This is a genomic window from Pseudomonas sp. RIT-562 (assembly GCF_026241895.1).
Taxonomy (GTDB): domain Bacteria; phylum Pseudomonadota; class Gammaproteobacteria; order Pseudomonadales; family Pseudomonadaceae; genus Aquipseudomonas; species Aquipseudomonas mandelii_F.
Genome location: NZ_JAPJIV010000009.1, coordinates 113054 through 197416 on the forward strand (window position 1 = coordinate 113054; position 84363 = coordinate 197416).

The following is an 84363-nucleotide window of genomic DNA, read 5'->3' on the forward strand; positions in this document are numbered from 1 at the left end:
GAACATGGTGGGCGCCCTGGTGCTGTTGCCGGCGCTGGCCTACTTCCTGCTGCCCGTGCGCAGCGCCGCGGCGAGTGCTGCGGTGCCCGTGAGCGGTAGCGCGGCGAAGCAGCCAGTGGCTGACGTCAACCATTTGCGCTCTGAGGAACCTTGCCATGGCCGTTGAAAACACTGTTGAAAAGCTGGTTGAAAACGGCGCTAGACAGGCTGGCTTGCCGCAGTCCTTGCTCCTGCTGCTGGGCAGCTGCCTGCCGGTGTTGGGCGCGGTGTTGCTGGCCCCGGTATTGCCGCGCATGCAGGCGCATTTCGCCGACGTGGCGGGCAGCGCCGTACTGGTGCCGATCGTGCTGACCTTGCCGGCGCTGGTCATCGCGCTGCTGGCGCCGTTCGCCGGCCTGCTGGCCGACCGCCTGGGGCGCAAGCCACTGCTGTTGGTGAGCATGGCGTTGTACGTGGTCTGTGGCGTGCTGCCGCTGTGGCTCGATTCGCTGGTCGCCATCGTCGCCAGCCGCGCCGGGATCGGCCTGGCCGAGGCGGGGATCATGACCTGCTGCACTACGCTGATGGGCGACTACTACAGCGGCGCGAGGCGCGAGCGCCTGTTTGCCCTGCAGATGGTCGCCACCTCACTGTCCGCTGCAGTCTTTATCGCCCTGGGTGGTTTTCTCGGCCAGAACGACTGGCGCACGCCATTTGCCCTGTATGCCGTGGGGCTGATCTTTCTGCCGCTGATGGCCTGGAAACTCTGGGAGCCGCAACCTCGCGCCCGCAGCGAGCAGGTCCAGGTGAGCAACGCCACCAGCAAGTTTCCCTGGCGCGCTCTCACGCCGATGTACGCGCTGGCACTGTTGGCCGGCCTGAGTTTGTTCATCGTGCCGGTCCAGGCCGGTTACCTGCTCAACCTGCTGCACGTGGACGCTCCGCAGCAGATCGGCATGACCATGGGCGCCAATCAACTGGGAGTGCTGGTCGGCGCCCTGAGCTTTCGCTTGTTCAGCGCAGTGCGCAGTCAGCACCTGCTGCTGATTGCCTATGCGCTGGCGGGTGGCGGCGGCTTGTTGATGGCCAGCGCCGACAGTCATGCGCAGGTGGTGGTCGCGGTGTTGGTCAACGGCCTGGGGATCGGATTGATGTTGCCCACCTTGATCACCTGGATCATGGCCCAGGTTGGCTTCCATCAACGTGGCCGGGCGGCCGGCTGTTTTACCGCAGCGATTTTTGCCGGTGAATTCATCAGTCCGCTGGCGGTACTCGGTATCACCGCAGGTGCCAGCTCGGCGCTGCCCGTGGCACTGGCGATCATCGGTTGGCTGCAGATCCTGATTGCCGTGTTTTGCCTGGCTGTGCCCAGGGTGGCGGGCCTATTGGCCAGCGCCAATACGGACGTGCGTAACACCATCGGCAATGGCCATTGAACGAGGATTTTCCATGCAAGCGCTTCCCCCCTTCAAACGCGTGGTCACTGGCCACAACGCCAACGGCCAGGCCGTTGTCACCAGCAGTGCAGCAACGCCGAATGTGTTCCCGTTGCTGGCCGTGCCCGGCACGGTGTTCCATGAACTGTGGAACAGCAGCGCCAGCCCGGCCTTGCTGGACAACGCCGGCGACCCCACGATCAAACCCCTGCAGCTCAGTCCCGGCCCTCAGGGCAGCGTGATCCGCGTGGTGGATATCCCGCCCGACAGCGTGCAGAACCAGGTCAGCGATGAAAACGCCGCCGCCGTGTTTGCCGAAATCGGCGAATCCCATGCCGGCACCGGCCAGGCCAATGCCCGGCACAAACTGATGCACCGCACCGAAACCCTCGACTACGGCATCGTCACCGAGGGTGAGGTGTGGCTGGTGCTGGACGAGGAAGAAGTGCACCTCAAGCGCGGCGATGTGGTGGTGCAACGCGGCACCAATCACGCGTGGAGCAACCGCACCGAGGCCATGGCCCGCATGGTCTTCATTCTTCTCGACGGGCGCTTTGCCGCTGAACTGCGCCATGGCCCGGAGGCTTGTGCATGAAACTCGCAACCCTGAAAAACGGCAGCCGCGACGGGCAATTGGTGGTGGTCTCGCGGGACCATCAATGGTCCCTGGACGCCAGCCCCGTAGCGCGTACTTTGCAGCAAGCGATTGAACACTGGGACAGCGCCGAGCCACGCTTGCAGGCGCTGGCCCGGCAGCTGGAGCTCGGCGATCGCAGCAGCGCGATGGCCTTCGACCCTGCGCAGGCGATGGCGCCGCTGCCCCGTGCCTACCAGTGGTGCGACGGCTCGGCATTCCTCAGCCACGGCGCGCTGATGCAGAAAGCCTTCAACCTCGAGCCCATCGAAGGCGCCGACCGCACGCCGCTGATGTACCAGGGCGCTGGCGACGATTTCATTGGCGGGCGCGACGATATTCCATTGCCAAGCGAGAACCAGGGCATCGATTTCGAAGGTGAGTTCGTGGTGCTGGTGGACGAGGTGCCGATGGGCTGCGGGGCAGGGCAGGCGCTGCAACACATCAAGCTGATCCTGCAGGTCAACGATGTCAGCTTGCGCGCCCTGGCCCCTCGGGAAATGCGCAGCGGCTTCGGTTTTCTACAGGCCAAGCCGTCTTCCAGCTTTGCGCCGTTGGCCATTACCCCGGACGAATTGGGCGATGCCTGGCGCGATGGTCGCGTGCAGCTGCCGTTGCACGTGGAGTGGAACGGCCAATGGTTTGGTCATCCCCATGGCGGGCAGATGAACTTCAACTTCGGCGAGCTGATCGCCCATGCCGCACTGACTCGGCGCCTGCGCGCGGGCACGCTGATCGGCTCCGGCACGGTATCGAACGCCGAGCGCAGTGCCGGTTCAGCGTGCATTGCCGAGCGCCGGGCGATTGAGATGATCGAGCACGGCGCCGCGCAAACCGGCTTCATGCGCTTCGGTGATCGGGTGCGCATGGACGTGCTGGGGAGCGAGGGCCAGTCGTTGTTCGGTGCGATCGACCAGCGCGTCGTCGAAGCCCGTGGCTGAGGAGCGGCATATGCGTGTGTTGATTACCGGAGCCAACGGCTTCGTCGGCCGCGAGCTGGTGCGCTGTCTGTTGGCGCGGGGCAGCCTGCGGGGCCGGACCATCCGCTCCCTGCTGGTGCTGGACACCGATCTGCAGGGCTTGCCGGACGATTCGCGGCTGCGTCGTCACGTCGGCAGCATCACCGAGGCCGCCTTGATCCGCCGGGTATTGGCCGATGGCATCGATGTGGTGTTCCACCTGGTGAGCATCCCGGGCGGCGCGGCGGAACATCAATATGAGCTGGGCTATCAGGTCAACCTGCTGGCGAGCCTGGAATTGCTCAACCAGCTGCGCAATAAAAGCATGCCGCCGGTGCTGGTGTACGCCAGCAGCGTCGCGGTGTACGGCGCTGATCTGCCGGCGAAGATGAATGAGCACGCCGAGCTGCGCCCACAGCTGTCGTATGGCACGCACAAAGGGATGGTCGAACAGGTGATAACCGACCTCGGCCGGCGCGGCGAAGTGGACGGCCGCGCCCTGCGTCTGCCCGGCATCGTGGCGCGCCCGCGGCAGCCCAACGGCTTACGCTCGGCGTTCATGAGCGATCTGCTGCGGTCATTTGCCGAAGGCGCAGCCTATGAGTGCCCGGTGTCCGCCGAGGCCACAGCCTGGTGGATGTCGGCCCGTTGCTGCGTGAATAACCTGATCCATGCAGCCGAAATCGAGGGTGAATTGCGCGGCCAGCGGGTGTGGCAGTTGCCGGTATTGCACCTGTCGATTGCCCAGGTGGTCGACGCCCTGGCGGCGAGCTACGGGGAGGAACGCCGCGAGCTGATTTCCTACGCCGCCGACGAGCCACTCGAAGCGTTGTTCGGGCGCTTGCCACCGCTGAAAACCCCGCTGGCCCGTGCTGCCGGTTTCAACCATGACGGTAATGCAACGGCACTGATCCGTAACTCCCTGAACCCTGCGCCCCCCAGGCACCTACCGCTTAACGGAGATTCCCCGCATGAAGGCTAAACGTCGTCTCGTCGACCTGTCAGTCACCCTCGACAACAACCCTTATACCGATCCGCCACCGCTGTTGCCGAAGATCGACTACATGGACCATCAGCAAGGCTGGCCAGAGATGGCCGCGATGTTCCCGGGCCTGCAATTGGAGCAGATGCCCGGCAATGAGTCCTGGGCCGCCGAGCGCTTGCAGATCACCACCCACAGCGGCACCCACATGGACGCGCCCTGGCATTACGCGTCCACCACCGATGGCGGGCAGCCGGCGTTCGGCATCGACGAATTGCCCCTGGACTGGTGCCTGCAGCCGGGCGTGAAGCTGGACTTTCGGCACATGGAGGATGGGCATGTGGTGACGGCCGCTGAGGTCGAAGCCGAACTGGCGCGCATCGAACACGTGCTGCAGCCGCTGGACATCGTGCTGGTCAATACCCGCGCCGGCGCGCTGTTCGGCCAGCCGGGCTATCTGGATGCCGGCGTCGGCATGGGCCGCGAAGCCACCTTGTATCTGCTTGAGCGTGGCGTGCGGGTGGTCGGCACCGATGCCTGGAGCTGGGACGCGCCGTTCAAATACACTCGCGAGCGTTTTGCCGCCGACGGCGATGCGGCGATTATCTGGGAAGGGCACAAGGCCGGGCGCGACATCGGCTACGGGCAAATGGAAAAGCTCGCCAACCTGGAAGCGCTGCCGGCCAGCGGCTTCACCGTGTCGTGCTTTCCCTACAAGATCCGCCACGCCTCGGCAGGCTTCGTGCGGGCGGTGGCGATTTTCCAAGAGTAAACAGCAGTCTCAACACAATCACTATAAGAGAGCACTTATGGGTCTTTCGCGGATGCCGCTGACGGCACTTTTTTGCGCGCTGACATTCGGCAGCAGCCTGAGCATGGCGGCCAGTTCCGATGCCAGGCAACCCAATATCCTGCTGATTCTGGCCGACGACCTGGGTTATTCCGACCTGGGCAGTTATGGCGGCGACATCCACACCCCAACGCTGGACCAGCTGGCCAATCAAGGCGTGCAGTTCACCAACATGTACGCCGCGCCCACCTGTTCGATCACCCGTTCGATGTTGATGTCCGGCACTGACAACCACCTGGCCGGGCTCGGGACCATGGCCGAAGCCCTGCAACCGTTCCAGCGCGGCAAACCGGGCTACGAGGGGTTCCTGAACCAGCGCGCCTATTCGGTGGCCGAGTTGCTCAAGGCGGGGGGCTACAGCACGCTGATGGTCGGCAAATGGCACTTGGGCCTGGAAGCCGACCAGGGGCCGGACCAACGGGGATTTGAGCAGTCTTTCACCCTGCTGGAGGGCGGGGCTGCGCACTTCAAGCCTGCGGCCGTCGACCCCACAAAACTTGAACAGGTGCACTACCGCGAGAATGGCAAGCCGGTGGAGCTGCCGGCGGATTTCTATTCCACGGACTTCTACACCGACAAGCTGATCAGTTACCTGCAAAACAACCGGAAGGACGGCAAACCGTTTTTCGCCTACGCCGCCTACACCGCGCCGCACTGGCCGTTGCAGGCGCCCAAAGAGTACCTGGACAAATACCGCGGACGTTTTGACCAAGGCTACGACAGTGTTCGCCTGGCGCGTCTGGAACGTATGAAAAAGCTCGGTGTGCTGGCCGTTGAAGCTCAGCCGGCACAGCCACTGCCGGTCAATCCGAAGCTTGCGGGGTGGGACCAGTTGACCCCGGAACAACAGCAGGTCGAGGCGCGCAAGATGGAAATCTACGCCGCCATGGTCGATAACCTCGACCACAACATCGGTCGACTGCTGGACTACCTGCGCCAAAGCGGCCAGTACGACAACACGCTGATCGTATTCATGTCCGACAACGGCGCGGCAGCGGAGAATCACGCGCAGTTTTATCCGCCAGGCGCGCACACCGACAACAGCTATGCCAACCTGGGGCAAGCAGGTTCGCAGATCGACTATGGGCTGCGCTGGGCGGAAGTCAGCGCGGCGCCGTTTCACCTGTTCAAGGGCACCACGGCTGAAGGCGGTATCAGCGTTCCGGCGATTGTCCAGCTGCCCAAGGGGCTTGCTCGGCAGGGACTCGAACGCGGCGTGGCGCGGGTCGACGACCTGGCGCCGACCTTCTTGCAACTGGCAGGCATTGCGACTCCCGACCAGGCAGCGGCGGGCAAACACCCGATCACTGGCAAATCCCTGATGCCAATGCTCGTCGGCAAGGGCAGCCCTCACGGTAACGAGAGCCTGGCGGGCGAACTGTTTGGCAATGCCTATTACCGCGAAGGCAACCTCAAGTTGTTGGGTATTCGGCCCCAGGCAGGTTTCGGCGACAACCAGCAACCGCCGCAATGGCAGTTGTTCGATGTGGCCAGGGATCGCGGCGAAACCACCGACCTGGCGACCAGCCAACCGCAGACTGTAGCGCGCCTGAAGGCGGCATGGTTGCAGTATGCCGAGCGGGTCGGTGTGGTGTTTGCACCGCGATAAGCCTCTTGTAAATCATGGCCGGAAGCGGGCGAAATCATTCGCCCGCGAGTCAACTATTCGGTCGCGCTGGAGTGTCGAAGCTTGTCGATGATTCTGCGTGCTCGGTTGGCGCCGACATCGACATGAATATCGATCATCGGGCGAGTGCCGAAGCGGCACATGTTCTGGTACTGCGCTTCGATCACCAGTTTGTCTTCGTCGAACGTCAGGATGGTCTGCTCGAGGACTTTGGCCTTGACCGCCTCGGGATCACTTTTCGGGTTGGTGGCCATGGTCCAGAAATAGTGGCTGGTGGTTTCGGTTTCCGGGGTCACCCCATGAAAGCCGCGCATGTGAAAGCCGGCGCGGTTGGGGTCATTCAGGTCGTCGGTGCCGGTGTCCACCGCACCGGTCCAGATTCGCAGGTGATTGATATGGAATTCGATCTCCTGCCAGCGATCGACATTGCCCTTGAATGGATAAGCGGCGGTATAGGTCGGCGGCGGCACGGAATCGGGCATGTGGCGGACCACGCGGACCATCGAATCATCCCCCTCCACGCGCATCTGCGCGTTCATGTGAATGCTGGCGTTGCCGCCAATCGTGCGCAAATGGACATAGCCCAGGTGGCTGAGGTCCATCAGGTTGTCGTGGATGAGCTGATAGGGCGCGTCGTAGTGATACACATCACCGTCGAACAGGTAGTCGCCGCTGCTGTGCACCTCGTAGGTGGGCGGCGCGAATGGCGGTTGCGGATGGTCGGGGCTGCCAAACCAGATCCAGATGATCTGGTCCTGTTCGCGTACGTGATAAGCCGGGACCCTGGCCTTGCTCGGGATCTTGTCCTGGCCAGGTATTTCGACGCATCGACCCCCTTCGTTGAACAGCAGGCCGTGGTAGCCGCAGCGTAACCCGCGCTGTTCAAGGGTGCCGTTGGAGAGGGGCAGCGCCCGATGGCAGCAGCGGTCTTCAAGTGCCGCGACCTGGCCGTCGGCAGTGCGAAACAGCACCACCGGTTGATTGAGCAGCGTGCGGCCCAGGGGCTGGTCTTTGAGTTCCCAGCCGAGTGCAGCGACGTACCATTGGTCCAGGGCAAAGCTGGGTACGACAGGCGCGGCGAGCTCATGGGCAAGGGGCAGGGTAGAGGTGGTCATAGTGTTCTCCGGTCAGTGGTCAATGTTCTGGTTGGCGTCAGAGGTCCAGCACCAGGCGCGGGGTTTTGGCGCGGGAGCAGCAGGGTGTGAAGCGGTCGTTGGCGGCCTGTTCCGCTGCCGTCAGGAACTGGTCGCGGTGATCGGCGATGCCGTCGAGCAGGCGGGTGACGCAGGTGCCGCAGACCCCTTGCTCGCAAGAAGTCTCTATGTCGATCCCTGCTGCATCGAGCACTTCAAAAACCGTACGGTCGGCCGGGATGTGGAAGACCTGCCCACTGCTGGCTAGCTGCACTTCGAAGGGCGTGTCCGCGCTTTGATCGACTGCAGCGGCGGCGAAGAACTCCCGGTGCACCTGGTCTGCCGGCCAACGGGCTGCCTGGGCGGTGTCGAGGATGAAACTCATGAACCCGAGCGGGCCGCAGACATATATATGGCTGCCCGCGGCAGGCGCGGCGAGCAGGGTGGCGGCATCGAGTTTCTGCGCCTGGGGGCCACTGTCATCATGCAGATGCACGCGACTGGCGAAGGGGGCCTGCCCGAGCAGTTGGATAAAGGCGGCACGCTTCCGGGATCGAAAGCTGTAATGCAACTCGAAATCTGCGCCTTGATGGTGCAGCTCGTGGGCCATCGCGAGCATCGGCGTGATACCGATGCCGCCACCGAACAGCAGGTGACGTTTCGCTGCAGGAGTGAGCGGAAAATGATTGCGCGGGGCGCCAATGGCAAGGGTTTGGCCTGGCTCGATTTGTTCATGGATGGCGCTGGAGCCGCCGCGCGAGGCCGGGTCCTTGAGCACGCTGATCACATAACGATGCCGTTCCCTCGAGTCGTTGCACAGCGAGTACTGCCGGGTAAGACCGTCGGCAAGGTGGACGTCGATATGCGCACCGGCCTGGAACGGCGGCAGTGGGCTGCCGTCGACGGCGCATAGCTCGACACTACAGATGCCTTCGGCTTCCAGGACCTTGCGGGTGACGCTGACTTCAAGCATGACTCATCCCTCCACATTGAAGTGGCTGTTGAAAAAATGTCGGTGAATGGGCTCGCTAGCGGCTGATCAGCCGGGCGAAAAGGCGTAGCCAGAGGAGGGAGGTGAACGCAGTACGGGGGTGCGGAATGCGCAAAGGTTCATGAGCAAGACCTGATAATTATTTTTTTGAGGTTGTGCTACGGCGTATCATGCGGGCCATCGTCCGCATCGCTCGGTTGATGAAATCCTCAGCCGAATTGGTTGCGGTGTCAACTAAATTTTAGGGTCGCCGATCCATGGTGTTTGTTTGATGCCTACCGATAATCAATTGAACCTTGCCCGCTACGTTCCCGGGCTGTTGACGTTCCTGGCCAACAAACTCGCGGCAGGCGCGTCCCAGTGCTATCGCAAGCATTTCGGCATCGGGGTGGTTGAATGGCGGATGATTTCCATGCTGGCCGTGGAGACCGACATCACCGCCAATCGAATCTGCCAGGCGATCGGCCTCGACAAGAGTGCGGTCAGTCGTTCCCTGCAGACGCTGGAGACGGCAGGGCACATCAGCAGTCAGCTCGACCCCAAGGACGCCCGACGCTATACGGTGCGCCTGACGGCCAGTGGCAAGGAGCTGCATGATCGGGTGCTCAAGGTGGCGCTGGAACGTGAAGCGCGGTTGCTCAGTGGACTCTCGCCTGAGGAGGTCGACACGCTCATCGACTTGCTCGGTCGCCTGCATGTGCAAGTGCCGAATGTGAACAGTTACGACCCTGCCGAGCACTAGAGCAAAAATCTGTTGAAAAAAACCTCTATAAGCCTTAAACGGGATGCTCGCCGTTACATTGCTCGCAATCAGTAAGTGGGTATCGCCAGTTTCTGGCTCAGGGAGCGTTGATGAGTTTTGATCCATTGCAGGGCTCCCCGCAGCCGTCCAGCGAGTGCGAGGCCGACGGCGCTCCTGCGCCACGCCCAGGGGCTGCGGTTGGCAGTGCCCCGGTTGGCGGACATGACGCGATTGAACAACTGCTCGATTCGGCGCGCAATGGCCTCTACACCCGCCGTTGGGTGGTCTACCGTGCCGGTGAGCAACTGCATCTGGTCGGCCAGGGCGAGCCGCAGGAAAAATGGCCGGCCATCGTTGCCAACGAAGACTTCGAAGCGTTCTGCCTGACCCGGCGCCTGCACCGCTGGCCAACCGGTCGCGGCGAAACGGTGCTGGGGTGGTTACTGGCGCCCCAGGACGCTGCCGCCGACCCGGCGCTGGCCGACTTTGCCCAGCGCCTGGGCATCGAGGTGCAGACCAACACCCTGGCGCGCGCGCAGATTACCCAGCGGGTGCTATATGAAATTACCTACCTGGCCAGTTCCACCCGTGACCGCTTCGTGTTCCTGGTCGGGGTGCACCGGCTGCTCGCCAGCCTGATCGACGCCGAGAACTTCTATCTCGCGCTGTACGACCCGCATACGGGCAAGATCGACTATCCGTACTACGTCGACATCATCGATGTCGAGGCGGTGGAAGCCGAACACTACGAGTACCTGGACCCCGCGCACCTGTCGTTGACCGGGCAGGTGTTGACCAGTGGCCAACCGCTGCTGATCGACGCTGCCGGGATGCTCGCGGCCCAGGCGGAAGGACGCTTTTACTGCGTGGGGGATCGTCCGGAGTTCTGGATGGGCGCGCCGCTGAAAAATGCCTCGGATGAAGTCTTCGGCATGCTGGCCATGCAGGTCTACGACGTGTCGCGGACCTACAGCGCCGAAGACCGCGCGCTGTTCCTGGTGGTCGCCCGGCACGTGGCCATGGCGCTGGACCGCATCCTGCACCGTGAGGACCTGGAAGCCACGGTGCTGCGCCGAACCCTGGAACTGTCAGCCCTCAACGACGCGTTGCGCCAGGAAGTCGCCGAGCGCGAGCGCGCCGAACACCTGCAGAGCGCGCTGTTCCAGATTGCCGAACTGTCGAGCCGACCGGGGGACATGACCGAGTTGTTCGAGACCTTGCATGGCATCGTCGGCGAGTTGCTGTTCGCGCATAACTTCTACATCGCGCTGTTCGACGACGCCACCGGCGAGGTGACCTTTCCCTATTATGTCGATGAGCGCCAGACCACGCGCCCCTTGGCGCGGCGCGGGCGTCGGGGCCTGACCGAATATGTGATCCGCCAGCGGCGACCGTGCCTGGTGGATTCGGCCGAGGCCGAGCGCTTGTCCGCCATCCATGAAACCGAACTGGCCGAGGAGCACGTCCGCTCCTACTCCTGGCTGGGTATTCCGTTGTTCGATGGCGACGTGGTGCGCGGCGTGCTCGCAGTGCAAAGCTATACCTCGCAGGTGCGTTATACCCTGCGTGATCAGGAACTGCTGACGTTCGTCTCGCGGCACATCGACACGGCGTTGTCGCGCCGTACGGCCGCCGAGGCGATCCATGCCGCCAACCTCAAGCTCGAAGCGCGGGTGCAAAATCGCACCCGTGAGCTCGATCACGCCAATGCCAAGCTGCAGTACGAGAACCTGCACGATGCACTGACCGGCCTGCCCAATCGTACCTGCCTGCAACAACGCCTGGGCGTGGCCTGGTCGCGGTTCGGCAGCGAAGGCGGGCACCTGGCGGTGATGTTCATCGACCTCGACCGCTTCAAGATGGTCAACGACAGCCTCGGCCATCACTTCGGCGACCTGCTGTTGATGCAGGCTGCCCACCGCCTGCGCGGCTGCCTGCGGGAAACCGACCTGCTGGCGCGCCTGGGTGGCGACGAGTTTTCCGTGCTGGCCCCCGACGCGCCACTGGAGGCGGTGATCGACATCGCCGAGCGCATCCTGGTGGCATTCGACCTGCCGTTCTTCATCAATGGCCTTGAGGTGTTCTCGTCCTGCAGTATCGGCATCGTCAGCGCCGACAGCCAGTTCCATCACGAGCCGGCCGACCTTCTGCGCGATGCCGATGCGGCCATGTACCGGGTCAAGAGCGCCGGGCGCGACAGCTATGCGGTGTTCAATCAGGAAGTTCGCCGGGAAGTCTCGGACCAGGTCGAGCGCGAGGGCGCATTACGCAATGCGCTCAAGCGCACCGACGAACTGCTGCCGTATTTCCAGCCGATCGTCAGCGTCGCCACCGGCGAATTGCTCGCCCTGGAAGCGTTGATCCGCTGGCATCAGCCGGGGGGCAGGGTGATCGGTCCGGGTGAGTTTCTGCCGGATGTCGAGGGCTTGCGCCTGATCGGCCGACTGGACCTGTACATGCTCAACTGCATCGCGGTGATTCTGGCCCAGCCGGAACACGCCAACTGGCCGCCGGTGCACGTCAATTGTTCCAGCTACAGCATGACCCGTCCGGATTTCGCCAGCGATGTCCTGGCCCTGCTGGCCCGGCATGCGGTGGCGCCCTCGCGAATCTGCCTGGAACTGACCGAAGGCGCGCTGGTGGCGGAACCGGCGATTGCCCGCCTGACCATGCAGCAATTGGCTGACAACGGCATGTCGGTGGTGCTCGATGACTTCGGCGCCGGGTTCTCCTCCCTGAGCTATGTGCACCAGTACCGTTTCAGCGGCTTGAAGATCGACAAGTCATTCATCCTCGAACTGACCACCAGCCCGCGCAGTCGAGCGATCGTGCGGGCCATCGTGCGCATGGCCGAATCACTGGACCTGAGCGTGGTGGCCGAAGGCGTCGAGGACCAGGCGACGCTGGACTTGCTGCGCGAGATGGGCGCGACACAAGCCCAGGGCTATTATTTCGCCAAGCCGATGGCGTTGGAGGCGCTGCTGGATACGTTGCCAGTCGGGATTTCGTGAAGCATCGCCAGCAAGCAGGCTCCTACAGTGATGCGCCGCAGTTCGGCGGGCACCTCCTGTCAGGTGCGCTGAATTTAATTCCGGGCGTCCTGCTCCATTCAGAAACAGCTCTGGATAGCACGACCATGAATTCATTCAAGAACAGGCTGACGCAAGCTCAGGAACAGCGATTGCTCGCGCTGGATGCCTGGCACCAGACGTTGCAAAATTGCTCGCTACGGATGGAGTGTCCCGATGCTTACCATGAAGATCTGTTGCGCCAGGCGGATGAAATGGACCGCCTCGGCATCGTCAACTGGGAGGAATGGCGCGATCTGCGGATCGAGGCGGATCAGGCTTATCTACGGGCGGTTGCGGGCGGGGATTATCATTAATTCAATAATCGACAGGGTCGCGAATGATCGGGCAGGTCATGCAATGGCTGCCGCCACGCCCGCGCACCAGTTCGCCTGCGCTGATGGTGATGACTTCCACCCCGGCTTTGCGCAGTAGCGTGTTGGTGTAGGTATTGCGGTCGTATCCGATCACCACACCGGGCTCAAGGGCCAGCACATTGTTGCCGTCATCCCATTGTTCCCGTTCAGCCGCGAAGCGGTTGCCGCCGGTTTCAATCACGCGTAATTGCTCCAGGCCCAGCGCCTTGGCTACGGTGTCGAGGAAACTGCCGTTCTCGCGGCGTATGTCGATGCCTCCTGGCTGACTGTCATCGGGTCGCAAGGAAAATGCGACGATGCGATTCACTATGTCCGGATAGATCGTCACGACGTCGCGATCGCAGAAACTGAATACAGTATCCAGATGCATGGCCGCACGAGATTTTGGCAGGCACGCGACGATAATCCGCTGCACCGCGTTGTGCTTGAACAGATTGCTCGCCAGCTGAGCAATGGCATGGCTGGAGGATCGTTCACCCATGCCGATCAGCACCACGCCCTGGCCAATGGGCATCACATCACCGCCCTCCAGGGTGGCATTGGCGTATTGCTGGTCAGGATCGCCGTACCAGATCTGAAAGTCGGCCTCGGTGAACTGCGGATGGAATCTGTAGATGGCGCTCGTCAGTTGGGTCTCCTGACGACGCGCTGGCCAGTACATCGGGTTCAGCGTCACTCCGCCATAGATCCAGCAGCTGGTGTCGCGGGTGAACTGGGTGTTGGGCGTGGCGGCAAGATAAAGCTGGAATGGCCGAGAAACTCACGCAGCACTTCGACCGTGTGTTGGCTGAAACTGCCCAGCAGGTCGTCCGCAGAGACTCCGCCGATCAGGTATTCGGCAATCTTGCGCGGCTCCAGGCCGCGCAGCCAGGATTGCAGTTCATTGCCCAGGCCAAAGCCGAGTGGGTTAGCTCGCATCGTGCGCTGCATGATCCAGTCGAGCGCCTCTGGCAGGCAGACTATGTCGGTGAGCAGGTTGTGCATCTCCAGCACCTCGATATTGCGAGCGCGCATCTTGCTCACGAAGTCGAAGTGATCGCGCCGGGCCTGGGCTACCCAGAGCACGTCATCAAACAGCAAGTCGTTGCAGTTGCCCGGGGTCAGCCGCTGGTGCGCAAGGCCGGGGGAACACACCATGACCTTGCGCAGTTTGCCGGCTTCGGAGTGCACGCCGAGTGGCTGCCTGGACATATTCACCTCCTCAGGTTTTGCCCACCGGATGGCCATTGCGCAGACGCGCATCCAGCCAAGCTTCATACTCCGCTGCAGGCATCGGGCGGCCATACAGATAACCCTGAGCCTGATCGCAGCCTATGTCCTTGAGAAAGCTGTTTTGTTCTTCGGTTTCCACGCCTTCGGCAATTATTTTGAAGCCCAGGGCGTGGCCCAGTTCCACGATGGTTTTAGTGATGGCCACATCGCGCGGGTCATTGGGTAAATCCGAGATAAAGCTGCGGTCGATTTTCAAATGGTTGATGGGTAACAGCTTGAGGTAGGCCAGGGAGGAGTAGCCTGTACCAAAGTCGTCAATGGCCGTGGTTATCCCCAGACCCTGCAATGTACTCAAGACTTCTCGAGAGTGTTCCGGGCTGGCCATCATCAAGCTTTCAGTGACTTCCACCTCCAGTACGTGCGCCGGCAGGTCGTACTCTTCCAGTGCGCTTCTCAGGGTTTCGACAAAGTCGCTTCGGTCGATCTGCAGCGGCGCGACATTGATCGCGATGACGCCATGCAATAGCTGCAGATCTGTCCAGCGCCGGATATCCCGGCAGACCATCTCGACGACTTGCTCGCCGATCTGGATGATCAGTCCGGTGGTTTCCGCCAGCGGTATGAATTCCCCTGGAGCAATCAGCCCTTGATCGGGGTCGCGCCAACGGATGAGCGCTTCGGCACCGGCAATTGCATGGGTAAGCAGATTTATCTTCGGCTGATACCAGACTTCAAACTCGTGATTGAGCACCGCGCGTCGCAGAAAACGTTCGCCATTGAGTCTTTCCTGAGCGCGCAAGGTCATTTCAGGCTGGTAAAAACGGTAGTCGTTGCGTCCGCCTTCCTTGGCGCCGTACATGGCGGTATCAGCCTGCCTCAGCAGTTGCTCGGGAGTTTCGGCGTCATGGGGCGCCACCGATATGCCGATGCTCGCCGTCACTAACGTGGAAGTGCCTTTTAAATCGAAGGGTTCCTGAAGGGCTACCAGGAGTTTTTTCGCAACGATGATGGCGTCGGTGGGGTGGGCAAGGTTGTTCAAAATCAGCGCAAACTCATCGCCTCCCAAGCGCGATACCGTATCTTCGGAACGCACGCACGCGAGGAATCTGGACGATGCCTGTTGCAACAGCAGGTCGCCAAGGGAATGGCCCAGGCTGTCGTTTACAGTTTTAAAACCATCGAGGTCGAGCACCACCACTGCCAGGAACTGGTTGTAGCTCAGTGACAGGTCGAGGGAATGCTGCAGTCGCTCATTGAACAAGGCTCGATTGGGCAGGGCGGTTACCGGGTCGTAATGGGACATCCGCTCCAGATCGGATTGTGATTGGTTGATGGCGGAAATATCCGAAAAAACCGCAACATAATTGCTGACGTTGCCAGCTTCATTGTAAACAGCGTTGATGGTCAGCCATTCCGGATAAAGCTCACCATTTTTTCTCCGATTCCATAGTTCGCCGCGCCATAGGCCGGTGGTTTTCAGGCTTTTCAGAATCTGCCGGTAAAACGCGTTGTCCTGTTTGTCGGTGATGAGCGTATTGGGCTTTAATCCTACGGATTCCTCGGCACTGAAGCCTGAAATCTTCACGTAGGCGGAGTTGACCGAGAGTATGTGCCCGCGAGCATTGGTGATGATCACACCGTCAGCGGTGTTATCCAGGACGATCCCCGCCAGGCGTAACTGCTCGGTGCGTTGTTTGATCTCGGTAATGTCAGTGGAAATGCCCAGCACCCCAGAAGCTTGCCCATTTGCGCCTTTCAAGATGCATTTGGTCGTGAGGTACGTGCGCGTTGTTCCCTGTTTGTTGACCTGATCCTCAAAACGCAAGCTGCCGCCACTGGAAATCACGTGCTTGTCGTTGTCGCGCAGGATTTTCGCCTGAATAAACGGCAGATAACTTTCCCGTGTCTTGCCCTCCATTTCCTCGAAAGTAAGACCGGCGGCTTGTTCGAACATACGGTTGCACAGGCGCAGTTTGCCCTCGGTGTCGTAGACATAGATCAGCGACGGGGCGTTATCGACGATGTCGAGCAATAGTGCTTTCTGTGTCTGCCGTTCTTCAACTTCGTGGGCTAACTCGGCATGGCGTTGGCGAATCAGCAGGTGACTCTTGCTCAGTTGCGCGGCGAAATAGGTGAACAAACCGGTGCAGGTGAGGGCGACCAGAAACAGCGGCGAGTTGAACAGCGAGCTCGCAGGCCAACCCTGGCGCGGCAATGCCGCGAGTTCCCATACTCCACCTGGAATATCAACGACTGTGGTGACTGCGTCATTCTGGAATATTTCAGGGTTGCCGTAGATCATCGCGCCGCTTGCACCCGATCCATCTTTGCCGCGAAGGGCCAGCTGCAAGTTTTTATCGCCGACGATACCGCCGGCGGTGAGTAGTTGCAGCACATCGGCGACCACGGAAGCATTGCCCCAGTAAGTCTCCTTGCCGGCCGCATTGCTGATGAAAACCGGGCGACGATGGATGAATCCCTGGCCGCCCTGAACCAGTTGCACGGGGCCTGCCAATATGGCTTCTTGCTGTTGGCGAGCCCGTTCGATCGCCCGGTATTGCTCGGGAATCTTGTGGTAATCCAACCCCAGGACTTCTCGATTTCCTTGCAGCGGAAAGACATTACGCACGACATCATCGGGCGCCAGCGCAATGTGGCGAATATGCGGCTGGGATGAAATGGCCTGTCGGGCCATCCCATCAAAATGCGCCGATGAAATTTCGCCATCCACTCTCAGCAGCTGGCCGATGCCTTCGGTCACATCAAACGTCGAGCGCACTTCGCTCTCCAGATGCGCGCGGATATTGGCCAGCGTGGAAATCACCTGAGCTCGGGCCTCTTGGGCTTCCTCGCGTGAATCCAGGGTGCCAAGAGTTACGGAAAGGACGACTCCGGTCAGGAAAATGCTGCCTGGTAGTGCAAATGTGCGCCACGATCGTGGTTGGGCATCAACGGGGCGATCACTTTTATCGGTCGCCATGCCAGCTCGGGTTCTTTCCAACGCGTCATTCCCTGGAAACCATCATTGAAACGGAACGGAGTAAACCGGTGGCGTTGCCTGCGTATCCATATGGGATGATTCTAGCCTGTCAGTGGTTCAACTGTTCCGACGACCGCCGCTTATTGAAATCCACGGCACCAGCCCACACAATCGCGTCCCGATCCGGCCTTGGCAGCCGAACGCCCGTGGTAAAAAGGAATCGTCGTTGAACCAACATACACTGTCCATGCGCCTTGAGCGCGTTGCCGCGCATGTGCCTGCTGGCGCCCGTTTGGCCGATATCGGCTCGGACCACGGCTACCTGCCGGTGGCTCTGATGCGCCGTGGCGCCATTGCGAGGGCAGTGGCAGGTGAGGTGGCAATCACACCATTCCTCTCTGCCGAACGCACCGTGCGTGAAAACCAACTGGAGCAACACATCAGCGTGCGCCTGGCCAACGGCCTCGCGGCGATCGAGCCGCAAGACGCGATCACCGCAGTCAGCATCTGCGGCATGGGCGGCGAGACGATTCGCGACATCCTCGAAAGCGGCAAGGCGCACCTCAGCGGTGCAGAACGCCTGATCCTGCAGCCCAACGGCGGCGAGCAGCCGCTGCGTCAATGGCTGATGGAAAACGGTTACCGCATCCACTTCGAAGAATTGCTGCGGGAAAAGCGCTTTTACTATGAAATCATCGTCGCCGAGCGCGATGGCCCCGTCGTGTATTGCGCCGAGCAGTTGTACTTCGGCCCGCTGCAGATGCAGGCTCGTAGTCCATTGTTTCTGGCCAAATGGCAGCGTTTACTGCAGCAGAAGCACAAGACCCTGGACAGTTTCGCCCACGCCCGGCAGGCGGTCCCGGAGGACAAGCTGCAAGAGCTGGCCCAGCAGGCGCGATGGATTACAGAGCTACTGGCCTGAACGCCTGCGGCAAAAAACTCTGTGCCTGGGCAGACTTTTTTGCGCCACCGGGTTGTCCAACCCTGAGACTGCCAACTTGGCTTTCCAAACCCAGATAGCTGGCCTCAGCTAAGGACAGACGATGACCTTCCTGATTTTCCTCATAGCCTGCGGTGCTGCGGCGAGCACCGGTATCCTGTTCAAACCCGGTCAATGGTACGAAGAGCTCAAGAAGCCCAGCTTCACGCCACCCAAATGGTTGTTTCCCCTCGCCTGGACCATCATCTACCTGCTGCTCGCCTGGGCGGGGTACCGCTTGAGCCTGATGCCGGGCAGCCAGGTGGTGCTGGCACTGTGGGCGGCGCAAATAGCCTTGAACACGTTGTGGACCCCGGTGTTCTTTGGCGCCCATCACACGTTTGCCGGGATGGTGATCATCACGCTGCTGTGGCTGGTGGTCGCGACGATGGTGGTGCTGGCCTTGCGTCTGGATATAGTGACGGGGTTGATCCTGTTCCCGTACTTGATCTGGCTGTGCGTGGCCGGGGCGTTGAATTTCTCGATATGGCGTAATAACTGAGTTTGCCGTGGGCTTTGCCGGCGTCATTGCCAGCAAGCTTTGAGCGGCACCTTGTAGGAGCGAGCTTGCTCGCGAAAAACCCCAGAGCGCCACGGGATGTCAGGCTGTGAAGTTGCATTACCCGGCGGCAAAGCTGATCGCATTGCACGCCGGGATTATCGGGGCCGGGTCAGGACGATCGAGCTCATCTCGGTGGTGGAGGTGATCGCAGCAGGGGCCCTGGCCTTGATGCCTTCGATCACGGCGGCGATGCTCATGCTCCGGCGCGAAGTATCTTCCTGCAAATGCCGACGCTAGCGGCCGGCGACTCCAGGTACGTCCATGTTGATCTTGCGCCAGGCGGCTTCGGAAAAACTGTAGACCGAGAACGCGATCAACCCCAATGCCATCACCATCAATAGCACGGCACCTGCCGGCAGATTCTGCAAGGCATCGAGGGCGTCCTTCAGCCCCGGAGGGTCCACGGCCTTGTAGTTGGAGCCGCTGATCGCCAGCAGCAGGGCAATCTCGAGAAACACCACGCCGCGCGCAATCAGGCCGAAGCGCGAGACGGGACGCACGTAGCGCATGACCTCTTCATCTGCTTCAAAGTACTTCTCGAACGTGGCCTTCCAGCCCTTGATCAGGTGCGCAATGCCGACACCGAGCGGAACGAGGGCGATCAGGTAAATCAGCAGGTTTGAGTGTTCCCAGGACAGCATTTGCGCCAGCAGGTCCTTGGTCTGTGAACCGCCGTCACCGCCCGAACTTCTCAGGCCGCTGACCAGCAGGCCCAGGGCAAAGAACGCCAAGGCGCCGTTGACCAGGCCGCCAGCGAGCAAGCCGGCACGGATCACCAGGCCCTTGAGGTGGCTGCCGTGATGGTCAACGTCGCGCACGGCTTGCAGCACCCGCCAGGCGGCAAACGCCAGCAGGCCCGCCACCACCAGCCCCACCAGGACATAACCGAACGGCTGGCTCAACAAGGCCTCGAGGCTGCGGTGGCTGTCCTTGGGTTTTGTCGAGTCCTGGGCGGCGAGCAAGGCGAAGATGCCGATGATCAAATAGATGACGCCTCGAGCGGCGTATCCGCCTCGTGCAAGTGCGACGAGGCTCTGGTGAGCGGACATGGGATGTGATTCCAGAGGAGTGATAAAGAGCAGACCTGTGGCGGCGCGAGGGGTTCGATCTGTAGCGGCTAGACTTGCCGGCGATGGCGATCTTGCGGACGTCATCGCTGGCAAGCCAGGCTCCTACAGGTGATCGGGGGTGTATGCGGGAATGGGCTGGGCACAAATCCGTAGGAGCCCGGCTTGCCGGCGATGGCGATGGTGAAGGTGATGAAGCCAGCGCGCCAGCCTACGACGTAGTGGCGCGGCAAGGGGCGGAGGAGGGGCCCAGGTTGCGCAGGAATGCTTCAATCTGCCCGGTACCGCGCAAATGCACGACTGGAACCTGCGGCCCGACGGCCAGGCGTACGGCTTCGATGCCGGGGCGGTAGCCGCGATCGAAGGTCCACACGAACTTGAGGAAGGTCAGGAACTCACGGTCGAGTTTTTCCGAACAGCCGACGGCAATGTCGGGCCGAGGACGGTTCATCACACTGCGCCGTATCACCCGGGTAAAACAGGTGAGGCGCGGTGTGTCGAGCCAGATGATCAGGTCGGCATGAGGCAGGCGCAGGTCAAAGGTGCGCCGCGCATAGTTGCCCTCACACACCCAGGCATCCGTTGCGATCGCCACCCGAACCCGTTCGCGAAACTGCTCGGCATCAGGCTCGACCCAGCCAGGTTCCCAGAACAACCTGTCCAGGTGCACCACGGGCAGGCTCAGTTGTTCGCCTAAAGCACGGGCCAGGGTGGATTTGCCGCTACCGGCGTTACCCAGAATCACAATCCTTTGCATGGGACTCTCCGTCAAAAAAAGCCGATGATTGTGCGGGCTTTACAGCGGTAAATAAAGGAAAGTACTGGTTGGTCGATCCCAAAAACGCCAAGGTCAATGCGCATTTGAAACTCAAACCGTGATTCGAGGTTCGAGCCGGTGTGGCGCCAGGTCGGGCAGTCAATTCTCAGCTTGAGTCGTAACCCCTGCTGAAATCGAGACCCCCAGCAAGTACAACATTCCACCGGCTATCACGAACAGCGCCAGCATATAAAAGATGTAGTGCGCCGGTTGCGTCGCCAGGACCATCCCGCACAGCACCGGCCCCAGGGCTGCGCCGACGTTGCTGAGGTTTTGCGCTGCGTAATACATGCCCCTGAGGTGACTCGGTGCAATGTTGTCGATGAACATGTACTCCGCCGGGAACACGATGATTTCACCCACGGTGAAAATGGCCATGGAAAACACCCAGAGCATCAGCGTGGTCGACAGCGCGAAACCTCCCAACCCCAGGATGAACATGCCGAGTCCTCCTGCGAGCCACAGGTTCAAGTGTCGATGGGTAATCCGCCGGCCAATGCTGTATTGCAAGCTGATCACCATCACGGCGTTGGTCGCCACCACTGTGCTGATAATCCGGTAGGTGTCCTGCGGCGTGGTGGTGACGACCAGGTATTGGGAGAGATACGCAGTGAATTGGCCGAACACTACGGCACTGAGTAATCCGCCCAAGGTGAAACATATCAGTCGGTAGTCGCGCAGCAACAGTTTGCCGACCGCCAGGAAGGGCGTCGGCGCAGGGCTTGTCCCGACATTCGCCAGGCGCCTGTCGCCCCACACCAAGTACACCAGAAAGAAGCCCGCACCGAGGCCCGTCGACAGCAAGAAGGGCAGGCTGATGTCCAGCGTCGCCACACCCGCTCCCAGAAAAGGCCCGACGGCGTAGCCGATGTTGGTCAGCGTGTACTTGATGGAAAACGCTTCGCTGCGCTGCTCGACCGGGAGCAGGCTGCCAAATCCGGATTTCACCGCGATGTCGATGACCGCGTACGCCAGGTTGATCAACACCAGGCACAGATAGAATAGCCAGAGGCCGGGTGCGAGGTAGGCCCCGAGAAACCCGCCGCTGAATACGCCGCAGAAGATGAGGATCAGCCTGTAGCTGGACCACCTGTCCACCAGAAAACCGCCGTACAGGCTCAGCAGCGAACCGATGATCAGCGTGCTGCCGATCACCAGGCCGATATCGGCAACGCTCAAGCCAAAGTGGCCTGACAAGTAGATGACCAGATAGGACAAGGTGATCGCACGGGCCAGGGTTAATACCAGTGACGCGGCCAGCAGCAGCTGAATGGCAAAGGGATAACGTTTAAGCGTGACCAGCATTCGAGCCTCATCATCAGTGTGTTTAACCAGGCGGCGCGATGCGCTCGACACAGTCTACTGTTGCCTTGAGTTCTGATTTAGGATGCTTTTTATCGAAGCGCGTGAATTGAATTCATCAATACAGGAGGTCTATGTTTTCCTCGGAACGTTTAAAGGGGATCGACGTGTTTGTCTGTGCCGCGCAGTTCGGCAGCTTCACGGCGGCTGCCGAGAAAATGAGCCTGACCGCCTCGGCCATCAGTAAAAGCATCGCCCGCTTGGAAAAACGCCTGGGCGCTCAACTGTTCAACCGCACTACGAGGAAGTTGGCGCTGACTGACGCGGGTGTTGCTTTCCTGGGGACGTGCAAGGGCGTGCTGGCTGATCTCGAGGAGGCTGAACTGTCCCTCCAGAGTGAAAGCACCGAGCCTCGCGGGCGTGTCCGTGTTGACCTGCCGGGTGCATTCGGGCGCACCCAGGTGCTGCCGATCCTCCTGCAGTTTGCCAAGGAACACCCACTGCTGATTCCGCACATATCGTTCAGCGACGGCTATATCGATCCACTGCAGGAAGGCGCGGACATTGTGCTGCGCATCGGTGGCGCGAACGCCTGGCCGGAGACGGTCGGGCAGCGCCTGCTGGGGCGCGAGTGGCATATTTTCTGTGCCTCCCCGGACTATCTCGCCCGCCATGGTACCCCGCAGTCCCAGCGCGAGCTTGAGCAGCATCAGTGCATTGCCTATGGCTGGGTGGATGGCAGCATCAGCCCCTGGAGCTACGCGGGCGAGCAGGGCCAAACACCTAGCCCGCCACTGCAGCCGCAACTGGTCCTGGGCAATGGCGAGGGCCTGAGGATGGCCGCGCTGGTCGGTTGCGGCATCGCGCAGCTGCCTTCGTGGCTGGTGACGCCGCAGCTGCAGGAGGGGACGCTGGTGGAGGTGCTGCCGCAACTGGCCTGCGTCGGGATGGAGATCAACCTCGCGTGGAGTAAAAGCCGCGAGGCGCTGCCCAAGGTTCGGCTGTTGCTGGATGCGCTGGCTGTTGGGTTGAAGGCGCTCGGTGCTTCAGGCCCAGCACCATGCGGCGCCATGGGGGCGATGCTTTGAAGGCATTGGCGGTGCAGGCCGGGGTCGAGGTGATCTACCTGCACACGCATCCTTTCCTTCCAGGTGCCGTCGACTTCTGAAGCTCACCTTGACCCAAGCGCGAGTTCCAGGTGATCGCTGTGGACTGCCGACCCGCAGTGGCAAACCACTCATATGCAGTGGCGTTGAGGGTCAGGCTTGGCGTACCCGCGCCGTGCTCTCGCGCAGAGTCAATTCAGAGGGCAGCACCACTCGTCGTCCGTGTTCGAAATAATCTTTGACATCATTAGGGCTATGCGTGATTATCTTCACATCGCATGCGATCCAATCGATAGCGATACAAAACAACCCAATACGGAGATCCAACCATGAACACCGAAAGCAGCTGCAACCTGTCCTACCGCTCCGTTGTTCATGGTCACAACGGCAACAATTGGATCACCGTCGTTTAAGTCGCAAGATACATATCGCATGCGATTAAGTCGCACAAACTATAAAGCTTTGAGGAATCACCCATGAGCAAGATTGAAAAAGTACTGGCCACCGGCAAAACCCACACCACCTACAACGGTAACAAGGGCAACCTCGACATCACATTGTCGACTCCGGGCGCCGCCCAGAACGCTCACGTATTTGCCGCTACCCAGCCGCATCCAAGAGCCGAACAGCTGTTCGCCGGCGCCTGGTCGGCCTGTTACACCGCAGCCGTTGGTTTGGTCGCCCAGGAGCGCAACATCGTGTTGCCTGCGGACCTGGCCGTCGACATCGAAGTCCACTTGGGACAGACTGGACCGGCCTATTTCCTTCAGGCTCGACTGACCCTGCGCGTGCCGGGGCTGGCACAAGATGTTGCGACCGAGCTGGCGCACATCGCCGATTCCATCTGCCCATACTCCAAAGCTACACGCGGCAATATTGACGTTGTCCTGAGTGTGATTACGGCGTGATATTGGCTGCATCAATGAAGTCGCATGCGATCAAAGCGCATGCGTAACTAGCTGTCAAATCTGAGGGAATTATCATGAGCAAGATCGAAAAAGTATTGGTCACCGGCAGGACTCACACCACCCATAGCAGTGCTGGCAAGACCGCGCGCGGGCACAACGGCACCCTCGACATCGAGCTGTCGTCCCCCGGCAACGCCACGCCCGAGCATGTGCTGAGCGGCGTGCAGCCACACCCGAAAGCCGAGCAACTGTTTGCCGGCGCCTGGTCGGCCTGCTACATCGCGGCAGTGGGGCTGGCGGCCCAGCAATTGAAAGTGACACTGCCAGCCGATACAGCCGTCGACCTCGAAGTCGACCTGGGCCAGACCGGCGCAGCCTACTTCCTGCAAGCGCGGCTGACCCTGCGGGTGCCAGGCTTGACTAACGAAGTGGCTACCGAACTGGCGCATAACGCCGATGCGATCTGCCCGTACTCCAAGGCAACCCGCGGCAACATCGATGTCGCTATCAACGTGCGCACCGAATAAGGCACCGCACCGCCGGCCCGCCAGGAACATTCTGGCGGGCCGGTCGTGGCGCATTTCGAGGAGGCCGGAGCAGAGCGCAGCACTACCGACACCATCGCATGCGATGTATAGTCCAGGCACGCGTCCCTCAGTCCCTGGCCCAAGAGAATGCCCATGAAATCCACCGAAAAGCCTGCTGCCCTTGATCTGAAGCTCTCCGACTTCCTGTGTTTTGCGGTGTATTCCTCCAACCTCGCGTTTGGCAAAGCCTACAAGCCGATGCTTGAAAGGCTGGGGCTGACCTATACGCAATACATCACGCTGGTTGCACTGTGGGAGGAGGATAACCAGACCGTTGGCAGCCTGGGCGAGAAGCTGTTTCTTGAGTCCAATACACTGACCCCGATCCTGAAAAAGCTCGAAGCGATGGGTTATCTGCGCCGTCAGCGTGACCCCGAGGATGAGCGTCAGGTGCGGATCAACCTGACCAGTGAAGGCCGCAAATTGCGCGAAGGGCTTTCGGAAGATGGCTTTCCGCAGACCGGGCTGGATCCGGAGGATTTTGTGAATATGCAGAAGGCCATTGTGAAGCTGCGCAATAATTTGATTCGCACGACCAAGGATCGCGATTGAGTCGTGCCGGCGGGCCAACGGACGCACGCCAGATCAGAGTTCGCACACTGACCGTGATGTACGCGCAATAACGGCTCGGCACAAATCCGTAGGAGCCCGGCTTGCCGGCGATGGCGATTTTGCGGACGCCATCGCTGGCATGCCAGGCTCCTACCCGCTGCACGATCAATGACAGCGCCGATGGACCCCACAAATCAGCTGCGTTATCTTGCCGCCGCTATCGCCAGGCAGGGCCGGGCGTTAAATTTGCGGTAATGGATAAAGGATCGTTCATGGAACACGTCATGAGAAACCGGCTGTTTGCAGTGTTGATTGGCATTGTCTTCATTGCCTTCGATCAGCTGGTCAAGCTGCAAGCGTTGCATTCGCTGCAGTTCGACAGCTTCAGGTTTGGCAGCAGTTTTGCCTGGCTGGATATCGCCCTGAGCCTGAACCCGGGCGCATTCCTCAGCCTGGGTGCGGGGCTGGCGCCGGGCGTCAAGCAGCTGATTTTCATCGTCGGGGTGGGCGCGGTAGTGTGCTGGGCCGTCTGGTGGGCTTTGAGCCATTGGGCGCAAGCGCCTCGCAAGGCTGCGGCCATCTACTTCATCGCCTTGGGCGGAGCTTCAAATCTGATTGATCGGGTGTTCCGTGAGGGCCACGTGGTTGACTACCTGATCCTCAATCTGGGCTCGGTGCATACCGGCGTGTTTAATCTCGCCGACATCGCAATCATGGCCGGGGCTGCGGTTTTGCTCGTCAGCGAGTTCAGGAACAAACGCGGCGTTAATTGAGCGCCGCGTTGGTTCGCTTGTCCACCAATCGAATGCTGTCGCGGCCACCGCGCTTGGATTCATACAGCGCCGCATCGCCTTGTTCGATCAACGCCGCCAGACTCGCAGGTGGTTGGTCGAACAGGGTAGCGCCAATACTCAAAGTCACCGCCGCAGGCGTGGTGAATGTCTGCGCGGCCACTTGCTGGAACTGATCGCGTAGCGTGCTGCCCAGCCCGACGATTCGTTCGCTGGACGCGTTGTTCAGCACGATGACGAACTCGTCACCCCCCAGTCGCGCCGCGAGTGCGCCGTCTGGCAGGACCGAGCGGATGATCTCGCTGAGCGTGACCAGCAGCCGGTCGCCCGCCGTGTGGCCGTAGAGGTCGTTGACCAGTTTGAAGTTATCGATATCGATCAGCAGCAAGGCCCCCGGTCGAGTGCTCGCCACTTCCCTCAACAGGCGCGGCGAGCGCACTTCGAGGGCGCGGCGGTTGTACAGGGCGGTCAATGGATCCCGCGCGGCCAGGCGCGCCATGCGCTTCTCGCGCCGGTAGCGCTCGGTACCGGTCATCGACAGCGCGATCAGCATGATCGCCATCGCACCCTCGACCAGGGAAATCTGGATGATCTCGCCACGAAACGCCGCCAGATCGATCAGCGTGCCGGGAATCACCACCGATATCGCCTTGGCCAGGTAAAACAGCCCGTGGATCAGCAGCACATACCGCAGTTGCACCGCCCCTACGCTCAGCGATTTGCCATGGGGGCGCAGGAGCAGGCTGGCCTTGAGGGTGGACAGCGCGACCAGCAGCGAGTTGGCCGCCAGCATGACCTTGGACCACGACGGGTCGTCCGGCAGCAGAAGCATCGCCGCCCAAGCGAGGAAAATCAGGTACCAGGCGCGGGACAGGCGCGTCTCGGTAAAGCGTGCGACGCCGACCAGAAACAACCAGTGCGCAATTACCAGCAGGCCGTTGGCCAACCAGATGCCGATCAACAGCAAACCGCTGCCGCGCAGCAAGGCGAGTGTCGAGCCAACGGTGATCGTGGCAAAGCCTGCGCTCCAGAACAGCAGCGAAGGTTCACGAATGCTCCGCCACTCGATCGCCAGGTACAGCGCAGCGGCCGCTGCCAGGGCGATCGAGAGAGTCAACATCGTGGGAGGATCGAGCGCCATAGCCTTGTTGCCTGTCTGTCTGCGGTGAAAAAGCGCGATTGTAAGGGTTTGCGCGGATTTTTCGCAGAGGCTGGATGGCGGAAACTAACCTGTTCGGACAAAGTGCGCGGTGGAGGATCTGCGCCCAATCACCGGCACACGCGGTTCAGCCACCAGCAGCAACGACTGCGGCACCGGACTCTGCGGGTGCTGCGGCTCCTGCAGGCCCACCAGTTGAAAACCGCCCATGTCCAGCGCGTTGAACCAGCTGGACAAGGTGCGCAGGTACCACGGCATCGGTTGCCACTGCCCGCTGAACCCGGCGAATGTCTCTTGCCGCCATCCATCCTGATAGTCGCCGGCTGCCGCACTCCACGGATGCAGCGTCTGGATCACCAGCGCGCCGCCGGGGGCGAGCAGGGCGTTCATGGCGCTGAGCAGTGGAATGATGTCCTGCTGCAGCAGAGCGAAGTTGGCGCAGATCAGCGGGTAATCGCGGCCGATGTCGGCTGTTGAGTCCACCAGGGCTTCGTAGCTCGCCAGGTATACTGGGGCGCTGCCCGCCGCCCGTGCGGCCTCGACCAGTGTCGCATCGCCATCCACCCCAACCGCGCTGATGCCGCGTTCAGCCAGCACCCGCAACAACCAGCCTTCGCCGCAGCCCAGGTCCAGCACTCGCTCGGGCTGGCGGCCCATGATCGCCAGTAAAATGGCTTGGTCCGTGACCTGCCGACGGCTTTCAATGGAGCCGCTGCGGACCGCTTCGATCCAGGCATGTGCGTTGTGGTGCCAACTTTGCAGGAGGTCGGACTCGGGGGAGGTCATGGCGCTACTCGCAGTGGACGGTTGAGTTGAAGAATAGGCGATGGGCCTGCGCTGCTAGACTCAATCGGCTAATCCGTTGTTGGGGAACCTTGATTCTGGAGAGCCATGATGATCAGCAAGAATACGATTTGCCTGTGGTACAACGGCGACGCGCTGGACGCCGCCACCTTTTATGCCCAGACCTTCCCGGACAGTGCCGTGAACGCCGTCAACCACGCCCCCGCTGACTATCCGTCGGGCAAGCAGGGCGATGTGCTGACAGTCGAGTTCACTGTGATGGGCATCCCGTGCCTGGGATTGAATGGCGGCGATGCGTTCAAGCACACCGAGGCGTTTTCGTTCCAGGTGGCCACCGATGACCAGGCGGAAACCGATCGCCTGTGGCATGCCATCATCGATAACGGTGGCGAGGCCAGCGTCTGCGGCTGGTGCCGGGACAAGTGGGGGCTGTCCTGGCAGATCACGCCGCGCATCCTCTCGGCCGCGATCACCAACCCGGACCCCGCAGCTGCCAAGCGCGCGTTCGAAGCAATGATGCAGATGGGCAAGATCGACGTCGCCGGTATCGAAGCGGCACTCAAGGGCTGATCGGGTTGGCCTTGGCAGATTTACTTGCCTTTTCCCGTAATATTTTTCCTCTGCAGACCTCGTTGCGCGCTCTAGCTCAAGCCGCGCAGCGAGGGGCTGTGGGCGGTTTTCCAGCAAATAAATGTAACAAGACTTATACCTAGTTGTAAATCATTGCTATTTACAAATACGAGCGATTCGCTAATATCCGGCCCCCAGTCGTAGCTCTTTGCCATATGCCGGTCGCCTTCTTTCAATGCGAGCTTGCTGCCCAGCAAAGCCGATACGTCTCCCTTCCCTCAACAGGATTCTCGAGATGCTTCGTCCCTTAATGCCCACATTGACCGGCGCCTTGGCCCTGGGTCTTTCAACTGCCGTATGGGCAGCAAACGTCCCGGTGGAGCGTGATCCGGCTACCGCATCCGAGCCGACCTCAGGCGCGTTGAACCTGGGCCCGGTCAATATCAATGCGGTGGGCGGCGTGGCTGGAAGCGCCACCACCGAGGGCAGCGGCTCCTACACCACCGGGGCCATGAGCACGGCCACCGGGCTGCCGCTGTCGATTCGGCAGACCCCGCAATCGGTCAGTGTGATCACCCGCCAGCGCATGGACGACCAGGGCATGAACGACCTCAATGACGTGGTCAAGTACGCCCCAGGCCTCACCCTGCGCAAATTCGGCGGCGACCGGCAGCAGTTCCTCGCCCGCGGTTTCACCGTCGACAACCTGATGTATGACGGCCTGCCGACCAGCCTCAGCACCTTTACCCTGGATACCATCAGCGGTGCCGACCTGGCGATGTACGACCGGGTTGAAGTGGTGCGCGGCGCCACCGGCCTGATGACCGGCGCCGGCAGCCCATCGGCGACCTTGAACCTGGTGCGCAAACGTCCTACTGCCACCCCGCAGGTGAGCATCACCACCAGCGCCGGCAGCTGGGATCGCTACCGTACCGAAGTGGACGCCTCGAACAAATTGAACGAGGCCGGTACGCTGCGGGGCCGTGTGGTGGCCGCCTATGAGGACGACAACAGCTACATCGACGTTCGCGAAAAACAGCGCCAGACCTTCTATGGAGTGCTGGAAGCCGACCTCAGCGACGCGACCACCTGGACCCTCGGCGCGTCCAAGCAGCGTGACGACGCTACCTCCGACTGGGGTAGCCTGCCGTCGGGACCAAATGGCGAGGACCTGCACCTGCCGCGCTCGACCTTCCTGAGCAACGACTGGGCCTACTGGGATCGGGACAACGTCACCCTGTTCACCGACCTGACCACGCATTTCGACAACGGCTGGACCTCCAGGCTGGCCATGGCAAAAATCTGGGCAGAGTCCAACACCTTTTCCAGCTACCTCAACGCAGCCCGTGGCGGCGGTTTCACCCAGTCGTCGGGCCAGTACGACACCACGGACGTGCAGACCAACCTCGACGGCTCCCTCTCGGGCCCGTTCCAGCTGTTCGGCCGTGAGCACGAATTGACCGTTGGCGCGAGCCGTCGCCAGGAAAAGTTCGACCAGAAAGGCGGCTTCTGGAGCGCTGCCACACCGGTGGACATCTATAACTTCGATCCGAGCGTGATTCCCAAGCCGAACGCTGGCGATCGCACGCCGTACCAGAGTCAAAACACGGCGACGGAGGAGGGCGTCTACGCGGCGGCCCGCTTCAACCCGATCGATCCGCTGCACGTGATCATCGGCAGCCGGCTGAGCTGGTATGACTATGACAATCGCTCGGGCACCGGCGATTACAAGGTCACTCAGGAAGTCACCCCGTACGCCGGGATCATCTATGACCTGAACGATACTTACTCGGCCTACGCCAGCTACACCGAAATCTTCAAGCCGCAGACCCAGCAGGACGTGGCCGGTGCGGTGCTGGACCCGATGACCGGCGAAAGCTACGAAATCGGCATCAAGGGCGAATACTTCGACGGCGGCTTGAATGCGTCGGTGGCCCTGTTCGACATGACCCAGGAAAACCGCGCCTATGCGATCCCGGACCAGCCGGACAGTTGCCGGGCGACCAATCGCACCTGCTATGAAGCGGCGGGTGAGGTGCGCAGTCGCGGTATCGACACCGAGATCAGCGGTGCGCTGACGCAGAACTGGCAGGCTTCGGCGGCCTACACCCTGGTGTTGAGCCAGTATGTGAAGGACCGCACTTATCAGAAAGGCGAGCTGTTCGCGCCGGGTCAGCCCAAGCATCTGTTCAAGGCGGCGACCACTTACCACTTGACCGGCAACCTGGAAAAGCTGCGCATTGGTGCCGATGTTCTGGCCCAAAGTGCCACTTACGGCCGCGTCGGGACCGGGCATGCGGAGCAGGATGCCTATGGGGTGTTCGGGCTGATGGCGGGGTATCGCCTGGATGAGCATTGGGATGCGCGGGTCAATTTGAATAACGTGTTTGACGAAAAGTACTGGCAGGGCATTCCTACGGCGAGCGGCAGCGGCACTTATGGCGATCCGCGTAATGTGATGTTTTCTTTGAAGTGGACGCTGTGATCGAGACCACCCTGTAGGAGCTGTCGAGTGGAACGAGGCTGCGATCTTTTGATCTGGTCTAGGTCTTGGATACATATCCGTTGTTGGACAAATGAACACCTGAAGATTGTGATACTCGTGGATGGTGATATTTGTGGATGGTGATATTTGTGGATGGTGATATTTGTGGATGGTGATATTTGTGGATGGTGATATTTGTGGATGGTGATACTTGTGAATGGTGATACTTGTGGGAGCAAAGCTTGCTCGCGATGGTCTCAAGAACGCGGCGTTCATCTAGGGAACACACGTTTTCGTTCACGTCCATCGCCGGCAAGCCAGCTCCTACAATGGGCGCAGCAACATCTATAGACTATGCCCCTAAGCTTTCACGATCCCCCTGACAAGAGACTCCCATGGCCAACCAAGACATTACCTTCATCCCCGACCACGACGCCGATTCAATCTCCTCCGACGTCGCCGGCTTCGGCGGTCTGCTGGTCTCCACGCAGATCCCGACCCACGCCGATGGCAGCCTGGAACTTGGCGACATCACGCTGCAAAGCGAATGCACTCTGCAGGCACTCAAGGTGGCGCTTGAGGGCGCCGGCAGTTCCATGGATCGCGTCCTGCACCTGACCATCTACCTCACCGACATGGCTGATCGCGCGGCCTTCAATGAAGTCTACAAACGCTTCTTCGCCAAGCCATGGCCGGTGCGCGCCGCAGTCGGCGTGGCCGCGCTGGCGGTGGAAGGCATGCGTGTGGAAGTCACTGCAATGGCGGCCAAGGGCTGAGATTAAATCTGCCTCGGCGGCTTGGCGGGGCAGGCCAAGTCGCCGCTGCAATCCTAGCCAAGCGATAAGCGGCTGTTTTAAAACAAAATTATTTCAATCTTTTGCTTCCAACTCGACGCAGAAGTTGGTAAATTTGCGCCCATTCCTGCACAGGCCCTCACGGGACTGGCAGCGAACGCAGCAACGCCCGCCGTTGCTCACCCGCTACACCATCAAAAAGACAGTGCCCAGCACTCGTCGCGATCGATACAGGGGCGTCGCCAAGCGGTAAGGCAGCAGGTTTTGATCCTGCCATGCGTTGGTTCGAATCCAGCCGCCCCTGCCATTTTCTGCTTTCAATTCCTAGATTCGCTGCAACGCCTGAGCCAAATCCGCGCGCAGGTCCTCTACATCCTCAACGCCTACCGACAAACGCACCAGCCCATCGCCAATGCCCAGCTGTGCCCGGGTTTGTGCCGGAATTGTGGCGTGGGTCATGATTGCCGGGTGTTCGATCAAGCTTTCCACGCCACCCAAACTCTCCGCCAGGGCGAAGATCTCGACGTTTTCCAGGAAGCGCCTGGCACCGGCCAGGTCGGTGTTCAGGTCGATGGAGATCATGCCGCCGAAGCCGCGCATTTGTCGTTTGGCCAGTTCGTGCTGCGGGTGGGAGGGCAGGCCGGGGTAGTAGACGCGCGCCACTTGCGGCTGGCGTTCCAGCCATTGGGCCAGTTCCAGTGCGTTGCTGCAGTGACGCTCCATGCGCAGGGCCAGGGTTTTCACGCCGCGCAGGGTGAGGAATGCGTCGAATGGGCCGGCGATGGCGCCGACGGCGTTTTGCAGGAAGCCCAGGCGTTCGGCGAGTTCGGGGTTCTGACCGACCACGGCGATGCCGCCGATGACGTCCGAGTGGCCGTTGAGGTATTTGGTGGTCGAGTGCAGCACGATGTCAAAACCCAGTTCCAGCGGGCGCTGGATCCATGGGCTGGCGAAGGTATTGTCGGCCACGCAGATAATGCCCCGGGCCCGGCAGATGCGCGCGATGGCGGCGAGGTCGGTGAGGCTCAACAGCGGGTTGGTCGGCGTCTCGACCATGACCATTCGCGTGTCGTCCTGCAGTGCCGCTTCGAAGGCGGACAGGTCGGTGAGATCCACGTAGCTGAAGCGGTGCCCGGCGCTGCGCTGGCGAACCTTGTCGAACAGGCGGAAGGTGCCGCCATACAGGTCATTGCCGGAGACGATGTGGGCGTTGGCGTCGAGCAGTTCGAGCACGGTCGAAATAGTCGCCAGACCCGAGGCGAAGGCGAAGGCCTGGGTGCCGCCTTCCAGGTTTGCCACGCAGCGTTCCAGGGCAAAGCGCGTCGGGTTGTGGGAGCGGCCGTAGTCGAGGCCTTTGTGCACGCCGGGGCTCTGTTGCAGGTAGGTGGAATTGGCATAAATCGGCGGCATCAACGCCCCGGTGGAAGGGTCCGGCGTCTGCCCTGCGTGAATCACGCGAGTGGCAAAGGCCTGGGCCGGGGCGTTTTGGTCATGCTGGCTCATGCAAGGGATCTCCGTAGGTGGTTGAGCAGGTCGAAGCGGGTGATCAGGCCGTGGAAGCCCGAGGCGTCAGCGATGATCGCCACCAGCCCGCGGTCGAGTTCGGCTTGCAGTTCGGCCAGGCTCGCGCCGGGGGCGATGGTCTGGACCTTGTCGGTCATGGCGCTGGCGACGCTCAGGCGAAAGTGCGCGGGGTCTTCCTGCATGCCGAACAGGATGTCGGATTCGTCGATCACGCCGACCAGTTGCTTGCCGTTCACCAGCACCGGCAGTTGCGAGACATCGGCCAGGCGCATGCGCTGGAAGGCGGTGAGCAAAGTATCGTCCGGGCCAACGCTGATCACCCGGCCGTCCTCGAAGCGCCGTGCGATCACGTCGCGCAAATCGCCGTAGCGTTTGTACTGCAGCAGGCCCTGGTCGTTCATCCATTGATCGTTGTAGACCTTGGACAGATAACGAGTGCCGGTGTCGCAGACGAAGCTGACCACGCGCTTGGGCTCGGTTTGCTCGCGGCAGTAACGCAATGCCGCAGCCAGCAGGGTGCCGGTGGACGAGCCGCCGAGAATGCCTTCGGCGCGCAACAGCTGGCGCGCGTGATCGAAGCTTTCTTCGTCGCTGATCGAATAAGCCTTGCGCACGCTGGACAGGTCGCAGATCGATGGGATGAAGTCTTCGCCGATGCCTTCCACGGCCCAGGAGCCGGGGGTGCCAAGGGTGGCGCTGCGGCTGTATTCGGCCATGACCGAGCCGACTGGATCGGCCAGGACCATTTCCAGGTCCGGTTGCACCCGTTTGAAGAAACGCGTCAGCCCCGTGAGGGTACCGGCGGAGCCGACGCCGACGACGATGGCGTCCAGGTCGTGCTGGGTCTGCGCCCAGATTTCCGGCGCAGTGCTGCATTCATGGGCCAGGGGGTTAGCCGGGTTGTTGAATTGATCGGCGAAGAAGGCGTCGGGAATGTCCTGGGCCAAGCGTGCGGCGACGTCCTGGTAGTACTCGGGATGACCCTTGCCGACATCGGAACGGGTGATGTGCACTTCAGCGCCCATGGCCTTGAGGTGCAGGACTTTTTCGGTGGACATTTTGTCCGGCACCACCAGCACCACCCGGTAGCCCTTGGCGCGGCCCACCAGCGCCAGGCCGAGCCCGGTATTGCCGGCAGTCGCTTCGACGATGGTGCCGCCGGGCTTGAGGCGCCCGTCACGCTCGGCGGCGTCGATCATGGCCAGGCCAATGCGGTCCTTGATCGAGCCGCCGGGGTTCTGGGATTCGAGCTTGAGAAACAGGGTGCAGGGGCCGGTGTCAAAACGGCTGACACGCACCAGGGGCGTGTTGCCGATCAATTCGAGTACGGCAGGGCGGGTGTCGCTTGGCATGTCATCACCTCGCTTGTTTATTGCAACGGAGGGTCAGTAACGGGCTGCGGTTGATCGCGATTGGTATGGAAAGGACCATAGGTCGGGATGGCCGGGTTGGCAACTCAACCCTTGCTGGCCGCCAGATAGGCGCCAAGCCGCTGGCCCATCTGTTCCCCCAGCGCCTGCAAGCCGCTCAAGGGGCGCACCATCACTTCGAATTCAACGATCTTGCCTTGTTCGTTGAACCGGATCATGTCGATGCCCTTGAGCTCTTTGCCACTGACTTTGGCGCTGAACTCCAGCACTACATTCAAGCCGTCTGCCGTCGCCAGTTCGCGGTGATATTCAAAGTCTTCGAATACCTGGAACACCGTATTGAGGATCATCGAAACCACTGCGGCGCCGGGGTAGGGCGTGTGCGCCATCGGCGATCGGAAGACCACATTGGCGTCGAGTAACCCGGGCAAGGCCTGCAAGTCGGCGTTGCTGATCATGGCGTGCCATTGTTGCAGGGAGGCTGCGGCGTTAGGGTGCAGTTTCAGGTCGGACATGGGTCAACTCCTGTTTTTGTTGTTATGCGAAGGCTGACTTTATCTCAATCAGCCTGCATATCAATCAGTCCGCGACTTGCTCCTCATTCATTGCTTTGGATTTTCCGAGGATGTGGCAGGGACGGAGGTGACCGTTGGGGTGAGTCGTCACCACGACGTTGATGAGCTTCCAGCCCTCCTGCATTTTGAGGTTTGCTTCATTGGCAGACAACGCTTCCATTATTTGAGATGGCTCGGACATGTGCATAGGGGCTCCCCGCTGATTTTCAGATTCAATCGTTAGGCAGGGAGCGCATGCACGGGTTCCGCCAGTTTGCGCTGCCACCTGCAGGAGCTACCGGCGGTCAGGCCGGCTGAATCTTCCGCGATGGCCGCACTCGATGTTCCGTAGAGCTTTGCTCTGCAATGGCGGTGCTATCCGCCCGGGGTTCACTCTATGACATCGGTCGAAGACTTCAGAATACAATCCCACGCGCTGCTGATTGAACTGGACGCAGCCACCATGGGCATGATGTTGCTCGTGTCTTCCAGATGCGTGTCCGGGCCTGCTTGGGATGAAGCCACCCAGAGGCACCACGCTGCGTATGAGCACTGGAATGCCTTCCTCAACGTGGTGCCGGATTCGGGACTCGAAGCGGCAAACCAATAAAGTAGCGGACCGGCTGTTAGCGGTCCGCAGAGGTAGTGTCAGTCCTGGCAGAACCGGATGCGGTTGCCAAAAGGGTCATAGACTTCGAGGACTTTGCCCCAGCCTTGCTCGACGATATCCGGGCGGCCGTAACCGTAGCGTTTGGCCTGCAGCTCGTCGCGCAACAGCTCGATATTGTGCATGGGCACGAACGTCGTCGAGCCTGGGCTCGCGTCACCGTGATGTTCCGACAGATGCAGCTGCAGGCCGTCGCGGGCAATCCCCAGGTACAGGGGGAGGTCGGCTTCGAAGCGGTGTTCGAACTCGACGCTGAAACCCAGGAAGTCGAGATAGAACTCACGCGCCTTGGTCTCGTCGAACATTCGCAGGATCGGAATGGCTTTGCTGAAGCTGATCGCGGGTTGCGCGGGTTGCGCTGTTTCGGTGGGCAGCAGCGCGGCGGCGGTGTTCCAGTCCTTGTAACCCAGCTGGTGGGCGACCAATTCCAGCGCCATGGAATGGGACGCCGGCTGATCGTTTATTTGCAGCGAGGCCCGCAGCCGCTTGGCCATTTGCTTGGCTTGTTCGATAGAAATCATCACAGCTCCTTTGATCGAGACATGTGGGTGCTCGCATTGCCAACCTCGACCGTCATAGAGTTGCGACAGGATTGGGGTGAGGAATCAATGCTTTCACCTTTCCTTGCGGAAGCGAGCGGCGGGCAGCATCAGCCCGGGCTGATAGTACACAGCCGCTGGCGCGTGGGGAAGAACCCGCCTGCACTGCACTGCACTGGCCTGCTAGCTTTTCAGGGACGCATTCAGAGGAGATGCACCATGGACCGATTCACTGGTGGTTGCCTGTGTGGCAACGTTCGGCTTGAGGCGCGAGGACGGCCTTATCGGGTGGGCCTCTGTCACTGCCTCGACTGTCGCAAGCACCACGGCGCGCTGTTTCATGCGTCGGCAATATTTCCCGATAACGCAGTGACCGTCGAGGGCGAGACCCGAGACTATGCCGGGCGCTTTTTCTGTCCGCGTTGTGGTTCGTCGGTGTTCGCCCGCAGTGCGGATGAGGTCGAGGTGAACCTGGGGTCGCTGGATGCGCCAGACCAACTGACGCCTACCTACGAAAGCTGGAATTGCCGTCGCGAGGCCTGGTTGCCGGCGTTTGCGCTGGCGCGGCACTATGCAGGTGATCGGCCCACTTCGGGGCGTTTTGAGGAGTAATCGCAGGTGCAATCGGGAGGACGAGCATGCTGTTTGTGGTAATGCTGGGGGGTAAACATCCGCGCGCCAGGATTGAGGTTCACGATGTGGTGTTCGCTGTTGCCGATAGTCTGCAAGAGACTTATGCGCAGTTACGACAAGGCTGGTTCGGCAGTCCCACCGGCGTGCACATCGACTCGTGGATGCGGGTTGATGGTGTCGAAGGCTGGAAAGTACAACTGAGCCCGCTGGCCCCCGCAGCGGACTCGCCGCGCCTGTACTTCATCAATCTGGGAGGCTATGAACCTGCGGTGTTTGGTGAGGCTCACCATTATCTGCTGGTGGTTGCCCGGAACAGGAAAGAAGCGGCTGCGAAGGGCAAGCGGCAAATGCCGACGCACTGGACCCAGTCACATACCGATGCGCTGATGGATGTGGATGATTGCCTGCCGATTGACCTGGTGGGAGGGCGTTACATTCATTTGGTCGAGGGTGAACATGGCGGGATTGTTCAGGGTAACGATTACATCGTCCTGCCGGGGTGAGTGGTGTTGGGGGATACCTGCATAACCGCGATCGCGAGCAGGCTCACTCCTACACGGGATTTGGGGTGCATGCATCATCTGCGTGTGGCACAGATCTCTGTAGGAGCCTGGCTTGCCAGCGATGGCGCCCGCACAATCGCCATCGCCGGCAAGCCGGGCTCCTACGGGTTTGTGCCGAACCCAATCCCGAGTACACCCTCGGTCATTGTAGGAGCCTGGCTTGCCAGCGATGAGTCCCTGTCAGGCAGCCGATTCCACCGGGTTAACCAATCAGGATTTGCCCTTGGCGTGCTCCGGATAGTTCAGCACAAACTGCACATGTGCCTTCACCCCGGTCGCAAAGGTGGCTTCATCGACGGTGAAGTTGGGGCTGTGATTGTTTGGGGCGGTGGTCATGTCCTGGTTTTCCGGGGTGGCGCCGAGGAATACGAACAGGCCGGGCACCTTCTGGGCGTAGTAGGAAAAATCTTCGCTGGGCGACAGCGATGACTCAAGCCGCGTGACCTTACCCGGTGCTGCCAGCTCCAGGGCCGGCACCATGGCTTCGGTCAGGGCCGGGTCATTGACGGTGACCGGAGCATTGTTGACCAGCAGCAACTTGGCTTCGGTTCCATAAGCACTGGCGATGCCGCTGACCAGTGGCGGCATTTTCTGCAGGATGGTGTCGCGGATGTCGGCGTTGTTGGTGCGAATGGTCCCGGTCATCTCCAATGTCTCGGGAATGATGTTCGACGCCGCCCCGGCATTGATCGTGCCGACGCTGATCACCCCCATGCCCTTGGTCAGATCGATGCGTCGGCTGACCAGCGTCTGCATCGCGGCAATGATGCCCTGGCTGGTGACTATCGGATCATTGCCACTCCAGGGCGCCGAGCCATGGGTCTGTTGCCCCTTGAGCTGGATGCGGAATGAGTCGCTGCTGTTGAGCACTGTTCCGGCCTTGTAGTAGAGGTGCCCGGTCGGGTAGCCCGCCATCACGTGCAAGGCGAATATCGCCTCGACCTTGGGCGAGTCCAGGGCGCCGTCGCGCATCATCGCCTGCGCGCCGATCAAGGTGTCAGTCTGGAACTCGTCGACATCGGCGGCGCCTTCTTCAGCAGGTTGAAACAGGAACACCACCGTGCCGCGCAGCTGGTCGCGATGCTCGGCCAGCACCTTCGCTGCACCCAACAGCATGGCGGTGTGGGTGTCGTGGCCGCAGGCGTGCATTACCGGCACGCTCTTGCCCAGTCGAATGCCGGTGGCCTGGCTGGCGAAGGGCAGGTTGGTCATCTCCTTCACCGGCAGCGCGTCCATGTCGGCCCGCAAGGCCACCACTGGGCCGGGCAATCCACCTTTGAGCACACCCACCACGCCCGTCTTGCCGACCTGAGTGCGCACTTCGATGTTCGACGCCTTGAGCTGGGCGGCGACCAACGCGGCCGTCTTGACCTCTTGGTTGCCGAGCTCGGGATGCTGGTGAATGGTTTGGCGCAGTTCAATGACGTGCTGGTTGACCGAGCTGACTGCGGAGTCTACCCAGTCCTGGTCGGCTGCGTGGCTGGAGGTGGCACCCAGTGCAGTCAACAGGGACAGGTACAAGGGCGCTAGGATCGGGCGTTTCAAAGTAAGGTTCTCTCTTATGTTTTTTATAGTCCGGCAGACATTGCCGCGCCCAAGGGTATGGGCTCCCAGGCAGGGCAGCAAAGGTGAATGACCGGTAATCGCACGGCTTTTGATATTTGTTTGCAGCTCCCTACCAAGGGCAAAAAACCTGCACGATATGGACAGCGATCAGCACTGGCCGGATAGCGCCAGCGCTGTCGTTTACCGCTGGAATCAGGCTTCGTGGATCTGGTTGACCCCGGTAATCTGCCCGTTCCAGATCATCTCGTAATGGGCAGTCTGGATGATCGACGAGACCGGCCTGGGCGTCATCAGTGCCCAGCAGTGGTTGCCCACCAAGCGTACCGAGTGGTAACGCAGGCCGGGACACCCAGCCTGCTTGACACTCTTGCCGAGGCGATGGGAAGCCGCGTAATCGTCGGGCGCGTAGATCGGATCCTTCATGGCGATGGACGTCGCGTCTTTCATCGCTGCATCGACGAAGGCGCAGGCCAGTCCGCGAAAGACAAACCGTTCATAGTTCAGCCCCTGCACCCTGGACCAGTACAGGCTCTGGTGATGTTGCACTTCGGCCAGGGCAGTTTCCATCGAGGCTGCCAGGTACAACACGCCAAAGCTGCCATCGCTGAAGCGCGAGCCCGCAGGGTTGACGTGGGTGAAGGGCGCGGTGGCGTAGGAGCAGCCGGGAATGCCGAAGGGGATCTCGCAGCGCGGGATCATCTCGATCTGGCCCAGCTCGTTCCTGAGCCGAGGATTGGTCAACGCCTGGATCTGGTACAGCGCCTCGAATTCCTGGGCGTCGGCTACGTCATCGAACAGGTTGATCGGCGGGAACTTCGAATTGACCAGGCGATAAGCCTGCACCTGCTCGCCAGCCAAGGTCGGCAAGCGGCTGAGCGTCACCATTGCGCGCCCCGCAATACGTCGATCCGGCGGAAGGTCTCGTACAGCGCGATCATGTCTCCCTGGGCCATGATCTCCAGGGGCGAACGTCCGTTGAAGAACTCGTTGTGATTGGCCATCGCAGGGAAGCCGTAGACGTTTTCCGGATTATCAAACACCAGCCGCAGCGCCGCGTGGATGTTCAGCACAAAGCTGATGCGCTGCATCTGATCGGCATCCAGGGTCACCGACCAGTCCGGGTCGCGCTGCTTGGCGCGGGTGTGGGTGCTGCGGGAAATCCGCAGGATCCGACACGCCTGCTCGGCGGATGCGGCCCATTTCTCAATGATACCTACCGCAGCGCGCAGGCCGGCCACACATTGGTCCTTGGAAAATGCCTGGGAGGGAAGGGCGATTGCCATCAGATGTGCCTCGGCTGCTAATCTATAGACTAATTTATAGGCTTTTTGCGTCTATAGATCAAGTGGCGGTTATTTCACCGTTTGCGACACGAGCCGCCTGCTTCGCGTTTAAATGAGTTCGTGAGCGGCATAGGGTGTACCATCAAGGACTGTTCATCAGATATCAGTTTGCCATGACCACGCAAAGCCAAGAGAGCCGCCAGATCGTAGCTTCTCTGGCGCACCGAGTGGGCCCCGACGCTGGCTCCGCAAGGATTGCCCAGGCGCTGGTCACCACTTTGCAGGATATGGATGCAGCCCTCACGCCGATCATTGGCAAGCAGGGGGCCGTCGCACTTTACCGCCGCAGCCTGCACCTTTGCATAGGCAAGCAGCCGCATCTGGCCGGCACCTGCGACAGTGTGCAGGCTTCGCAGGATGTGCTGGCCCTCGAGTCGCTGCTTGTCGAGCAGAGTGCTGCCGACGCTTTGCGCTTCAGCGAAGTCATGCTGACCACCTTTTATGAGTTGTTGATCACGCTGATCGGGCCCTCGCTCACCGCACGTTTGCTTTGTGACGTGTGGGGACCTTCCCTGAGCGACACCCCTTCGCAGGAAATTTCGCCATGAGCAGCAAAGTAACTATCAACCGTCTGGCCACGGGCGTGCCGGGACTGGACGAAGTGCTGGGCGGAGGACTACCGGAATTTTCGTTCAACCTGATCGCCGGCCCGCCAGGCTGCGGCAAGACTACCCTGGCCCACCAGATGATGTTCGCCCTGGCGACACCTGAGCGCCCGGCGCTGTTCTCACCGTGCTTGGCGAACCGCCGCTGAAGATGCTGCGCTACCAGCAGCAGTTCGACTTCTTCGACAGCGAAGCCATCAACCACTCCGTACGCTATATCAACCTGGCCGACGACACTTTGGCCGGCGACCTGGACGAAGTGCTGCGGCGCATCGTCAGCGAGGTGCAAACCCATGCGCCGGCGCTGGTCTTTGTCGACTCGTTCCGCTCGGTAGTATTGGCCAGCCAGACCCAGAACAACCCGAACAACAACCTGCCGCAGTTCGTCCAGCAGTTGGGCATGTTGATGACCACCTGGCAGGCGACGACTTTCCTGATTGGCGAGTATTTCACTGAAACCGACACCAACCCGATTTTCACCGTGGCCGACGGCTTGATCTGGCTGCGTCAGAGCGTGCAGCGCAACTCCATGGTGCGCAAGATGGAAATCATGAAGATGCGCGGCCAACCGACGCTGCCGGGGTTGCACACCTTCCGTATCGCCACGTCGGGGATCAAGGTCTTTGCACCGGTGGCCACCGACCGCTATGAAGCGCCTCGGGCACCCATCGGCGAGCGCCTGAAAATGGGCGTGCCGCAGCTCGACGAAATGCTCGGCGGCGGCCTGCCTCGTGGCTATTCGCTGCTGGTCGCCGGGCCTTCGGGTTCGGGCAAGAGCATCCTCGCCGCGACCTTCCTGGCCGAAGGCGCGCGCAATGGCGAAACCGGCGTGATCGCAGTCTTCGAACAGCGTCCCAACCATTCGCAGAACGCTACCCTGGCCGCCCTGATCGAGGCCGACAAGGTGGGCCTGGTGGACAGCCGCGCGCCGGACCTGTCCATCGATGAAATCGTGCACTTGCTGCTCAGTGAAATCCGCCGCCTGAAAGCCACCCGGGTGGTGATCGACTCACTGTCAGGTTTCGAACTGGCGCTGGCGCCGACTTTCCGCGAAGACTTTCGCGAGTCGCTGTCGCGCATGGTCACCGCATTGACCGGCGCAGGGGTCAGCGTGCTGATGACTTCCGAGCTGGAAGACCGCTACACCGACCTGCGATTCAGCCCCTACGGCACGGCGTTCCTCACCGACGCGATCATCGTGCAGCGCTACATTGAAGTGCAGAGCCGCTTGCTGCGGATCATGGCGGTGGTCAAGGTGCGCTCCAGCGCGCACTCTGACGAGTTGCGCCTGTACCGCATAGACAATGACGGGTTGCAGATCGGCGACCGCTTGCCGGATCAGGAAGGTTTGCTCGGCGGGCGCCCGACCCGGCGCCACACCGACCTCGACAATGGATGAGGGATATCATGGACGGTGCTGATGACCGGGACGAAAAAGCGCGGGTGACTGCCGCTCGTGAGTTGTTCCTGCTGGGTCAGAAAACCGTTGAAGCGCGGGCGGTGCTGATGGCCCTGCAACAGGAATTGAGCGAGGCCAACACCCAGCGGCTGGACAATCAGCAGGTCGAGCAATTGATCGAGGCCAATCAACAGCTGGTGCTGAGGATTCTTTCGGCGCAGTCCGATGCCGAAATAAACCGGCGTACCGATAGCGAGCAACGGCTGTTCCTGGAGATGCGCGAAGCCAACGAGCAGCTGGTTATTGCCGCCCTCAGCGCGCAACAACTGCAAGCCTCAGCCGAACAAACGCTGGCGCAGCAACGCAACACCCTGGCGGTGGTCGCCCACGAGTTGCGTCACCCCCTGACGCCAATCAGCCTGATCGCCGGGCGCCTGGTACGGGTGCCCAGCGCGGAGCTGCCGCGCATGCAGCAGTTGATCGAAGGGCAGGTCAGGCACATGTCACGGTTGGTGGAAGACTTGCTTGATGTCGCCCGCGTCAGCACCGGGAAGTTGCGCCTGGACTGCTGCCAGGTCGATATGGTCCCGATCATTGAAGACGCCATTGAACTGTGCCGATCGGTGATGAACGACCACAGGCTGCAGTTCACGGCCGATGTGCCGCCAGGGCCGTTGACCGTCAATGGCGATGCCGTGCGCCTCACGCAAATCCTCGGCAACCTGCTGGGCAACGCTGCCAAGTACACGCCAGAGGGCGGTATAGTCACGTTGGCGGTAACCGTCAACGGCGGGGAACTGATCATGCGTATTCGTGATAACGGCATCGGTATTTCCGCCCAGGCACTGCCGTATGTTTTCGAGCCCTTCGTGCAGGACATCCAGGCTGTCGGCTTCAACAGTGCTGGCCTGGGCATCGGCTTGACGGTGGTGCGAGAGCTGGTCGAGGCGCACGGTGGTCGCGTAACCGGTCACAGCGAAGGCGATGGCTTGGGCAGCGAGTTCGTGGTCACGTTGCCCTTGGTCTGAGGGTTGGTGCAAGGCCCCCCTTTCTGGCGATAAAAAGCTCGCTTGTTTTGCTGTATTGTCCTGCTTCCAGGGATCTGATGGCTGACAAGGAGTTCGCAATGACACTGACCCACGACCGTTTGATGGAAATCGCCAGGACCAACCCGGCCAACGTCGAGATTCTCGAACGGTTGCCCGCACTTGGCCTGAACCAATGCATGCTCACTGCCGGCTGCCTGTTCCAGGCGGTGTGGAACCATCACGACGACAAACCCGCAGCGTGGGGCATCAAGGACTACGACGTTTTCTACTTTGACCAGGACCTGTCCTGGGAAGCCGAGAACCAGGTCATTCTCGCCGCCAAGGCGCTGTTCGAAGACCTTGAACTGAATATTGAGATCAAGAACCAGGCACGCGTGCACCTGTGGTACGGCGAGCGCTTTGGCGGGGCGTATCCCCAGCTCAAGTCGGCGAAGGAGGGCATTGATCGTTACCTGATCGCCGGCACCTGCATTGGCGTGGATGTGCCGGGCGGCGAGCTATATGCGCCCTATGGCCTGGAAGACGTCGAGAACGGCGTGCTGCGGATCAACCCGGTGAACCATCAGTTCGATCTGTTCGAACAGAAAGCCCAGAGTTATCAGGAGCGCTGGCCCTGGTTGAAGATTGTTTATCCAGCTGTTTAACCCAGGACAAACCATGATAACAACGTGCATCGGCTGCGCCGGCTGGAATCTGCCCCGGGACCAGTGGCCGATGTTTGCCACCGAGGGCACTCACCTGCAGCGTTATGCGTCACGGCTGACGGCAGTGGAAATCAACAGTTCGTTTTACCGACCACATCGCCCACAGACCTATTTGCGCTGGGCCGAATCGGTTCCGCCGGGGTTTCGCTTCTCGGTCAAGTTGCCCAAGCTGATCACCCATGTTCAGCGCTTGCAGGATTGCGAGCTGCTGCTGGATGAATTTATCGGTCAATGCACGGCCCTCGGCGATGCCCTGGGTTGTTTACTGGTGCAGTTGCCGCCGTCGCTGGCGTACGACGAAGCCGTAGCATCGGCATTTTTCCGCGCCTTGCGCCTGCGTTACACCGGGGCTGTGGTAGTTGAGCCGCGCCATGCCAGTTGGCAAAACGCGCAGGCCCTGCTGGTGGCGGAGCAGGTCGGTCGGGTAGCGGCTGATCCAGCGGCGATTCCGGGGGGTGACGTGCCGGGTGGCTGGCCGGGGATTCAGTATTGGCGCTGGCATGGCTCGCCCCGCATCTACCACAGTGCCTACGACAGCCAACGCCTGCAGGCGCTGGCGCAGCAGGTGCAAATTGCGACTCAGGCAGGGCACCAGGCCTGGTGCATCTTCGACAATACCGCCAGCGGTTTTGCCGTGGGCAATGCCTTGACCCTGCAGTCGTTACTCGCCCCGGCGGGCAACAAAACGCTCGTTTGCAAATAGCCTTCAATTACCGCTTCGTGCAGTCGATAACCTGATCAGAACAGCCATCTGCAGCATGGTTGCGCCCAACTGATCGGGGATGCACAGAGTGTCGATAAAATTACGCTTGATACTGCTGATTGTTACCGGCCTGCTCACGGCCTTGGTCATGAGCCTGGTCAGTTATGTGGGGAACACGCAGATGGCCGGGGCGGTGAGTGACAGCGAAGTCAGCATGGCTGCGCTGCGCAACCACCTCGAAGCCGACATGATGCATGACGCCCTGCGCGCCGATGTGTTGTCGGCGATGCTGGTGGGGCTTGGCAAGAGCACCAGCAGCAAGGCCGAGGTGCGTAGCTCCATCGATGAACACGCGACCCGTTTTCGTGAGGTGCTGGGCAACAACCTCAAGCTGCCGGTCAACGCTACCATCAAAGCTGGCCTGGACCAGATCAAGCCGAGCCTCGATACCTATATCAACGCGGCCGAACGCATAGTCGGGTTGGCGCTGGAGGATCCGCAGGCGGCGCAGCAGCAATTGGGCAGTTTTAATGCCGCGTTCAGCCAGCTCGAAGACCAGATGGCTGCGCTCAGCGAACTGATCGAAAGCGATACCCAGCAGACTAGCGTTGGTACCCAGCAGGCCATCAGCAACGCCAACGTTGCCCTCGCAGGTGTCCTGATCGCCAGCCTGCTGTTGCTGCTGGTGCAGGGGCGCTGGGTGTTGCGCAGCATCATGGGACCGCTGCAAACCGCCAGTCGCATCGCCGACAGCATCGCCCACGGGCACCTGAGCGAACCGATTGCCGAACCTGCCGGCAAGGATGAAGCCAGCACCCTGATTCGCAGCCTGGCGACTATGCAGCGCGACTTGCGCGGCATGATCGAAGTCGTGCGCAGCAACGCCCATGGGGTGAGCGGCATGAGTGAACGGTTGAGCAGTGGTTGCCACGAGGTGGCCGACAGCAGTCAGCAGCAGAGCAGCGCCGCCAGCACCATGGCCGCCGCTGCCAGTGAAATGACGGCGAGCATCGAAGAGATCACCCGGCATGCCGAGCGCGCGTTGAACATGGCCAATCAGGCGGAAAACCTGGCCAAGGAAGGCGGTCGGGTGATCCATCAGGTGGTCAGCGACATGGACGGCATCGCGCGTTCCGCGCAGCAGTCGGCGCAGGTCATCCGTACCCTGGACAAGGAGTCCGAAGGGATCTTCAGCATCATCCAGGTCATCAAGGGCATTGCTGACCAGACCAACCTGCTGGCACTGAATGCCGCGATCGAAGCTGCCCGCGCCGGAGAGCAGGGCCGTGGTTTTGCCGTGGTGGCTGACGAAGTCCGTAGCCTGGCAGGCCGTACCAGCGCCTCCACCCAGGAAATCGCCGGCATGGTTGCACGCATCCAGCAAAGCACTCGGGAAGCGGTGAGCAGCATGGAGGCCGGAGTGGCGCAGGTCGACAAGGGCATGGCGGTAACCGCCGAGGTCGAGCGGGCGATCCGGGAGATTCTCGACGCCACGTTGAACACCACGCAGCTGGTCAACGACATCACTCGCACCATTGGTGAGCAAAGCCTGGCCAGCAACGAAATCGCCCATCAGGTGGAAATGATTGCCGGGATGTCGGAGGGCAACAGCCGGGTGATCGGCCAAACGGCCTCGACCACCGATGAACTGGCGAGCCTGGCGGGGCAGTTGTCGCAATCGGTGGACAGGTTCCGACTTTGACCAGTGCGTAGGAGCCTGGCTTGCCAGCGATGACGGCCGCAAGATCGCCATCGCCGGCAAGCCGGGCTCCTACGGGTTTGTGGCGTGGCGCAATTCTGCGAACACCCGCCCAATCTGTAGGAGCTGGCGCAGCCTGCGATCTTTTGACCTTGTTTTGTCAACGCGCCAAAAAACATCAGCAATGTTTTTAAATGCATAAAAAAACATTTACAAGCAGCATGCATGCTGTGAATATGTCCGTGCGAATTTAAAAAAACAAAATCGCATGCGGCGCTGATCACGATCAGGCCATAACAAAAACGACATAAACACAGGCTTGAAGCCGGCACTGCCCCTGGCCGGACTTTTCAGCGAAGGAGAACCTCTCCCGTGCATCGCTTATTGAACCGATCCCTCTGTGTCACCCTGCAAGCCCTCAGTGTGGTTGCACTAGGCGCAGCCTTTGCGCAGGCCCAGGCCGCAGGCACCTTGCGTGTCGGCCTCAACGCCGATATCCGCAGCACCGAGCCTGGCGTCAACCGTGACGAAAACACCGATACCGTGATGCTGCACATCGTCGAGGGGCTGGTGGCCCATCGTGAAGATGCCTCGGTTGGCCCATTGCTGGCCCGGGAAGTCCAGGTCTCCGACGATGGCCGTACCTACTCCTTCAAACTGCGCGACGGGGTGCGTTTCCATAATGGCGCGACGCTGACGGCGGCTGACGTCAAATGGACATGGGAGCACTACCTGAATCCGCAAACCCAGTGGCGCTGCCTGGCGGAGTTCGATGGTCGCGGCGGGGCAAAAATCACCGGCATCGCTATACCCGATCCCCTGACTGTGGTGTTCACTCTCGACCAGCCGAGCGGGCTGTTCCTGGCGTCCATGTCCCGCCCGGATTGCGGGGGTGGCGGCATTCTGCACCCGGACTCGGTGGCGGCCGACGGTAAGTGGAAAGCTCCGATCGGAACCGGGCCATTCACCCTCGCCGAGTGGAAACCCGGCCAATCGGTGGAACTGGCGCGCTTCAAGGACTACAGCGCCAGAGACGATGCAGGTCCGGATGGCTTCACCGGCAAGAAACAGGCGCTGGTCGACGTGCTGCGCTTCATGATCATTCCCGATGCGTCTTCAGCCAAGGCCGCCTTGCTGTCGAACAACATCGACCTGCTGCCCGACGTCACCGCCAGCGATGCCCAGGAGCTCAAGGCGCTGCCGGGGGTTCAGGTGTCGGTCAGCCCGATCATGGCGATCTGCGGCCTGCTGTTCCAGACCAACGATCCGTTGCTCAAGGACGTGCGCATTCGCCAGGCTATCGCCCATTCGCTGGACTACGGACAAATGGTCACGGCCTTGTCCAACGGGCTGTCGGAGCCGAACAACTCGGCCATTCCACAGTCCAGCGCCTTCTACGACGCCACCGCGAAGCAGGGCTACAAATATGACCCCGAGCAAGCTCAGCGCCTGTTAAAAGAGGCCGGTTACAAAGGCCAGCCGATCAAGATGATCGTCAACAAGCGTTACCAGCAGATGTTCGACATGGGCGTACTGAGCCAGGCCATGGCCCAGGGCAGCGGCCTGAACATCGAGATGGAAACCCTGGAGTGGGGCACGCAGCTGGAGCGTTACCAGAGCGGCAATTACCAGATGATGTCGTTCTCCTATTCGTCGCGACTGGACCCGGCCCTGGGATTCGATTCGCTGATGGGCGACAAGAGCAAGGAGCCGCGCAAGGTCTGGGACAACCCCCAGGCCCAGGGGTTGCTGCGCGAGGCCGTGCGTGAGAGTGACACCGGCAAGCGCCAGGCCTTGTTCGATCAGTTGCACAAGATGATGATTGAGGACACGCCGATGGTGATCATCTACAACGGCACCATCATCGGCGCGTTGCGCGACAGCGTCCGTGGCTATCACTCCTGGCCGGTGGCCAAGCCACGACTGTGGGGCGTGAGCCTCGCGGCTCAGTAAGGCGGAGTCTGATCATGTTGCGTTTTATCCTGCAAAAACTCGGGATGGCGGTGCCGACCCTGTTACTGATTTCAGTGATGGTGTTCGCGTTGATCCGCCTGATTCCCGGTGATCCGGCGCTGCTGATGCTCGGCGATATGGCCGACCCGCAGAGCCTGGCCGACATGCGTCGCAACCTGGGGCTGGATCACACCTTGGCGACCCAGTTCCTTATCTGGATCAAGGCTGTGCTCAGCGGTGACCTGGGGTATTCCATCAGCACCAAGCAGGCGGTGTTGCCGCTGATTCTCGAGCGCTTCAGCGTCAGCGCGATCATCGTCCTGGTCTCGGTGCTGCTGGCCACGCTGATTGCGGTACCGGTTGGCCTGATCGCTGCCTGGAAGCAGAACAGCGCGCTGGACCTCGGTCTGGTCACCACGGCCACGCTGCTGTTGTCGATTCCCAGCTTCTGGCTTGGTTTGCTGTTGCTGCACGCCTTCGGCATCAAGCTCGGCTGGCTGCCGGTAGTCGGCTACGTCAGTTTCGCCCAGGCGCCCTGGCAGGCGATGAGTTACCTGGTGCTGCCGATTGTCACCCTGACGCTGGTGGAGCTGGGCGCGATCACCCGCATGGCCCGGGCGAGCACCATCGAAGTCCTGCGCCTGGAGTACATCGCCCATGCCCGCGCCAAAGGTTTGTCCGAACGCGCTGTGCTGTGGCGGCATGCGTTGCCCAATGCCTTTGCACCGACCTGGACCCTGGTCGGGCTGATTCTCGGCAACCTGCTGGGCGGCATTGCGGTCCTGGAAACCGTGTTCACCCTGCCGGGTATCGGCCGGCTGATGGTGGACGCGATCTTTGCCCGCGATTACCCGGTGCTGCAGGGCTGCCTGCTGCTGATCACCTTCATCTATGTGCTGGTCAACCTTTGTGTGGATCTGCTCTACCCGCTGTTCGATCCAAGGGTGAAGTTATGAGTTCGAATCTACCTCTGGCGCCGCTCGCTGGCGCCCCGACCACGCCGGCCAAACGGCGCCGTGCCTGGCCTGCGGCCAATGCACTGATCGGCGCCAGCCTGTTGCTGATCCTGATCGTCCTGGCCTTGCTGGGACTGGTCTGGACCCCGTTCGACCCGCTGCGCATCGACTTGCTGTCGCGGTTGCAGGCACCGTCGGCCAGCCACTGGCTGGGCACGGACGAGTTCGGTCGCGACGTGTTCAGCCGGCTGTTGATCGGTGCCCGTACCAGCTTGTGGATCAGCCTGCTGACGGTCAGTGTCGCGGTGGTTGCCGGGACGCTGATCGGCATGCTCGCCGGTTATCTGCGGGGTTGGACCGACCGCGTGCTGATGATGTTCAACGATGCGTTGCTGGCCTTTCCCGGCATCCTCATGGCGCTGGGCATCATGGCGATTATCGGCGCCAGCAAGTACGGGATCGTCCTGGCGCTGGGCATTGCCTACACGCCCTCGGTGGTGCGCGTAGTGCGCGGCACGGTGCTGTCGCTGCGCGAGCTGGAGTACATCGAAGCGTCGCGGGTGATCGGCAACTCCGAGCTGTACACCATGCTGCGGCACATCGCCCCCAACTGCCTGGCACCGCTTTGCGTTCTGGCCACCAGCATGTTCGGCTGGGCGTTGCTGTCGGAAAGCGCCTTGAGCTTCCTTGGCCTGGGTGTACCGCCACCTGCTGCGACCTGGGGCAACATGCTCGCCAGTAGCCGGCCGTATATCGCTTCGGCCAGCTGGCTGGGAATCTTCCCCGGGCTGTTCATCTGCCTGGCGCTGTTGGCAATCAATCTGTTCGGCGACGCGCTGCGTGATCGTCTCGACCCCCGGATGAGGAAATGAGCATGGCGACTGATACGTTGCTGAGCGTGGAAAACCTGAAAATTCGCGTGGGTGAACACGGCGCGCTGGCGGTTGACGACCTGAGTTTCAGCGTTGCGCCAGGCGAGATCGTCGCCCTGGTTGGCGAGTCGGGCAGCGGCAAGACCATGGCTGCCCGCGCGGCGATCGGCCTGCTGCCGCTGCCGATGCAAGCGTGTGGCGGGCGCCTGGAGTTCCAGGGGCGTGATCTGGTGGGTCTCGACACCGCACAGCTGCGGGCTATTCGCGGAGCGAGCATTGGCATGGTGTTCCAGGAGCCGATGGTGTCGCTCAACCCGGCGCTGAAAATCGGCCAGCAGATGAGCGAAGCGCTGCAATTGCACACCGACCTTAACGCCGCGCAGATCCGCGAGCGCTGCGTCACGATGCTGCAGCGCATCGGCATCCAGGACGCCGAGCGTTGCCTGGGCTCTTATCCGCACCAGTTCTCCGGCGGCATGCGCCAACGGATCATGCTGGCGTCGGTCATGCTGCTGCGTCCGGCATTGCTGATCGCCGACGAGCCGACCACTGCCCTCGATTGCCTGGCGCAACTGGACGTGATCGAGCTGATGCTGGAGCTCACCCGGGAGCAGGGCACGGCGATCCTGTTCATCAGCCATGACTTGTCGCTCGTAGCCCGCTACGCCCACAAAGTGGTGGTGATGCGCCACGGCAAATCGGTGGAGCAGGGCACGATCCAGGACATCCTCCTGGCTCCGAAGGCCGAGTACACCCGCCAGTTACTCGAAGCTCTGCCGCGGCGTGGAACGCTCGCGCCATTACCGGCCAGCGACGGACCCTTGGTGGAAGTCGACCAGGTGTGCATCGAACATCCCGGGCCGACTTCGTTCTGGGGCAAGCGCCACTACAAACGCGTGGTGCACTCGGCCAGCCTGGCGATTGCGCCCGGCGAGACCCTGGCACTGGTGGGCGGCAGCGGCTCTGGCAAGACCACCCTCGGGCGCTCGCTGGTGGGGCTGATCAAACCTTGCGCCGGGGCGATTCGCTTCAAGGGCGTGGACATCCTCAAGGCCGCGAACCGGACCCATCGGCTGCAATGCCAGATGATCTTCCAGGACCCTTATTCGTCGCTGAACCCACGGATGAAAATCGGCGAGATCCTGGCCGAGCCGTTGCGCCACGAACCGGCGCTGAACGCTGCCCAGCGCCGCGAGCGAGTGGCGCAGACGCTGCGGGACGTCGGCCTTGCCGAGCAGTTCATCGAGCGTTTCCCCCATCAGCTCTCAGGTGGTCAGCGCCAGCGCGTAGCCATCGGCCGGGCGCTGGTGCGTCATCCGCAACTGGTGATCGCCGATGAACCGATTTCCGCCCTCGACATGACGATCCAGAAGCAGATCCTCGAACTGTTCGAGCGCCTGCAGGCGCAGTACGGATTCGCCTGCCTGTTCATCTCCCATGACTTGGCGGCGGTGGAGCGCATTGCTCACCGTGTCGCCGTGATGCACCAGGGGCAAGTGGTGGAAGTGGGCGGCCGCGAACAGATCTTCGACCACCCGCAGCATCCCTATACCCGCCAGCTGCTGGCGGCGGCGAGCCCGCTGGAAAAACTGGTCGACGGCGGTTACCGAATACGACCGGCGAACTTTTGATTTAACCCCCTGACGGCACCCGGCACGCCAACTCGAAACTGGCGTGAAGGGGCAAGTCATGCCCGAAAAACAATAAGACCTACTCACTTATCACGACTGCCAGGAGCCAAGAACAATGCATAACAATCACCTCAAGCTGATCTTCAAAAGCGTCGGCCTGACGGGCGCCGGCCTGCTGTGCGCCCCGGCCCAGGCTGACTTCATCAAGGACAGCAAGGCTGACCTGGAACTGAAGAACTACTACTTCAACCGTGATTACCGCGAAGACGCCGGGCAATCCAAGCGCGAGGAATGGGCCCAGGGTTTCATCCTCAACCTGAAATCGGGATTCACCGAAGGTACAGTCGGTTTCGGCGTCGACGCGGTCGGCATGCTTGGCCTGAAACTCGACTCCAGTCCCGACCGTTCAGGCTCCGGCCTGCTGTCGCGAGACAACGAACCCGAGCCTGGGCAGCCGAGTTACGTCAAGCGCGCCCATGACGAATATTCCAAGCTCGGGGTGACCGGCAAGGTGCGCTTTGCCAAGAGCGAATTGCGCAGCGGTTACCTGGTGCCGGACCTGCCGACCTTGCAACCGAACACCAGCCGGCTGTTCCCGCAGACCTTTCGCGGTACCCAGGTGACGTCGGCGGATGTCACGGGCCTGAGCCTCACCGGTGGCCAGATCGACCGGACCAAACAGCGCGAGTCGACCGATTATGAGGACATGGGGCTGACCGGACAGAGCGGCGCCTACAAGAGCTCGGCCAAGAGTGATCAGTTCCGCTTCATGGGCGGCGATTACAAGGTCAATCCGAACCTCACGCTGACCTATCACTTCGCCCAGCTGGAGGACATCTATCAGCAGCATTACGTGGGGCTGAAAAACAGTTTTGCCCTGGGCGGCGGCGTATTGAAGAGTGACATTCGTTACTTCGATGCGGACAAGGCGGGCGCGGGGCTGGCGGGCAAGGTCGACAACCGTGCGCTGAGTACTCGGGTCGCCTACAGCTACAAGGGCCACAGCCTGGGCGGAGGGTATCAGGAGCAATTTGGCGATACGCCGTTCACTTATGTCGATGGCACCAACACCTATCTGTTTTCCGAGTACCAGCTGAGTAATTTTTCCCAGACCAACGAGCGGGTGTGGCATGCGCGCTATGACTTCGACTTCGCAGCTCTGGGCGTTCCAGGGCTGACGTTCTCGACCCGCTGGGCTAAAGGCGATCAGGCCCAGGTGTTGGGTTTTGCCGGGGAGGGGCGTGAGTGGGAGCGTGATATCGACCTGGGGTATGTGTTCCAGTCCGGCGCGCTCAAGGGCGTGTCGCTGCGCTGGCGTAACGGGATGAGCAAGGCCAACTACCTGCGCGATATGAACGAAAACCGCGTGATCGTCGGCTACACCGTGGCGCTGTGGTAATGAGCCTGCCGAGCGCGGTCAAAAAATCTTTGGCGGCTCGTGCGGGCTTAAGCCTTGTTGCGCGCCACGCCCATTTTGCTGGCGACTTCCAGATGCCGATGCAGCAGGGTCGACGCCCATTCGTTGTCGCCCTGTTCCAGCGCATCAAGAATCGCCAGGTGCTCGCGGCAGGAGACTTTGACCCGCTCGACGTTGCTCGCCGAATGGAACTCGGTCAGGCGTCGCAGGCGGTTCTGTTGCTGGATCGCCTGCAGGATGTAGCTATTGCCGGAAGCGGCCGCCAACAGCTCGTGAAACTCGGCATTGCACTCAAAAAAGCGCTGACCGTCGACCTGGCCTTCAAGCAGTTCCAGCTGGCGCTCCCGGCATCGACGGAACTGCTCGGGGTTGACCTTGAAGGTCGGCTCCAGCAGCCCCGAGGGCTCGAGCAGCATACGAAAGCGATAACTCTCGAAGCGCGTTTGCGCACTGCTCAGGGTCGGCAGGAACAACCAGCCGTGACCATGCCGGCGCTGCATCACGCCCTCATCGGAGAGCCGCAGCAGGCAACGCCGCAGCACGCTTTTACCGACCCCATAACGGCGCAGCAGGTCGCTTTCGGAGATCTGGTCGGGCAGCACCTGATTCAGCCGGTCGTCAATCAGGCGCGTGTACAGCTCGTCTTCCTCGTTATGCAGTTCACTGGCCTGCTGCGCAAGCCCGCTGGCCGTCTGCAATGGCACCCGAAAGCCCTGTTGCGGCAGGGGTTCGATCAACTGCTGCTGCGCCAGGTACGACAGCGCGCTGCGGATCGGCGAGCGGGACACGCCCAGGCGCTGGGTCAGCTCGACTTCCTTCAGATGGGTACCGGGTTGCAGGTCGCCCGACTGGATGGCGGAAAGGATCTGGCCGGCGACTTTGGTCTGCAGCGAGGTGAGTTGAGACATGGCGCTTAGTCGTTCCTGTGACAGGGGAAGGCAAGGATACCCGAAAACTTCGGCACGCTTCGCTGTGCCAGAGGCTGAATTATAAGCGGTTCAAATACATTCATGCAGTGATAGACACCACCACAGCTGTATTATTTCAAATATAAAAACATTGCTGTCGCGTTTACGGCAATTTCAAGGAAACTTCGTGATGACCTATGTACCTCTGCCCAGAGCCCTGCCGCAAGAACGAGGCGTCGATCCTCGGGGGATTGTCGATTTTCTCTCGGCGGTCGACGACGCCGGGATCGAGCTGCACAGCTTCATGCTCTATCGCCAGGGTGCAGTGGTGGCGGAGGCGTTCTGGCAGCCGTATTCGGCTCGACGCATGCACGTGCAGCATTCGGCGACCAAGAGTTGGACGGCCACCGCCGTGGGTTTGCTGGTCGACGATGGCCGGCTGAAGCTCGATGACAAGGTCGTCAGCTTTTTTCCCGAGCTGTGCCCGCCACACATCAGCGCCAACCTCGCCGCCATGACCGTCGAAGACCTGCTGACCATGCGCACCGGTCATCGGCGGGGCATTTCCGGTGGCGCCTGGCGCAATCTGCAGAGCAGCTGGGTTGAAGCTTTTCTGCAGGAGCCGGTGGACGAACCGCCAGGCCAGTCGTTCATCTACAGCAGCGCCTCAAGCTTCATGCTCTCGGCCATCGTCACCCGGGTGAGCGGGCAAACCATGCAGGCCTTGATGGATGAACGCATCCTGGATTTTCTCGGGCTGGACAAACTGGAGTGGGATCTCGCCCCAGGCGGATACAACTCCGGCGGTAATGGCCTGAGCTGCACCACCGAAGATTCACTGAAATTCGGCGTGCTGCATTTGCACCAGGGCCAGTGGCAGGGCCGGCAGTTGCTGTCGCCGCAGTGGATCGCGCAAGCCACGCGCAACCAGGTCGAAGACGTCTGGATGGGTGAATTCGATGGCAAGCAGTACCTGCCGCGTGACAAGAACGCCGCCAGTGAAGCGCAGCGCGAAGGTTATGGCTATCAGTGGTGGATGACCCGCCATGGCGGTTACTACGCCTCTGGGGTGTTCGGCCAGTACTGCATGGTGCTGCCTGATCAGGACACGGTGCTGGCCTTTACCTGTGGCCTGCAACTGGGCGAGCGGCGGTTGCAAGGGGCGATCTGGGAACACCTGTTCCCGGCGCTCGGGCGTGAGAGTGCCAATCCCGAACCTGCCCAGGCGCACCTGCAGTCGCTGATCGAGGGCCTGCGCTTACCCACGCTGCAAGGCCTGTGCGAATCACCCCAGGCCCAAGCGCTGCAAGGTCGTTACGCGATCGAGCCGAACGAGGATGGCGTGAAGGAAATCGGCTTCGAGTTTGACCATGGCGAATGCGCTTTCAGCCTGGTCGATCATCGCGGCACCCATCGTCTGCGAGTCGGTTTTCAGCAACCGTTGGAATCCATCACCAGCCTTACCGGCAACTACTTGCATCACCAGTACCAGCCGGAGCACACCCCGGTCATCGCCCATGGGCGCTGGACGCCAGAAGGGGAGCTGCGAATGGACTGGCGCTTCGTCGAAACCGCCTTTGGCGACCATGTCCGCTGTCGCCTGGAGGAGGGGCGCCTGCTGTTCGATCGCGGCGTCAACACCAATGCCGGCTCGATGCAGCGCCCGACACTGACCGGAACACGCATCTGACCTTTTTTTGATTCAACGGAGCACAGTAGATGAACCAGACCTCGACTTCAGCGCTGTGGGCGCCTTTTACCCCAATGCGCCAGTTCAATCGCCAACGACTGCTGATCGACAGCGCCGAGGGCATGCACTACACCACCACCGATGGCCGCCGGGTGCTCGACGCCATGGCCGGGCTCTGGTGCGTGAACGCCGGGCATGGCCAGGCGCGAATCGTTGAAGCCATTCGCGAAGCGGCAGGACGGCTCGACTTCGTGTCTTCGTTCAAGATGAGCCACCCGGCGGCTCTGGAGCTGGCCGATCAACTGGTGGTAAAGGCCCCGGCTGGCCTGGATAAAGTGTTTTTTACCAACTCCGGCTCCGAGGCGGTGGACACCGCGCTGAAGATCGCCCGTGCCTACCATCAAGCCCGTGGCGACTGCCGCCGAACCAAACTGATCGGGCGCGCCAAGGGTTATCACGGCATGGGCTTCGGTGGGCTTTCGGTGTCGGGCATTGGCCGGCAGAAGCGTGACTTCGGCCCGCTGCTCGGCGACGTCGCGCACCTGCCACTGCCGTACGACGCCAGCCTGCGTTTCAGCGCCGGCCAGCCAGACCAGGGCGCTCACTACGCCGACGCTTTGCTGCAGCTGCTGGAAATTCACGACCCGGCGACGGTCGCGGCGGTGATCGTCGAGCCGGTCACCGGGTCGGGCGGTGTGTATGCGCCGCCGCTGGGTTACCTGCAGAGACTGCGCGAAATTTGCGATCGGCATGGCGTGCTGCTGATTTTCGATGAAGTCATCAGCGGTTTCGGGCGAGTGGGCGAATCATTTGCAGCGCAGCGATTCGGCGTGACGCCGGACCTGATGACCCTGGCCAAGGGTTTGACCAATGGCGCCGTGCCCATGGGGGCTGTGCTGGTCAGCGCAGCCGTTTACCAAGCCTTCATGAGCGGCCCCGAACAGGGCATCGAGTTGATGCACGGCTACACCTATTCCGCCCACCCGCTGGCCTGTGCCGCTGGGCTTGCGACCTTGGCGGTGCATGAGGAACTGGGCATCAATGCGCATGTGAGGCACGTTGAGCCAGTCTGGCAGACCGCGGCGCTGGCCCTGCGCGAGCAGGGGTTGGTGCACGACGTTCGGGCCATTGGTTTGTTGTGCGCGGTAGAACTCAAACCGCGTGACGGCGCGCCAGGCGCTCGTGCGGCCGAGGCCGCCCAGCGTTGTTTCGACGCCGGGGTGCTGGTGCGCGCTTCAGGGGAGAACATCGTGCTGTCCCCGCCGCTTATTGTCAGCGAAGAGCAGATCGCACTGGTCTTCGACACCTTGCGCCGCGCCCTCGACCAGACCGCCTGAGGCTCAACTATGAATTACCTGGATTTCTACATCGATGGCGAATGGGTCAAGGCCCAGGGCGGCGCAACGCTGGAGGTGATAAACCCGTCCACCGAGCGCTCGGTGGGCGCTATCAGCCTGGGCACACCAGCGGATCTCGAGTCTGCGGTTGCGGCAGCCAGACGGGCATTTGCGTCCTACTCGCAATGGTCACGAGAGCAACGCCTGGAACTGCTGGCGGCAATCATCGAGGGTTATAGATCCCATGGCGACGCCCTGGCCGAGCTGGTGCACAAGGAAATGGGCGCGCCGCTGTCACTCGCCCGTAGCGCCCATGTTCCAGCGGGCCTGGGGCATTTGCAGCGGGCCTTTGAGGTGTTGCGCAGCTATGACTTCGACCGCGCTCACGGCAGCACGCTGATCAGTCGCGAGCCGATCGGCGTCTGTGGCCTGATCACTCCGTGGAACTGGCCCCTCAACCAGCTCACCTGCAAACTGGCACCGGCATTGGCCACCGGTTGCACCATGGTGCTCAAGCCCAGCGAAAAGGCGCCTCTGTCGGCGATGCTGCTGGCCGAGATTTTTCACCGGGCCGGTGTGCCCAAGGGCGTGTTCAACCTGGTCAATGGCGACGGCCCCACCATTGGCGACGGCATCGCCCGTCATCCAGACATCGACATGGTCTCGTTCACCGGCTCCACAGGGGCGGGGATCGCTGTTGCCAAAGCGGCAGCGGCGTCAGTCAAGCGCGTGTCCCAGGAGTTGGGCGGCAAGTCAGCCAATCTGATCCTGCACGGTGCGGATTTCGAATCGGCGGTGCGCCATGGGGTCAGCAGCTGTTTTCGCAACAGTGGGCAGTCGTGCAACGCACCCACCCGCTTGCTGGTCCCGCGCGCCTTGCAGCAGCAAGCGGTTGAAATCGCCCGGGCCGTGGCGGCCGAGGTCTGTTTTGATGACAGCAATGGCGCTACGGCCATGGGGCCGCTGGCCAATCTGGCGCAGTTCGACAGGGTTCAGGCTTTGATCGCTGGCGCCATCGGTCAAGGGGCATCGGCGGTGTGTGGTGGGGTGGGGCGGCCGGCTGGCGTCACTCAGGGCTACTACGTCAAGCCAACGGTGTTTGCCGACGTGACCTCGGACATGCCGATTGCCCGCGAGGAAGTGTTCGGGCCGGTGTTGGTGATCATGCCTTACGACACCGAGGACGAAGCCGTGGAGATCGCCAATGACAGTCCATACGGACTGTCGGGGTACGTAACCGCCGGCACTCTGGAGCATGCCCGCAAGGTTGCTCGAAGGCTGCGCACCGGCATGGTCCACCTCAATGGCAGCAAGGCCGACAACGGCGCCCCCTTCGGTGGTTACAAGCAGTCGGGTAACGGCCGCGAGTGGGGCGTTCATGGATTTGAGGACTATCTGGAACTGAAGTCGATGTTTGGTTACCAGTCTGACCTCTAGAGGTATTTATCCGTCACGGCGCCTTCCGAGGCGCTGGACACGGTCTTCGCATATTTGGCCAGCACCCCACGCTTGTACTTGGCCTCCGGACGCACCCAGGCGGTCTTGCGCCGGGCCAGTTCCGCTGCGGATACGTCCACCGTGATCTGCCGGGTTTCGGCGTCGATAACGATCCGGTCGCCATCCTCAATCAGCGCGATCGGCCCGCCCTCGAATGCCTCCGGGGTGATATGCCCGACCACAAAACCATGGGAGCCGCCGGAGAAGCGGCCATCGGTGATCAGCGCCACTTCCTTGCCCAGCCCCTTGCCCATTACCGCCGAAGTCGGCGAAAGCATTTCGCGCATGCCCGGGCCGCCCTTGGGTCCTTCGTAGCGGATCACGATGACGTCGCCTGCCTGCACCTCGCCATCGAGAATGCCCGCCAGCGCGCCTTCTTCGCCGTGATAGACCCGGGCCGTGCCTTCAAAGCGCAGGCCCTCCTTGCCGGTGATTTTCGCTACCGCGCCATCGGGGGCCAGGTTGCCCCGCAGTACCACCAGGTGGGAGTCTTTTTTTACCGGCTGGTCGAAGGGCAGGATCACGTCCTGGCCGGCCACGTAATCGGCGACGTCGCGCAGGTTTTCGGCGAGGGTCTTACCGGTCACGGTCATGACGTCGCCATGCAACATGCCGGCGTCGAGCATGCGTTTCATCAGCGGCTGGATGCCGCCGATGGCGACCAGTTCGCTCATCATGTATCGGCCGCTGGGCCGCAGGTCGGCGACTACCGGGGAGACTTTGCCGAGTTCGACGAAATCATCCAGCGTCAGCTCGACATCCACCGCGTGGGCCATGGCCAGCAGGTGCAACACTGCGTTGGTCGAGCCCGCGAGGGCGATCACCACGCGAATCGCGTTTTCAAAGGCCTTGCGGGTCATGATGTCCCGGGGCTTGAGGTCCAGCTTGAGCAACTCCATGACCTGTTGCCCGGCGCGGAAGCTGTCCGAGGTCTTGTCGTTGCCGACTGCGTCCTGGGAGCTGGAGCCGGGCAGACTCATGCCCAGTGCCTCGATGGCCGACGCCATGGTGTTGGCCGTGTACATGCCGCCGCAGGAACCAGGCCCGGGAATGGCCACTTCCTCGATCTGCTTGACCTGGATCTCGTTGATGTCGCCGCGCGCATGCTGGCCCACGGCTTCAAACACGGAAATGATGTCGGTATGCCCGGCGCCGGGGCGAATCGTGCCGCCATAGACAAAAATCGAAGGGCGGTTGAGCCGCGCCATGCCGATCAGGCAGCCCGGCATGTTCTTGTCGCAGCCGCCCACCGTCACCAGGCCGTCGAAGCCTTCGCAACCGGCCACCGTTTCGATTGAATCGGCAATGACCTCACGCGACACCAGCGAGTACTTCATGCCTTCGGTGCCGTTGGCGATACCGTCGGAAATGGTGATGGTGTTGAAGATCACGCCTTTGGCGCCAGCCGCATTCGCTCCGCGTTCGGCCTCGATCGCGAGTTTGTCGATGTGCATGTTGCACGGGGTGACCATCGCCCAGGTCGAGGCAATGCCGATCTGCGGCTTGGCAAAATCCTCGTCGGTAAAGCCTACCGCCCGCAGCATGGCGCGCCCGGGCGAGCGCTCTACGCCGTCGACCACCAGGGAGGAATATTTGCGCAAATCGGGTTTGTCGCTCATCGCGGTGCCTCGCCAAGTCGTTGGGAAAAACACCTTGAGTATAGTGGCCTGGGCGTCTGCAGCCGGACCAACAAGTCGGGAACAGACGCGCGGGTTTGTCCTGACGTGATATTCTTTGCCACTACTTGGTTCGATCCATTCAGTTTGCGTGTCCTTGAGACGCGCCAACGGAATCACTGTCGCTCAAGCAGCTGAAGCCAATAACGATAAGAAGTCAGTTCAGTAGGGACATATAAACTGAGGTCGATGCAGTCAATCGGCCTTGTGTGCCCACCCTCCAATCCAGCGGCGCGAGCACCCACGACATCCTGCCTGAATGTCGTGAAACAAGGGGCCCGAGACTGCGGATGGCAGGGCGGATGGCGTTTTATCATAGGTGCTACAGATGTTTAAGAAAATGAACACGGCCCTGCTGGGGCTGGCTTTGTCGATGGGGATCACGTCCGTTCAGGCGGAAGAGGCAAAGAAAGTTGATGTGCTGCTGATCGGCGGCGGCATCATGAGCGCGACCCTGGGTGTGTGGCTCAACGAGCTGGAACCTGGCACCTCGATGGAAATGATCGAGCGCCTGGACGGCGTGGCGCAGGAAAGCTCCAACGGCTGGAACAACGCCGGTACCGGTCACTCCGCCTTGGCTGAGCTGAACTACACCCCGGAAGACGACAAGGGCAACGTACAGATCCCGAAAGCCGTTGAAATCAACGAGGCCTTCCAGATCTCCCGTCAGTTCTGGGCCTGGCAGGTTCAGCAAGGCGTGCTGAAGAACCCGCGTTCGTTCATCAACTCCACTCCGCACATGAGCTTTGTGTGGGGCGACGACAACATCCAGTTCCTCAAAAAGCGCTACGAAGCCCTGCAGGCGAGCCCGCTGTTCGCCGGCATGCAGTACTCCGAAGACCCGGCTGTGATCAGCAAGTGGGTACCGCTGATGATGGAAGGACGTGACCCGAAACAGAAGATCGCTGCCACTTGGTCGCCGATCGGCACCGACGTCAACTTCGGCGAAATCACACGCCAGTTCGTCGCGCATCTGCAAACCACTCCAAAGTTCGACCTGAAGTTGTCCAGCGAAGTGCAGGACATCACCCGCAACGACGACGGCACCTGGCGCGTCAGCTATAAAAACCTGAAAGACGGCAGCAAGTTCGAAACCGACGCCAAGTTCGTCTTCATCGGCGCCGGCGGTGGTGCCCTGCACCTGCTGCAGAAGTCCGGTATTCCCGAAGCCAAGGAATATGCAGGCTTCCCGGTTGGCGGCTCCTTCTTGGTGACCGAGAACCCGACCATTGCCGAGCAACACTTGGCCAAGGCCTACGGCAAAGCCTCCGTTGGCGCGCCGCCAATGTCGGTTCCGCACCTGGACACCCGTGTCCTGGATGGCAAGCGCGTGATCCTGTTTGGCCCATTCGCGACCTTCAGCACCAAGTTCCTGAAAGAAGGTTCGTACCTGGACCTGCTGACCACCACGACCACGCACAACGTGTGGCCAATGACCAAGGTCGGCATCAAGGAATACCCGCTGGTCGAGTACCTCGCTGGGCAGCTGATGCTGTCTGACGAAGACCGCCTCAACGCGCTGAAGGAATACTTCCCGAACGCCAAGGCTGAAGACTGGCGCCTGTGGCAAGCCGGCCAGCGCGTGCAAATCATTAAACGTGATGAAGCTGCTGGTGGCGTGCTGAAGCTGGGCACCGAGATCGTTGCTTCGCAAGACGGCTCCATCGCCGGCCTGCTGGGCGCCTCCCCAGGCGCATCGACTGCCGCGCCGATCATGCTGACCGTGCTGCAGAAGGTGTTCAAGGACAAGGTCGCTTCCCCGGCCTGGCAGGAAAAGCTGCATCAAATCGTGCCGAGCTATGGCACTCAGTTGAACGGCAATCCTGAAAAAGTCGCCGAAGAGTGGGCCTATACCTCTAAAGTCCTGCAACTGACCCCGCCGCCGGCGATTGGTCAGGTAGCGGCTCCGGCGGCTGCTCCGGCTGATGCCGAGAAGACTGCACCGAAAGCTAATGCTGCAAGCGACATGGCTTTGTAAGTAGAAGCGCTGTTGCACAGCCCGCTGAACCGGTAACGGTCAGCGGGCTTTTTTGTGGGTGTTTATTGTTCGTGAAATAGGAAAGTTCTTACGGTAAGTCGGAAGTTTGAAGTGTGAAACTTCTGATATTGATCAATGGCATCTGAAAACTTACTGGGGTTTGTGGTTGGAATAAATCTAGCTGATTTAGGGTGGGTCACTGCAAGTTGCGACGCAGGTCAGCAACTTCGTCAGCACTTTGCCCTTGTCAGGAAGACGCACAATGGTGTTATGGAACATCGTGCCCTCATGGTTCGAAATCGAAGACCGGCTAACTCACGATATGGGTTATCAGGGCGGACATGCACGAATACAGTTCAATGAATATAGAGCCTCCCTTGGTCTGACTATCCGGCGAGTGCATAACGTCAGGACCGCGTTCGCTCGAGCAGAGTGGATTGCCACCGGGTCCTTGAGACAGCGCTTCGCTAACCTGGACATCTGCAGCATCCTCACGGAACTGATCAGCGTCATTAATCAAATGGCCATGATCGTCGCCGGCAGCGTTTTGGCCGGCGGTGTGATTGGCGCTGGAGTGGGGGCATTTGCGGGAGGTGCTGGCGCCATTCCAATCGGGATGGCTGGCGCCGCCATGGGCTTGCAAGTCAGCTCCTGGATTCTCGGTGTACTGGGCCTGGTGTCGATTGCCGAGTTCTTCGTCGAGGGGCTGCCACGCATTGGCGGGTACTATCTGGACGGCATCAACATCGCCTGGAGAGGCTCCCAGGGCGATGAGGGATTAGACCCCTATGGCCGTGATGAGCCCTTTGCTGTGGACAGAGCCTCCCAGCACATTGCCCAAGGGCACGAAGAAGTCGTCATCCTCTTGCTGGGTGCAATCGTTGCCTACCTCACGCGAGGACGAGGCAATGCGCAGGTTTTGGCCCGCGAGATGCAAGCAAGTGCCAAGGGCACGCGGCTGGGGCAGTGGATGCTCAAGCATGAAGAGGCACTTAAAAAACACCCAGACCTGCAGCCCCCGAAACCGCAAAAAGGCGCAATCGCTCCCCAGGAATGGCCACAGCCCACACGCCGGCAACCGGAGCATCCATCACCGAAAAAACCCTTGGGCATGCCGGAGCACAAGGTGCCATGCTTCAACGTAAGCAATAAGCATGGCGAGAAAATTCCGGAATTTGATCGGCAGTTGGCGGGGCAGGAAAGAGGGTTGAATGATCTGAGTGTCGATGAGTATTTGAGGGGGCGGGAGGCTTTTAGGTCGAGGAGTGCGGTGCGGGATCCGAAGGTGGCTGCGCAGGCGCGGGCTGAGCTGAGTCGTGATTTGGAGAAACAAAGTATTAAGGAATTGAGGAAAGGCGGGGTATCTCTCGAGCAAGCAGAGGTTTTAGCCAAGGAATTGGTGTTGCAGAAAATGGCAACGTTATCGGCCTTGCATAATCCAGATTTGTTTGCAGGTGGAAAGGATATGATCAGCGATTTCGGTGATCGTCGTATCAACGCAAGCATTGGTCCGCAGTGGTCAAGCCGTATAAGTGGCCTGGATGCAGCCGCCGCAAAAATTCCAGCATCCGTTCGGGAAACGACGAAAATCAACGCGAAACTTGAGAGATGTAGATAAGGAGTTGGTTATGGATGAGGATTTCGCTTTTTTTATCAAGAGATTCGGCCCTGAAACCTCGCGTCAGGAAGTTCCAGTGTCGAGCATATTACGTTATCGAAATAAGCTCCCAGATCAATTGCTTCGATACTGGGAGGAATATGGCTGGTGCGGTTATGCGGACGGCCTATTTTGGACAGTTAATCCCCAGGAATACGAACATTTAATAGCTGACTGGCTTGCTGATACCGAATTATGCGAACAGGATAACTGTCATGTCATTGCACGAGGTGCATTCGGTGAGCTCTATGTCTGGGGGGAAGAGAGTGGTGAATACTTGACGATCACTTCTTGCATGGCGCGCTACTCGAAACACCCGCCCGTATTTACCGGTAAAGAAATGGACTTCGGAATTCGAGTGTTTTTCTCATCAATGAAGCGCGAATATAATGACCTGGAAGGGCTTTTCGAACCGGCTTTGAGAAAGCTGGGAAAACTCGACGCCACCGAGATGTATGGCCTAGTGCCCGCTTTGGCTTTAGGTGGATCTATAGAGCTGAAAAATTTAGAGAAGGTCAAAATCATCGAGCATCTGGAGTTGTTGTCTCAATTGTCTCCGCTTGCCGATTGGGCTTTTCCGGAAATATAGAAGTCCCACAGACCTTGTATCGCTCACATGGAGATAAATCTTGGATGAGGATTTCGCGTTTTTTACACAGCAGTTTGGTTCCGGAATCGATCGAGTTGAAGTGTCGGAGTCGAGTATTGCCCGGTATGAAAACAGGCTCCCAGAGCAACTGATTACCTACTGGAAAGACCATGGCTGGTGCGCTTACGGAGATGGGATTTTCTGGACTGTCAATCCGGAAGATTACGATCAGGTATTAACTCAGTGGCTGGCGACATCAGAGTTAAATGTTCAGGACAATCTTCATGTCATTGCCCGTAGTGCTTTTGGCGAACTCTACGTCTGGGGAGAGCGAAGTGGCTATTGCCTCGACATTGCTTCTTACATAGGTCGTTATTCTCGCCGTACCTCTATCTTTGCCGGTGACAAGCTGGATTTTGGGGTTCGAGTGTTTTTTTCATCCATGGATCCCGAACATAACGATGTAAGTGATTTGTTCGCACCTGCGCGGGAAAAACTTGGTCTGCTGAAAGCGGATGAAATGTATGGCTTCGTTCCCGCTCTTGCACTAGGTGGGTCGATAACGTTGGAGAGTTTGCAAAAGGTAAAAACCATCGAGCATCTGGAGTTTTTGTCCCAGTTGACTCCTCTCACCGACTGGGGCTTTCCGGACATCTAAATGAGGTCGCGGCCACTACGCAGGCTTCGCCAGCTGCTACAGTGGGCGTATTGCCACTACTCACTGCAGTCGCCAACTGAAAAGGATTTTCTCGATGCATAAGCTGATTTTGCTGGTCATGCTGGCCGTAGCGATCACCGGGTGCTCCAGCCGCAAGGATTTTTACGCCACTGGCGGCAGCCGCGCGGATGGCTCGATTGATATGGCATACGATTTCAAACCCTTTGAAACGCCTATTGTTGATATCAACCAGGCGGAGGCAGTAGCCTCCAGCAAATGCGCTGTCTGGGGATATGAGCGTGCCGAGCGATTCGGCGGGCAAATCCAGAATTGCCGTGCCAGTGATGCTTGGGGCAATTGCACCGCTGGCCAGGTAGTCGTCAAGTATCAGTGCATCGGCAACATCACTCCGTCAACTCAGGCAGCAGCGCCGGCAGTCACACCCGTTGCGCCAGGAATCATGTCGGCGGCCCAGTACAAGGAAACTCGGTTGAAGGCGTTGATGGACAAAAACCTGCCTTACAGCGAGTACCAGAAGCAATATCACGCGATCATGGCGGAGTAATTCTTGTTCCCCCTGATCCGTATTTTTCATCGCCATCTGCATCTGTAATGCAAACAGTCTGCGGGTCACAATAACTGCACATTGATCATGCAGGAGCCCCTTAATGGGCAAGATGGCGCTTTTCCTCGGTGGTTTTCTGGTATTGACTGTGCTGATTGGCGCATTGGCCACAATCTCTCCTGTCTGACTTCAATACCGGCACACAGCAAAACGCCTCCACTGATGGAGGCGTTTGCGTTTTCCGGGTGCTTACTTCACATCAAAGCGATCCAGATTCATCACCTTGGTCCACGCCGCAACGAAGTCCTTGACGAATTTTTCCTTGCTGTCGCTGCTCGCATACACCTCCGCAATCGCCCGCAACTGCGCATTCGATCCAAACACCAGGTCCACGCGCGTCCCGGTCCATTTCACCTGGCCGGTCTTGCGGTCGCGTCCTTCGAACTCCTGTGCATCATCTGAAGTGGGTTTCCATTCGACTCCCATGTCCAGTAGGTTGGTAAAGAAGTCGTTGGTCAAGGCTTCCGGCCGTTGGGTGAACACGCCATGCTTGGTCTGGCCGACGTTGGTGTTGAGTACACGCAGGCCGCCAATCAACGCGGTCATTTCCGGGGCGGTCAAGGTCAGCAGTTGCGCCTTGTCGATCAGCAGGGCCTCGGCCGGTACGGTGTAGCGGGTCTTGAGGAAGTTGCGGAAGCCGTCGGCGACAGGTTCGAGGAAGGCGAAGGACTCGACGTCTGTCTGCTCCTGGGTTGCATCGGTCCTGCCCGGCGTGAAAGGCACGCTAAGATCGACCCCGGCATTTTTCGCGGCCTGTTCGACACCGGCGTTTCCGGCCAGGACAATCAGGTCGGCCAGCGAGACTTTTTTGCCGCCGCTGTTGAACTCGTTCTGGATGCTTTCGAGCTTGGCCAACACGCCACCGAGCTGGTCCGGCTGGTTGGCCTGCCAGGATTTCTGTGGGGCCAGGCGCAGGCGTCCGCCGTTGGCGCCGCCGCGTTTGTCGGAGCCGCGGAAGGTCGAGGCTGCGGCCCAGGCGGTTGATACCAGCTGCGAGACGGACAGGCCGCTGGCCAGGAGCTTGCTCTTGAGTGCAGCGACGTCGCTGTCGTTAATCAACTCGTGGTCGACTTCGGGGATCGGGTCTTGCCACAGCAGTTCTTCGCTGGGCAGTTCCGGGCCGAGGTAGCGCGAGAGTGGGCCCATGTCGCGATGGATCAGCTTGAACCAGGCGCGGGCGAAGGCATCAGCCAGTTGCTCGGGGTTCTGCAGGAAGCGCCGGGAGATGGGTTCGTAGATCGGGTCGAAGCGCAGCGCCAGGTCCGAGGTGAGCATGGTCGGATTGCGGCGTTTGTTCGGGTCGTGGGCATCGGGAATGATGCCGGCACCCGCACCGTTCTTCGGAGTCCACTGGTGCGCGCCGGCCGGACTTTTGGTCAGTTCCCAATCGAAGCCGAACAGATTTTCCAGATAGTTGTTGCTCCACTGGGTGGGCGTAGTGGTCCAGGTCACTTCCAAGCCGCTGGTGATGGTGTCCGGGCCTTTGCCAGTGCCGAAACTGTTTTTCCAACCGAAGCCCTGTTCTTCCAGACCCGCCGCTTCCGGTTCCGCGCCGACGTTGTCCGCAGGGCCGGCGCCGTGGGTTTTGCCGAACGCGTGGCCGCCAGCGATCAGGGCGACGGTCTCTTCATCGTTCATGGCCATGCGGCCGAAGGTTTCGCGGATGTCCAACGCTGATTTGACCGGGTCGGGCTCACCTTCCGGGCCTTCGGGGTTGACGTAGATCAGGCCCATTTGCACTGCGGCCAGGGGTTTTTCCAGGTGGCGGCCAGGTTCGACCCGGCTGTCTTCGTTCTCGCCGGGTTCGGCTACCAGTGGGCCTTCGCCGGGTTTCTGCATGGGCTCCTTGTGGCCTTGATCATAACGAGAGTCGCCGGCCAGCCATTTGTTTTCCGAACCCCAGTAGACGTCTTCGTCGGGCTCCCAGACATCCGCACGGCCGCCGGAGAAACCAAAGGTCTTGAAGCCCATGGACTCGAGTGCGACGTTGCCGGTGAGGACGATCAGGTCGGCCCAGGAAATGTTGCGTCCGTATTTTTGCTTGATCGGCCACAGCAGGCGGCGCGCCTTGTCCAGGCTGACGTTGTCCGGCCAGCTGTTGAGGGGGGCGAAACGTTGTTGCCCGGAACCGGCCCCGCCCCGACCATCGGCGGTGCGATAGGTGCCGGCGCTGTGCCAGGCCATGCGGATGAACAGCGGCCCGTAGTGACCAAAGTCAGCCGGCCACCAGTCTTGCGAGTCGGTCATCAGTGCGCGCAGATCTTGCTTGAGTGCCTGGAAGTCCAGGCTCTTGAACGCCTGCGCATAGTCGAAGCCTTCGTCCAGGGGATCGGACAGGGACGAATGCTGGTGCAGGATCTTCAGATTCAGTTGGTTCGGCCACCAATCGCGGTTCGTTGTGCCACCGCCTGCGGCGTGATTGAACGGGCATTTCGATTCATTTGCCATGTGTGAGCTACCTTTGGTCGTGATCATCCGGGCTATCCGCACCTTGGGGCACGGCCAGCTTATGGCGCCAGAGCAGGACTAAGGTTAGACCCGACTTGGGAAGTCAGCTAATAGGGGGAGTGTTGGGCGGTGATAGGGAGAGTCTCTTGGCTGGAATTGGGTGCGGGTGTGAATTTGGCGAAAGGTTTACAAATCCCGCAATCACCACGGGTCCTGTAGGAGTGAGCCTGCTCGCGATGGCGTCAAGCCAGTCAACATCATTGCTGGATGAACCATTGCCATCGCGGGCAAGCCTTGCTCCCACAGGCGCCGGCACGGGTCAGTTCACTACAAAACCTGCTCCAACCGGATCGTTGCGCTCGATAACCCAGCGCGAGGTCCCCAGGATACTTGCGGTGCCCTTGACGGTTGGGCGCACCGCGCGGGTGCCGTTGAGGTCGACTTCGCCCAACAGGCAACCTTCAAACGTGCCGCTGCCCAGCAGGCCTTCAGACAGGATCGGCTGGTTCAGGCCGAGTTTTCCCCGTGCTTCGAACATTGCCATCATCGCGCTCGTGCCCGTGCCGCCTGGAGATCGGTCGAGTTGGCCGGCACTGAACACGTGGACGTTCTTGTAGAACGCGCGGTCGATGGTTGCCGGGTGCCAGAACGTGATGAAGTTGAGGTCGTTGATGTGCTCCTCGGTCGGGTGCTGGATCTTCAGCTGTTTCTGGATCTGGTCCCTAGCCAGCAGGCCAAGGCGCGACAGCTCGCTGCCGTTCTGCGGGCTGATGCGCAGGTCGCAGTTGGTCAGGTCGACGATGCCGAAGTAATTGCCGCCCCAGACCAGGTCGGCCTTCAGGTCGCCGTAGCCGGGCAGGTGCACGGGAATGTCCTGGGCCGCCACGTAAGCCGGCACGTTTTCGAAACGGGTCCAGAGCACGGTGTCGCCTTCGGAGGCAACTTCCGCAACGACCAGCCCGGCGGTGGTTTCAAAGCGGATCTTGGTGATGCCATCGGCGCCACGCGGCACCAGGCCCAGGGCAACCATGGCCATGCTCACGGCGATGGTGCCGTGACCGCACATGTGCGAATAGACGCTGCCGTCCATGTAGATCAGGCCGGCGTCGAACTCGCTGCTCGACGGCGGGGTGAGAAACACCCCGAACATGTCCTTGTGGCCGCGCGGTTCCTGCATCAGCGCCTTGCGCAGCCAATCGTAGTTCTGCTCAAGAAAGGCACGCTTGGCCAGAATGGTCGAACCTGCGGGGTAGGGAATGCCGCTGTGCACGATGCACAGTGGTTCACCTTCGGTATGGGTATAGATGACATCGAACGTGTCTTGCATACGCATGACTGAACTCCTGGCTTTCGGGGTGTAGGTGTGGGGGGTTATTTGCGTTCTGACAAAAGGTCGAGACCGATGCACAGGTCGAGGATTATCACGGCGAGGACCACCACGACGATGGTTGCCCCGGAGGCGGCGGCGATCGTCGGGTCGACGGTGTACTGCACATAGTTGAAGAGCTTCACCGGGATGGTGTTCAAGTCCGGGGTGGTGTTGAAGATCGACAGCTCGACGTTGATCCACGACGAGATGAAGGCAAAGATCGACCCGGTGACGATCCCCGGACGGATCTGTGGCAGCACCACCAGGAAGAAGGTCGCCCAGGGTGTTGCGCCCAGGTCGCTGGACGCTTCTTCCAGTGCCCGCTGTTCTGGCGTGAGCATCGACAGCACCGAGCGCAACACGAATGGCGAGATGATGATCGTGTGGCCGATCAGCAGCGCGAGGAAACTGCGGGTCAAGCCGAAGTAGCCACCGAACTGCAACAGCGCCGCACCCAGGACGATATGCGGGAACACCAGCGGCGAAGTCAGGGCGGCCAGGATCGCGTTTTTACCGGCGAACTCGTAACCCGCAATGGCCAGGGCGGCAGGGACGCTGAGCAGCACTGCGACAAATGTCGCGACCAGCGCCAGCAGCGTACTGGTGGCAAACGAGGCCACGTAGCTCGGGTCGCTGAGCATCTTGGCGTACCAATCCAGCGTCCAGCCTTGAGGCGGGAAGGCGAGGAACGACGTTGCGGTAAACGACACTCCCATGATCACCACCAGCGGCAGCAGCATGTAGCCGAGCACTGCCCAGGCGATCAGGCGAACCAGCATTCGAGTGATCATTGATTGCTCCCTCTGACACTGCCAACTCGACCGGCGAGGCCGACCATGACCAGGGTGAAGATCAGCAGGACGACGCTCAGCGCTCCGCCGTAGTTGAAGTCGAATACCGAGCTGTATTGCTGGAAGATCAACATCGAGAGCACCGAGATTCTCCCGCCAGACAGCAGTGCCGGGGTGACATAGGCGCTGGCTGCCAGAGTGAACACCATGATCGAGCCGGAGATGATCCCGGGCATGGTCAGCGGCAGCACGACGTGGAAAAACGTCGCCCGAGGGCTGGCGCCGAGGTCTTCGGAGGCTTGCTCATAGGCCGGGTCGACCTGCGCCAGGGCGTTGCCGGCCGCCAGGACGATGAACGGCAGCAGGATGTAGACCATGCCGATCAGGATGCCCAATTCGGTGCCCAGGAATCGCACCGGGGTGTCGATCAGGCCGGTATCCATCAGGCTCTGGTTCACCAGGCCCTTGCGCCCCAGCAACACCATCCAGCCGAACGAGCGCACGATGTTGCTGGTGAACATCGGCACCACCAGCAGGATCACGCAAGCGCGACGCCAGGCGCGCCACTTGACGACGCGCACCAGGTACCACGCCAGCGGATAGCCCAGCAGCAACGACACCAGAGTGGTCAATGCGGCAATGCGGAAGGTCACCAGAATGACGTCCCAGTGGTACTGATCGCCCAACACCCGGATGTAGTGATCTAGGGTGAAGGCCTGGTCAGCGCCCTTGGTCAGGCTGGCGAAGATCACCACGGCGAACGGCGCAAGAAAGAACGCCGCGAAAAATGCCAGGGCTGCGAACAGCATCAGCAGCGGGGCGAGCGTCTTGCGTTTCATAGCGATTCCCCGATCAGGTGCAGATGAGCGGGGTTGAAGCCCAGGCGCACGGTACTGCCGGCAATCATCTGCGGGCCGGGAAAACCCATGGTGCGGGCGACGATCATTTGCCCGTCAATCAGGGCATGGATCAGCGTATGGCTGCCGACCGTGACGATGTCGCTGATGGTGCCGTGAATTTCGTGCCGACCGGGCGTCTCGGGCGTTGCAGCATCCAGCACCTGCAGATGTTCCGGGCGCAGGACTGCCACGCCGTGTGCCGCGACTTCGCGGGTATCGCGTGTGAGCGGTTGCTGGCGAACGCCCAGGCTTATTTCATCGTTGCCGGTGACCTGATACTCGATCAGATTGGCCTCGCCGATGAAGTCGGCGACAAATCGCGAAGCCGGCGCGCTGTAAATGGCGCTGCTGGAGCCGGTCTGTTCGATGCGTCCGGCATTCATCACCACGATACGGTCGGCGATGGTCATCGCTTCTTCCTGATCGTGGGTGACGAAAATGAACGCGATCCCCAGCTTCGCCTGCAGATGCTTGAGTTCCAGCTGCATGCGTTTGCGCAGCTTCATGTCCAGCGCCGACAGGGGTTCGTCGAGCAACAGCAATTTAGGTTTATTGACGATGGCCCGTGCCAGCGCCACACGCTGCTGCTGTCCGCCGGACATACCGCGAGGGTAGCGATCACCCAGGGCTTCAAGGCCCACCAGTGCCAGCGCTTCGCGTGCCCGCTCGCCCGCTTCGCTGCGGTTGACACCCTGGCGGCGCGGACCGTAGGCGACGTTTTCCAACACGGTCATGTGCGGAAACAGCGCGTAGTTCTGAAACACCGTGTTCAATGGCCGACGGTAGGGCGGCAAGCGACTGACGTCCTGGCCATCGATCGCAATGGTCCCGGAGTCAGGCTGCATGAAGCCGGCGATCGAGCGCAGCAGCGTGGTCTTGCCGCAGCCGCTGGGACCGAGCAGCACGATGAACTCGCCTTGCTCGATCTGCAGGTTGATGTTGTCCAGTGCCTGGTAGGGCCCAAAGTTCTTGCAGACGCTGTCGATGCTCAATAAAACTGGCATTGCAGACCTCTTGAGCTATTTGGCGGTGACTTTGCGGTTCCAGTCATTGGTGACACTGGCACGCTGCGCATTGATCTGGGCCCAGTCGAACAGGCGCAAGTCCTTGATCGATCCGCTGGCGCCCCATGGCAACTTGCGGGCGACGTCCTGGGACACTTCCACGCCTTTCACCGCCGGGCCCAGGTACAGTTTGCTGGCCAGGCAGGACGACGCCTCCTGGGTCAGTGCGGTATTGATGAACTGCTCGGCGGCCTTGCTGTTGCGCGCGCCCTTGATCAGGTGCAGGCGCGCATCAGTCGCCCAGGCGCCTTCCTTGGGGATGGTGAAGCCAATCGGTGCACCTTTGTCGATCAGGTCCCAGGCACCGACGTTGAAGTGCGCCCCGATGATCGCTTCACCACTCTGGAAGGCATTGGTGGCTGCGCCCGAGCTGTCGAAAAACAGCGCGGTGTCCAGGGCGCCCAGCTTGCTGTAGAGCGGTGCCAGATCGGCTCGATCAATGCCCCAGACATCGGCCATGAAGAATACGAAAGGCACCCCGGAAGAGTTGGCGGGCGAGGGCAGCGCTATCGCACCGGCGTACTCGGGATTCCACAGGTCTTTCCAGCTGCCCGGAGCCTCTTTGATTTCCTTGGTGTTGTAGGTCAGGCCCAGGGAATAGAAGCCGCTGCTGACGGCGAAGGTGTGGCCTGCTTCGGCGTACACCCCTTGGGTTTCGACGTTTTTCAGGTTGGGAATGGCTGCCGGGTCGAGGTCGGCGAGTACGCCCGCTGCATACGCCAGTTCGCTGATCCCGCCATCCATCCACGCGACGTCGATGGTGGGGCTGGATTTCTGCTGTTGAAGCTTGGCGAGGGTCGTGGTCGAGGTGCCGACTTCCGCCGCGACGGCAATGCCGGTGGCTTTGGTGAAAGGTTCTGCAACACAATTGAGGAAGGCATCCCCCCAGTTGCCGCCGTACAACGCGACGGTCAGCTTCTGCTGCTCCGCCATGGCGCCTTGCGAGGAGATGCAGCCCGCCAGCGATAGCGCGACTGTGATTTTGTTAAGGTTTTTTATGCTCATCTCATGTCCTCTGGGGCGTAGTCGAGCTGTTCCCCTTGTCTGCATCTTGCTCGTAACGGCGCTACGAGCGCTTGCACAACGGGGTCTTAAAGTTGAATAGTTGGGTCATGCCCAAAATGACTCAGAATCATCACGATTTCCATGTATCCAACGGCACCGATGTGCAGGTGGGCACTCGCCCGCAATTGTCGGTGGGCCTGGTGCTGCTCGACCAATTCACCCTGGCGGCGTTTTCCGGATTTGTGGATGTATTGCGCCTGTCTGCTGATATCGGCGGCGCCAGTCGGCAGATCCATACTGGCTGGCGCGTGATGAGCGTTGACGGCTTGCCGCGAACCTCCAGCGCCGGGATCACGCTGGAGGTCGCCGGTGCGCTGGACGAAGACCTTGAGCAGTTCGATTACGTTGCCATCTGCGGCGGTAACGATTACCCCAACACGCATTTGCCGGGTCAGTTGCGGGACTGGTTGCAACGCGCAGCGCACAGCCGTACCCGGCTGCTGGGTATCTGCACCGGCACCTTCGCCTTGGCCCAGGCAGGGGTGGTAGGCAACCGCTCGGTGTGCGTGCACTGGAACGTTCTGGATGCGTTTCGAGCACGGTTTCCGAAGACGCCGGCGGCGGTGGATCATCTGTTCATCGACGAAGGCGACTTGATTACCTGCGCCGGGTCAACGGCAGCGATTGACCTGGGCTTGTATCTGGTGGCGCGGCACTGCGGGCGGGAAAAGGCCCAGCAGGCCGTGCGGCACATGATGCTGCAAGGCATTCGCCAAGGTCGGCAGCCCCAGGCGCACTTTTATGCAAACCTGGCGGACATCAAGGACGAGCGGGTGCGCCAGGCCGCGCACTATATCGAGCAGCGCATGGACAGCCTGCCCACGCTGGACGCCATTGCGCGTTATGTCGGCCTGGGGCGTCGGCAACTGACTCGGGCATTCCAGCAGTCGCTGGGCATTTCTCCCATGGAGTTCCAACGCTCGTTGCGGGTGGAATACGGCAGCTGGTTGCTGCTGAACAGTCATAGCAGCATCACGCAAATTGCCATGGATTGCGGGTTTGCCGACGGTGCGCATTTTTCCCGCGAGTTTCGCACGCGTTTTGGTTTGTCTCCGCGCCAGTTCCAGCGGCAGGAGCGGGCTGGCTGACTGTGGGATTAAAGCTTGAGCGGCCAGGTCACTGTGGGAGCAAAGCTTGCTCGCGATGGCGGCCTGGCATTGGAGATCCTGATTGACTGGATCGACGTCATCGCGAGCAAGCTGTGCTCCCACAGTTCATCGGCCTCCAAGTCAGCTAGACTTGCCGTCAAATCCTTTTCAAAGGGCGCTTACGCGTTGATAAGCGAAATGGCGAGGTGCCACAATCGCTGTTTTTCGCGGCAGCATGATCAGGCGGATCATATGGATCGAATTGGGCCTCGGTACGACCAGGAATCGAAGATCGCCGAGCAGGTGCGTGCGGACCGGTTGCACCAGTTGTTCCACCAGTCGGTGTCGGCGGTATTTGGCAGTTACCTGGCCGCTATCATGTTGTGCTGGCTGTGCTGGGACAGCCTGGATCACCGCGTAGTCTTTACCTGGATCGCGCTGTTGTCGGCGTCTTCGTTATTGCGCCTGGGGATGTTCATCGCCTATTTCCACAGCCCTGAAATTGAGCGTACCCCGCAACGCTGGGAGCGTGTGTACTGGCTGACGCTGGTACTGTCGGCCGGCATCTGGGGCGTCGGGGCGCTGGCGGTGATGCCGTCGGGCGACCTGTTGTCCCAGGCGCTGGTAATGCTGTTTGCGGTGGGGATGTCAGTCAGCGCGGTGTCCTGTTATTCGTCCTATAGCCAGATGACCCTGGCATCGATTGCCCTGGTGCTGCTGCCCTGTACAGTCTGGCTGTTGTATCAGTCATCGGCGACTCAGGTGGGTATGGCCCTGGCAGTGTTGGTGTTCGCCTCGTTTGTCGCCGGCGCGACGCGCAAGCTGTCCCAGGCCCTGGAAACGGCGTTTCGCCTGACCCGGGAGATGGAGCAGGCGCACAGCATTTCCACCCGCGCCGCCCAGACTGACGAGCTCACCGGGCTGAACAATCGGCGCGCCTTCTTCGAGCATGCGCAGCAGCTGTACAGCCACTGCAAGAACCATCGGCTGCCACTGTGCGTGGTGATGCTCGATATGGATCATTTCAAGCATATCAACGACACCTACGGGCATCAGGTCGGGGACCAGGTGTTGCGGCAGATGGGGGTGGTGATCAGCAAGTCGTTCCGGCCTACGGATGTGTATGGACGGTTGGGCGGGGAGGAGTTCGCGGTGTTGCTGCCGGACACTTCGATCGAGGTGGCGCTGGACATTGCCGAGCAGGTGACGCGCTCCATCGCCGGGTCAATGACCGGGCCGGTGCACTGCATCACCGCCAGCCTCGGAGTCGCCTCGATGGCGAGCGAAGATCACGACCTGCACAGCCTGATGAACAACGCGGACAAGGCGCTGTACCGGGCCAAGGCGCGCGGGCGCAATCAGGTGGCGGTGTCGGAGTAACGCAAGCTTTGCTCCTACAACAGGCTTCAGCTCGACTCCGCCGTATCATCATCGAGGGTTTCGCCAACCGGTTCTTCCTGTCCGGGCAACTCGGTAATCACGCTGAAATCACTGACCTCGACGGCGCCCGTGCCGTATCCCAGCAAGTGGAAAGAAAACGCCTTGCGCGACTGCGGATTGTCGAAGCTGAAGTCCATCTCCAGCGGCTGGTCGGCGGTGACCAGCATTTCTGCCGGCAGCCCGACCTGCACTTCCTGTTCGAATTCCTTGGTCTTGAGCAGGATGTAGGCATTTTCCTGGCTGTCGACCGAGCGTACGGTCAGGCGCACCCGGGTGTGCGAGCCCTTGGGCATTTCCAGGTATTGCGCGCCAATCAGGTTATCAGCCCAGTCGTCCTTGATCTGTGCCTGCAGCGGAATGCTCGCCGGGCTGCCGAATTGATATCGCTGGTTCAGCGGGGTTTGCATCAGGGTCCGGTCCAGGGCGGTGGCGCGGGCGGCAATCTGCCGGGCGCGCTGGCCACCGTACTGGCCGAGCAGTTTAGCCCGGTCGGCGATGAAGCCTTCGCTGGCGTAGTAGCGGCAGCGTTGCTGGAAATCGCACTCGGTGAAAGTGCCCTGGCCATCGTGGTAGCGCAGGTTGCCGTTGGTGTAGGACATGATCTCGCGCCCGGTCGCATAGTCGCGAAACAGCGAGCGGCCGCTCAGGGTGGCAGGCACGGGCAGGGCAAAGTAGTCGAGGATTGAAGTGCTCAAGTCCACATGCCCGTACACCCCGGGCTTGATGTGAGGCAACTGCGCCTGATCGGGCGCGAGCGTCAGGTTGAATCCCCAGGATGAAGCGAGACGCACGCCATCGATGCCGTGGGACTCATCGGAAGTGATCACCACCAGGGTGTCTTTCAGCACGCCCTGGCGTTCCAGGCCGCTGAGGAACTGGTCGAGGGCATCATCCAGATAACCGACGGCCGCCTGTTTGGGGGTGTCGTAGCGTTGCAGATAATCTTCAGGGGCGGAGTAGGGCTGATGGGTGCCTACGGTCAGCAGCGTCAGCATCCACGGTTGTTTGTGTTTCTTGAGCTGGCCGACGTAGTCCAGCGCACCTTCGAAGAACGCCTTGTCGTCCTTGCCCCACGGGAAGTCCAGGTAGGAGGCGTTGGTGAACCATTCCAGACCCAGGGTAGTGTCGAAGCCGATGTGCGGCATGATCTTGTCTTTGGCCATGAAACGCAGCCCGGCACCCTGCAGGTAGTGCGTGGCGAAGCCGTTCTTGCGCAGCTGCGCCGGCAGGCAGTCCTGGTTGCGGGCACTCTGGGTGAGCATCTCGACGCCCTTGGGGGTGCCGTTGTCGAGCTTGTCGTAGTCACCGCAGAGCATGGCGTACAGGCCGCGAATGGTCTGGTGGCTGTGCAGCACGTAGTCAGGGGTGTTCATGCCGCGTTCCGCCCAGCGACTGAGCCGCGGCATCAGGTTCTCCTGATAACTGCTGTGCAGCGCCTGGCGGTTGGCCCCGATGTAGGCGCCGGGAATGCCTTCCAGGGCGATGACCAGCACGTTGCGCGCCTGGCCGCGACCGGTCAACAGCCGTTGGCCGTCGAGGTCGAGCTGGACCAGGCCGGCCATCTGCGGCGGCACGTCGACGACGTCGCCCTCCAGCCATTCCTCCACGGCCATCTGCACATTGCCCGTACCCGCGGCCAGCAATTGATGGGGCAGGTTGAACACCCGCCACTGATCGGCATCGGTAGGCTGCAGGTGCTGCGCGCCCCAGTGAGCGATCAACAGCAGCAGCGGGGCACTCCAGGCATGACGGGGCAGGGGGGGCGCGGCAGCCGAGGGCGCCAACCAGTGACAGAGCAACCATAGGCCCAGCGCGACCAGCAGCGTGGCGGCGAGCCACGGTTGGGCAAAACCGCCACCCGTGGAGTTTTCCAGGAACTGCGGGTCGATCAGGTAATGCACGTCCGAGACGTTGGGTAGCCGGCCCACGGCACTGACCAGCTCGGCGCTCGCCACCAGCAGGAAACCCCACGCCAGTAATACCGGCAGCGCCAGCCACCAGGGACGCCGATGCAGCAGCACCACCAGCAAACTGCCGATGGCGAAGTCCGACAGGTAGCCGTGGGGATTTGCCCAGCCCAGGGCCGCTCGCAGGCACAGCGGGAGCACCAGCACCAGGCCAATGAGGGCGATAAGACGCGCGTAGGGTTTTTGCAACCCGAGACGGATGATGTTCACAAAATGCATTCCAGCCACTAAATCGTCACACAAGTGTGCTGGATGGTATCAAGTGCCGGCAAAACTGGCCCGGATATATAAGGTCACATTTGCTTGCCGGCACTCGCTTGGCCGTTACTTGCGCACGTTCTGGTACAGCATCAGCCTTGAGGTTTCATGCATGCCCCGGGTCAACTGCACCAGGCGTTTGAACTCCTCGGGGTTCTGCTGGGCCACGTCATCCAGCGGCGTCATCGAAGCCAAGTCATGCAGGGTCGGCGAGCTGCCGTCGTGTTCCATCTGCACCATGTAGTGCTGGGTGACTCCGGCAATCAGCGGGAAGGTGCCTTCGCGCAGCACCAGCGGCACCACGCGTTCGCCTTCGGGGGCGGGCTGCTGGATGTCCCGGCCCATGCCGCTGTTGCGAAACTCCAGGCCCGCCATGCCGGCGACGGTGGGCAGTAAATCCACCAGGCCTACGGCTTCCTTGACCGTGCGTGAGCCCAGCAATGCCGGGGCGTGGATGATCATCGGCACCGCGTTGCTTTCCAGGCCCAGCTGCTCGTAGGCCGGGGCGAGGAACGGGATCTGCGCGATGCGGGTGTTGTGATCGCCAAACAGCACGAAAATGGTGTTGTCGTACCAGCCGCCGGCCTTGGCGATTTCCATCAGGCGCCCGATGTTGAAGTCCAGCAGGCGCACGGCGTTGTACTGCTCGACGCTGCGCGAGCCGGCGGCCTGGACTTCGGCCAGGGTCGGATGCTTGACCTCGAACCCGTCATTGAGCTTGGGAATGGTGAAAGGGCGATGATTGCCGGCGGTTTGCACGTAGGCAAAGAACGGTTTGTCGGCGGGCAAGGCTTGCAGGATCTTGTCGGTTTCCTTGAACAGATCCAGATCGGAAATGCCCCACACATCCACTACGGGTGCCTTCCAGTCGCGCTCCTCGTACAGCCGCACGCCATCGATGCTCTGGCGAATCAGCGCATTCATGTTGGCCCAGCCGGAGTTGCCACCGATGGTGTAGATCTTCTCGTAGCCGGTGAAGGCGTTGATCAGGGTGTTCTGCTGGGTGATCAGCGGGTTGCGTGTTGCGGTTTCCTGGCGAGTGACGTCGGGCACCCCGGAGATGCTCGCCCACACGGTTTTTGCGGTGCCGGTCACTGGCACGTAGAAATGCTCGAAGAACCAGCTCTGCTTGGCCAGGCGGTCGATGTTGGGCGTAGGGTCAATCGGATTGCCGTAGGCCCCGACGGCACTGGTACCCAGGGATTCGAGCATCACGAACACCACGTTCGGTGGGCGCGAGCCGGGAATTTTGTACGGTTGTGGCGCCTGGTGGCGAACAAAATTGAGGCTTTGCGGGTCCGGCTGGTCGACGCCCAGGTAGCGCGACATCACGGCGTAATGCTCGCGCACCTGCTGTTCGTCGTAGCGCGACTGGCCAACCTTGACCGTGTCATAGAGGAAAATCACCGGGTTCAGGCCCACTGCGGCGATCTGGTTATTGCTGGAGAAAAACGCGTCGCTCCAGCGCAGCGGAACCGGGTTCTCCAGGTTCATGTTTTCCACCCGGCCGAGGATGCCCAGCAGCACCAGCACCACCATCAACGCGCTGCCCCAGGTGACGGAAAGCGGGTGAATGACTTTGCGCGGGCGGTCCAATGTGACCCGTTCCAGACGCACCAGGGCCACGGTTACCAGCGCCACGGTGGCCAGCCAGCCGAGGCTGATCCAGATCACCGGGTACGTCTGCCAGACCATGTCGCGGGAGATCTGCGCGTCTTCGATGAAGCGCAGCACGGTGGCGTTGATTCGCACGCCGAGATAGGCGTAGTGGCCAAAGTCGATGATGTAGATCAGCAGCAGGATGCTCAGGGCGACGACCAGATAGGCCCTGGCAACATGCCGCAGCACGCGGCTGGTGGTCAGGTTCCAGCGCGGTATCCAGGCCAGCACTGCCACGGGCAGCAGGGTGAGGATGGCCAGGCGCAAGTCGAAACGAAAGCCGATGCCCAGGGTTTCAACAATGGCGGGCTGGCTACTGAGGTCACTTGAAGCAAACCCTGAAAAGCCGAAGTAGAACACCACGCGCAGTACGGCGAATAGCGCAAACACGATCGCGGTCGCGCCCAACCAGTAATGCAAGCGTCTCGATTGCAACCAACCCATCCCTGTTCCCCTGTTCAAGTCGTTTAAATCTCAAGTGGATCTGTGCCCTGCGGATCCGCGCCGACCGGTCAGCCAGCGATAAGCCTGGCGAGTGGCGAGCACCAGCAGTGCAGCGCAGCAATACAGGCCCAGCAGCGGATCCACCAGGTAATCCCAATAGTTATGTGAAGGTTTCAGCCCGACCATGAAGGCCAGGGTTGCGCCGGCCAGCATGGCCACCGCGAGGCCGTTGCGCAGGTAGTACAGGCCGAGCGTCAAGAAGGCAATCAGGGTCAGCAGCACGCGCGGGCTGAAGCCCAGTCGGTAAGGGTCGACGTAGCTCAAGCCCAGGGTGGCCGGATACAGCAGCAGGGCCATGGCGGCGAAGATCATCAGGACCCCGACATAGCCGCGCGGCGCCGGTGCCAGGAGGTCCAGGCGGCGCAGGCACGCCCACAGCATGAAGATCATCGTGGTGATCGCCAGGTCATCGATGTGGCTGCGTAGATAAGCGGCCAGGGTCAAACCGTCCACGGGGATAGAACTGGCAGCCAGCAAGGCCAGCAACAGCGCCCCACGCCAGAGCCGGTCCAGGCCGAAACCGGGCAGCAGCAGGAAAATGATCATTGCGAAACTGAGATGGGCTTGCCACAGGTTGATCATTTCAAACGCTCGGACAGCCAGGCATCGTTGAAGGTAACGTGCTTGATGAAGGTGTTGTTCCAGGAATACACCAGGTGATACATGCCGTCGGGGCTGCGAATGAAGTAGGGGTACTCATACTCGAACTCGCAGCCGCGACTGGTGCAGACCCGGGTGTCCAGATTGCTCAGGAACTGCGCTTCCAGGGGTTGGCGCAACGCACCGCTGGAGTCGCGAAATTCGTGGCCGATGATTTCCTTGTAGGCCTGCGGCGAAAACGGCTCGCCTTCAGGGTCCGGGGATTTATCCAGGTCGCGCAGGGATCGCCAGTCGTCCATCTTGGCATCGGTGCCGTACAGGCTCAGCTTGAACCGTCCTTCGCGCAGGTCATTGAGGGCCACCAGCAAACCGTGTTCCGGAGTGGCCACCGCAGCGAGCGAAGAGTTCGGATTGGACGGGTCGAGCGGATAAGGTTCGCTCCAGGTTTGCCCGGCGTCTTCGGTCCGGGTCGCCAGGACCCGATGGTGGGTTTCGCCGGCATAACGCAGCAGGGCAACACCCCGCTGGCCATCCAGCGGCACGACCGTTGGCTGCAATGAATTGGTGCCACGGCTGATGCGGAATTTATCGATGACGTTGCCATCGGGACTCAGGTACAGGTACTCGGCGAACTTGCCGAGGAACTCGTGATACACCGGCAGGCCGATCGACCCATCGGCATGAAATACCGGCGCCGAACGCACCAGGGTGCTGATATTGAGAAACGGCGAGGTAATCAGCTGACGCGGCGCGGACCAGCTCTCGCCGAAGTCTTCGGAGACCATCACGTTGACCGCGCTGCCAGCCCAACCACCCATCGACACCGAGACGTAGAACAGCCACAGGCGATTGTCCGGCGCCAGGGCGACGACCGGATTGCCCAGCTTGCGAATGTATTTGCGGGTGCCTTGCTGTGTCGACTCGCGGGTTGCCAGGACTTGCTCCGCGCCCCATTCGCCGGTCTTGGCGTTAAACCGGGCGGAGCGTACTTGCACGTCTGCGGCACCTTCACGGGTGCCAGCGAACCACACCGACATCAGGCTGCCGTCGGGCAGGGCGGTGACCGCCGAAGAGTGCACGAAATCCACCAGTCCGGAAGAGGCGAAGCGACTGGTGTACACGGCCTTGGCCACTTTGTCGGCCACGGCCATCACCGGGCTCATCAGGGCAAACGAGGAGTGGACGGCGCCAGGGTGGGTAAACCATGCACCCGTAAACAGGCATGCCAGAGCGAAGTAAATGGCAAGGCGGGGACGATTGATGCGCATCATACGGCTCGGCATCTCAGGGGCCTGATCGAGCGCGGTAACCTATCATTACTAGTTACATATCCGCTGTTTAGCCAGGAGCTGATTTGTAAGCAGATGTTTGTATCTGTGCGGAATTTCGCCGAAGGGGTTTGGGAATCGGGGCGAAAGTGTCTGATTAGAGCGGTGGGCCGTTTGTGCTGAAGTGCCTTAATCTCGTTTTTGGGTTGGTGATATTAGAACCTCGTGCGATCAACGGTGATCGGGAGCCGAGGGCGTCCTCGAAATCGCCATCGCCGGCAAGCCGGGCTCCTACGGATTTGTGCCGAACCCAGTCCCGGGAGGTCACGACTAGACTGACCTGCAACTGCCCACACCTTGGAGTCATCCGATGGATTCGTTGATCACCGCAGCGGCACGAGCTCTGGCGGCCGGGGATCCCCTCGGCGCACTCGACCGCATCGCGCTGCGCGAAGATGCGCCGGCGCTGGCGCTGCGGGGCATTGCGATGGCGCAGCTGGGCGATCTGGTGCGTGCCCGAGCGCTGGTGCGTCGGGCTGCCCGGGCGTTTGGGCCGAAGGAAACCCTGGCCCGGGCCCGCTGTGTGGTGGCCGAGGCCGAGATTGCGCTGGCCTCGCGGGACCTGGGATGGCGAACTGAAGCGCTGGAGGCTGCGCGCATCACCTTGCAGGCCCAGGGTGACCGAGTCAACGCGGCCCATGCGCGGTATCTGCAGATCCGCCGGTTGCTGTTGATCGGCCAGCTGGATGAAGCCGACGCAATGCTCGCCGAGCTCGATCCTGGACCCTTGCCGCCCGCGCTGAGAGCGACCCATGAGCTGGTGATCAGCGCAATCGCCATTCGCCGCCTGCAAACCGACAAGGCACGGGCAGCCTTGGCCAGGGCCGCTCATGCCGCGCAGGAAGCAGGCATTGCCGCGCTGACCGCGGAGGTGCAAAGAGCCGCGGAGGTGTTGCAGGCTCCCGCCGCACTGCTGCTGGTTCGCGGCACAGAGCGCCCGCTTGTGTTGGGCGAGGTCGAAGCCTTGCTGGGGTCGGCCACCCTGGTAGTGGATGCCTGCCGCTACTCGGTGCGTGGAGTCGGGATGTCGGTGTCCCTGGCCACCCGCCCGGTGTTGTTCACCCTCGCGCGGGTGCTCAGCGAAGCCTGGCCGGGGGATGTGTCGCGCGAAACCCTGATTGCCCGCACGTTCCGCTTGAAGCTCAGCGATGAGTCCCATCGCTCACGGTTGCGCGTCGAGATCGGACGTCTGCGGGCAGCGCTCAAACCCCTGGCCGGGGTCACGGCGACGCGCAGTGGCTACGCCCTGGAGTCGCTGATTTGCGCGGACCTGGTGTTGTTGATGCCCCCGGTCGAGGCCAAATACGCGGCGCTTTTCGCGTACCTTGCCGACGGTGAGTCGTGGTCGAGTTCGGCCCTGGCGCTGGCCCTTGGTGCCAGCCAGCGCAGCGTGCAGCGCGCGCTTGATGCACTCGCGGCGGCGGGCAAGGTGCAGTCGTTCGGTCAGGGCCGGGCAAGGCGCTGGACGACGCCGCCTATGCCGGGTTTCGCGACGACCTTGTTACTCCCGGCTCCTCTGCCCGGTGATTAGGATGAACCCACCCACCAAGCGGAGGAACACCGAAATGAAAAACTCAAGCGCTGAAGTCCTTGATGAGTACGGCCCCTTTCCTGGCGTCGAAAGCGTCCACGGAGTGTCCTGGGACGGCCAGTACGTGTGGTTTGCCACAGGCGAAACACTCAATGTCCTTGACCCGGCGGATGGTCGGGCCGTGCGCTCGATCGATGTGGCTGCCGACGCCGGCACGGCGTTCGACGGAAAGCACCTGTATCAGATCGCCGAGAGCCAGATTCACAAAATCGACCCCGCGACTGGCGAGGTGCTCAACTCCATCCCGGCCCCGGGCGGCGGCAATGACTCCGGCATGACTTGGGCCGAAGGCTCGCTGTGGGTGGGCGAGTACCGCGAGCGCAAGATCCATCAGATCGATCCCGCCAACGGTAAAATCCTGCGCACCCTGGAATCCAACCGCTTCGTCACGGGAGTCACCTGGGTGGAAGGCCAGCTGTGGCATGCCACGTGGGAAGGGGATGAGAGCGAACTGCGGCAAGTCGACCCGACTTCCGG

73 protein-coding genes, 1 tRNA gene and 3 pseudogenes (1 of these 77 running past the window's edge) are annotated in these 84363 nt (G+C 61.0%); 48 read left to right on the forward strand and 29 right to left on the reverse strand.

All coding sequences use genetic code 11. The features are described 5' to 3' along the window. The 7 genes in view from ORL50_RS13760 to ORL50_RS13790 are tightly spaced (at most 37 nt apart) and all read left to right on the forward strand, a layout consistent with a single transcriptional unit that may run on beyond the window. A protein-coding gene (locus tag ORL50_RS13760) for an efflux RND transporter permease subunit (protein WP_266015655.1) crosses the window boundary here: on the forward strand, positions 1-166 show its 3' end. 2297 nt of this gene lie to the left of the window's left edge; 166 of the gene's 2463 nt are visible here — the last part of the coding sequence; its start codon lies off the left edge, out of view; it ends in the stop codon at positions 164-166. Further along, a complete protein-coding gene (locus ORL50_RS13765; protein ID WP_266015657.1) occupies positions 156-1415 on the forward strand; it encodes an MFS transporter in 1260 nt (419 codons plus the stop codon). The genes ORL50_RS13760 and ORL50_RS13765 overlap by 11 nt, the downstream gene beginning before the upstream one ends. Positions 1416-1428: 13 nt before the next feature. Then, positions 1429-2010, forward strand: coding sequence for a cupin domain-containing protein (locus ORL50_RS13770; RefSeq protein ID WP_266015659.1), 582 nt, complete (start codon positions 1429-1431; stop codon positions 2008-2010). Beyond that, positions 2007-2990 (forward strand): fumarylacetoacetate hydrolase family protein, encoded by a 984-nt coding sequence (locus tag ORL50_RS13775; protein WP_266015661.1) that lies wholly within the window; start codon positions 2007-2009, stop codon positions 2988-2990. Before ORL50_RS13770 ends, ORL50_RS13775 begins: the two co-directional genes overlap by 4 nt. Positions 2991-3000: 10 nt before the next feature. Further along, positions 3001-3990 carry an NAD-dependent epimerase/dehydratase family protein gene (locus tag ORL50_RS13780; RefSeq protein WP_266015663.1) on the forward strand — a complete coding sequence of 330 codons (990 nt, stop codon included), beginning with the start codon at positions 3001-3003 and terminating at the stop codon, positions 3988-3990. Further along, positions 3980-4762, forward strand: a complete 783-nt coding sequence (locus ORL50_RS13785; protein ID WP_266015665.1) for a cyclase family protein — start codon at positions 3980-3982, stop codon at positions 4760-4762. The genes ORL50_RS13780 and ORL50_RS13785 overlap by 11 nt, the downstream gene beginning before the upstream one ends. 37 nt (positions 4763-4799) lie before the next feature. Continuing rightward, complete coding sequence (locus tag ORL50_RS13790) at positions 4800-6449, forward strand: arylsulfatase (RefSeq protein WP_266015667.1); 1650 nt, start codon at positions 4800-4802, stop codon at positions 6447-6449. A 53-nt stretch (positions 6450-6502) separates the two neighbouring features. On the opposite strand, the gene ORL50_RS13795 is transcribed toward ORL50_RS13790, so the two are convergent. Next, positions 6503-7582, reverse strand: coding sequence for an aromatic ring-hydroxylating oxygenase subunit alpha (locus ORL50_RS13795; protein ID WP_266015669.1), 1080 nt, complete (start codon positions 7580-7582; stop codon positions 6503-6505). A gap of 37 nt (positions 7583-7619) precedes the next feature. Next, the gene (locus ORL50_RS13800) at positions 7620-8573 is read right to left on the reverse strand and encodes a PDR/VanB family oxidoreductase (RefSeq protein ID WP_266015672.1); all 954 of its coding nucleotides are present in this window, start codon (positions 8571-8573) and stop codon (positions 7620-7622) included. Between the two features lie 289 nt (positions 8574-8862). Here ORL50_RS13800 and ORL50_RS13805 point away from each other — a divergent pair, with 289 nt between their 5' ends. The 3 genes from ORL50_RS13805 to ORL50_RS13815 all read left to right on the forward strand — a co-directional run bounded on the left by ORL50_RS13805 (position 8863) and on the right by ORL50_RS13815 (position 12718). Further along, a complete protein-coding gene (locus ORL50_RS13805) occupies positions 8863-9333 on the forward strand; it encodes a MarR family winged helix-turn-helix transcriptional regulator (protein WP_266015673.1) in 471 nt (156 codons plus the stop codon). A gap of 110 nt (positions 9334-9443) precedes the next feature. Continuing rightward, the gene (locus ORL50_RS13810; RefSeq protein ID WP_266015675.1) at positions 9444-12344 is read left to right on the forward strand and encodes a bifunctional diguanylate cyclase/phosphodiesterase; all 2901 of its coding nucleotides are present in this window, start codon (positions 9444-9446) and stop codon (positions 12342-12344) included. After that, positions 12341-12718, forward strand: coding sequence for a hypothetical protein (locus ORL50_RS13815; RefSeq protein ID WP_416236025.1), 378 nt, complete (start codon positions 12341-12343; stop codon positions 12716-12718). The genes ORL50_RS13810 and ORL50_RS13815 overlap by 4 nt, the downstream gene beginning before the upstream one ends. Before the next feature lies 1 nt (position 12719). Here ORL50_RS13815 and arcA read toward each other — a convergent pair. Then, a pseudogene (gene arcA / locus ORL50_RS13820) lies at positions 12720-13969 on the reverse strand (arginine deiminase). Positions 13970-13979: 10 nt separating this feature from the next. After that, positions 13980-16970: a bifunctional diguanylate cyclase/phosphodiesterase gene (locus ORL50_RS13825; protein ID WP_266015677.1), complete on the reverse strand. Its 2991-nt coding sequence runs from the start codon at positions 16968-16970 to the stop codon at positions 13980-13982. A 226-nt stretch (positions 16971-17196) separates the two neighbouring features. On the opposite strand from ORL50_RS13825, the gene ORL50_RS13830 reads away from it, so the two are divergent. Both ORL50_RS13830 and tspO read left to right on the forward strand, forming a co-directional pair. Beyond that, positions 17197-17892: a tRNA (adenine(22)-N(1))-methyltransferase gene (locus tag ORL50_RS13830; protein ID WP_323055233.1), complete on the forward strand. Its 696-nt coding sequence runs from the start codon at positions 17197-17199 to the stop codon at positions 17890-17892. Positions 17893-18013: 121 nt separating this feature from the next. Then, entirely contained in the window at positions 18014-18451 is a 438-nt protein-coding gene (gene tspO / locus ORL50_RS13835) for a tryptophan-rich sensory protein TspO (protein WP_266015679.1), read from the forward strand. Between the two features lie 293 nt (positions 18452-18744). Here the strand turns inward: tspO and ORL50_RS13840 are convergent, their stop codons facing one another. The 3 genes from ORL50_RS13840 to ORL50_RS13850 form a co-directional block, all read right to left on the reverse strand. Then, positions 18745-19560 (reverse strand): DUF1206 domain-containing protein, encoded by an 816-nt coding sequence (locus tag ORL50_RS13840; RefSeq protein ID WP_266015681.1) that lies wholly within the window; start codon positions 19558-19560, stop codon positions 18745-18747. A 229-nt stretch (positions 19561-19789) separates the two neighbouring features. Continuing rightward, complete coding sequence (locus ORL50_RS13845) at positions 19790-20335, reverse strand: P-loop NTPase family protein (RefSeq protein ID WP_266015683.1); 546 nt, start codon at positions 20333-20335, stop codon at positions 19790-19792. A gap of 159 nt (positions 20336-20494) precedes the next feature. Next, positions 20495-21700, reverse strand: coding sequence for an MFS transporter (locus ORL50_RS13850; RefSeq protein WP_266015685.1), 1206 nt, complete (start codon positions 21698-21700; stop codon positions 20495-20497). 131 nt (positions 21701-21831) lie between these two features. Here ORL50_RS13850 and ORL50_RS13855 point away from each other — a divergent pair, with 131 nt between their 5' ends. The 5 genes from ORL50_RS13855 (at position 21832) to ORL50_RS13875 (ending at position 25623) form a co-directional block, all read left to right on the forward strand. Continuing rightward, positions 21832-22785 carry a LysR family transcriptional regulator gene (locus tag ORL50_RS13855; protein WP_266015687.1) on the forward strand — a complete coding sequence of 318 codons (954 nt, stop codon included), beginning with the start codon at positions 21832-21834 and terminating at the stop codon, positions 22783-22785. Between the two features lie 494 nt (positions 22786-23279). Further along, a complete protein-coding gene (locus ORL50_RS13860) occupies positions 23280-23711 on the forward strand; it encodes an Ohr family peroxiredoxin (protein ID WP_266015689.1) in 432 nt (143 codons plus the stop codon). Between the two features lie 74 nt (positions 23712-23785). Beyond that, on the forward strand, positions 23786-24238 hold the full coding sequence (locus ORL50_RS13865) for an Ohr family peroxiredoxin (RefSeq protein ID WP_266015691.1): 453 nt from the start codon (positions 23786-23788) through the stop codon (positions 24236-24238). A gap of 153 nt (positions 24239-24391) precedes the next feature. Further along, a complete protein-coding gene (locus ORL50_RS13870; RefSeq protein ID WP_266015693.1) occupies positions 24392-24850 on the forward strand; it encodes a MarR family winged helix-turn-helix transcriptional regulator in 459 nt (152 codons plus the stop codon). A gap of 284 nt (positions 24851-25134) precedes the next feature. Further along, complete coding sequence (locus ORL50_RS13875) at positions 25135-25623, forward strand: signal peptidase II (RefSeq protein WP_266015695.1); 489 nt, start codon at positions 25135-25137, stop codon at positions 25621-25623. On the opposite strand, the gene ORL50_RS13880 is transcribed toward ORL50_RS13875, so the two are convergent. Together ORL50_RS13880 and ORL50_RS13885 are read right to left on the reverse strand one after the other, a co-directional pair. After that, complete coding sequence (locus ORL50_RS13880; RefSeq protein ID WP_266015697.1) at positions 25616-26782, reverse strand: GGDEF domain-containing protein; 1167 nt, start codon at positions 26780-26782, stop codon at positions 25616-25618. The genes ORL50_RS13875 and ORL50_RS13880 overlap by 8 nt on opposite strands. 84 nt (positions 26783-26866) lie before the next feature. Further along, on the reverse strand, positions 26867-27586 hold the full coding sequence (locus tag ORL50_RS13885) for a class I SAM-dependent methyltransferase (RefSeq protein WP_266015699.1): 720 nt from the start codon (positions 27584-27586) through the stop codon (positions 26867-26869). 108 nt (positions 27587-27694) lie between these two features. Between ORL50_RS13885 and ORL50_RS13890 the strand changes: the two genes are divergently transcribed. From ORL50_RS13890 to ORL50_RS13905, 4 genes are all read left to right on the forward strand, one after another. Continuing rightward, complete coding sequence (locus tag ORL50_RS13890) at positions 27695-28174, forward strand: VOC family protein (RefSeq protein WP_266015701.1); 480 nt, start codon at positions 27695-27697, stop codon at positions 28172-28174. Between the two features lie 295 nt (positions 28175-28469). Then, on the forward strand, positions 28470-30659 hold the full coding sequence (locus tag ORL50_RS13895) for a TonB-dependent siderophore receptor (protein ID WP_266015703.1): 2190 nt from the start codon (positions 28470-28472) through the stop codon (positions 30657-30659). 395 nt (positions 30660-31054) lie between these two features. Further along, positions 31055-31435 carry a RidA family protein gene (locus ORL50_RS13900; protein WP_266015705.1) on the forward strand — a complete coding sequence of 127 codons (381 nt, stop codon included), beginning with the start codon at positions 31055-31057 and terminating at the stop codon, positions 31433-31435. Between the two features lie 250 nt (positions 31436-31685). Further along, positions 31686-31760, forward strand: a tRNA-Gln gene (locus tag ORL50_RS13905). Positions 31761-31777: 17 nt separating this feature from the next. Here the strand turns inward: ORL50_RS13905 and ORL50_RS13910 are convergent. The 4 genes from ORL50_RS13910 to ORL50_RS13925 all read right to left on the reverse strand — a co-directional run bounded on the left by ORL50_RS13910 (position 31778) and on the right by ORL50_RS13925 (position 35103). Continuing rightward, positions 31778-32956 carry a trans-sulfuration enzyme family protein gene (locus tag ORL50_RS13910; RefSeq protein ID WP_266015707.1) on the reverse strand — a complete coding sequence of 393 codons (1179 nt, stop codon included), beginning with the start codon at positions 32954-32956 and terminating at the stop codon, positions 31778-31780. Continuing rightward, the gene (locus ORL50_RS13915) at positions 32953-34329 is read right to left on the reverse strand and encodes a pyridoxal-phosphate dependent enzyme (protein ID WP_266015709.1); all 1377 of its coding nucleotides are present in this window, start codon (positions 34327-34329) and stop codon (positions 32953-32955) included. The genes ORL50_RS13910 and ORL50_RS13915 overlap by 4 nt, the downstream gene beginning before the upstream one ends. 104 nt (positions 34330-34433) lie before the next feature. Beyond that, positions 34434-34862: a nuclear transport factor 2 family protein gene (locus ORL50_RS13920; protein ID WP_266015711.1), complete on the reverse strand. Its 429-nt coding sequence runs from the start codon at positions 34860-34862 to the stop codon at positions 34434-34436. A 64-nt stretch (positions 34863-34926) separates the two neighbouring features. After that, positions 34927-35103, reverse strand: a complete 177-nt coding sequence (locus ORL50_RS13925; protein WP_266015713.1) for a hypothetical protein — start codon at positions 35101-35103, stop codon at positions 34927-34929. Positions 35104-35298: 195 nt separating this feature from the next. Between ORL50_RS13925 and ORL50_RS13930 the strand changes: the two genes are divergently transcribed. Beyond that, positions 35299-35511, forward strand: coding sequence for a hypothetical protein (locus ORL50_RS13930; protein ID WP_266015715.1), 213 nt, complete (start codon positions 35299-35301; stop codon positions 35509-35511). Positions 35512-35549: 38 nt separating this feature from the next. Here ORL50_RS13930 and ORL50_RS13935 read toward each other — a convergent pair whose 3' ends face one another. Continuing rightward, a complete protein-coding gene (locus ORL50_RS13935) occupies positions 35550-36089 on the reverse strand; it encodes a glyoxalase superfamily protein (protein WP_266015717.1) in 540 nt (179 codons plus the stop codon). Positions 36090-36326: 237 nt separating this feature from the next. Between ORL50_RS13935 and ORL50_RS13940 the strand changes: the two genes are divergently transcribed. Then, positions 36327-36719 (forward strand): GFA family protein, encoded by a 393-nt coding sequence (locus tag ORL50_RS13940; protein ID WP_266015719.1) that lies wholly within the window; start codon positions 36327-36329, stop codon positions 36717-36719. 26 nt (positions 36720-36745) lie between these two features. Then, positions 36746-37243 carry a DUF1543 domain-containing protein gene (locus ORL50_RS13945; RefSeq protein WP_266015721.1) on the forward strand — a complete coding sequence of 166 codons (498 nt, stop codon included), beginning with the start codon at positions 36746-36748 and terminating at the stop codon, positions 37241-37243. A 270-nt stretch (positions 37244-37513) separates the two neighbouring features. On the opposite strand, the gene ORL50_RS13950 is transcribed toward ORL50_RS13945, so the two are convergent. The 3 genes from ORL50_RS13950 to ORL50_RS13960 form a co-directional block, all read right to left on the reverse strand. Beyond that, positions 37514-38848: an amidohydrolase gene (locus ORL50_RS13950; protein ID WP_266015723.1), complete on the reverse strand. Its 1335-nt coding sequence runs from the start codon at positions 38846-38848 to the stop codon at positions 37514-37516. A gap of 213 nt (positions 38849-39061) precedes the next feature. After that, positions 39062-39754 carry an RES family NAD+ phosphorylase gene (locus tag ORL50_RS13955; RefSeq protein WP_266015725.1) on the reverse strand — a complete coding sequence of 231 codons (693 nt, stop codon included), beginning with the start codon at positions 39752-39754 and terminating at the stop codon, positions 39062-39064. Next, positions 39748-40152, reverse strand: coding sequence for a hypothetical protein (locus ORL50_RS13960; protein ID WP_266015727.1), 405 nt, complete (start codon positions 40150-40152; stop codon positions 39748-39750). Before ORL50_RS13960 ends, ORL50_RS13955 begins: the two co-directional genes overlap by 7 nt. A 173-nt stretch (positions 40153-40325) precedes the next feature. Between ORL50_RS13960 and ORL50_RS13965 the strand changes: the two genes are divergently transcribed. From ORL50_RS13965 to ORL50_RS14015, 12 genes and pseudogenes are all read left to right on the forward strand, one after another. Continuing rightward, on the forward strand, positions 40326-40760 hold the full coding sequence (locus ORL50_RS13965) for a hypothetical protein (protein WP_266015729.1): 435 nt from the start codon (positions 40326-40328) through the stop codon (positions 40758-40760). Then, positions 40757-42216: pseudogene (locus ORL50_RS13970) on the forward strand (ATPase domain-containing protein). The gene ORL50_RS13965 and the pseudogene ORL50_RS13970 overlap by 4 nt, the downstream one beginning before the upstream one ends. A gap of 8 nt (positions 42217-42224) precedes the next feature. Next, positions 42225-43244 carry a sensor histidine kinase gene (locus tag ORL50_RS13975; RefSeq protein WP_266015731.1) on the forward strand — a complete coding sequence of 340 codons (1020 nt, stop codon included), beginning with the start codon at positions 42225-42227 and terminating at the stop codon, positions 43242-43244. Positions 43245-43342: 98 nt separating this feature from the next. Further along, positions 43343-43909 carry a nucleotidyltransferase family protein gene (locus ORL50_RS13980; RefSeq protein WP_266015733.1) on the forward strand — a complete coding sequence of 189 codons (567 nt, stop codon included), beginning with the start codon at positions 43343-43345 and terminating at the stop codon, positions 43907-43909. A gap of 13 nt (positions 43910-43922) precedes the next feature. Next, positions 43923-44672 (forward strand): DUF72 domain-containing protein, encoded by a 750-nt coding sequence (locus ORL50_RS13985; protein ID WP_266015735.1) that lies wholly within the window; start codon positions 43923-43925, stop codon positions 44670-44672. Positions 44673-45231: 559 nt separating this feature from the next. Then, a pseudogene (locus tag ORL50_RS29120) lies at positions 45232-45516 on the forward strand (HAMP domain-containing protein); the annotation flags it as partial. A gap of 132 nt (positions 45517-45648) precedes the next feature. Continuing rightward, positions 45649-46374 carry a methyl-accepting chemotaxis protein gene (locus ORL50_RS29125; RefSeq protein WP_416236030.1) on the forward strand — a complete coding sequence of 242 codons (726 nt, stop codon included), beginning with the start codon at positions 45649-45651 and terminating at the stop codon, positions 46372-46374. A gap of 381 nt (positions 46375-46755) precedes the next feature. Then, the gene (locus tag ORL50_RS13995) at positions 46756-48324 is read left to right on the forward strand and encodes an ABC transporter substrate-binding protein (RefSeq protein ID WP_416236031.1); all 1569 of its coding nucleotides are present in this window, start codon (positions 46756-46758) and stop codon (positions 48322-48324) included. Between the two features lie 14 nt (positions 48325-48338). Beyond that, entirely contained in the window at positions 48339-49280 is a 942-nt protein-coding gene (locus tag ORL50_RS14000; protein ID WP_266015739.1) for an ABC transporter permease, read from the forward strand. After that, a complete protein-coding gene (locus tag ORL50_RS14005; protein ID WP_266015741.1) occupies positions 49277-50152 on the forward strand; it encodes an ABC transporter permease in 876 nt (291 codons plus the stop codon). The genes ORL50_RS14000 and ORL50_RS14005 overlap by 4 nt, the downstream gene beginning before the upstream one ends. Further along, positions 50149-51783 (forward strand): ABC transporter ATP-binding protein, encoded by a 1635-nt coding sequence (locus ORL50_RS14010; protein WP_266015743.1) that lies wholly within the window; start codon positions 50149-50151, stop codon positions 51781-51783. The genes ORL50_RS14005 and ORL50_RS14010 overlap by 4 nt, the downstream gene beginning before the upstream one ends. Before the next feature lie 115 nt (positions 51784-51898). Further along, positions 51899-53182 carry an OprD family porin gene (locus ORL50_RS14015; protein WP_266015745.1) on the forward strand — a complete coding sequence of 428 codons (1284 nt, stop codon included), beginning with the start codon at positions 51899-51901 and terminating at the stop codon, positions 53180-53182. A 47-nt stretch (positions 53183-53229) separates the two neighbouring features. Here the strand turns inward: ORL50_RS14015 and ORL50_RS14020 are convergent, their stop codons facing one another. After that, entirely contained in the window at positions 53230-54108 is an 879-nt protein-coding gene (locus tag ORL50_RS14020; RefSeq protein WP_266015748.1) for a GntR family transcriptional regulator, read from the reverse strand. 190 nt (positions 54109-54298) lie between these two features. Here ORL50_RS14020 and ORL50_RS14025 point away from each other — a divergent pair, with 190 nt between their 5' ends. The 3 genes from ORL50_RS14025 to ORL50_RS14035 are packed head-to-tail and all read left to right on the forward strand — an operon-like array spanning position 54299 to position 58572. Beyond that, complete coding sequence (locus ORL50_RS14025) at positions 54299-55798, forward strand: serine hydrolase domain-containing protein (RefSeq protein WP_266015750.1); 1500 nt, start codon at positions 54299-54301, stop codon at positions 55796-55798. A 29-nt stretch (positions 55799-55827) separates the two neighbouring features. After that, positions 55828-57135: an omega-aminotransferase AptA gene (gene aptA, locus ORL50_RS14030; protein ID WP_266015751.1), complete on the forward strand. Its 1308-nt coding sequence runs from the start codon at positions 55828-55830 to the stop codon at positions 57133-57135. A 9-nt stretch (positions 57136-57144) separates the two neighbouring features. Next, positions 57145-58572 (forward strand): aldehyde dehydrogenase family protein, encoded by a 1428-nt coding sequence (locus tag ORL50_RS14035; protein WP_266015752.1) that lies wholly within the window; start codon positions 57145-57147, stop codon positions 58570-58572. Here the strand turns inward: ORL50_RS14035 and ilvD are convergent. After that, entirely contained in the window at positions 58569-60251 is a 1683-nt protein-coding gene (gene ilvD / locus ORL50_RS14040) for a dihydroxy-acid dehydratase (RefSeq protein WP_266015754.1), read from the reverse strand. The genes ORL50_RS14035 and ilvD overlap by 4 nt on opposite strands. A gap of 385 nt (positions 60252-60636) precedes the next feature. Between ilvD and mqo the strand changes: the two genes are divergently transcribed. The 5 genes from mqo (at position 60637) to yecR (ending at position 65755) form a co-directional block, all read left to right on the forward strand. Beyond that, positions 60637-62286: a malate dehydrogenase (quinone) gene (gene mqo / locus ORL50_RS14045; protein ID WP_266015756.1), complete on the forward strand. Its 1650-nt coding sequence runs from the start codon at positions 60637-60639 to the stop codon at positions 62284-62286. A 262-nt stretch (positions 62287-62548) separates the two neighbouring features. Beyond that, a complete protein-coding gene (locus tag ORL50_RS14050; protein ID WP_266015758.1) occupies positions 62549-63904 on the forward strand; it encodes a DUF6861 domain-containing protein in 1356 nt (451 codons plus the stop codon). Positions 63905-63914: 10 nt separating this feature from the next. Further along, positions 63915-64532 carry a GAD-like domain-containing protein gene (locus ORL50_RS14055; protein WP_266015760.1) on the forward strand — a complete coding sequence of 206 codons (618 nt, stop codon included), beginning with the start codon at positions 63915-63917 and terminating at the stop codon, positions 64530-64532. Positions 64533-64572: 40 nt separating this feature from the next. Beyond that, positions 64573-65190, forward strand: a complete 618-nt coding sequence (locus tag ORL50_RS14060; protein WP_266015762.1) for a GAD-like domain-containing protein — start codon at positions 64573-64575, stop codon at positions 65188-65190. Between the two features lie 94 nt (positions 65191-65284). Beyond that, a complete protein-coding gene (gene yecR / locus ORL50_RS14065; protein ID WP_266015764.1) occupies positions 65285-65755 on the forward strand; it encodes a YecR family lipoprotein in 471 nt (156 codons plus the stop codon). A 249-nt stretch (positions 65756-66004) separates the two neighbouring features. Here the strand turns inward: yecR and katG are convergent, their stop codons facing one another. The 6 genes from katG to ORL50_RS14095 form a co-directional block, all read right to left on the reverse strand. Beyond that, positions 66005-68263: a catalase/peroxidase HPI gene (gene katG, locus ORL50_RS14070; RefSeq protein WP_266015766.1), complete on the reverse strand. Its 2259-nt coding sequence runs from the start codon at positions 68261-68263 to the stop codon at positions 66005-66007. A 319-nt stretch (positions 68264-68582) separates the two neighbouring features. Beyond that, positions 68583-69596 carry a proline racemase family protein gene (locus ORL50_RS14075; protein WP_266015768.1) on the reverse strand — a complete coding sequence of 338 codons (1014 nt, stop codon included), beginning with the start codon at positions 69594-69596 and terminating at the stop codon, positions 68583-68585. A gap of 38 nt (positions 69597-69634) precedes the next feature. Continuing rightward, positions 69635-70423, reverse strand: coding sequence for an ABC transporter permease (locus ORL50_RS14080; protein WP_266015770.1), 789 nt, complete (start codon positions 70421-70423; stop codon positions 69635-69637). Beyond that, complete coding sequence (locus ORL50_RS14085) at positions 70420-71262, reverse strand: ABC transporter permease (protein ID WP_266015772.1); 843 nt, start codon at positions 71260-71262, stop codon at positions 70420-70422. The genes ORL50_RS14080 and ORL50_RS14085 overlap by 4 nt, the downstream gene beginning before the upstream one ends. Beyond that, entirely contained in the window at positions 71259-72326 is a 1068-nt protein-coding gene (locus ORL50_RS14090; RefSeq protein WP_266015773.1) for an ABC transporter ATP-binding protein, read from the reverse strand. Before ORL50_RS14090 ends, ORL50_RS14085 begins: the two co-directional genes overlap by 4 nt. A gap of 15 nt (positions 72327-72341) precedes the next feature. Continuing rightward, positions 72342-73391 (reverse strand): ABC transporter substrate-binding protein, encoded by a 1050-nt coding sequence (locus ORL50_RS14095; protein ID WP_266015775.1) that lies wholly within the window; start codon positions 73389-73391, stop codon positions 72342-72344. A gap of 107 nt (positions 73392-73498) precedes the next feature. Here ORL50_RS14095 and ORL50_RS14100 point away from each other — a divergent pair, with 107 nt between their 5' ends. Both ORL50_RS14100 and ORL50_RS14105 read left to right on the forward strand, forming a co-directional pair. Next, positions 73499-74539 (forward strand): GlxA family transcriptional regulator, encoded by a 1041-nt coding sequence (locus tag ORL50_RS14100; RefSeq protein WP_266015778.1) that lies wholly within the window; start codon positions 73499-73501, stop codon positions 74537-74539. Positions 74540-74791: 252 nt separating this feature from the next. After that, positions 74792-75919, forward strand: a complete 1128-nt coding sequence (locus ORL50_RS14105) for a GGDEF domain-containing protein (protein ID WP_266015780.1) — start codon at positions 74792-74794, stop codon at positions 75917-75919. Positions 75920-75945: 26 nt separating this feature from the next. Here ORL50_RS14105 and ORL50_RS14110 read toward each other — a convergent pair whose 3' ends face one another. From ORL50_RS14110 to ORL50_RS14125, 4 genes are all read right to left on the reverse strand, one after another. Next, complete coding sequence (locus ORL50_RS14110) at positions 75946-78165, reverse strand: LTA synthase family protein (RefSeq protein ID WP_266015782.1); 2220 nt, start codon at positions 78163-78165, stop codon at positions 75946-75948. Positions 78166-78270: 105 nt separating this feature from the next. Continuing rightward, positions 78271-80307, reverse strand: coding sequence for an LTA synthase family protein (locus ORL50_RS14115; protein ID WP_266015783.1), 2037 nt, complete (start codon positions 80305-80307; stop codon positions 78271-78273). A gap of 30 nt (positions 80308-80337) precedes the next feature. Further along, positions 80338-80949, reverse strand: a complete 612-nt coding sequence (locus ORL50_RS14120) for a hypothetical protein (protein ID WP_266015784.1) — start codon at positions 80947-80949, stop codon at positions 80338-80340. Then, positions 80946-82238 (reverse strand): sialidase family protein, encoded by a 1293-nt coding sequence (locus tag ORL50_RS14125; RefSeq protein WP_416236032.1) that lies wholly within the window; start codon positions 82236-82238, stop codon positions 80946-80948. Before ORL50_RS14125 ends, ORL50_RS14120 begins: the two co-directional genes overlap by 4 nt. Before the next feature lie 367 nt (positions 82239-82605). Here ORL50_RS14125 and ORL50_RS14130 point away from each other — a divergent pair, with 367 nt between their 5' ends. Next, on the forward strand, positions 82606-83826 hold the full coding sequence (locus tag ORL50_RS14130) for a helix-turn-helix domain-containing protein (RefSeq protein WP_266015785.1): 1221 nt from the start codon (positions 82606-82608) through the stop codon (positions 83824-83826). Positions 83827-83860: 34 nt separating this feature from the next. Next, positions 83861-84363, forward strand: a 503-nt coding sequence (locus ORL50_RS14135) for an NHL repeat-containing protein (RefSeq protein WP_266015786.1), incomplete at its 3' end; no start/stop codon positions are given.

What these genes read in the sequence shown, in the direction of transcription:
- ORL50_RS13765 (WP_266015657.1), top strand. Translation starts at nt 156, where the DNA reads ATGGCCGTTGAAAACACTGTTGAAAAGCTGGTTGAAAACGGCGCTAGA.
- ORL50_RS13770 (WP_266015659.1), top strand. Translation starts at nt 1,429, where the DNA reads ATGCAAGCGCTTCCCCCCTTCAAACGCGTGGTCACTGGCCACAACGCC.
- ORL50_RS13775 (WP_266015661.1), top strand. Translation starts at nt 2,007, where the DNA reads ATGAAACTCGCAACCCTGAAAAACGGCAGCCGCGACGGGCAATTGGTG.
- ORL50_RS13780 (WP_266015663.1), top strand. Translation starts at nt 3,001, where the DNA reads ATGCGTGTGTTGATTACCGGAGCCAACGGCTTCGTCGGCCGCGAGCTG.
- ORL50_RS13785 (WP_266015665.1), top strand. Translation starts at nt 3,980, where the DNA reads ATGAAGGCTAAACGTCGTCTCGTCGACCTGTCAGTCACCCTCGACAAC.
- ORL50_RS13790 (WP_266015667.1), top strand. Translation starts at nt 4,800, where the DNA reads ATGGGTCTTTCGCGGATGCCGCTGACGGCACTTTTTTGCGCGCTGACA.
- ORL50_RS13795 (WP_266015669.1), bottom strand. Translation starts at nt 7,582, where the DNA reads ATGACCACCTCTACCCTGCCCCTTGCCCATGAGCTCGCCGCGCCTGTC.
- ORL50_RS13800 (WP_266015672.1), bottom strand. Translation starts at nt 8,573, where the DNA reads ATGCTTGAAGTCAGCGTCACCCGCAAGGTCCTGGAAGCCGAAGGCATC.
- ORL50_RS13805 (WP_266015673.1), top strand. Translation starts at nt 8,863, where the DNA reads ATGCCTACCGATAATCAATTGAACCTTGCCCGCTACGTTCCCGGGCTG.
- ORL50_RS13810 (WP_266015675.1), top strand. Translation starts at nt 9,444, where the DNA reads ATGAGTTTTGATCCATTGCAGGGCTCCCCGCAGCCGTCCAGCGAGTGC.
- ORL50_RS13825 (WP_266015677.1), bottom strand. Translation starts at nt 16,970, where the DNA reads ATGGCGACCGATAAAAGTGATCGCCCCGTTGATGCCCAACCACGATCG.
- tspO (WP_266015679.1), top strand. Translation starts at nt 18,014, where the DNA reads ATGACCTTCCTGATTTTCCTCATAGCCTGCGGTGCTGCGGCGAGCACC.
- ORL50_RS13840 (WP_266015681.1), bottom strand. Translation starts at nt 19,560, where the DNA reads ATGTCCGCTCACCAGAGCCTCGTCGCACTTGCACGAGGCGGATACGCC.
- ORL50_RS13845 (WP_266015683.1), bottom strand. Translation starts at nt 20,335, where the DNA reads ATGCAAAGGATTGTGATTCTGGGTAACGCCGGTAGCGGCAAATCCACC.
- ORL50_RS13850 (WP_266015685.1), bottom strand. Translation starts at nt 21,700, where the DNA reads ATGCTGGTCACGCTTAAACGTTATCCCTTTGCCATTCAGCTGCTGCTG.
- ORL50_RS13855 (WP_266015687.1), top strand. Translation starts at nt 21,832, where the DNA reads ATGTTTTCCTCGGAACGTTTAAAGGGGATCGACGTGTTTGTCTGTGCC.
- ORL50_RS13860 (WP_266015689.1), top strand. Translation starts at nt 23,280, where the DNA reads ATGAGCAAGATTGAAAAAGTACTGGCCACCGGCAAAACCCACACCACC.
- ORL50_RS13865 (WP_266015691.1), top strand. Translation starts at nt 23,786, where the DNA reads ATGAGCAAGATCGAAAAAGTATTGGTCACCGGCAGGACTCACACCACC.
- ORL50_RS13870 (WP_266015693.1), top strand. Translation starts at nt 24,392, where the DNA reads ATGAAATCCACCGAAAAGCCTGCTGCCCTTGATCTGAAGCTCTCCGAC.
- ORL50_RS13875 (WP_266015695.1), top strand. Translation starts at nt 25,135, where the DNA reads ATGAGAAACCGGCTGTTTGCAGTGTTGATTGGCATTGTCTTCATTGCC.
- ORL50_RS13880 (WP_266015697.1), bottom strand. Translation starts at nt 26,782, where the DNA reads ATGGCGCTCGATCCTCCCACGATGTTGACTCTCTCGATCGCCCTGGCA.
- ORL50_RS13885 (WP_266015699.1), bottom strand. Translation starts at nt 27,586, where the DNA reads ATGACCTCCCCCGAGTCCGACCTCCTGCAAAGTTGGCACCACAACGCA.
- ORL50_RS13890 (WP_266015701.1), top strand. Translation starts at nt 27,695, where the DNA reads ATGATCAGCAAGAATACGATTTGCCTGTGGTACAACGGCGACGCGCTG.
- ORL50_RS13895 (WP_266015703.1), top strand. Translation starts at nt 28,470, where the DNA reads ATGCTTCGTCCCTTAATGCCCACATTGACCGGCGCCTTGGCCCTGGGT.
- ORL50_RS13900 (WP_266015705.1), top strand. Translation starts at nt 31,055, where the DNA reads ATGGCCAACCAAGACATTACCTTCATCCCCGACCACGACGCCGATTCA.
- ORL50_RS13910 (WP_266015707.1), bottom strand. Translation starts at nt 32,956, where the DNA reads ATGAGCCAGCATGACCAAAACGCCCCGGCCCAGGCCTTTGCCACTCGC.
- ORL50_RS13915 (WP_266015709.1), bottom strand. Translation starts at nt 34,329, where the DNA reads ATGCCAAGCGACACCCGCCCTGCCGTACTCGAATTGATCGGCAACACG.
- ORL50_RS13920 (WP_266015711.1), bottom strand. Translation starts at nt 34,862, where the DNA reads ATGTCCGACCTGAAACTGCACCCTAACGCCGCAGCCTCCCTGCAACAA.
- ORL50_RS13925 (WP_266015713.1), bottom strand. Translation starts at nt 35,103, where the DNA reads ATGTCCGAGCCATCTCAAATAATGGAAGCGTTGTCTGCCAATGAAGCA.
- ORL50_RS13930 (WP_266015715.1), top strand. Translation starts at nt 35,299, where the DNA reads ATGACATCGGTCGAAGACTTCAGAATACAATCCCACGCGCTGCTGATT.
- ORL50_RS13935 (WP_266015717.1), bottom strand. Translation starts at nt 36,089, where the DNA reads ATGATTTCTATCGAACAAGCCAAGCAAATGGCCAAGCGGCTGCGGGCC.
- ORL50_RS13940 (WP_266015719.1), top strand. Translation starts at nt 36,327, where the DNA reads ATGGACCGATTCACTGGTGGTTGCCTGTGTGGCAACGTTCGGCTTGAG.
- ORL50_RS13945 (WP_266015721.1), top strand. Translation starts at nt 36,746, where the DNA reads ATGCTGTTTGTGGTAATGCTGGGGGGTAAACATCCGCGCGCCAGGATT.
- ORL50_RS13955 (WP_266015725.1), bottom strand. Translation starts at nt 39,754, where the DNA reads ATGGTGACGCTCAGCCGCTTGCCGACCTTGGCTGGCGAGCAGGTGCAG.
- ORL50_RS13960 (WP_266015727.1), bottom strand. Translation starts at nt 40,152, where the DNA reads ATGGCAATCGCCCTTCCCTCCCAGGCATTTTCCAAGGACCAATGTGTG.
- ORL50_RS13965 (WP_266015729.1), top strand. Translation starts at nt 40,326, where the DNA reads ATGACCACGCAAAGCCAAGAGAGCCGCCAGATCGTAGCTTCTCTGGCG.
- ORL50_RS13975 (WP_266015731.1), top strand. Translation starts at nt 42,225, where the DNA reads ATGGACGGTGCTGATGACCGGGACGAAAAAGCGCGGGTGACTGCCGCT.
- ORL50_RS13980 (WP_266015733.1), top strand. Translation starts at nt 43,343, where the DNA reads ATGACACTGACCCACGACCGTTTGATGGAAATCGCCAGGACCAACCCG.
- ORL50_RS13985 (WP_266015735.1), top strand. Translation starts at nt 43,923, where the DNA reads ATGATAACAACGTGCATCGGCTGCGCCGGCTGGAATCTGCCCCGGGAC.
- ORL50_RS29125 (WP_416236030.1), top strand. Translation starts at nt 45,649, where the DNA reads ATGGCCGCCGCTGCCAGTGAAATGACGGCGAGCATCGAAGAGATCACC.
- ORL50_RS14000 (WP_266015739.1), top strand. Translation starts at nt 48,339, where the DNA reads ATGTTGCGTTTTATCCTGCAAAAACTCGGGATGGCGGTGCCGACCCTG.
- ORL50_RS14005 (WP_266015741.1), top strand. Translation starts at nt 49,277, where the DNA reads ATGAGTTCGAATCTACCTCTGGCGCCGCTCGCTGGCGCCCCGACCACG.
- ORL50_RS14010 (WP_266015743.1), top strand. Translation starts at nt 50,149, where the DNA reads ATGAGCATGGCGACTGATACGTTGCTGAGCGTGGAAAACCTGAAAATT.
- ORL50_RS14015 (WP_266015745.1), top strand. Translation starts at nt 51,899, where the DNA reads ATGCATAACAATCACCTCAAGCTGATCTTCAAAAGCGTCGGCCTGACG.
- ORL50_RS14020 (WP_266015748.1), bottom strand. Translation starts at nt 54,108, where the DNA reads ATGTCTCAACTCACCTCGCTGCAGACCAAAGTCGCCGGCCAGATCCTT.
- ORL50_RS14025 (WP_266015750.1), top strand. Translation starts at nt 54,299, where the DNA reads ATGACCTATGTACCTCTGCCCAGAGCCCTGCCGCAAGAACGAGGCGTC.
- aptA (WP_266015751.1), top strand. Translation starts at nt 55,828, where the DNA reads ATGAACCAGACCTCGACTTCAGCGCTGTGGGCGCCTTTTACCCCAATG.
- ORL50_RS14035 (WP_266015752.1), top strand. Translation starts at nt 57,145, where the DNA reads ATGAATTACCTGGATTTCTACATCGATGGCGAATGGGTCAAGGCCCAG.
- ilvD (WP_266015754.1), bottom strand. Translation starts at nt 60,251, where the DNA reads ATGAGCGACAAACCCGATTTGCGCAAATATTCCTCCCTGGTGGTCGAC.
- mqo (WP_266015756.1), top strand. Translation starts at nt 60,637, where the DNA reads ATGTTTAAGAAAATGAACACGGCCCTGCTGGGGCTGGCTTTGTCGATG.
- ORL50_RS14050 (WP_266015758.1), top strand. Translation starts at nt 62,549, where the DNA reads ATGGTGTTATGGAACATCGTGCCCTCATGGTTCGAAATCGAAGACCGG.
- ORL50_RS14055 (WP_266015760.1), top strand. Translation starts at nt 63,915, where the DNA reads ATGGATGAGGATTTCGCTTTTTTTATCAAGAGATTCGGCCCTGAAACC.
- yecR (WP_266015764.1), top strand. Translation starts at nt 65,285, where the DNA reads ATGCATAAGCTGATTTTGCTGGTCATGCTGGCCGTAGCGATCACCGGG.
- katG (WP_266015766.1), bottom strand. Translation starts at nt 68,263, where the DNA reads ATGGCAAATGAATCGAAATGCCCGTTCAATCACGCCGCAGGCGGTGGC.
- ORL50_RS14075 (WP_266015768.1), bottom strand. Translation starts at nt 69,596, where the DNA reads ATGCGTATGCAAGACACGTTCGATGTCATCTATACCCATACCGAAGGT.
- ORL50_RS14080 (WP_266015770.1), bottom strand. Translation starts at nt 70,423, where the DNA reads ATGATCACTCGAATGCTGGTTCGCCTGATCGCCTGGGCAGTGCTCGGC.
- ORL50_RS14085 (WP_266015772.1), bottom strand. Translation starts at nt 71,262, where the DNA reads ATGAAACGCAAGACGCTCGCCCCGCTGCTGATGCTGTTCGCAGCCCTG.
- ORL50_RS14090 (WP_266015773.1), bottom strand. Translation starts at nt 72,326, where the DNA reads ATGCCAGTTTTATTGAGCATCGACAGCGTCTGCAAGAACTTTGGGCCC.
- ORL50_RS14095 (WP_266015775.1), bottom strand. Translation starts at nt 73,391, where the DNA reads ATGAGCATAAAAAACCTTAACAAAATCACAGTCGCGCTATCGCTGGCG.
- ORL50_RS14100 (WP_266015778.1), top strand. Translation starts at nt 73,499, where the DNA reads ATGCCCAAAATGACTCAGAATCATCACGATTTCCATGTATCCAACGGC.
- ORL50_RS14105 (WP_266015780.1), top strand. Translation starts at nt 74,792, where the DNA reads ATGGATCGAATTGGGCCTCGGTACGACCAGGAATCGAAGATCGCCGAG.
- ORL50_RS14110 (WP_266015782.1), bottom strand. Translation starts at nt 78,165, where the DNA reads ATGCATTTTGTGAACATCATCCGTCTCGGGTTGCAAAAACCCTACGCG.
- ORL50_RS14115 (WP_266015783.1), bottom strand. Translation starts at nt 80,307, where the DNA reads ATGGGTTGGTTGCAATCGAGACGCTTGCATTACTGGTTGGGCGCGACC.
- ORL50_RS14120 (WP_266015784.1), bottom strand. Translation starts at nt 80,949, where the DNA reads ATGATCAACCTGTGGCAAGCCCATCTCAGTTTCGCAATGATCATTTTC.
- ORL50_RS14125 (WP_416236032.1), bottom strand. Translation starts at nt 82,238, where the DNA reads ATGATGCGCATCAATCGTCCCCGCCTTGCCATTTACTTCGCTCTGGCA.
- ORL50_RS14130 (WP_266015785.1), top strand. Translation starts at nt 82,606, where the DNA reads ATGGATTCGTTGATCACCGCAGCGGCACGAGCTCTGGCGGCCGGGGAT.